Source organism: Streptomyces sp. DT224 (assembly GCF_049844595.1).
In the GTDB taxonomy this organism is placed as follows: Bacteria; Actinomycetota; Actinomycetes; order Streptomycetales; family Streptomycetaceae; genus Streptomyces.
The window spans coordinates 265,756-367,156 of record NZ_JBNCLI010000011.1; the positions used below are offsets into that span (position 1 = coordinate 265,756).

The 101,401-nt window shown below is 71.7% G+C and carries 100 protein-coding genes and 1 pseudogene; 51 read left to right on the forward strand and 50 right to left on the reverse strand.

Features of this window, described 5'->3' with window-relative positions; all coding sequences use genetic code 11:
• Positions 1 to 72: 72 nt before the first annotated feature.
• On the forward strand, positions 73 to 1,059 hold the full coding sequence (locus ACLQ2N_RS27430; protein ID WP_425816918.1) for an ATP-binding cassette domain-containing protein: 987 nt from the start codon (positions 73 to 75) through the stop codon (positions 1,057 to 1,059).
• Positions 1,056 to 1,922, forward strand: a complete 867-nt coding sequence (locus tag ACLQ2N_RS27435; protein ID WP_425816920.1) for an ABC transporter permease — start codon at positions 1,056 to 1,058, stop codon at positions 1,920 to 1,922. Before ACLQ2N_RS27430 ends, ACLQ2N_RS27435 begins: the two co-directional genes overlap by 4 nt.
• 58 nt (positions 1,923 to 1,980) lie before the next feature.
• On the opposite strand, the gene greA is transcribed toward ACLQ2N_RS27435, so the two are convergent.
• Together greA and ACLQ2N_RS27445 are read right to left on the reverse strand one after the other, a co-directional pair.
• On the reverse strand, positions 1,981 to 2,478 hold the full coding sequence (gene greA / locus ACLQ2N_RS27440; RefSeq protein ID WP_018101005.1) for a transcription elongation factor GreA: 498 nt from the start codon (positions 2,476 to 2,478) through the stop codon (positions 1,981 to 1,983).
• Between the two features lie 183 nt (positions 2,479 to 2,661).
• Positions 2,662 to 3,078, reverse strand: a complete 417-nt coding sequence (locus ACLQ2N_RS27445; protein ID WP_425816922.1) for a DUF4307 domain-containing protein — start codon at positions 3,076 to 3,078, stop codon at positions 2,662 to 2,664.
• Between the two features lie 152 nt (positions 3,079 to 3,230).
• Here ACLQ2N_RS27445 and mca point away from each other — a divergent pair, with 152 nt between their 5' ends.
• Together mca and ACLQ2N_RS27455 are read left to right on the forward strand one after the other, a co-directional pair.
• Positions 3,231 to 4,112, forward strand: coding sequence for a mycothiol conjugate amidase Mca (mca, locus tag ACLQ2N_RS27450; protein WP_425816924.1), 882 nt, complete (start codon positions 3,231 to 3,233; stop codon positions 4,110 to 4,112).
• 1 nt (position 4,113) lies between these two features.
• Positions 4,114 to 4,341 carry a hypothetical protein gene (locus ACLQ2N_RS27455; RefSeq protein ID WP_425816926.1) on the forward strand — a complete coding sequence of 76 codons (228 nt, stop codon included), beginning with the start codon at positions 4,114 to 4,116 and terminating at the stop codon, positions 4,339 to 4,341.
• A gap of 39 nt (positions 4,342 to 4,380) precedes the next feature.
• On the opposite strand, the gene ACLQ2N_RS27460 is transcribed toward ACLQ2N_RS27455, so the two are convergent.
• The 3 genes from ACLQ2N_RS27460 to ACLQ2N_RS27470 all read right to left on the reverse strand — a co-directional run bounded on the left by ACLQ2N_RS27460 (position 4,381) and on the right by ACLQ2N_RS27470 (position 9,063).
• Positions 4,381 to 7,581, reverse strand: a complete 3,201-nt coding sequence (locus ACLQ2N_RS27460; protein WP_425816928.1) for a tetratricopeptide repeat protein — start codon at positions 7,579 to 7,581, stop codon at positions 4,381 to 4,383.
• A 192-nt stretch (positions 7,582 to 7,773) separates the two neighbouring features.
• A complete protein-coding gene (locus tag ACLQ2N_RS27465; RefSeq protein ID WP_425816930.1) occupies positions 7,774 to 8,448 on the reverse strand; it encodes an SDR family NAD(P)-dependent oxidoreductase in 675 nt (224 codons plus the stop codon).
• Positions 8,449 to 8,589: 141 nt separating this feature from the next.
• Positions 8,590 to 9,063 carry a cupin domain-containing protein gene (locus ACLQ2N_RS27470; RefSeq protein WP_425816932.1) on the reverse strand — a complete coding sequence of 158 codons (474 nt, stop codon included), beginning with the start codon at positions 9,061 to 9,063 and terminating at the stop codon, positions 8,590 to 8,592.
• A gap of 66 nt (positions 9,064 to 9,129) precedes the next feature.
• Between ACLQ2N_RS27470 and ACLQ2N_RS27475 the strand changes: the two genes are divergently transcribed.
• On the forward strand, positions 9,130 to 10,092 hold the full coding sequence (locus ACLQ2N_RS27475; protein WP_425816934.1) for a DUF5937 family protein: 963 nt from the start codon (positions 9,130 to 9,132) through the stop codon (positions 10,090 to 10,092).
• Positions 10,093 to 10,264: 172 nt separating this feature from the next.
• Here the strand turns inward: ACLQ2N_RS27475 and ACLQ2N_RS27480 are convergent, their stop codons facing one another.
• The 4 genes from ACLQ2N_RS27480 to ACLQ2N_RS27495 all read right to left on the reverse strand — a co-directional run bounded on the left by ACLQ2N_RS27480 (position 10,265) and on the right by ACLQ2N_RS27495 (position 12,893).
• Positions 10,265 to 11,023, reverse strand: coding sequence for an SDR family NAD(P)-dependent oxidoreductase (locus ACLQ2N_RS27480; RefSeq protein ID WP_425816936.1), 759 nt, complete (start codon positions 11,021 to 11,023; stop codon positions 10,265 to 10,267).
• A 42-nt stretch (positions 11,024 to 11,065) separates the two neighbouring features.
• The gene (locus ACLQ2N_RS27485; protein ID WP_425816938.1) at positions 11,066 to 11,416 is read right to left on the reverse strand and encodes a hypothetical protein; all 351 of its coding nucleotides are present in this window, start codon (positions 11,414 to 11,416) and stop codon (positions 11,066 to 11,068) included.
• An 80-nt stretch (positions 11,417 to 11,496) separates the two neighbouring features.
• Entirely contained in the window at positions 11,497 to 12,081 is a 585-nt protein-coding gene (locus tag ACLQ2N_RS27490; protein ID WP_425816940.1) for a TetR/AcrR family transcriptional regulator, read from the reverse strand.
• Positions 12,082 to 12,326: 245 nt separating this feature from the next.
• On the reverse strand, positions 12,327 to 12,893 hold the full coding sequence (locus ACLQ2N_RS27495) for a Uma2 family endonuclease (protein WP_425816942.1): 567 nt from the start codon (positions 12,891 to 12,893) through the stop codon (positions 12,327 to 12,329).
• 428 nt (positions 12,894 to 13,321) lie between these two features.
• On the opposite strand from ACLQ2N_RS27495, the gene ACLQ2N_RS27500 reads away from it, so the two are divergent.
• Entirely contained in the window at positions 13,322 to 13,867 is a 546-nt protein-coding gene (locus tag ACLQ2N_RS27500) for a Uma2 family endonuclease (protein ID WP_425816944.1), read from the forward strand.
• Between the two features lie 478 nt (positions 13,868 to 14,345).
• Here ACLQ2N_RS27500 and ACLQ2N_RS27505 read toward each other — a convergent pair whose 3' ends face one another.
• On the reverse strand, positions 14,346 to 14,687 hold the full coding sequence (locus tag ACLQ2N_RS27505; RefSeq protein WP_425816946.1) for an XRE family transcriptional regulator: 342 nt from the start codon (positions 14,685 to 14,687) through the stop codon (positions 14,346 to 14,348).
• Complete coding sequence (locus ACLQ2N_RS27510) at positions 14,684 to 15,043, reverse strand: type II toxin-antitoxin system RelE/ParE family toxin (protein ID WP_425816948.1); 360 nt, start codon at positions 15,041 to 15,043, stop codon at positions 14,684 to 14,686. Before ACLQ2N_RS27510 ends, ACLQ2N_RS27505 begins: the two co-directional genes overlap by 4 nt.
• A 311-nt stretch (positions 15,044 to 15,354) precedes the next feature.
• Here ACLQ2N_RS27510 and ACLQ2N_RS27515 point away from each other — a divergent pair, with 311 nt between their 5' ends.
• Entirely contained in the window at positions 15,355 to 17,361 is a 2,007-nt protein-coding gene (locus ACLQ2N_RS27515) for a thioredoxin domain-containing protein (RefSeq protein ID WP_425816950.1), read from the forward strand.
• Between the two features lie 48 nt (positions 17,362 to 17,409).
• On the opposite strand, the gene trhA is transcribed toward ACLQ2N_RS27515, so the two are convergent.
• On the reverse strand, positions 17,410 to 18,105 hold the full coding sequence (gene trhA / locus ACLQ2N_RS27520; RefSeq protein ID WP_425816952.1) for a PAQR family membrane homeostasis protein TrhA: 696 nt from the start codon (positions 18,103 to 18,105) through the stop codon (positions 17,410 to 17,412).
• 230 nt (positions 18,106 to 18,335) lie between these two features.
• Between trhA and ACLQ2N_RS27525 the strand changes: the two genes are divergently transcribed.
• The 3 genes from ACLQ2N_RS27525 (at position 18,336) to ACLQ2N_RS27535 (ending at position 23,162) form a co-directional block, all read left to right on the forward strand.
• On the forward strand, positions 18,336 to 20,183 hold the full coding sequence (locus tag ACLQ2N_RS27525) for a phosphoenolpyruvate carboxykinase (GTP) (RefSeq protein ID WP_425816954.1): 1,848 nt from the start codon (positions 18,336 to 18,338) through the stop codon (positions 20,181 to 20,183).
• Positions 20,184 to 20,431: 248 nt separating this feature from the next.
• Entirely contained in the window at positions 20,432 to 20,872 is a 441-nt protein-coding gene (locus tag ACLQ2N_RS27530) for a hypothetical protein (protein WP_425816956.1), read from the forward strand.
• A 100-nt stretch (positions 20,873 to 20,972) separates the two neighbouring features.
• Entirely contained in the window at positions 20,973 to 23,162 is a 2,190-nt protein-coding gene (locus tag ACLQ2N_RS27535) for a DUF7507 domain-containing protein (protein WP_425816958.1), read from the forward strand.
• A gap of 71 nt (positions 23,163 to 23,233) precedes the next feature.
• On the opposite strand, the gene ACLQ2N_RS27540 is transcribed toward ACLQ2N_RS27535, so the two are convergent.
• From ACLQ2N_RS27540 to ACLQ2N_RS27550, 3 genes are all read right to left on the reverse strand, one after another.
• A complete protein-coding gene (locus ACLQ2N_RS27540; RefSeq protein WP_425816960.1) occupies positions 23,234 to 23,629 on the reverse strand; it encodes a hypothetical protein in 396 nt (131 codons plus the stop codon).
• A 90-nt stretch (positions 23,630 to 23,719) separates the two neighbouring features.
• Positions 23,720 to 24,931 carry a pyridoxal phosphate-dependent aminotransferase gene (locus tag ACLQ2N_RS27545; RefSeq protein ID WP_425816962.1) on the reverse strand — a complete coding sequence of 404 codons (1,212 nt, stop codon included), beginning with the start codon at positions 24,929 to 24,931 and terminating at the stop codon, positions 23,720 to 23,722.
• A 272-nt stretch (positions 24,932 to 25,203) separates the two neighbouring features.
• Positions 25,204 to 26,043 (reverse strand): arylamine N-acetyltransferase family protein, encoded by an 840-nt coding sequence (locus ACLQ2N_RS27550; RefSeq protein WP_425816964.1) that lies wholly within the window; start codon positions 26,041 to 26,043, stop codon positions 25,204 to 25,206.
• A 142-nt stretch (positions 26,044 to 26,185) separates the two neighbouring features.
• Between ACLQ2N_RS27550 and ACLQ2N_RS27555 the strand changes: the two genes are divergently transcribed.
• From ACLQ2N_RS27555 to ACLQ2N_RS27580, 6 genes are all read left to right on the forward strand, one after another.
• Positions 26,186 to 26,545, forward strand: a complete 360-nt coding sequence (locus ACLQ2N_RS27555) for a hypothetical protein (RefSeq protein ID WP_425816966.1) — start codon at positions 26,186 to 26,188, stop codon at positions 26,543 to 26,545.
• Positions 26,546 to 26,670: 125 nt separating this feature from the next.
• Positions 26,671 to 27,510, forward strand: a complete 840-nt coding sequence (locus tag ACLQ2N_RS27560; RefSeq protein ID WP_425816968.1) for a CPBP family intramembrane glutamic endopeptidase — start codon at positions 26,671 to 26,673, stop codon at positions 27,508 to 27,510.
• Positions 27,511 to 27,545: 35 nt separating this feature from the next.
• Complete coding sequence (locus ACLQ2N_RS27565; protein WP_425817125.1) at positions 27,546 to 28,697, forward strand: sensor histidine kinase; 1,152 nt, start codon at positions 27,546 to 27,548, stop codon at positions 28,695 to 28,697.
• On the forward strand, positions 28,694 to 29,353 hold the full coding sequence (locus tag ACLQ2N_RS27570) for a response regulator (RefSeq protein ID WP_425816970.1): 660 nt from the start codon (positions 28,694 to 28,696) through the stop codon (positions 29,351 to 29,353). Before ACLQ2N_RS27565 ends, ACLQ2N_RS27570 begins: the two co-directional genes overlap by 4 nt.
• A gap of 126 nt (positions 29,354 to 29,479) precedes the next feature.
• Positions 29,480 to 30,379 (forward strand): S1 family peptidase, encoded by a 900-nt coding sequence (locus ACLQ2N_RS27575; protein ID WP_425816972.1) that lies wholly within the window; start codon positions 29,480 to 29,482, stop codon positions 30,377 to 30,379.
• 207 nt (positions 30,380 to 30,586) lie between these two features.
• Positions 30,587 to 30,790, forward strand: a complete 204-nt coding sequence (locus ACLQ2N_RS27580; protein ID WP_425816974.1) for a hypothetical protein — start codon at positions 30,587 to 30,589, stop codon at positions 30,788 to 30,790.
• Positions 30,791 to 30,812: 22 nt separating this feature from the next.
• On the opposite strand, the gene ACLQ2N_RS27585 is transcribed toward ACLQ2N_RS27580, so the two are convergent.
• From ACLQ2N_RS27585 to ACLQ2N_RS27610, 6 genes are all read right to left on the reverse strand, one after another.
• The gene (locus ACLQ2N_RS27585) at positions 30,813 to 31,793 is read right to left on the reverse strand and encodes a helix-turn-helix transcriptional regulator (RefSeq protein WP_425816976.1); all 981 of its coding nucleotides are present in this window, start codon (positions 31,791 to 31,793) and stop codon (positions 30,813 to 30,815) included.
• Positions 31,794 to 31,910: 117 nt separating this feature from the next.
• Positions 31,911 to 32,432 (reverse strand): hypothetical protein, encoded by a 522-nt coding sequence (locus ACLQ2N_RS27590; protein ID WP_425816978.1) that lies wholly within the window; start codon positions 32,430 to 32,432, stop codon positions 31,911 to 31,913.
• Between the two features lie 72 nt (positions 32,433 to 32,504).
• Positions 32,505 to 33,044 carry a hypothetical protein gene (locus ACLQ2N_RS27595; RefSeq protein ID WP_425816980.1) on the reverse strand — a complete coding sequence of 180 codons (540 nt, stop codon included), beginning with the start codon at positions 33,042 to 33,044 and terminating at the stop codon, positions 32,505 to 32,507.
• Positions 33,045 to 33,311: 267 nt separating this feature from the next.
• A complete protein-coding gene (locus tag ACLQ2N_RS27600; protein ID WP_425816982.1) occupies positions 33,312 to 34,169 on the reverse strand; it encodes a DUF1206 domain-containing protein in 858 nt (285 codons plus the stop codon).
• 33 nt (positions 34,170 to 34,202) lie between these two features.
• Positions 34,203 to 35,813 (reverse strand): N-acyl-D-amino-acid deacylase family protein, encoded by a 1,611-nt coding sequence (locus ACLQ2N_RS27605; RefSeq protein WP_425816984.1) that lies wholly within the window; start codon positions 35,811 to 35,813, stop codon positions 34,203 to 34,205.
• Positions 35,814 to 35,848: 35 nt separating this feature from the next.
• Positions 35,849 to 37,138, reverse strand: a complete 1,290-nt coding sequence (locus tag ACLQ2N_RS27610; protein WP_425816986.1) for an alanine racemase — start codon at positions 37,136 to 37,138, stop codon at positions 35,849 to 35,851.
• A gap of 144 nt (positions 37,139 to 37,282) precedes the next feature.
• Between ACLQ2N_RS27610 and ACLQ2N_RS27615 the strand changes: the two genes are divergently transcribed.
• The 4 genes from ACLQ2N_RS27615 (at position 37,283) to ACLQ2N_RS27630 (ending at position 41,102) form a co-directional block, all read left to right on the forward strand.
• The gene (locus ACLQ2N_RS27615; protein ID WP_425816988.1) at positions 37,283 to 38,341 is read left to right on the forward strand and encodes a sugar kinase; all 1,059 of its coding nucleotides are present in this window, start codon (positions 37,283 to 37,285) and stop codon (positions 38,339 to 38,341) included.
• Positions 38,338 to 39,096 (forward strand): IclR family transcriptional regulator, encoded by a 759-nt coding sequence (locus ACLQ2N_RS27620; RefSeq protein WP_425816990.1) that lies wholly within the window; start codon positions 38,338 to 38,340, stop codon positions 39,094 to 39,096. The genes ACLQ2N_RS27615 and ACLQ2N_RS27620 overlap by 4 nt, the downstream gene beginning before the upstream one ends.
• A 6-nt stretch (positions 39,097 to 39,102) precedes the next feature.
• Positions 39,103 to 39,513 (forward strand): RidA family protein, encoded by a 411-nt coding sequence (locus tag ACLQ2N_RS27625; protein WP_143618603.1) that lies wholly within the window; start codon positions 39,103 to 39,105, stop codon positions 39,511 to 39,513.
• A gap of 113 nt (positions 39,514 to 39,626) precedes the next feature.
• Positions 39,627 to 41,102: a GntP family permease gene (locus tag ACLQ2N_RS27630; RefSeq protein ID WP_425816992.1), complete on the forward strand. Its 1,476-nt coding sequence runs from the start codon at positions 39,627 to 39,629 to the stop codon at positions 41,100 to 41,102.
• Positions 41,103 to 41,117: 15 nt separating this feature from the next.
• On the opposite strand, the gene ACLQ2N_RS27635 is transcribed toward ACLQ2N_RS27630, so the two are convergent.
• Together ACLQ2N_RS27635 and ACLQ2N_RS27640 are read right to left on the reverse strand one after the other, a co-directional pair.
• Complete coding sequence (locus ACLQ2N_RS27635; protein ID WP_425816994.1) at positions 41,118 to 43,277, reverse strand: serine/threonine protein kinase; 2,160 nt, start codon at positions 43,275 to 43,277, stop codon at positions 41,118 to 41,120.
• A gap of 178 nt (positions 43,278 to 43,455) precedes the next feature.
• Positions 43,456 to 45,123, reverse strand: coding sequence for a chitinase (locus tag ACLQ2N_RS27640; protein ID WP_425817127.1), 1,668 nt, complete (start codon positions 45,121 to 45,123; stop codon positions 43,456 to 43,458).
• 393 nt (positions 45,124 to 45,516) lie between these two features.
• Between ACLQ2N_RS27640 and ACLQ2N_RS27645 the strand changes: the two genes are divergently transcribed.
• The 12 genes from ACLQ2N_RS27645 to ACLQ2N_RS27700 all read left to right on the forward strand — a co-directional run bounded on the left by ACLQ2N_RS27645 (position 45,517) and on the right by ACLQ2N_RS27700 (position 54,834).
• Positions 45,517 to 46,353, forward strand: a complete 837-nt coding sequence (locus ACLQ2N_RS27645; RefSeq protein ID WP_425817129.1) for a hypothetical protein — start codon at positions 45,517 to 45,519, stop codon at positions 46,351 to 46,353.
• A gap of 67 nt (positions 46,354 to 46,420) precedes the next feature.
• On the forward strand, positions 46,421 to 47,134 hold the full coding sequence (gene cpaB, locus ACLQ2N_RS27650; protein ID WP_425816996.1) for a Flp pilus assembly protein CpaB: 714 nt from the start codon (positions 46,421 to 46,423) through the stop codon (positions 47,132 to 47,134).
• A 7-nt stretch (positions 47,135 to 47,141) separates the two neighbouring features.
• Positions 47,142 to 48,389, forward strand: coding sequence for an AAA family ATPase (locus ACLQ2N_RS27655; protein WP_425816998.1), 1,248 nt, complete (start codon positions 47,142 to 47,144; stop codon positions 48,387 to 48,389).
• Positions 48,390 to 48,412: 23 nt separating this feature from the next.
• On the forward strand, positions 48,413 to 48,832 hold the full coding sequence (locus ACLQ2N_RS27660; RefSeq protein ID WP_425817000.1) for a TadE/TadG family type IV pilus assembly protein: 420 nt from the start codon (positions 48,413 to 48,415) through the stop codon (positions 48,830 to 48,832).
• Positions 48,826 to 49,194 (forward strand): TadE/TadG family type IV pilus assembly protein, encoded by a 369-nt coding sequence (locus tag ACLQ2N_RS27665; protein WP_425817002.1) that lies wholly within the window; start codon positions 48,826 to 48,828, stop codon positions 49,192 to 49,194. The genes ACLQ2N_RS27660 and ACLQ2N_RS27665 overlap by 7 nt, the downstream gene beginning before the upstream one ends.
• Before the next feature lie 45 nt (positions 49,195 to 49,239).
• Complete coding sequence (locus ACLQ2N_RS27670) at positions 49,240 to 50,580, forward strand: CpaF family protein (RefSeq protein ID WP_425817004.1); 1,341 nt, start codon at positions 49,240 to 49,242, stop codon at positions 50,578 to 50,580.
• A gap of 15 nt (positions 50,581 to 50,595) precedes the next feature.
• Positions 50,596 to 51,534 (forward strand): type II secretion system F family protein, encoded by a 939-nt coding sequence (locus tag ACLQ2N_RS27675; protein WP_425817006.1) that lies wholly within the window; start codon positions 50,596 to 50,598, stop codon positions 51,532 to 51,534.
• A gap of 20 nt (positions 51,535 to 51,554) precedes the next feature.
• Positions 51,555 to 52,442, forward strand: a complete 888-nt coding sequence (locus tag ACLQ2N_RS27680) for a DUF5936 domain-containing protein (RefSeq protein WP_425817008.1) — start codon at positions 51,555 to 51,557, stop codon at positions 52,440 to 52,442.
• A gap of 230 nt (positions 52,443 to 52,672) precedes the next feature.
• The gene (locus ACLQ2N_RS27685) at positions 52,673 to 52,906 is read left to right on the forward strand and encodes a hypothetical protein (protein WP_425817010.1); all 234 of its coding nucleotides are present in this window, start codon (positions 52,673 to 52,675) and stop codon (positions 52,904 to 52,906) included.
• A complete protein-coding gene (locus ACLQ2N_RS27690) occupies positions 52,903 to 53,565 on the forward strand; it encodes a pilus assembly protein TadG-related protein (RefSeq protein ID WP_425817012.1) in 663 nt (220 codons plus the stop codon). The genes ACLQ2N_RS27685 and ACLQ2N_RS27690 overlap by 4 nt, the downstream gene beginning before the upstream one ends.
• A gap of 130 nt (positions 53,566 to 53,695) precedes the next feature.
• A complete protein-coding gene (locus ACLQ2N_RS27695) occupies positions 53,696 to 54,184 on the forward strand; it encodes a hypothetical protein (RefSeq protein ID WP_425817014.1) in 489 nt (162 codons plus the stop codon).
• A 44-nt stretch (positions 54,185 to 54,228) separates the two neighbouring features.
• Positions 54,229 to 54,834, forward strand: coding sequence for an OmpA family protein (locus ACLQ2N_RS27700; protein ID WP_425817016.1), 606 nt, complete (start codon positions 54,229 to 54,231; stop codon positions 54,832 to 54,834).
• A gap of 50 nt (positions 54,835 to 54,884) precedes the next feature.
• Here the strand turns inward: ACLQ2N_RS27700 and ACLQ2N_RS27705 are convergent, their stop codons facing one another.
• Together ACLQ2N_RS27705 and ACLQ2N_RS27710 are read right to left on the reverse strand one after the other, a co-directional pair.
• Complete coding sequence (locus ACLQ2N_RS27705; RefSeq protein ID WP_425817018.1) at positions 54,885 to 56,537, reverse strand: FG-GAP repeat domain-containing protein; 1,653 nt, start codon at positions 56,535 to 56,537, stop codon at positions 54,885 to 54,887.
• Between the two features lie 126 nt (positions 56,538 to 56,663).
• Positions 56,664 to 58,307 (reverse strand): TlrC/CarA/OleB/SrmB family ABC-F type ribosomal protection protein, encoded by a 1,644-nt coding sequence (locus ACLQ2N_RS27710; protein WP_425817020.1) that lies wholly within the window; start codon positions 58,305 to 58,307, stop codon positions 56,664 to 56,666.
• A 569-nt stretch (positions 58,308 to 58,876) separates the two neighbouring features.
• Here ACLQ2N_RS27710 and ACLQ2N_RS27715 point away from each other — a divergent pair.
• Positions 58,877 to 59,566 carry a hypothetical protein gene (locus ACLQ2N_RS27715; protein WP_425817022.1) on the forward strand — a complete coding sequence of 230 codons (690 nt, stop codon included), beginning with the start codon at positions 58,877 to 58,879 and terminating at the stop codon, positions 59,564 to 59,566.
• Between the two features lie 26 nt (positions 59,567 to 59,592).
• Here the strand turns inward: ACLQ2N_RS27715 and ACLQ2N_RS27720 are convergent, their stop codons facing one another.
• Both ACLQ2N_RS27720 and ACLQ2N_RS27725 read right to left on the reverse strand, forming a co-directional pair.
• Positions 59,593 to 59,784, reverse strand: a complete 192-nt coding sequence (locus ACLQ2N_RS27720) for a hypothetical protein (protein ID WP_425817024.1) — start codon at positions 59,782 to 59,784, stop codon at positions 59,593 to 59,595.
• 11 nt (positions 59,785 to 59,795) lie between these two features.
• Positions 59,796 to 60,647, reverse strand: a complete 852-nt coding sequence (locus ACLQ2N_RS27725) for a DUF5753 domain-containing protein (RefSeq protein ID WP_425817026.1) — start codon at positions 60,645 to 60,647, stop codon at positions 59,796 to 59,798.
• 266 nt (positions 60,648 to 60,913) lie between these two features.
• On the opposite strand from ACLQ2N_RS27725, the gene ACLQ2N_RS27730 reads away from it, so the two are divergent.
• Positions 60,914 to 61,432 (forward strand): ATP-binding protein, encoded by a 519-nt coding sequence (locus ACLQ2N_RS27730; RefSeq protein WP_425817028.1) that lies wholly within the window; start codon positions 60,914 to 60,916, stop codon positions 61,430 to 61,432.
• Positions 61,433 to 61,500: 68 nt separating this feature from the next.
• Here the strand turns inward: ACLQ2N_RS27730 and ACLQ2N_RS27735 are convergent, their stop codons facing one another.
• Entirely contained in the window at positions 61,501 to 61,929 is a 429-nt protein-coding gene (locus tag ACLQ2N_RS27735) for a hypothetical protein (protein WP_425817029.1), read from the reverse strand.
• Positions 61,930 to 62,100: 171 nt separating this feature from the next.
• On the opposite strand from ACLQ2N_RS27735, the gene ACLQ2N_RS27740 reads away from it, so the two are divergent.
• Positions 62,101 to 63,012, forward strand: a complete 912-nt coding sequence (locus ACLQ2N_RS27740) for a YihY/virulence factor BrkB family protein (RefSeq protein WP_425817031.1) — start codon at positions 62,101 to 62,103, stop codon at positions 63,010 to 63,012.
• On the opposite strand, the gene ACLQ2N_RS27745 is transcribed toward ACLQ2N_RS27740, so the two are convergent.
• Positions 63,009 to 63,512, reverse strand: a complete 504-nt coding sequence (locus ACLQ2N_RS27745; RefSeq protein ID WP_425817033.1) for a DinB family protein — start codon at positions 63,510 to 63,512, stop codon at positions 63,009 to 63,011. The two genes, ACLQ2N_RS27740 and ACLQ2N_RS27745, sit on opposite strands and share 4 nt — an antisense overlap.
• 41 nt (positions 63,513 to 63,553) lie before the next feature.
• A complete protein-coding gene (locus ACLQ2N_RS27750) occupies positions 63,554 to 64,150 on the reverse strand; it encodes a GNAT family N-acetyltransferase (RefSeq protein WP_425817035.1) in 597 nt (198 codons plus the stop codon).
• Positions 64,151 to 64,382: 232 nt separating this feature from the next.
• Here ACLQ2N_RS27750 and ACLQ2N_RS27755 point away from each other — a divergent pair, with 232 nt between their 5' ends.
• On the forward strand, positions 64,383 to 64,976 hold the full coding sequence (locus ACLQ2N_RS27755; RefSeq protein WP_425817037.1) for a hypothetical protein: 594 nt from the start codon (positions 64,383 to 64,385) through the stop codon (positions 64,974 to 64,976).
• 18 nt (positions 64,977 to 64,994) lie between these two features.
• On the opposite strand, the gene ACLQ2N_RS27760 is transcribed toward ACLQ2N_RS27755, so the two are convergent.
• A complete protein-coding gene (locus tag ACLQ2N_RS27760; RefSeq protein ID WP_425817039.1) occupies positions 64,995 to 65,366 on the reverse strand; it encodes a DUF192 domain-containing protein in 372 nt (123 codons plus the stop codon).
• A gap of 97 nt (positions 65,367 to 65,463) precedes the next feature.
• Here ACLQ2N_RS27760 and ACLQ2N_RS27765 point away from each other — a divergent pair, with 97 nt between their 5' ends.
• The 4 genes from ACLQ2N_RS27765 (at position 65,464) to ACLQ2N_RS27780 (ending at position 68,366) form a co-directional block, all read left to right on the forward strand.
• Positions 65,464 to 66,276: a prepilin peptidase gene (locus tag ACLQ2N_RS27765; protein ID WP_425817041.1), complete on the forward strand. Its 813-nt coding sequence runs from the start codon at positions 65,464 to 65,466 to the stop codon at positions 66,274 to 66,276.
• Positions 66,277 to 66,369: 93 nt separating this feature from the next.
• Positions 66,370 to 67,170, forward strand: coding sequence for a class I SAM-dependent methyltransferase (locus tag ACLQ2N_RS27770; protein WP_425817043.1), 801 nt, complete (start codon positions 66,370 to 66,372; stop codon positions 67,168 to 67,170).
• Positions 67,171 to 67,237: 67 nt separating this feature from the next.
• Positions 67,238 to 67,696, forward strand: coding sequence for a hypothetical protein (locus ACLQ2N_RS27775; protein ID WP_425817045.1), 459 nt, complete (start codon positions 67,238 to 67,240; stop codon positions 67,694 to 67,696).
• Positions 67,697 to 67,754: 58 nt separating this feature from the next.
• Complete coding sequence (locus ACLQ2N_RS27780; protein ID WP_425817047.1) at positions 67,755 to 68,366, forward strand: hypothetical protein; 612 nt, start codon at positions 67,755 to 67,757, stop codon at positions 68,364 to 68,366.
• 271 nt (positions 68,367 to 68,637) lie between these two features.
• Here the strand turns inward: ACLQ2N_RS27780 and mgrA are convergent, their stop codons facing one another.
• Complete coding sequence (gene mgrA, locus ACLQ2N_RS27785) at positions 68,638 to 69,678, reverse strand: L-glyceraldehyde 3-phosphate reductase (protein WP_425817049.1); 1,041 nt, start codon at positions 69,676 to 69,678, stop codon at positions 68,638 to 68,640.
• 199 nt (positions 69,679 to 69,877) lie between these two features.
• Here mgrA and ACLQ2N_RS27790 point away from each other — a divergent pair, with 199 nt between their 5' ends.
• The 4 genes from ACLQ2N_RS27790 (at position 69,878) to ACLQ2N_RS27805 (ending at position 74,768) form a co-directional block, all read left to right on the forward strand.
• A complete protein-coding gene (locus tag ACLQ2N_RS27790; RefSeq protein WP_164402422.1) occupies positions 69,878 to 70,639 on the forward strand; it encodes an isoprenyl transferase in 762 nt (253 codons plus the stop codon).
• 195 nt (positions 70,640 to 70,834) lie between these two features.
• Positions 70,835 to 72,157, forward strand: a complete 1,323-nt coding sequence (locus ACLQ2N_RS27795; protein WP_425817051.1) for a PhoH family protein — start codon at positions 70,835 to 70,837, stop codon at positions 72,155 to 72,157.
• A gap of 390 nt (positions 72,158 to 72,547) precedes the next feature.
• Positions 72,548 to 73,261, forward strand: a complete 714-nt coding sequence (locus tag ACLQ2N_RS27800; RefSeq protein WP_425817053.1) for a lytic transglycosylase domain-containing protein — start codon at positions 72,548 to 72,550, stop codon at positions 73,259 to 73,261.
• A 130-nt stretch (positions 73,262 to 73,391) separates the two neighbouring features.
• Complete coding sequence (locus ACLQ2N_RS27805) at positions 73,392 to 74,768, forward strand: AI-2E family transporter (protein WP_425817055.1); 1,377 nt, start codon at positions 73,392 to 73,394, stop codon at positions 74,766 to 74,768.
• Between the two features lie 76 nt (positions 74,769 to 74,844).
• Here ACLQ2N_RS27805 and ACLQ2N_RS27810 read toward each other — a convergent pair whose 3' ends face one another.
• Together ACLQ2N_RS27810 and ACLQ2N_RS27815 are read right to left on the reverse strand one after the other, a co-directional pair.
• Positions 74,845 to 75,378 (reverse strand): alkyl hydroperoxide reductase, encoded by a 534-nt coding sequence (locus tag ACLQ2N_RS27810; protein WP_093706689.1) that lies wholly within the window; start codon positions 75,376 to 75,378, stop codon positions 74,845 to 74,847.
• A gap of 12 nt (positions 75,379 to 75,390) precedes the next feature.
• Entirely contained in the window at positions 75,391 to 75,945 is a 555-nt protein-coding gene (locus ACLQ2N_RS27815; protein ID WP_037688641.1) for a peroxiredoxin, read from the reverse strand.
• Between the two features lie 132 nt (positions 75,946 to 76,077).
• Here ACLQ2N_RS27815 and ACLQ2N_RS27820 point away from each other — a divergent pair, with 132 nt between their 5' ends.
• The gene (locus tag ACLQ2N_RS27820) at positions 76,078 to 77,043 is read left to right on the forward strand and encodes a hydrogen peroxide-inducible genes activator (RefSeq protein WP_425817058.1); all 966 of its coding nucleotides are present in this window, start codon (positions 76,078 to 76,080) and stop codon (positions 77,041 to 77,043) included.
• A 26-nt stretch (positions 77,044 to 77,069) separates the two neighbouring features.
• Here ACLQ2N_RS27820 and ACLQ2N_RS27825 read toward each other — a convergent pair whose 3' ends face one another.
• From ACLQ2N_RS27825 to ACLQ2N_RS27845, 5 genes are all read right to left on the reverse strand, one after another.
• On the reverse strand, positions 77,070 to 79,466 hold the full coding sequence (locus ACLQ2N_RS27825; RefSeq protein WP_425817060.1) for an ABC transporter permease: 2,397 nt from the start codon (positions 79,464 to 79,466) through the stop codon (positions 77,070 to 77,072).
• On the reverse strand, positions 79,463 to 80,149 hold the full coding sequence (locus ACLQ2N_RS27830; RefSeq protein WP_425817062.1) for an ABC transporter ATP-binding protein: 687 nt from the start codon (positions 80,147 to 80,149) through the stop codon (positions 79,463 to 79,465). The genes ACLQ2N_RS27825 and ACLQ2N_RS27830 overlap by 4 nt, the downstream gene beginning before the upstream one ends.
• Positions 80,146 to 80,670, reverse strand: coding sequence for a PadR family transcriptional regulator (locus ACLQ2N_RS27835; RefSeq protein ID WP_425817064.1), 525 nt, complete (start codon positions 80,668 to 80,670; stop codon positions 80,146 to 80,148). Before ACLQ2N_RS27835 ends, ACLQ2N_RS27830 begins: the two co-directional genes overlap by 4 nt.
• 139 nt (positions 80,671 to 80,809) lie before the next feature.
• A complete protein-coding gene (locus ACLQ2N_RS27840) occupies positions 80,810 to 81,010 on the reverse strand; it encodes a hypothetical protein (RefSeq protein WP_425817131.1) in 201 nt (66 codons plus the stop codon).
• A gap of 53 nt (positions 81,011 to 81,063) precedes the next feature.
• Positions 81,064 to 82,035, reverse strand: coding sequence for an SPFH domain-containing protein (locus ACLQ2N_RS27845; RefSeq protein ID WP_425817066.1), 972 nt, complete (start codon positions 82,033 to 82,035; stop codon positions 81,064 to 81,066).
• A 227-nt stretch (positions 82,036 to 82,262) separates the two neighbouring features.
• Between ACLQ2N_RS27845 and ACLQ2N_RS27850 the strand changes: the two genes are divergently transcribed.
• Positions 82,263 to 84,551 (forward strand): transglycosylase domain-containing protein, encoded by a 2,289-nt coding sequence (locus ACLQ2N_RS27850; protein ID WP_425817068.1) that lies wholly within the window; start codon positions 82,263 to 82,265, stop codon positions 84,549 to 84,551.
• Between the two features lie 92 nt (positions 84,552 to 84,643).
• On the opposite strand, the gene ACLQ2N_RS27855 is transcribed toward ACLQ2N_RS27850, so the two are convergent.
• The 5 genes and pseudogenes from ACLQ2N_RS27855 to ACLQ2N_RS27875 form a co-directional block, all read right to left on the reverse strand.
• On the reverse strand, positions 84,644 to 86,533 hold the full coding sequence (locus ACLQ2N_RS27855) for a SpoIIE family protein phosphatase (protein WP_425817070.1): 1,890 nt from the start codon (positions 86,531 to 86,533) through the stop codon (positions 84,644 to 84,646).
• Positions 86,534 to 86,918: 385 nt separating this feature from the next.
• Positions 86,919 to 87,626 (reverse strand): cytidylyl-2-hydroxypropylphosphonate hydrolase, encoded by a 708-nt coding sequence (gene fomD, locus ACLQ2N_RS27860; protein ID WP_425817072.1) that lies wholly within the window; start codon positions 87,624 to 87,626, stop codon positions 86,919 to 86,921.
• A 44-nt stretch (positions 87,627 to 87,670) separates the two neighbouring features.
• Positions 87,671 to 89,074 (reverse strand): class II fumarate hydratase, encoded by a 1,404-nt coding sequence (locus ACLQ2N_RS27865; protein WP_425817074.1) that lies wholly within the window; start codon positions 89,072 to 89,074, stop codon positions 87,671 to 87,673.
• 200 nt (positions 89,075 to 89,274) lie between these two features.
• Positions 89,275 to 89,479, reverse strand: a pseudogene (locus ACLQ2N_RS27870) (M18 family aminopeptidase); the annotation flags it as partial.
• A gap of 620 nt (positions 89,480 to 90,099) precedes the next feature.
• Positions 90,100 to 91,776 (reverse strand): fumarate hydratase, encoded by a 1,677-nt coding sequence (locus tag ACLQ2N_RS27875; RefSeq protein ID WP_425817076.1) that lies wholly within the window; start codon positions 91,774 to 91,776, stop codon positions 90,100 to 90,102.
• 136 nt (positions 91,777 to 91,912) lie between these two features.
• On the opposite strand from ACLQ2N_RS27875, the gene ACLQ2N_RS27880 reads away from it, so the two are divergent.
• Together ACLQ2N_RS27880 and ACLQ2N_RS27885 are read left to right on the forward strand one after the other, a co-directional pair.
• On the forward strand, positions 91,913 to 92,581 hold the full coding sequence (locus tag ACLQ2N_RS27880) for a DUF1707 SHOCT-like domain-containing protein (RefSeq protein WP_425817078.1): 669 nt from the start codon (positions 91,913 to 91,915) through the stop codon (positions 92,579 to 92,581).
• A gap of 166 nt (positions 92,582 to 92,747) precedes the next feature.
• Complete coding sequence (locus tag ACLQ2N_RS27885) at positions 92,748 to 93,092, forward strand: WhiB family transcriptional regulator (RefSeq protein ID WP_018519019.1); 345 nt, start codon at positions 92,748 to 92,750, stop codon at positions 93,090 to 93,092.
• Positions 93,093 to 93,176: 84 nt separating this feature from the next.
• Here the strand turns inward: ACLQ2N_RS27885 and glpX are convergent, their stop codons facing one another.
• A complete protein-coding gene (gene glpX, locus ACLQ2N_RS27890) occupies positions 93,177 to 94,208 on the reverse strand; it encodes a class II fructose-bisphosphatase (RefSeq protein ID WP_161209672.1) in 1,032 nt (343 codons plus the stop codon).
• 143 nt (positions 94,209 to 94,351) lie between these two features.
• Here glpX and ACLQ2N_RS27895 point away from each other — a divergent pair, with 143 nt between their 5' ends.
• Complete coding sequence (locus ACLQ2N_RS27895; RefSeq protein WP_425817081.1) at positions 94,352 to 94,870, forward strand: DUF4245 domain-containing protein; 519 nt, start codon at positions 94,352 to 94,354, stop codon at positions 94,868 to 94,870.
• An 86-nt stretch (positions 94,871 to 94,956) separates the two neighbouring features.
• On the opposite strand, the gene ACLQ2N_RS27900 is transcribed toward ACLQ2N_RS27895, so the two are convergent.
• The 4 genes from ACLQ2N_RS27900 to ACLQ2N_RS27915 form a co-directional block, all read right to left on the reverse strand.
• The gene (locus ACLQ2N_RS27900; RefSeq protein WP_365678058.1) at positions 94,957 to 95,547 is read right to left on the reverse strand and encodes a malonic semialdehyde reductase; all 591 of its coding nucleotides are present in this window, start codon (positions 95,545 to 95,547) and stop codon (positions 94,957 to 94,959) included.
• Between the two features lie 148 nt (positions 95,548 to 95,695).
• Positions 95,696 to 95,932 carry an exodeoxyribonuclease VII small subunit gene (locus tag ACLQ2N_RS27905; protein WP_425817083.1) on the reverse strand — a complete coding sequence of 79 codons (237 nt, stop codon included), beginning with the start codon at positions 95,930 to 95,932 and terminating at the stop codon, positions 95,696 to 95,698.
• A gap of 56 nt (positions 95,933 to 95,988) precedes the next feature.
• A complete protein-coding gene (gene xseA, locus ACLQ2N_RS27910) occupies positions 95,989 to 97,200 on the reverse strand; it encodes an exodeoxyribonuclease VII large subunit (RefSeq protein ID WP_425817085.1) in 1,212 nt (403 codons plus the stop codon).
• A 39-nt stretch (positions 97,201 to 97,239) separates the two neighbouring features.
• Positions 97,240 to 98,610 (reverse strand): APC family permease, encoded by a 1,371-nt coding sequence (locus ACLQ2N_RS27915; protein WP_425817087.1) that lies wholly within the window; start codon positions 98,608 to 98,610, stop codon positions 97,240 to 97,242.
• A 140-nt stretch (positions 98,611 to 98,750) separates the two neighbouring features.
• Between ACLQ2N_RS27915 and ACLQ2N_RS27920 the strand changes: the two genes are divergently transcribed.
• Together ACLQ2N_RS27920 and ppgK are read left to right on the forward strand one after the other, a co-directional pair.
• A complete protein-coding gene (locus ACLQ2N_RS27920; RefSeq protein ID WP_425817089.1) occupies positions 98,751 to 99,740 on the forward strand; it encodes a 4-hydroxy-3-methylbut-2-enyl diphosphate reductase in 990 nt (329 codons plus the stop codon).
• Between the two features lie 61 nt (positions 99,741 to 99,801).
• The gene (gene ppgK, locus ACLQ2N_RS27925) at positions 99,802 to 100,548 is read left to right on the forward strand and encodes a polyphosphate--glucose phosphotransferase (RefSeq protein WP_425817091.1); all 747 of its coding nucleotides are present in this window, start codon (positions 99,802 to 99,804) and stop codon (positions 100,546 to 100,548) included.
• A 4-nt stretch (positions 100,549 to 100,552) separates the two neighbouring features.
• Here ppgK and ACLQ2N_RS27930 read toward each other — a convergent pair whose 3' ends face one another.
• A complete protein-coding gene (locus ACLQ2N_RS27930) occupies positions 100,553 to 101,083 on the reverse strand; it encodes a DUF6542 domain-containing protein (RefSeq protein ID WP_425817133.1) in 531 nt (176 codons plus the stop codon).
• Between the last annotated feature and the right edge of the window lie 318 nt (positions 101,084 to 101,401).

Genomic DNA, 101,401 nt, shown 5'->3' on the forward strand with positions numbered 1-101,401 from the left:
GCATCGCGCTCCCGGCCTCCCTAGGATCTGGATCCGAGAGGTAGCCATCCGAACGCACTGGGGGAATCCCATATGCCAGGCGCCATCTACGCCGAGGGGCTCGTCAAGACCTTCGGTGACGTCCGAGCACTCGGCGGCGTCGACCTCGACGTGCCGGAAGGGACCGTACTCGGGCTCCTCGGTCCCAACGGGGCCGGCAAGACGACCGCCGTCCGGGTCCTGACGACGCTGCTCAGGCCGGACAGCGGCACCGCCTTCGTGGCGGGGATCGACGTCCTGAAGCATCCCAACGAGGTGCGGCGCTCGATCGGGCTCTCCGGCCAGTTCGCCGCCGTCGACGAATACCTGACCGGCCGCGAGAACCTCCGCATGGTCGGCCAGCTCTACCAGATGAGCGGACGCGCGGCGAAGGCCAGGGCGGGCGAACTCCTCGACCGCTTCAACCTGGCCGACGCGGCGGACCGCCCCGCCAAGACGTACTCCGGAGGCATGCGCCGCCGCCTCGACCTGGCGGCGGCGCTCGTCGTGTCCCCGCCGGTCATGTTCATGGACGAGCCGACGACCGGCCTCGACCCGCGCAACCGCCAGCAGCTCTGGGAGGTCATCGAGGAACTGGTGGCCGGCGGTACGACCCTGCTGCTGACCACGCAGTACCTGGAGGAGGCGGACCACCTCGCCCACGACATCTGCGTGATCGACCACGGACGGGTCATCGCACGCGGCACCTCCGACCAGCTCAAGGCCCGCATCGGCGGCGAACGCGTCGAGGTCGTCGTCCACGACCCCGAGCAGATCGAGCCGGCCCGCACCGTCCTCACCCGCCTCGGCAAGGGCGAGACCGCCGTCCTGCCGAACATGCGCAAGCTGACCGTCCCGGTCGACGGCGGCGCCAAGCTCCTCGCCGAGGTCATCCGCGACCTGGACGCCCAGGGCGTGGAGATCGACGACATCGGACTGCGCCGCCCCACGCTGGACGACGTGTTCATCTCCCTCACCGGCCACGCGGCCGAACAGGAGAAGAACGAAGCCGGGACCCCGGGATCGGAGACGGAGAAATGAGCGCCCTCAGCGAAACCGCCCGCACGGCCGCCCCCCGGCCGGGCGGCGGCATCGGCCAGTCGGTCCGCGACTCGCTGGTCATCGGCAAGCGCAACCTCATCCGCATGACCCGGATCCCCGAGATGATCCTCTTCGGGATCATCCAGCCGGTCATGTTCGTGGTGCTCTTCACGTACGTCTTCGGCGGCTCGATCGCCATCCCGGGAGCGGGCGTCAGCGCCAGTGCCTACAAGGAATTCCTGATGGCCGGCATTTTCGCGCAGACGGTGACCTTCGCCACCGCGGGCGCCGGCGCGGGCATCGCGGAGGACATGCACAAGGGCCTCATCGACCGGTTCCGGTCGCTGCCGATGGCGCGCGGCGCGGTGCTGACCGGGCGGACGCTGGCCGACCTGGTGCAGACCGCCGTCACGCTCGTCGTCCTCGCGGGCGTCGCGCTGCTCGTCGGCTGGCGGACCCACGAGAACATCGGCAAGGTCCTCGGGGGCTTCGGCCTGCTTCTGCTGCTGGGCTACGCCTTCACCTGGATCGGCGCGCTGATCGGCCTGACCGTCCGCACCCCGGAGGCGGCCACCTCCGGCGGTCTGATCTGGCTCTTCCCGCTGACGTTCATCTCGAACGCCTTCGTGCCGGTCAACGGGATGCCGACGTTCCTCCAGTACGTCGCCGAGTGGAACCCGTTCAGTGCGACGGTGGCGGCGGCCCGTGAACTGTTCGGCAACACGATCGCGGGCGTCCCGAAGTCGGTGACCGGCGCCTGGCCGATGGAGCACCCGGTCTGGGCCTCGCTGATCTGGTCGGTGCTGATCATCGTGGTCTTCCGGACCCTGGCCGTACGCAAGTACCGCTCGGTCTCCCACTGAGGACCCGGACACGGAAGAGCCCCGGCCGCGGCCGGGGCTCTTCGCCGTGCGGGAAGGATCAGCCGGTGTACGGCTTCGCCGACAGGATCTTCACCGTGGCGGTCTTGCCGTTCGGCAGCTCGTAGTCGGCGTTGTCGCCGGTCTTCTTGCCGTTCACGCCCACGCCGAGCGGCGACTGCGGCGAGTACGTCTCGATGTCCGCGCTCGCGTACTCACGGGAGGCCAGAAGGAAGGTCATCGTGTCGTCCTCGTCGCCGTCGAAGGCGATCGTCACGACCATGCCGGGCTCGACAACGCCGTCGTCGGCGGGCGCCTCGCCGACCTTCGCGTGCTCGAGGAGCTGGGTCAGCTGGCGCACCCGGAGCTCCATCTTGCCCTGCTCCTCCTTGGCCGCGTGGTACCCGCCGTTCTCGCGCAGGTCCCCCTCCTCACGGGCCGCCGCGATCTTGACGGCGATCTCCGTGCGCGCGGGACCAGACAGGTACTCCAGCTCGGCCTTGAGCTGGTTGTACGCCTCCTGCGTGAGCCAGGTGACGTTTTCGCTGGTCTGGGTCACAGGGTGCTCCTCGTCGGTACTGGGAATACAAAGCAACGCCCTACCCGCAAGCATGCGCTGCTACGGGTGGGCGAAACCACGAGCCTAACAATTCACCGGGAAAAGGGGGAGAAGGTAAGCGACCCGACCACGGAAACCGCAGGTCAGGGCCAGTCAAATGGGGTTACGACGGGCGTGCTGCGGTCAACTCGACGCCCCGCCGTCCTCCGTGCAGCCCAGCAGCTCGACGGCGGTCGCCCGGGAGGTCGTCCGCAGGGTCAGGATCTTGTCGATCCGGCCGCTGTCGTCGTCGAATCGGAAGTCCTTGCGGGCGACCTCCGTACCGTTCTCACTGAGCGAGCGGAGGGTGCAGTAGCCCTTGTCGTCCCGGCCCTTGCGGACCTCCAGGTGCACCTCTACGCGGTCGTCCGAGGTGACCTTGAACTTGATCATCTCGGCGCTGAGGCCCTTGCCCCCCACGTAGTCGAAGCCGATCCAGCCGACCACGCCCAGCAGGACGGCGCCGAGCACCGCGCCGATGACCTTGAGCCTGCGGTCCGCGCGCTGGTCCGCGGAGCGGCCGTAGCGGTTCTCGGGAAGCGCCTCGCGCACCGCTGCCATGATCGTTCCTCCCGTGCCGGGGATCGAGGAATTTTCCACCCCCCGGTTCGGTCACTATAGAAGTTGCCCACCCGCCACCCGACCGCCGCCCCGAGACCGGCGTCCCTGCGGGACGGCACCACCGATGGCGACCAATGACTGAGGATCGAGTCTTGACTGAGCAGCTTCGACTGATGGCCGTACACGCTCACCCCGACGACGAGTCGAGCAAGGGCGCGGCCACCATGGCCAAGTATGTGTCCGAGGGGGTGGACGTGCTGGTCGTGACCTGCACGGGAGGCGAGCGCGGCTCCATCCTCAACCCGAAACTCCAGGGCGACGCGTACATCGAGGAGAACATCCACGAGGTGCGCCGCAAGGAGATGGACGAGGCCCGGGAGATCCTGGGCGTGAAGCAGGAGTGGCTCGGCTTCGTGGACTCGGGCCTGCCCGAGGGCGACCCGCTGCCGCCGCTCCCCGAGGGCTGCTTCGCCCTGGAGGACGAGACCGTCGCGGCGGGGCGCCTCGTCGCGAAGATCCGCGCGTTCCGGCCGCAGGTCATCACCACGTACGACGAGAACGGGGGCTACCCGCACCCCGACCACATCATGACCCACACCATCTCGATGATCGCCTTCGAGGGCGCGGCGGACACCGAGAAGTTCCCCGAGGCGGAGTTCGGCCCCGCCTGGACGCCGCAGAAGCTCTACTACAACCAGGGCTTCAACCGGCCGCGCACGGTCGCCCTGCACGAGGCGCTGCTCGCCCGCGGCATGGAGTCGCCGTACGGGGAGTGGCTGGAGCGCTGGAAGGAGTTCGGCCGCCCCGAGCGCACGCTGACCACGCACGTTCCGTGCGCGGACTTCTTCGAGATCCGCGACAAGGCGCTGATCGCGCACGCCACGCAGATCGACCCGGACGGCGGCTGGTTCCGCGTCCCGATGGACATCCAGCGGGAGGTCTGGCCGACCGAGGAGTACGAGCTGGCGAAGTCCCTGGTCGATACTTCCCTCCCCGAGAGCGACCTCTTCGCGGGCATCCGCGACAATGCCTGATATGTACGCGACTCAGGCACTGACGAACCTCGTCCCGCTCGCCGAGGAACTCGACAAGAACAAGGTGACCCCCGGGGTCCTCGGCTTCATCGTCTTCGCGGCGCTCGCCGTGGGCGTGTGGGCGCTCATGAAGTCGATGAACCGGCACATGGGGCGGGTGAACTTCGAGGAGACGCCGGAGCCGGCGTCGGAGGAGTCGGCCGAGCCGGTGTCCGCGAAGCGGAAGTAGGACGGCGGGGCGCTCCGGTGCGCCCCGCCCGCGGTGTCCTCAAGCGCCGGACGGGCCCGACGGGACCGTCACGCCCATGATCTCCCGGGTCCGGCGCGACGGGACCAGGTCCAGGGACCACGCCTGCCAGCCCGTTTCCAGGTCGGCGCCCCGGTCCAGGACCACCCGGTAGGTGTCCGCGCAGTGGTCCACCTCGGGGTCCCTGGCCGGGTGGCCGGCCGCGCGGAGCTCGGCCAGCTCCTGCTGGGCGACCACCGTGCCCACCTCGGCGCCGCCCGGCGAGGCGTACGGCAGCAGCGTGCACCGCAGGAAGCGCGCCCAGTCCGCGCCGCGCGCGTCCCCGTACGACGCGAACAGGGCGACCGCCTCGTCGCACAGCCCGAGGGCCTGGGGCGTCCGCTGGTTGCCCGCGTCGATCAGCGCGAGGTCCAGGCAGGCCCACGCCTCGCCGTGGGCGACCCCGATGCGCCGGAAGTCCGCCCGCGCGTCCGCCAGCAGCTGGCGGGCGAAGCCGGAGTTGCGCAGGTTGCCCGTCTGGGCGGCCCGCTGGTCGCGGGTGACGCGCCCCGAGTGGTGCCGGGCGCACGCGAGGCCGTAGACATCGCGCATCCGCGAGAACATCGTCCGGGCCCGCTCCAGCTGCCGTACGGCTTCCACCGTGTCGCCGTGCTCCTCCAGCGCCTGCCCCAGGTGGTACAGGGTCCACGCCTCGCCGCGCGCGTCCTCGTTGTCGCGGTGGCGGGCCAGGGCCGCGCTCAGCTGTTCGACGGCCGCGCCCGGGTCGCCGGCCAGCAGCCGGGCCCGGGCCAGCTGGGTCGTCGCCCACGCCGCACCCCGCTCGTCACGGGTCCGCCCGTACAGATCGAGGGCGGCGCGCAGCGCGGCCTCGGCCCCCTCCGCGTCGCCCAGGCGCAGCCAGACCTGGCCGAGCTGGAACCGGGTCCACGCCTCCCCGTGCAGCGACTCGCCCTCGCGGTGCAGGGTGAGCGCGGTGTCCAGGAGGGCGAGCGCGTCGGCCAGGTTGCCCCGGTCGCGTTCGACGGCGGCCAGCGCGTGCAGCGACCAGGCCCGGTCCGCGTCCTGCCCGGCGGCCAGCTGGAGCTCCATCGCCTCGCGGAGCCGGGCCGCCGCCTCGGTCAGGTTGCCCTGGTGGTGCAGCGTGATGCCGAGGGAGCACAGCGCCAGCGCCGTACCGGCGTCGTTCTGCGCCTCCCGGTACAGGCCGACGACGGAGGACAGCGTGGTGCGGGCCTTGTCCAGCTCGCCGAGCTGTCGGGCCGCGATGCCCGTACGCCACCGCACCGACCGTTCGAGGAGTCCCTGGTCGACCGCCTGGGACAGCTCGCTTATCTCGCCCAGCCGGTAGAGGTCGCCGCGCAGCAGGCAGTAGTCGCACAGCGCGCCGAGCAGCGCGAGCACCGCCGCCTGGTCGACGCCCTCCGCATGGCGCAGGGCCGAGGTGATGAAGCTCGACTCGTCGTCCAGCCAGCGCAGGGCCGCGTCCAGCGAACCGAAGCCGTGCGAGCCGAACCGGCCGGCCCGGGTCGACATCTTGCCGTCCACCATCCGGATCACCGCACCGGCCAGCTCCGCGTAGTTCGCGATCAGCCGTTCCTGCGCGGCGGCGCGCTCGGCCGGCTCCTCCTCGTCCAGCAGCCGGGCCAGGGCGAAGCCGCGTACCAGGTCGTGCAGCCGGTAGCGGGAGCCGCGCACGTGGTCGAGCAGCCCGGCCTCGGACAGGGCCGTCAGCAGCCGGCCGGCCTCCTGCTCGTCGGCGGCGAGCAGCGCCGCGGCCGCCGCCGCGCCCAGGCTCGCCCGGCCCGCCAGCGCGAGCCGCCGCAGCAGCCGCCTGGCCTGCTCGGACTGGTCGGTGTACCGCAGCCACAGGGCGCGCTCGACGGGCGGCACGGGTCCGTACGCGGCGAGGTCGGCGGCCAGCACGTCCGCCGTACGCGCCCCGAGCGCGGAACCGGCGACGCGCAGGGCCAGCGGCAGCCCGCCGCACAGCTCGGTGATCGCCTCGCTCGACGGATAGTCGTACGGGCCCGGCTCGGCCTCCTGCGACACCCCGCGCAGCAGCTCCTCCGCGCCGCCCGGATCGAGCGGGCCGACCTCCAGCCGGTGCACCCAGGCGGGCAGCGAGTCCGGCAGGTCCAGCGGCTCGCGGGCGGTGACCAGGACCAGGCTGTCGGAGCGCTCCGGGATCAGCGTGGCGACCTGCTCGGCGTCCCGGGCGTCGTCCAGGACGATCGTCACCGCCGTGCCCGTCAGATGCTGGTGGTACAGCTCACCGAGCCGGCGCACCTGCTGCTCGGCGGACGCGCTGTCCCGGAACAGCAGCTGCTCGCGGGGCGCGCCCAGCCGGTTCAGCAGATGCAGCAGCGCGTCCCGGGTCGGCAGCGGTGCCTCGCCCTCGGCGTCGCCGCGCAGGTCCACCACGCACGCGCCCTTGAACTGGTCCCTCAGCTCGTGGGCCGCCCGCACGGCGAGCGTGGTGCGCCCGGCGCCCGGGGGACCGTGCAGCACGACGACGGTCGGCTTCGTCTCGGTCGACGCGCGGGCGGCGTGCACCCACCGGCCGATGCGGGCCAGCTCGCTCCGCCGCCCCACGAACAGCCCGTCGGCCGCCGGGAGATGGCCGAACGACTGCTCCAGGAGCGACCGCATCCGCGCGGCCGCGCTGCGGTGCCCGCCGCGCAGCGGGGTGCGCGCCTTGGCCGCGGCCTTCTTCGCCGGGGCACGGGTGGCGGCGGCGAGCATCCGCTGCTGGTCGAGAAACGGGCGGATGCCCCGTACGTCCAGGGCGGCCAGCCACTGCAGCCGCAGCTGCTCCGGACTCGCGTCCGGCCGGTCGGCGGGCCGGTGCGACGCGGTGGCCTTGGCGACCGTGGCGGTGGCCCCCGCCACGGCGACGACCGCCCCCGCGCCGAGCGCGAGACCGGACGCCGTGCCGAGCGCCACGTCGGCGCCGAAGGCCGCGGCGGCGGCGACGCCGGTGACCAGCAACGGCGTCGCCATGCTCTCCCGGCTGAACCGCTGCCCGCCCGCCGAGGCGTCGAGCGCCCGCACATACGCCGCGTACTCCTCCGCCGCGCCCTCCGCGATGGTGTCGAGGGCGGCCCGCGCACGGGTCAGCAGGACGGACGGATCCGTCCGTCCGCCGCTGCGCCGTGCCTCTTCCTCCACGGCTCGTACCAACAGCCGCTCCGCATCGGCCCGGTGGCCGTCCCGCATCCGCATCCGTGTCCCCCTCCGGCTCCGCTGGTCGCGGGGTCCAGTGTCCTTCGTACGGAGCGCCCGCGCGAGGGAGGGGGCACGACCCGCCGACGGCGAACGGCGGTGGACCGCGCGCGGGTTCGGGGTCAGCAGGCGCCCAGGTCGGCAGTGAGCAGCCGGGCCCGGGGCGCCGGGTCGGCGGGGCGGGGGACAGCGTCACACGGTGAAGACGCGTTCGGCTTCGTCGCGTTGCGTGTGCAGGTCCCAGTAGAGGGGGGCGACCTCCTCGGCCGAGGCAGCCGGTACTCCGGGCGGGGCGCCCGTGCCGATCCACACGCCGACGGCGACGTGCGCGGCCTGGACGCCGGTGCCGGCCAGTTCCTTGTGCAGGCCGAGTACCCAGTTGCGCAGCGCGGCCTGGGCGGCGTTCAGGTTGCCGAGCATCGGAGTGGGGTCGGCCGAGCCGGCGCCGTTGGTGTAGAGCAGGGTGCCCGCGCCGGCCTCGCGCATGGCGGGCAGCACGGTCCGGGTGGCGGCGATGGCCCCGTAGAGCAGGATGTCCATCGCCCACTGCACATCGGACGGGCTGGTCCCGGACGGAGCGGTGAGCGGCGTGGAGGCGAGGCTCCCGCCCGGGGAGTACTCCAGGACGTCGATGCCGCCGAAGCGGGTGGCGGCGTCCTTGAGCGCCTGGGTGAGTGCGTCATGGTCGAGTACGTCCGCGGGGAACGCGGCGGCGGTGATGCCTTCGGCGGCGAGCCGGCCGGCCAGGTCGTCGAGCTTGTCGCGGTTGCGGGCGATGAGAGCGACGTCGAAGCCGTGGGAGCCGAAGGTACGGGCGATGGCCAGGCCCATACCGGGGCCGGCTCCGACGATGGCGATGCTGGGCACAGTGAATCCTTCGCTGGGAAACCGCGGGGAGCCGGACCCGGCTCGGTGGTGGCGCTCACGCGCGGGAGCAGTCCGACGAGTGCATGACAGGTAGGGGGAGTGGGTGGGCCGGGGGCGGGGCGCATGCCGCTGCCGGCGCCCTCACCGTCCGTGGGCGTCGGGGAAATGGTTGTCGTGGGCTTCGTGAAGCCGGCTCAGGTCACGCTCGTTCACCGTGGCGAGCTGGGCGAAGTACGCCTCGCGCGGCACCCCCGGCGAGAGTGCCATCAGGAGGGTGGCAGGTTCGGCGCGCTCCTTCCGGAGGGCGTGGACGGCACCCGCCGCCGCATGCGCGGTGTCGCCGGGCAGCAGTGTTCGCCAGGCATGCCCGTCGAAGTAGTCGACCTCACCTTCTTCGACGATGAAGGTCTCGCTGAAGGTCGTGTGGAAGTGCGGGGCAGGTCCCCGGCTGGAGGGCGACATGCGCCACCGGTAGATGCTCACGTTCCCGCTGGTCTCCGCGGGACCCGCGAGGATGTCGATGGTCGATCCGCCGGCGCCCAGCCGGATCGTTCGCGTCTGTCGGGCTCGCTCGGGCTCGTGGGAACTCCGGGCAATCGGCTCCGTGTCGGTCATGCCCCGAGTCTCGGTGCTCCGCCGTTCTGCTCGCGCTCACTTCGGCGGTGGCCTCACAATGGCGGAGTGATCCGCTACCGATTGGGCGTTGGTGCTGCGAGCGTGCGGTGGGCGATGTCCCCGATGCACGAAGTGGTCAGTCTCGCCCAGCTCTTGACCGAGCCGCAGCGTCACCCGATGTTCCACCCGTGGCTTCGCCGTCGCCGCCACCGTCTCTCGCTCCCGGACCTGGAGGCGCTCACGGTCTTCATGGCCGATGGCGCGTATCGACCCGACTTCCTCGACCCATCGCCGATGTCCAGTGAGCCGACGTTCGAGGAAGGCATGGATGCCCTCCTCGCCGCGCCGGCGGACCAGACGTACGCCGAGCTGGTCGACGCCGCGAGGGGGCGCGGGGCGGACATAGGCCGCCGATTGCTCGACGCGCCCGACCGGGCCAGGTCCGAGGCCGCCGATGCGCTGCGCCGCCTCTGGAAGGCAGTCGTCGAACCGGAATGGCCGTCCATGCGGCAGGCGCTGCGTGCCGAGATGCTGGACCGGGCCATCCAGGTCAACCGCGAGGGGTTGCGCGCGGTCCTTCCGCGCCTGCACTCTTCCGCCGCGTGCGAGGGCGACACCATCACCGTCGAGAAGCCCGTCGACATCGACGTCGACTGCCCTGAGGGACTCGTTCTCGTTCCGTCGCTGTTCATCACCGACCGGATGCAGTGCACCACCTCGGACCACTGGACTCCGGCGATCTACTACCCGGCATCCGGGCGGTACCTCTGGGCGGCACCTCCCACTCCGAGGTCGCTCGACCGTCTTGTGGGGGTGACTCGATCGAAGATCCTGGCCGCGCTCACCACCCCGCTGCAGACGACCGTTGTGGCCGGACTGGTGGGGGTCACTCCTCCGACGGCCAGCGAACACCTGGCAATCCTGCGGGACGCCGGGCTGATCGACAGCAGCCGGACCGGTCGCACGGCCACGCACGAGCTCACCAAGGCGGGACGTGCCCTCCTTGACGCGGCCTCATCGCGGCCCTGACAGGCCGGGAGCCACTGACGTGCAGTCAAGCGGCCCGGCTCCCGCCGCAACCAGCCCCTCGGTGACCGCGTCGTGCGTGCCGCCGAGGGGCTGGTGACGCCGGGCGCCGCGCGTGACCGCCGCTGCGGCGGGGCCCTTGCCGGGGAAGGGCGACGCCGAAGCCAACGGCCCGTCAGGCCGAGGAACCGCTGTCGACGACCAGGTCGGCGCCGACCACCGCGCCGGCTTCGGGTGAGGCGAGATAGAGCACCGCGGCCGCCACTTCTTCGGCTTCCGCGACCCGGCCGAGCGGGTTCTGTGTCTTCACTCGCTCGGCACGGTCGGCCTCGGTCTCGCCGGGCCGCAGCGACATCGGAGCAGCGGAGGCGCCGGGGCTGACCGCGTTGATGCGGATCCCCTGGTGGATGTGGTCGAGAGCGGCGGCGCGGGTGAGGGCGGAGACCGCTGCCTTCGAGGTGATGTACGCGGCAAGGTTCGGGACGCGCAGGTGTGCGCCCAGGTTGGAGGAGATGTTGACGATGGCGCCGCCACCGTTTCGCCTCATGTGCGCGATCTCGTGCTTCATGGCCAGCCAGACACCGGTGACGTTGGTTCGCAGTACCGCGTCCCAGTCCTCCTCGCTCACCTCACCGACGGGTGCGGTGCCGCGGAGTATTCCGGCGTTGTTGACCGCGATGTCCAGTCCGCCGAAGCGGGTAACGCTCTCGCGTACGAGGTCCTGAAGCCGGCTGGAGTCGGTGACATCGGTGGTGACGGCGGTGGCCGTGCCGCCGGTGGCCCCGATGAGGCCGACCGTCTCGTCCAGGGAGGCCGCGGTGCGTCCCGCGGCGACCACGGATGCGCCCTCGGTGGCGAAGGCGAGCGCGATGGCGCGGCCGAGGCCGGAGCCGGCGCCGGTGACGAGGACGGTTCTGCCGGTGAAGCGGTTCATGGCGGTGGCTCCCTTGAGTGATGGATTGCTCGGTGCGGTGGTTCAGAGGGGCGAGGCTGCGAGAGCGGCCCCTGGTGCGGCCAGGGAGGAGGTGTCGCTGCCCAGCGCGCGCGGGATCGCGAACGGGGCGGTCGGGCCGACTCCATCGCGGTGTTCAGCTCGCCACCCGCGAGCCCGGTCTGCCGCTGCGGCGCCTTCGGTGGCGAGCGCGGCGGCTCCCGCGAAGGAGGCCGCTGTGCCGGCCGGCGGCAGCACGAGGCCCGGCAGCAGGCCGTACCCGTGGGAGAGCGGTATGGCGAGCGTGAAGATCACTGTGGTCCGGACGCCGCCGAGGCGGACGAAGGCGCATCGCTGCTGCATGGCGACGACGCGGGCAGCGCCAGGGGCGGTCATGCCGTCCTCCCGATACTTGACCGATCGGTTCATTATGTGGGCATGCGGATGCGGGCGACGGTGGATTCGGCGGATGTGAGTCAGTCCAGCAGGGCCAGGGCCTGCTCGGCCGCGTCCCGTACCCGGGAGGGATCGTTCGACGCCTTGCCGACGATCCGTACCCCCTGCAGCAGGACGAGCAGCATGCGGGCCAGCGCACGCGGATCGCGTTCCTCCGGCAACTCGCCCTGAGCCTGGGCCCGCAGGAGCGCGGAGTGCAGCAGGGTCTCGACGTGTTCCCAGCTGATCTCGACCCGGCGGGCCGCCGCGGGGTCGTGCGGCGCCAGCTCGGCCGCGGTATTGGTGACGAAACAGCCGCTCAGCCGGCCCTCCGGGGAGACGGCCTCCGCGGCGAAGCGGCGCACTACCGCCCGCACCCCAGGCAGGGCGGGCCCTGGCTGGGACAACTCGGCAAGGAGCGCCCGGTCGCGCGTGTCGGCGTACCGGTCCAGCGCTTTCAGGTACAGCTCGTACTTGCTGCCGAAGGTCGCGTAGATGCTGGCGCGGCCGATGCCGAGGTGCTCGACGAGGTCCGCCAACGACGTCGCTTCGTAACCGCGCCGCCAGAACAGCTCGAGGGCCGACTGCAGCGCGGCGTCCGGATCGAATTCCTTGGTCCTGGCCACGTCGGAGACCGTAAGCCTATCTGGAATGAACGGTCAAATAATCGTGCCTCGCAACGGCCACCTGTACGCCGCCTCCGCTTGCGATCGTGCGCACCAGACGCCGCCGGACCCGCCCTGCGGGCGGACGGCGCTCCTTTCGAAACACGTTCTAGCTGGGCGGAGTGCTGCCCCCAGGCCCCTGGTGGCGAGCACTCTCGGCCCACAGGGCGTCGGAGGCGCCGAGGGCGCGGGCGCTTCCTCGTTGCTCACAGGGTCCCAAGGTCGACCGTGACAGGGAATGGAGCGATGGCCTTCACGGTGCCGGTGAACACCTCGCCGTCCCGGTAGGCCCTATTGGCTGGGTCGAGGACGTAGGTGTAGACGATCGGGACGCCGGTGGCGGACTGCTCGATGCGCCAGTAGAAGGGGATGCCGGCTTTGGCGTATTGGTCCACCTTCACGATCCGGTCGGTGGTCTCTGACCCCGGGGACACGACCTCGACGGCCAGGAGCACGTGCTCGGGGCGGGTGGGCGTGAGGTCGATGGTCTCCGCCCGGTACACGGTGACGTCCGGACGGCGGTTGGTGAGCGGCGCGTCCTGCAGGCGAACGTCGAAGTCCGTGTCGGCGTTCCAGTCCGGGCCTGCGGCTGCGTCAAGGGCATTGGCCAGGATGCGGGCCAGCCGGTTGTGGCGCTTGGAGGCGCTCGGGCTCACGACGACCATCCCGTCCACGACCTCGATGCCGGCGCACTGCTCCTCGGACCAGGAGTCGTACTGCTCCGCGCTGATCTGCGTGTGCATCCACGCGGGCGCCAGCATCTCGGCGGTCATCGTGCACCTCCTTCGGGGAGCCACAGCAGTCCCGGTGCTGCCCCAGGCCAGCCTAATGGCCGTCGATGCCGCGCGGCGCGGTATCCGCGGCCCCCACCTGCCCCTTCGCGCCTCGCCCCGTGGCGCAGCCCCGTCGTGGGGCCGGGTGCGCGAGGATTGGGCCCATGGCCGACCGACTGGCGCAGAGCACCTCTGCTCGGCGTCGGGTACGCCAGCTGCCACAGGTGCCCATGACTCAACACAACCAGGTAGTTCTGACCTGCGGTGTTTCCGGAGGGCACTGGCGTGGATGCGTATGGTGTGCGACTGGGCCAGGACATCAATGACCAGCGCACCTCCGCTGCTCTTGCTGGGTCGGCACTCCCGTAGTGGACCCCCGTGCGGGACCGAGGCCCCATATCCTGAGAGGCGACAGGAAGGAGCCGTTGATGAGCGTCGACGCGGTCATGCACACCGAGTTCCCTGCTGGATACGTGGTCTTCTTCGGTATTGACGGGAAGGTGATCATGACTCCGCAGAGCTTCGAGCACTCCAGCACGATCAAGTCGATGCAGATCGACTCGCTCTCGCTCGGCCGGCACGCGAAGACCGCCTCCGACGTGTACATCGACTTCCCCGCCGATGAGAACTCGGCCCCCGACTTCGCGATCCTGCGGGAGGACGCGCAGAGGCAGGGCAAGCGCTACGGCTTCGAGGACGTGCTGCTGATCGCGGAGGTGGTGTCGGTCTCCTCCGCGCGCAAGGACTACGCCGACTGCACCGCGAAGTACGGCCGCTACGGCATCCCGGTCTACGTGGTGGTGGACCCGTACGCCGCGGAGGTCGTCGTCCACACCCAGCCCACCGGCTCCGGCTACATCGCGGCGCACACGCACAAGTACGGCTCGGGCAAGCTGCCCATCGAGCTGGCCGACGGGCGGACCTACACCCTCGACCTGGACGAGCTGCCCCGGCCCGAGGCTGATCTCGGCTGACCGCGTCGACATGCTCGCCGTAGTCGATCAAAGAAGACGCGGAGCCCCGCCCGGATCACCGGGCGGGGCTCCGACTGACTCCGCGGGTAACGGGACGCAGTCACTCATTGTCTGGTGTATTGCCCTGTGAGGTTGGGGATGCCTCGTCGGATCCGGTGGCTCGTGGCCCGGACCAGTCGGCCTCTGGACAACCCGGTAGTTCTGACCTGGCGTGTTCACGATGAGCACCAGTGCGGCCACGCGTGATGACGGGCTGAGCCCCAAGACGGACGCTTGGGTCCGGGGGCAGCTGATGGCATCGCCGGAGTGGGCGTCCCACCGTACCTCGGCTTCGGGCAGCACCTTGAGGGCCGGGATCCGTCCGTGCGGGACGGGTAACACCTACGAGGCGTTGGCCCTGGCCCTCATGCGAGTGCATACCGAATCGCGCTTGCCGTCGATCTCAGCGATCGCTCCCGACGCAGAGAAAGACAGCTTGTCAGCCAAGGACGAGGGACTCGTCGCCGAAGTCGGCGACGATCTTCAGGCGTCCTCCCAGTGCCGCGACGTACGCGGCGAGAGTCTCGACCTCGGTACGCATCACAGCCCCCTTCTCGATCTGGGAGACCCGCCCCTGGGTGACGCCGAGGGTCTCGGCGACCTCGTTCTGCGTCATGTGCTGGCGCTTGCGGACCTCGGCCAGGCGGTGGGCGCGGACCTTTGCGAGCATGGCGGCGCTCCGCTCCTGGACGTCCGCCTCCTCCTCGGCGGTAAGGCCGAGGTCGTCCTTCAGGTCGTTCCAGTCGATTGCGTTGGCTGTCTTCGGCTTGAAGGTGCTCACGCTTCCTCCTCGGTGTACGCCTGGTAGGCGGCTTCGGCTTCCTTGATCGCGGTGCGGTACCAGCCGGACCAGTTCCCGGCCTTGTTGCCGCCGACGAGGATGACGGCGTTGCGCTCGGGGTTGAAGACGAACAGCATTCGTACTTCGCTGTCGCCCTTGGAACCGGGGCGCAGTTCCTTCAGGTTGGGCAGGGTTGATCCGGTGATCCGGTCGACGAGCGGGCGGCCGAGGGCTGGGCCCTCGGTCTGGAGCACGTCGAGTGCGGCGGCGATCTGAGTGAGGGTGTCTCGGTCGCACTTGCGGAGTTCGTGGATCCAGGTCCGGGCTGGTTCCACGACGATGATCTTGAAGCTCATGGTCTGCTCTCGCCCACCAGCATTACCCCAAGATAATATCACGTTGGGCTAATGTCGCCCCGCCTGCCCAAGTGCAGCGTGGCGACGCCGGCGAAGGCTCCCGGGCCTCGCCTTCTCCTCAAGGGGCGTTGGTCGGGGCCGGTAATGCTGAGCCCGGCGTGCTGTACCCGGTGCGGTGCATGGGACCTCTCCCTATCTGCTCCAGCGCGCCCACCTCGCAGCGAGCATCGGTGGACGGGCGCACCTTGGCTGGGCGGACGGGGCGCGAAGGTTTCCCAGGCTGGGCGCGTGCGGTGTGAGAGCCTGGGCGCATGAACCGGTTGGCTGGTGTGACCTCGCCGTATCTGCTTCAGCACGCGGACAACCCCGTCCACTGGTGGCCCTGGTCACCCGAGGCGTTCGAGGAAGCCAGAAGGCGGAACGTTCCGGTGCTGCTCAGCGTCGGGTACTCGTCCTGTCACTGGTGCCACGTCATGGCGCATGAGTCGTTCGAGGACGAGGCGACCGCCGCCTACATGAACCAGCACTTCGTGGCCGTCAAGGTCGACCGCGAGGAGCGGCCCGATGTGGACGCGGTGTACATGGAGGCGGTGCAGGCGGCTACCGGGCAGGGTGGCTGGCCGATGACCGTGTTCCTCACCGCCGACGCCGAGCCGTTCTACTTCGGGACCTACTTCCCGCCCGAGGCGCGGCACGGGATGCCGTCCTTCCGGCAGGTGCTCGAAGGGGTCACCGCCGCCTGGACCGACCGGCGCGACGAGGTCGGGGAGGTCGCCGGGCGGATCGTGCGGGACCTGTCCGAGCGCAGCCTCGCCCACGGCGGGGACGGGCCGCCCGGGGAGGCGGAGCTCGCGCAGGCGTTGCTCGGGCTGACCCGGGAGTACGACGAGAAGCGGGGCGGGTTCGGCGGGGCGCCCAAGTTCCCGCCGTCCATGGCGCTGGAGTTCCTGCTGCGCCACCACGCCCGCACCGGGGCCGACGGCGCCCTTCAGATGGCCGCCGACACCTGCGCGGCGATGGCCCGGGGCGGGATCTACGACCAGCTCGGCGGCGGGTTCGCCCGGTACGCCGTGGACCGGGAATGGGTCGTCCCGCACTTCGAGAAGATGCTGTACGACAACGCGCTGCTCTGCCGCGTGTACGCCCACCTCTGGCGGGCCACCGGGTCCGAACTCGCCCGGCGGGTGGCCCTGGAGACGGCCGACTTCATGGTGCGCGAGCTGCGGACGCCCGAGGGCGGGTTCGCCTCCGCGCTCGACGCCGACAGCGAGGACGCGCACGGCAGGCACGTCGAGGGCGCGTACTACGTGTGGACGCCGGAGCAGCTGCGCGAGGTGCTGGGCGAGGAGGACGCCGCGTTCGCCGCCGAGCACTTCGGGGTGACCGGCGAGGGCACCTTCGAGGAGGGCTCCTCGGTGCTCCAGCTGCCCGGCGACCCCGACGACCCCCGCGCCGCCGGCGTACGGGAGCGGCTGCTCGCCGCCCGGGAGGAGCGCCCGCGCCCGGGGCGCGACGACAAGATCGTCGCCGCCTGGAACGGGCTCGCCATCGCCGCGCTCGCGGAGACGGGCGCCTTCTTCGGCCGGCCCGACCTGGTCGAGCGGGCCACCGAGGCGGCCGACCTGCTGGTGCGGGTGCACATGGGGCCCGTCGCCCGGCTCGCCCGTACGTCCAAGGACGGGCGAGCCGGTGACCACGCCGGGGTGCTTGAGGACTACGGGGACGTCGCGGAGGGTTTCCTCGCGCTGGCCGGGGTCACCGGCGAGGGGGCCTGGCTGGAGTTCGCCGGATTCCTGCTGGACATCGTGCTCCAGCACTTCCGGGGCGAGGGCGGCCAGTTGTACGACACGGCGGACGACGCCGAGCAGCTGATCCGGCGGCCCCAGGACCCCACCGACAGCGCGACCCCGGCCGGCTGGACGGCCGCCGCCGGCGCGCTCCTCTCGTACGCCGCGCACACCGGCTCCGAGCCGCACCGCACCGCCGCCGAGGAGGCGCTGGGTGTCGTGAAGGCGCTGGGCCCGCGCGCCCCGCGCTTCATCGGCTGGGGGCTCGCGGTGGCCGAGGCGCTGCTCGACGGGCCGCGCGAGGTGGCCGTCGCCGGGCCGGTCGGCGGGGAGCTGCACCGTACGGCCCTGATCGGGCGGGCGCCCGGCGCGGTCGTCGCGGCGGGGGAGCCGGGCGGGGCGGAGTTCCCGCTGCTGGCCGACCGGCCGATGGCGGGCGGCGCGCCGACCGCGTACGTCTGCCGGCACTTCGTCTGCGACGCCCCGACGACGGACGCGGAGGCGCTGGCCCGCGCGCTCGGCGGGGCCTGAACGGGGGCGGGGGCGCCCCGGGGCGCCCCCGGAAGCCCTGGCGGGACGTCAGCTGTGGTTGTACGCCACCAGCGAGATGCCGACGTAGTGCACGATGAACGCGGCCAGGGTCAGCGAGTGGAAGACCTCGTGGAAGCCGAACCAGCGCGGTGACGGGTTCGGCCGCTTGATGCCGTAGATGACGCCGCCCGCGCTGTAGAGCACGCCGCCGACGACCACCAGCACCAGCACCGCGACGCCGCCGGTCCGCATGAAGTCGGGCAGGAAGAAGACGGCCGCCCAGCCCATCGCGATGTAGCACGGTGTGTACAGCCAGCGCGGGGCGCCGACCCAGAAGACCCGGAACGCTATGCCGGCGAGCGCCGCGGCCCACACCGCCCACAGGAGCGGCGTCCCGGTGGACTCGGGGAGCAGGAGCAGGGTGAGCGGGGTGTACGTCCCCGCGATGATCAGGAAGATGTTGGCGTGGTCGAGCCTGCGCAGGACGGCTTCGCCGCGCGGCCCCCACGTACCGCGGTGGTAGACCGCGCTCACGCCGAAGAGCAGGCACGCCGACACGATGTAGACCGAGCAGGCGATCCGGCCCCGGGTGCTGTCCGAGAGGGCGATGAGCACGATGCCCGCGATGACCACGGCCGGGAACATCCCGGCGTGCAGCCAGCCGCGCATCCGCGGCTTCAGCGGGGCGTCGGCGGGCGTGGCCGGGCGGGGACCGGTGGTGTCGGGCGCGGCGGCAGCAGTCATCCACGCATCGTACCTACGGCCCCGTAGGGAGCGGATAGGGGCGGTGGCCGCGTGCTGATGCTCACATGGGCGGCCCTCTGGACATATGGGCGCGAGGGTCGGATGATCAAATGAGTGCGGTCGGCACCGGATGAGCGCCAAGGGGAATTCGAAGGGGTACACGCATCCGGGTCGCGGCCCCCACGGGGCACAGGAGCACCAACCGAATACACCCTCACCAAGGAGCGATCGTGGCGCGCGACATCGCGGCTCCCCTCACTGTTCCCACCGACCACCAGGAGCTGATCTCCTGGGTGGACGAGATCGCAGCACTCACCGAGCCGGACCGGGTGGTCTGGTGCGACGGCTCCGAGGCCGAGTACGAGCGCCTGTGCGGGGAACTCGTCGCCAAGGGCACCTTCACCAAGCTGGACGAGATCAAGCGCCCGAACTCCTACTACGCGGCCTCCGACCCCAGCGACGTCGCGCGCGTCGAGACCCGTACGTTCATCTGCTCCGCGAAGGAGGAGGACGCCGGCCCGACGAACCACTGGAAGGACCCCGCCGAGATGCGGGCCATCTTTACCGGGGGAGAAGACAGTCTCGTGGGCGAGCAGGGCATCTTCCGCGGCTCGATGCGCGGCCGCACGATGTACGTCGTCCCGTTCTGCATGGGCCCGCTCGGGTCCCCGCTGTCCGCGATCGGCGTCGAGATCACCGACTCCGCGTACGTCGCCGTCTCGATGCGCACCATGACGCGCATGGGGCAGCCCGTGCTCGACGAACTGGGCTCCGACGGCTTCTTCGTCAAGGCCGTCCACACGCTGGGCGCCCCGCTGGCGGAGGGCCAGGAGGACGTCCCCTGGCCGTGCAACGAGACCAAGTACATCTCGCACTTCCCCGAGGACCGCGAGATCTGGTCGTACGGCTCCGGCTACGGCGGCAACGCGCTGCTCGGCAAGAAGTGCTACGCGCTGCGCATCGCCTCCGTCATGGCCCGCGACGAGGGCTGGCTCGCGGAGCACATGCTGATCCTGAAGCTCACCCCGCCGCGCGGCGAGTCGAAGTACGTCGCCGCCGCGTTCCCGAGCGCCTGCGGCAAGACGAACCTCGCGATGCTGGAGCCCACGATCTCCGGCTGGACCGTGGAGACCATCGGCGACGACATCGCGTGGATGCGGTTCGGCGAGGACGGCCGGCTGTACGCGATCAACCCGGAGGCGGGCTTCTTCGGCGTCGCGCCCGGCACCGGCGAGCACACCAACGCCAACGCCATGAAGACGATGTGGGGCAACTCCGTCTTCACCAACGTCGCGCTCACCGACGACGGTGACGTCTGGTGGGAGGGCATGACCGAGGAGCCGCCCGCGCACCTCACGGACTGGAAGGGCAACGACTGGACCCCCGCGTCCGAAACGCCCGCCGCCCACCCCAACGCCCGCTTCACCGTCCCGGCGGGGCAGTGCCCGATCATCGCGCCCGAGTGGGAGGACCCGAAGGGCGTCCCGATCTCGGCCATCCTCTTCGGCGGCCGCCGCGCCTCGGCCGTCCCGCTGGTCACCGAGTCCTTCAACTGGCAGCACGGTGTCTTCCTCGGCGCCAACGTCGCCTCCGAGAAGACCGCCGCCGCCGAGGGCAAGGTCGGCGAACTGCGCCGCGACCCGTTCGCCATGCTGCCGTTCTGCGGCTACAACATGGGCGACTACATGGGCCACTGGCTCAAGGTCGGCGCCGACAAGCCGGACCAGTCGAAGCTGCCGAAGATCTACTACGTGAACTGGTTCCGCAAGAACGAGGCGGGCAGGTTCGTGTGGCCCGGCTTCGGTGAGAACAGCCGCGTCCTGAAGTGGATCGTCGAGCGCCTGGAGGGGAAGGCGGAGGGCGTCGAGACGCCGATCGGCATCCTTCCCGCGAAGGGCTCGATCGACACCGAGGGCCTGGACCTCTCCGAGTCCGATCTCGACTTCCTGCTGAAGGTCGACAAGGAGGTCTGGCGCGAGGAGGCGGCGCTGGTCCCCGAGCACCTCAACACCTTCGGCGACCACACGCCGAAGGAGCTGTGGGACGAGTACCGCGCGCTGGTCGAACGCCTGGGCTGAGTCCCCGCCTGCGTACGGCGATGGCCCCCGAAGCCGCTTCGGGGGCCATCGGCCCGTTCGACGCGCCCTGCTCGTAGTCGGGTTGTGACCCTGCGGGGCTACGGGGGTGGTGCAGGCGGCCGTACGGTTGAGCCGGTCGCGCCGCCCGAGCGCGCGGGCGGAGGGGGCCGGACGGCATGGAGTATCCGCCGTACCCGAACACGTCGGAAGACGGTCCGCCGCTCGTCCCCGGGCGCCGGATGGGCGGCATGACGATCGTTCTGACCGCCGTGGGCGGGCTGATCGCCCTGGCGGCGGTGGGCGGGCTCGTCGTCATGATCCTGTTCGCCCACGCGTACGGCGAGGTCCACGCGGACATGCGGTACCCGTACGACGATGTCACCGTCACCTCCTGCCGGACGGACGAGGAGACGCGTCGCCCCGTGGCCGGGGTGCGGATCACGAGCGAGGCGGCCCGGCAGGGGACGTACACCGTGTACCTCGAATTCCGGGGCCACGCGGCCGGGAGCGGGAAGACCGTGGCCGCCGGGAAGCGCACCCTGGTCGTGAAGGACCTGGCGGTCGGTGCCACGGCGGCGGAGCGGGTCGTCGGGCCGGTCGCGGTGCCGGGATCGGCTGAGTGCGAGGTCGTGGACGTGATGTTCCGGTCGACGGCGGGGGCCGTGACGGTGTCCCCGTCCGAGCCCTGAATCATGCGCCCCGGCGGTCCGCGCCGCCATTCGGCCGCCGCTGCGGCGTGTCCCGGATGGGCTGAGCAAGCGTCATGTCCGGTTTTCTTATGTTTTTTTCATGCGCAAATACGAACGGCTGCTCCACGTTCCGGCCGTGGCGGCCACCGCCTGTGCGGGAACGGCGCTTGGGCTCCTGCTGACCACCGCCTCCGGGGTCGCGCAGTCCGCCGGCCCCGTCGCCGACACGGCGCCCGCCGCCTCCTCGCCGGCCCGGGCGCTCGGCGAATCCGTGCTGCTGGACGAGACCTTCACCGGCACCTCGGTCGCCGACCCGGGCTTCGTGCCCCTGGATACAGCCTGTCTGACCGGCGCGTCGGAAGAACCGCCCGCCGGGCAGTCGCAGATCGGGCCGTGCGACGACCCCGACTCCCAGATGACCCCGCCCGTGCCGACCCCGGGCGAGACGCCCGGCTGGCTCCAGCTCACGGACCACGACTACTACCGGGTCGGCGGGATGCTCTACAACCGCCCGCTGCCCGGAAACGGCGGGCTCGACGTCACGTTCGAGCAGTACCAGTACGGGACCGGGGACGCCGGCGCGGACGGCATCGGCTTCTTCCTGGTCGACGGCTCGGTGGACCTCACCAAGGCCGGGGCCAACGGCGGTTCCCTCGGGTACGCCCAGCGGAACCTGGATCCCGGGGTCGACGGCGGCTACCTCGGCGTCGGGCTCGACGCGTACGGCAACTTCGCCAACGACGCCGAGCTGCGCGGCAACGGCTGCCCCGACGACCAGAAGTCCCCGGTCACCAGCGGACTCCCGGTGCCCGACACCGTCACGCTGCGCGGCCCCGGACAGGGCGACGACGGCTACTGCTTCCTGGACTCCACCATCGAGGCGGACGCCACCCAGGCGTCCGGCTTCCGCTCCACGCTGCCCGGCAGCCTGCGCGAGCAGGGCACCGACCCGCTCCCGGCCAAGCGGACCGTGCACATCACCGTCAGCCCGGACACCCGGCCGACCGTGGACGTCGAGATCGACTTCAACGACGGCGCCGGCTTCCAGCCCGTGCTGTCCACGCGGATGACGGCCGACGCTCCGCCCACGTACAAGTTCGGCTTCTCCGGATCGACCGGCGGCAGCATCGACACCCACCTGGTCCGGGCGCTCCAGGCGAGCTCCGTGGACACGCTCGACCAGCTGAACCTGGTCAAGACCGTCGCGCCCCCGGACAACGCGGCCACCGAGCCCTTCGAGGTGGGCGACACCGTGCACTACCAGTTCCTCGTCACCAACACCGGCACGTCGGAGCTCACCGACGTCCACGTCACCGACCCGTCCGTCACCGACGTGACCTGCCCGTCCACCACGCTCGGCCCGATGGGGTCCGCGACCTCGTCCATGGTCTGCGAGGGCACCCACGTCCTGACCGAGGCCGACGTCGCCGACGACACCTTCACCAACACGGCCACCGCCCAGGGCACCGCCGGCGACAACGACGTGGCGTCCAACGAGTCCTCCGCGTCCGTCCCCGTCGAGCAGCTCGACCAGGTGCTGGACATCTCCAAGACGGCGGCGCCCGCCGAGGCCGGGCCGGGTGACGCCGTCACCTACACCGTGACCGCCACCAACAGCGGTGAGACCACGCTGAGCCCCGCCCACCTCACCGACGACCTGTCCGGTGTCCTGGACGACGCCTCGCTCACCGCCGGACCCACCGCGTCCACCGGCACCGCGCAGGTGACCGGCGACACGCTCGACTGGTCCGGCGAGCTGACCCCCGGCGCCTCCGTGACGATCACCTACACGGTCACCGTGGACGACCCGGACGAGGGCGACGCGGTCCTGCGCAACTCCGTCACCTCCGACACACCGGGCGCGCGCTGCACCACGGAGGGGGCGCCCGAGCTGCCCTGCACCACCGAGGTCCCGGTGACGAACCCGAGCCCGACCCCGAGCCCGACTCCGACCCCCACGCCGACCCCGACGCCCACCCCCACTCCGACCCCGACTCCGACCCCGTCGCCCACGGACGACTGCCCGACCCCGACCCCCTCGCCGACGGACAGCGCGAGCCCGTCGCCGAAGCCGACGCACACGCACACCCACGGACCGGGCCCGTCCTGGACCCCGGGGCCGCACCCGACGCACGACGGGGGCCATCACGGTGGCGGCGGCGGGCATGACGGCGGCGGCATGGCCGACACCGGCAGCGCGGCGACCGGTGCGGGCATCGCGGCCGTCCTCCTGCTCCTGGCCGGCATCGTCACCGTACGGATGAAGTCCAGGCCGCGCGGCAGGCACTGACGCGGAAGCGGAACAACCGAACATGGGTGGCACCCGGTCCACGCGCCTCGACGGTGCGTGGACCGGGGCCGTCAGTGGGCGCCGACCGGCGTCCGCGCGTCGGCGGCGAGCGCCTCGGTGTGGGCGTCCATGCGCTCGGCCGACAGGATCGCGACCGCCGTGTCGGCGCGGGACGCCGCCACCACCAGGGCCCGGCCCGCGAGGGCGTGGGCGCGGCGGTGGAGGGCGGTCGCGGGGGCGTCGCTCAGTCCGGCGTGGCGGACGGGCGGGGCGCCGCGCAGCCTGGCCACCTGCCCGGCGATGCGGTCGCCCGCCTCGCCGAGACCCAGCTCGTCGGTGACCGCGAGCAGGGCGGCCAGGTGTCCGGCGAGCTGGATGTCCAGCTCCTCCTCGCGGGTGCGGTGCGGGAAGTCGCCGGCGTGGTCGGCCGGTGTGTGGACCGATTTGGAGCGGATCGGTTCGTACATGGATGGCCTCCTGGTGGTGCTGTGAGAACCATCCTAGCTTGGATTCAGTCTAAAGTTGTCTAACTTCGAGAAAGGGTGGGGGCGGGACGGCTACACCTGGCTGTAGCCGTCCAGGAAGTGCGCGATCCGGCCGATCGCGTCCGTCAGATCCTCCGCCGAGGGCAGTGTCACCACGCGGAAGTGGTCGGGATCCGGCCAGTTGAAGCCCGTGCCCTGCACCACCATGATCTTCTCCGCCCGCAGCAGGTCCAGGACCATCTGCCGGTCGTCCTTGATCTTGTAGACCTTGGGGTCGAGCCGGGGGAAGAGATACAGCGCGCCCTTCGGCTTCACGCAGGTCACGCCCGGGATCCGCGTCAGCAGGTCGTACGCCACATCGCGCTGTTCCAGGATGCGGCCGCCCGGGAGCACCAGGTCGTTGATCGACTGCCGGCCGCCGAGGGCGGTGGCGACGGCGTGCTGCGAGGGCATGTTCGCGCACAGCCGCATGTTGGCCAGGATCGTCAGCCCCTCGATGTACGAGGAGGCGTGCGCCTTGGGGCCGCAGACGGCCATCCAGCCCGAGCGGTACCCGGCGACCCGGTAGTTCTTCGACAGCCCGTTGAAGGTCAGGACCATCAGGTCCGGGGCGATCGTCGCGGTGGGGGTGTGCGTGGCGCCGTCGTACAGGATGCGGTCGTAGATCTCGTCGGAGCAGACGACCAGGTTGTGCCGGCGGGCGATCTCCGTGAGCCCGCGCAGCATCTCGTCGTCGTAGACGGCGCCCGTCGGGTTGTTCGGGTTGATGATCACCATCGCCTTGGTGCGGTCGGTGATCTTCCGTTCGATGTCGGCGAGGTCGGGCATCCAGTCCGACTGCTCGTCGCAGCGGTAGTGCACGGCCGTGCCGCCCGCCAGCGAGACCGAGGCCGTCCACAGCGGGTAGTCCGGGGCCGGGACCAGCACCTCGTCGCCGTCGTCCAGCAGCGCCTGCATCGACATCTGGATCAGCTCGGAGACGCCGTTGCCGATGTACACGTCCTCGACGTCCAGGTCGATGCCCTTGGTCTGGTAGTGCTGCATCACCGCCCGGCGCGCGGACAGCAGCCCCTTCGCGTCGCCGTATCCGTGCGCCCCGGCGAGGTTGCGCAGGATGTCCTCGAGGATCTCGGGCGGGCACTCGAAGCCGAACGCGGCGGGGTTGCCGGTGTTCAGCTTGAGGATGCGATGCCCGGCCGCCTCCAGCCGCATCGCCTCCTCGAGCACGGGGCCGCGGATCTCGTAGCAGACGTTGGCGAGCTTCGTGGACTGGATGACCTGCATGTCAGCGAGCTTACGACTGTGTTTCACGGGCCGCCCGGGCTTTGCCCGCCGGTTGGCCCGCCCGGACGGAGGAGTGCCCCGGCCCGGGCTTTCATCGCCATGCGCCCGCCTCCCGCGAACCGTGGGAACGCCGGTCACGGGAGGCCCGGGGCTTGGAATGGGGTGGCGCGGCGGTGTGACGGACCGGAACGGGTGACATACGCCACGGAGTGGTGTGCGCCGGGGCTCACGCAGGAAGCCGGGCGCGCCCCCGGGCGGCGTACGCGCCGGGCTCATCCGGGGAGCCGCGCGCCCTTGGGGAGGCGCAGCGCGAAGTCCTCCGCCAGTACGCGGGTCACCTCGTCGGCGTCCGCCAGCTCCCGCTCGCGCCGGGCACCGCCGTCGTGCGGCGTCACCACGAGGGTGCGGCCCGAGAGGGCGAGGTGGGCGTCCCCGGTGGTGCGCTGCACGTACAGCAGCCGGGAGAACGGGGACCGCGGGTTGGTCGCGATGTGCCAGTTGATGACCTCGTAGTCCGGCGCCTCGAAGGGCTCCCGGGTGAACGCGTACTGCCCCTCCCACTCCCCGTCGCGCGTCCGGGCCCGCAGCTCCCACAGGTCCAGGGGGCCGTCGTGCGGCAGCCGGACGAGCCGGTGGTGGCGCGGGGTGTCGTACAGCTCCGCGTCCGGGGCGAGCGCGATGGGCTCCAGCAGCGCGCCGTTCCCGCCGAAGCCGACGTCCGCGAGGTACGGGCCGGGCTCGCCCTCCACCCGGACCTCCATCAGCATGTGGGTGCGCGGCCGGACGTCACCGGGGGCCGCGCCCAGCACCACGCGGGCGGTGAGCAGGGTGACGCCGAAGCCGAGGGCCCGGAGCGCGGCGGTGAACAGGGTGTTCTGCTCGTAGCAGTAGCCGCCGCGCCCGCCCCGTACGAGCTTCGCCTCCAGGTCGGGCAGCGCGAGCGAGGGGACGGTGCCGAGGAGCGGGTCCAGGTTCTCGAACGGGATGGCCGTCGCGTGGGCCCGGTGCACGGAACGCAGCGCATCCACGGTGGGACGGCGCTCCCCGTCGTACCCGATCCGGGCGAGGTAGGCGTCGAGGTCGAGTGCGTGAGCGGCGTCGTGGCGAGTCATGCCCCGACGGTAGGCGGGGGCGCCGGTCCGCCGCCTCCGTCCGGGGGAGGGGCGGCCCTGGTCCGTCGGTCCTCGGCCGTCCGTACCTCTGAAGTAGCTCAACGGCCGTATGCGCCGAAGTGCTTCGGGGGAGGTTCGGCACATGATCGGAAACGGGAAGAAGGACATGGCCGTGATCGTGGTGCGGGACGCGGACGACGTGGCCGCCGCACTGCGCGAGGAGCTGGCGCGGGCGGCGGACGCGGACCGCCCCGGCCTGGAACGGGCCCTCGCGCTGGCCGAGGCACGGGCCGGGGTGCCGGACGCGGAGCTGCGCGGGCGCTGGACCGGGCGGCGGATCAGGGCGGGCGGACACGGCGGTCCCCTCGACGCGGTGGCGGCGGTCAAGGCGCTGCGGCAGGCCGAGCCGGGGCTGAGTCTGCGGCAGGCGGTGCAGCTGTCGCGGGAGGCGGCGGCGGTGCCGGGACCGGGGCCGGAGCCGGTGGCGAAACCGCAGTCCTAGCCGCGGTGTCCCCCGTGCGAGCTACGCGCAGGTGTCCACCCAGCGGTGACGCTTTCGGCGCCGGACGTTCATAGCGTTCAGGGGTAGCCGCGGCAGGTCGCCGCGGGCACGTCCGAGGGGGACTCATGAGAGTGGTCTGGCAACTTCTCGCCGTTGTGGCGGTCTGGGCGATCGGCGGTCAGTGCGTCAACGCGGTGGACGGAAATCCGTGGCTCACGCTCCTGATCGGCCTCGTCACGTCCGTGCTCGCGGTCCTGGTCTACCGGTGGGTGGTGGGGCGCACCGAGCGCCGCCCGGTCACCGAGCTCGCCCGGGAGGGGGCGCCGTCGGCCCTGGGGCGCGGTGCGCTCATGGGACTGGTGCTGTTCGTGGCGGTCATCGCGAACATCGCCCTCCTCGGGGACTACGAGGTGAACGGCCTGGGGTCGCTCACGGGTGCGGTCGGGTTCGTCGGCTTCATGGCCGCCGCCGCCGTCACGGAGGAAGTGGTGTTCCGGGGCGTGCTGTTCCGGATCGTCGAGGAGCGCGCCGGGACCTTGATCGCGCTGACGTCGACCGGGTTGCTGTTCGGGCTGATGCACCTGGCCAACCCGGACGCGAACCTGTGGGGCGCGCTCGCCATCGCGATCGAGGCGGGCGGCATGCTCGGTGCCGCGTACGCCGCCACCCGCAGCCTGTGGCTGCCCATCGGACTGCACTTCGCCTGGAACTTCGCCGCGGCGGGGATCTTCAGCTCGGAGGTCTCGGGCAACGGCGCCTCGCAGGGCCTCCTGGACTCGACGGCCACCGGCTCCGACCTGGTCACCGGCGGCGACTTCGGGCCTGAGGCGAGTGTGTACTCCGTGGTCTTCGGGGTGCTCGTGACGCTCGCGTTCCTCTGGCTGGCCCGCCGGCGCGGCAATCTGGTGCCGCGTGGCGGACGGCGCGCCGCCCCGGCCCCGGCCGCCACTACAGTGCCCCGGTGATCAGTCTTCGCGAAGTACCGGCCCGGGGGCGGCGGTTGGGCGCCGTCGCCGGTCGGCCGGTGCGCTGGCAGCGACTCGACACCACCGTGCGGGACCTGCCGTTCGGGCTGCTGCTCCTCGCCCTGTCGCTCATCCCGGCCTTTCACCGGCACGGGACGGAGCTGGGTGCCGTGGCGGAGCGTCCGTTCGACGCGCTGGGCGCGCTGGCCGCCGTACTGGAGAGCCTGTCGCTCGCCCTGCGGCGGCGGTGGCCGGTGGTCTGCCTGGTCCTGGTCTCGCTGGGCTTCGCCGTCGACCAGCTCGGCGGCTACCACATGGTCGCCGGGACCGCGCTGCCCTTCGCCGTCCTGAGCGCGGGGGCCCATCTGGACGGTCACCGGCGCCGCGCCGCGCTCGCCCTGACCGCCGCGTACGGGGCGCTGGCGTTCGCCCTGCACCGGTACGGCACCGAACCGGTGGACGAGTTCCTGACGTTCTACCTGGTGCTGGCCCTCGTCTGGGGCGTCGGAGCGTGGCTGCGCGCCACCCGGGCCGCCGAGGCGGACCGCCGGCTCCGCGTCGCCGAGGAGAGCCGCACCGCCGAACGGGCCCGGATCGCACGGGAGCTGCACGACGTGGTGACCCATCACGTGACGGCGATGATCGTCCAGGCCGAGGCGGCCCGCTATCTGACCGCCGCCCCCGACCGGCTCGACCACGCCCTGAACAGCGTCACCGACACCGGGCGGCGGGCCGTCAACGACCTGCGCCACCTGCTCGACCTGCTCGACCCGGGCCACGGTGCCGGGGAGAGGGCGCCGGCCGCCGGCCGCATCCCGGTCCTGGTCGAGCAGGCGCGGCGGGCCGGGCAGAGCGTGGAGTTCAACGAGGAAGGCGTCCCGGCCGAGTCCACCGGGAGCGCCGAGCTGGTGGCCTACCGTGTGGTCCAGGAGGCGCTGACGAACGCCCTCAAGTACGCCCACGGCAGCCGGACTTCGGTGAGCGTGCGGCACGGCGGAAGAGAGATCACCGTGGAGGTCGGCACGGACGGCACCGGGAAGCGCGCGGACCTGCCCCCGGGCAGTGGGCGGGGACTGGCCGGGCTGCGCGAGCGGGTCGGCGTCCTCGGCGGCGAGTTCCGTGCGGAGCCCGGTCCGGACGGCGGCTTCACCGTGCGGGCCCGCATACCCTCGGGGAGCGCGTCATGACCGCACCGGCCCGCGTCCTCGTCTGCGACGACCAGGTGCTCGTCCGCACCGGCCTCGCCACGATCATCGACGCCCAGCCGGACCTGGAGGTGGCGGGTGAGTGCGGGGACGGGCGGACCGCCGTCGAGATGGCCGGGCGGCTGCGCCCGGACGTCGTGGTGATGGACATCCGCATGCCCGAGCTCGACGGCATCGAGGCGACCCGGCTGCTGGCCGGGGCGGGCGTGGAGCGGCCCGCCAAGGTGCTCGTGGTGACCACCTTCAACCTGGACGAGTACGTGTACGAGGCGCTGCGCGCCGGGGCGAGCGGGTTCCTGCTCAAGGACGCCCCGCCCGCCCAGCTGCTGCACGGCATCCGGACCGTGCACACGGGCCAGGCGCTGATCGACCCGGAGGTGACGCGCCGGCTGGTCGGCCGCTACGCCGCGCGGATCCGCCCCGCCGGGGACACCTCCTCCGACATCCCGCTGACCCCGCGCGAACTGGAGGTCCTGCGCCTCATCGCGGACGGCTTCTCCAACAGCGAGATCGCGGCCGCGCTCGTCATCAGTCAGGAGACCGTGAAGACGTTCGTCTCGCGCATTCTCGCCAAGCTCGGGCTCCGTGACCGGGTCCAGGCGGTCGTCTACGCCTACCGGCAGGGTCTGGTGACCTGAAAGCGCGGCCGGAATCCGCCCCTTGTGCACCCCCTCTCCGTACGCCAGCATGCGCATGTCAAACCGAAGGACCTTCGGTCGCAGAGGCCATTCGCGCTCTGTTCATTCGCAAGAGGGGACCCCCACATGAAAAAGCCTCTCGTCGGTGCACTCTTCGCGGTGCTGCTCCTGGGAGCGGGCATCGCCCCCGCCGCCGCGGCCACCAGCCACGGCGCGGCCCCGTCCGGCACGGCCGGGGCCTCGGCCCCGTCCGGTCACACCGCGCTCAAGGGCGACAAGCCGGTACGCGCCAAGGCGGTCACCTTCGCCGGGACCGTGGCGCTCAGCAACTGCTCCGGTTCACTCGTCCGCACGCCCTCCTCGCAGCCGGGCGACCCCGCCCTCGTGCTGTCCAACGGGCACTGCCTGGAGACCGGCTTCCCGGCCCCCGGCGCGGTCGTGTTCAACCGCTCGTCCAGCCGCAGCTTCACCCTGCTCAACGCCTCGGGCAGCGGCGTCGGCACGGTCCGGGCGAGCAAGATCGCGTACGGGACGATGACGGACACCGACATCTCGGTGTACCAGCTCACCTCCACGTACGCGCAGATCGAGAGCCGCTACGGCATCAAGGCGCTGGAGCTCAGCACCACGCACCCCGTCGCGGGCACCGCGATCACCGTCGCGTCCGGGTACTGGAAGCGCATGTACAGCTGCAACGTGGACGGGTTCGTCTACCGCCTCAAGGAGGGGAGCTGGACCTGGAAGGACTCGGTCCGCTACACCTCCGCCTGCCAGACCATCGGCGGCACCTCCGGCTCGCCCGTGATCGACAACGCCACCGGCAAGGTCGTCGCCGTCAACAACACCGGTAACGAGGACGGCGGGCGCTGCACGGACAACAACCCGTGCGAGGTCGACGAGAACGGGCAGGTGACGGTCCGCCAGGGCATCAACTACGCCCAGGAGACCTACGGCATCGCCGCGTGCATCGGCACCGGCAACGCCTTCGACCTGAACCGCGCGGGGTGTGCGCTGCCCAAGCCGTGACGGAGGCCGGGGCGTGGGCCGCCCGCCCCGCCCCGGCCAGGCTCGGGGGTGGCAGCATGCTGCACGCGCATGGCAGGTGACTGCCGTGCGGACCACCACGGCCCGGCCGGTCCGCCTGCCAGACTCTGCTGCGACGAACCGGGCAGACGTACCGCCCGGAGCGAGTGACACACGTCCGCGACGGCCGGGACGGGAAAGACGGGGGACATGAGCATCAGGAACACGCGTCGCACGGTGTTCGGCGGTCTGGCCGCCGCGTTGCTGGCGGCAGCCGTCGTGGGAGCCGGTCAGCAGGCGTTCGCGCCGTCCGGTCCGGGGGCGACCGGCACGCACGTCAGCGCGGCGGGAGGCCCCCTCGGGATCTGCGACGCGAGGTGCGTCGCCAACGGGTGGCAGGGGCAGCACCCGTAGCCGCCGGGTGCCCGTACGGGTCTCAGATCCAGCCGCGCTCACGGGCCAGCAGGGCCGCGTGGGCGCGGTTTTCCGCGCCGAGCATCTGGAACAGGTCGGACACGTGCCGCCGGTACGTGCGCAGCGAGATGCCCAGCTTGCGGGCGCCCGTCTCGTCCTTGGCGACCGTGCACATCGCTTCCAGGACGCGCAGTTGCAGGGGCGAGATGCCGGAGTGGTCCGCCGGGGCCTTCCCGTCGGCGGCCTCGAAGTCCTCGGCCGCCTCCCAGAGCCGTTCGAAGTTGTTGATGATCGTGGTGACGATGCCGCGTTCGCGCGAGCAGAGTGCCCCCTTGGCGGTGTCCGCCGGGTCGATGGGCACGAGCGCGGTGTGCCGGTCGTAGATCAGGATCAGCTCGTCCAGGGCATCCAGGACGCGGATCCGCGCACCCGCCGCGTTCAGCTCGCGCAGATAGGCCAGGGTGGCCGGGTCCGTGAGTGCGGCGGCCCGTACCAGGTTGCGGATGACGACGCCCCTGCGCAGGCACCGCATGTCGAGCGGCCGCGCGTGGGCGATGTTCTCCGGCGTCAGGGCATCGTACGGCTCCGCCGACTGCACCTCGGAGCGGGCGAAGAAGGAGAGTTCGTCGAGCCGGGTGCGGATCTCCGCGATGTCGGTGAGGCGTTCGGTGGGCCCGTCGGCGCGGTCGCCCTCGTCGGCGGGGAGTTCGCCCGCGAGTGAGTCGATGATGGGCTGGAGGTGCGAGAGCGTGCGGATGCTCTCGTACAGCTCCTCCAGCCGCCGTTCGGCCAGCCTGCCGACGACGACCTCGGGGGCGCGGGCCGAGACGGCACGGCCGTCCTCCTTGAGCAGGCCCAGCTCGCGGAAGCGCCGCAGGGCGCTGTCGGTCTCCTCCGGGGCACAGTGCAGCAGGATGTGCAGGTCATCCGATTCGGCACCGGGATTGCGCAGCAGATGCCGGTAGACGTCCTCCTCGGCCTTGGTCAGGCCGAGTACCTGCATGGTGTGCGCGAACAAGACGTGCGACCCCCGCCCCGTGAAAGCCAGCCCTCGGGGCCGCTGTCCGGGGGAGTTTAGAGCGCGTGTGTGGGTCTGGTAAAGGACGATCTTCCGGCTCCCTTACGCCTTCTTGCGCGGGGCGGCGAGCACGCTCAGGGACCAGCGGACGCCGTCGGGGGCGTCCACCGTCAGCCGGTAGGCGGCGCTGTCCAGCACGCCCGCCTCGAACTGGTTGCGCGACTCGGTGACGGCCGGCCACTCGTCGCCGCACGGGACGTCGAACGTCGGCTCCGGCGTCATCTCGACCGTCACGGTGCCCTTGCCGAGGCAGTCGAGGTAGATCCAGTGCTCCCGTGTGCCGTCGGCACGGAACGAGCCGAGGGCCCGGTGGCCGGTCCCGGGCCGGGCGGTGAGGACGACCCGGCACGTCCCGGAGTCCTCCTCGCACGGGCCCGACTCCGGCACCCGCACCTCGGTGGTCGCGCGCGGGGCCTTCGTGGACGCGGCAGCCGCCGGTGACGGCGGACGGGCGCCCTCCCCCTCCCCGCCGCCCGTGCCGCACGCGGCGGCCAGCAGTACGGAGCAGCTGCCGAGCAGCGCGCCCAGCGGGCGGGGCCGGGTGCCCCGTCGTGTCCCCTGCATGGGGTTTTCCTCCTTCTCATGGTGCCGGGGGCCGGCCGCTCCCGGGCGGCCGGCCCCCGGGGAGCCGTGCGGTCAGCGCGAGACGACGGTGAACTTCCAGCCCTTCTCGTTGGTGGGGGCCCAATCGCTGTAGCCGGTCGCCAGGGTCGTCGTGGAGCAGCTGCCGTTCACCCGGTAGTAGCGCCAGTTGAACTTCTTGCCGTACGACCCGTAGCGGGACTGGAGGTACTTCCCGGACGGGACCTTCTTGGTCACCTCGTGCCCGACCGTGATGGAGGCGGTCTTGGCGACCGAGGCGCCGGTGGAGACCTTGGCCTGGGCGATGACGCCGCTCACGCTCGCCTCGCCGCTGACGGAGATGGAGTGGTGGAGGGTGCCGCTCCGCTCGACCTTCACCTTCACCGTCGCGGGGCCCGGACCGTCCTTGAGCCGCGCCGACGCCAGTGAGTGGTGGACGGTCGAGATGGAGGTGACGGCGTAGTTCCGCTCCACCGGGCAGCCCGTGGCCACCCGGCCGCCGGCGGTCGCGGGGGTCGCCGCGAGCAGGCCGCCGAGTACGACGACGCCGGTGCCGACGGCGGCTGCCCGGGCTGCGAAGTGTCCTGTGGACATGGTGAACTCCTGGTCCTCGGCGCGTGGGAACGCGCACGTGCGTGTCGGATGACCCGCTTCGTGGGGGCCGGCTCGTGCCGTTCTTCCCTGCGGGCAGCGCCCACGATGGCAGGGCGGCGCGGGTGCCGGAGCGGCGCGGCGGTGCACCAAGTGGCCAGGAATTGGCAGCATGTTGTCGGGGATCCGGGCGACGCCTCCCGGCAGCGGAAAGCCCGGTGCGGGCCGCACGAGGTGCGGCCCGCACCGGGCTTTCCGGCGCGTGGCGGCTCAGATCCTGCGCCACCGCGCGTTGGCGAGGGAGAAGAGGCCGAAGGCGACCAGGCCGACGGCTATGAGGCCCAGCAGCCACGGGCCGGCCGGGGTGGCGCTGAAGGACCGCAGGGTGTCGTCCATGCCCTTGGCCTCACCGGAGCGCGCCTTCACCGCCGCCGACACCGCGAAACCTCCGGCGACCGCGAAGACCAGACCCCGGCTGACACCGCCGAAGACGCCGGTGGTGTCCACGGCCCGCCGCATGGTCCGGGACATCGCGCCCATGCGCAGGTGCTTGTGGAACTTCCGCAGCGCCGCGCGGCCCGCGATCCACAGGCCCGCACAGGCGATGCCCACGCCGGCCGCGCCCACGATCCAGCGTCCGCCCGGCAGGTCCAGCGCCCGCGCCGTGACGTCCTGCGAGCGGGCGTCGCCCTTCCCGCTTCCGCTGCCCGTGTCACCGGCCGCGAACGACAGGACCGAGTAGGCGACGAAGGCGTAGAAGACGGCCCGCCCGCCGGAGGCCAGCCGCTTGGTCGCCTTGTGCCCGTCCGGGCCTGCCGCACCGAACGCCGCCTCGGACAGCCGCCACAACGCCATGCCCACGAGCGCGATGCCCAGGACCCACAGCAGCACGTGTCCGAAGGGCTTCTGCGCGATCTCGGCGAGTGCCCCGCCCCGGTCCGCCTGCTTTCCGCCGCCGCCCTTGCCGTCGCCGTCGTTGAACGCGATGCGCAGGGCGAGGAGCCCGACGAGGAAGTAGATGACCCCGCGTGCCACGAACCCCGCACGGCCGGCCGCTTCCACGGCTGTGCTGTTTCCCGCCCGCCGGGCCTTTCCCCGGCCCTTCGAGGCTGTCGCAGAGATATTCATGACAGCCGGTTGCCCTGGAGGGGGGCGGAGAAACTACACTGCGCCCCCCGCCGGACGCACCGACCGCCCCGCCAGCACCTGCGTACGCCTGCCGTCCTCGATCACGAAGCGGCCGTCGATCAGCACGTGCGGGATGCCCACCGGCAGGGTGCGGGGGGCCTCGAACGTCGAGCCCGCCGCCACCGTCGCCGGGTCGAAGAGGACCAGGTCGGCGCGGTAGCCCTCGCGTACGAGACCGCGGTCGGGGAGCCGCAGCCGGGCCGCCGGGCGGGCGGTGAGGTGGGCGACGCACTCCTCCAGGGAGAGGATGCCCAGCTCGCGCGCGTAGCGGCCCAGGTAGTGGGGGAAGGTGCCGTACGCGCGGGGGTGCGGCTTGTCGCCCTGGAGGATGCCGTCGCTGCCGCCCGTGTGCACGCGGTGGCGCATGATCTGCCGGACGTTCTCCTCGTGGCCGACGTGCTGGAGGATCGTCGTCCCGAGCCGGTCCTCCACCAGCAGCCGCCGCGCGGTCACCCACGGCTCCTCGCCCCGCAGGGCCGCCGACTCGGCCACCGTACGCCCGACGTACCCGGCGAGGGCGGGCTCGCCGGTGCCGGAGATCTCGATGGTGTCCCACTCGATCGGCACCCCGTGGCAGCCGTCCGACCCCACGACCTCCAGGTCGTGGCGGATGCGGGCGGCCGTCTCCGCGTCGGCCAGCCGGGCCAGGACCGCCTCCGGGCCGCCCTCGCTCGCCCAGCTGGGCAGCATCGCGACGAGGGTCGTGCAGCCGGGGGTGTACGGGTAGGTGTCCAGGGAGATGTCGGCGCCCGCGTCGAGCGCGTCGTCCAGCAGGGCGAGCAGGTCGGGGGCGCGGCCCTCGTTGACCCCGAAGTTCATGGTCGCGTGGGCCAGGTGCAGGGCGCAGCCCGCGCTGCGGGTGAGCCGCACCATCTCCTCGTACGCCTCCAGGGCGCCCGCCCCGTACGAGCGGTGGTGCGGGCAGTAGTAGCCGCCGTGCGCGGCCACCACCCGGCACAGCTCGGTGAGTTCGGCGTCGTCCGCGTACATGCCGGGGGTGTAGGTGAGGCCCGAGGACATGCCGACCGCGCCCTCGCGCATGCCCTGGTCCACGAGTTGGCGCATCCGGTCCAGTTCGGCGTCGGTCGCGGGGCGGTCGTCCCAGCCCACCGCGTACATCCGGACCGTGCCCTGCGGGATGAGGTAGGCGGCGTTGACGGCGATGCCCTGGCGGTCGAGGCGGTCCAGGTAGCCGCCGACGGTCCGCCAGTCGAAGTCGATGTCCTCGCCGCCGCCGTTCCAGCCGGAGATGGAGCGGCGGACCTCGGCGAGCGTGCGGTCGTCCACGGGCGCGTACGACAGGCCGTCCTGGCCCAGGACCTCCAGCGTGACGCCCTGCGCGGCCTTCGCGCTGTGGTCGGGGTCGCGGAGCAGCGCCAGGTCGCTGTGGGCGTGCATGTCGATGAAACCGGGGGACAGGGCGAGGCCGCCGGCGTCCACCGTGCGGTGCCCGGTGGGCCGGGGGCCGGGGGAGTCCTCGCGGTGGATCTCCGCGATGCGGCCGTCGGCGACGGCCACGTCGGCGCGGTAGGAGGGGGTGGCGGTGCCGTCGATGACGCGGGCGTCGCGGATGACGAGGTCCATGGGGCCTTGGCCTTTCTCGGCGGGCTGGGCCCGGATCAGAAGAACGTGCGGACGAAGTCGGTGACCGTGCCGTCCGCCTCCACGAGCGGGATCAGCTGCCACTTGTCGAAGCTGGTGCAGGGGTGGGACAGGCCCATCCCCACCCAGTCCCCGACCTCCAGGCGCGCGCCCTCGTCCGTGCGGACCCAGGTGTGCTGGTCGGACAGGCCGGTCACGGTGATCCCCTCGGCCGGCCGCTCCGAGCCGTCCCGGCCCGAGCGGACCACCTGCGCCTCGGGCAGGTCCAGGTCGTACGCCGCGTCGCGCTTGCCCGCGTTGAGGAACGCCTGCCCGGCGGACGGGCGCGACACCACCTGCGCCCAGAGCCGGAACGCGGGCCGCAGCGTGCCCTCCTCCGGGACGCGGTTGAACGGCGTGAGGTGGCGGTAGTGCCCGTCGTCGTGCGAGACGTACGCCCCCGAGCGCAGCAGCTTGAGCACGGGGGCGGAGAGCTCCGGGATCCCGGCGAACACGTCCGCCACCGCGTCGAACCACGCGCTGCCGCCCGCGCTGATCACGATGCGCTCACCGGCCCCCAGCGCGCCGAAGCGGCCCGCCGCGTCGAAGTCCGCCGCCAGCGCGACGAGCCGGCGCAGCCAGGCCCGGACCCGGTCGCCGTCCGCGTCCGGCACCTCGCCCTCGTAACCGGCGACGCCGACCAGGCGCAGGGCCGGCGCCCCGGCGACCGCGTCCGCCACGGCGGCGCAGTCCGCCTCGGTCCGGACGCCGGTGCGCGCGCCCTCGCCCGCGCCCAGCTCCACGACGACGTCGACCGGGCGGGAGGCGCCCGCCGCGCGCAGGGCCTCGTCCATCAGCTCGACCCCGCGCACGGAGTCCACGTAGCAGACGAAGGCGAAGTCCGGGTCGGCGTCCAGCTCGCCCGCCAGCCAGCGCAGCGCGGCGGCGTCGACCAGCTCGTTGGCGAGGAAGATCCGGCCGATCCCGAACGCGCGGTAGACCCGCGCCTGGTGGGGAACGGCGGCCGTGATGCCCCAGGCGCCGTGCTCCAGCTGGCGGGCGAAGAGCTGCGGGGACATCGACGTCTTGCCGTGCGGGGCGAACGCGAGACCGTGGCGTTCCGCGTACGTCTCCAGGAGCGCGAGGTTGTGCTCGACCGACTCGGCGGACAGGGCGAGCACGGGGGTGGTGAACCCGCCCTCGAAGAGAGTGCGGCGCTCGGCGGCCAGGGCGCCGACGGTCAGGCCCTCGGCGTCGGGCGGGAGGCCCTTGAACCGGTGGTCGACCGGTTCGTCGGCGAGAGCGGTCACGTGGTGCGCGGCGGCCATGGGGTCTCCTCGGTCCGGTCAGCGATCTGATTGCAACATATGCAACACCCATTGCGTATATCGCTCAAGGCTGTCTAACATCCGAGCCGACGCCCGGTCAATGGTGAGTGCCGGCGTCGCCGCCCGACTGCTGAGGAGCCCCGCGTGTCCGGAACCACGCCCGCCGACGTCGTGTGCCTCGGTGAGTCCATGGTGACGTTCCTGCCCTCGCGGCCCGGGCGCCTCGCCGATGTGCCGTCCTTCGACCGGGGCATCGGCGGCGCCGAGTCCAACGTCGCCTGCGCGCTGGCGGCGGCCGGGCACCGGGCGGCCTGGGTGAGCCGGGTCGGGGCGGACGGCTTCGGCGACCACCTCGTGGAGGCGGTCGCCGCGTACGGCGTGGACACGTCCTCCGTGCGGCGCGATCCCTCCCGGCCGACCGGGATCTACTTCCGTACGGCCACGGACCGGGCCACGGATGTCCACGAGGTGGCGTACTACCGGGCCGGGTCCGCGGCCTCCGCGATGTCGCCCGTGACGGTCCCGTGCGACGCGCTGCCCTCCGGGCGGATCCTCCACCTGTCGGGGATCACCGCCGCGCTGTCGGCGGACTGCCGGGCGCTGCTCCAGGAGCTGACCGCTCCACGGGCGGGGCGGCCGCTGATCTCGTTCGACGTGAACTACCGGCCCGGGCTGTGGCGGGGGGAGCCGGCCGCGGTGCTGCTCGATCTGGCGCGGCGGGCGGACGTGGTGTTCGTGGGGGAGGACGAGGCACAGGAGGCGTGGGGCGTCGTGGGCGCCGCCGCGATCCGGGAGGCGCTGCCGGAGCCGGGGGTGGTCGTGGTGAAGCGCGGCGCCGACGGCGTGACGGTGTTCTCCCGTGAACCGGGACTCCGCACCGCACCCCGCGCCTCGAACGCCGGCGGGGCTGACGAGGTCACCCACGTCCCCGCGCTCCGCGTCGACGTCGTCGCCCCCGTCGGCGCGGGCGACGCCTTCGCCGCCGGGTTCCTGTCCGCCACCCTCCGCGGACTCCCCGTCCCCGCGCGCGCCCGCCACGGCCACCTCATGGCCGCCGCCGTCCTCACGGTCCCCGGCGACCTCACCGCGCCCCCCGCCCGCGAGCACGCCGACCGGCTCACGGCACTGGACGACGACGCGTGGGGGAGACTGCGTCTCGGCCCCGGGTGGACGGGGGACGACACGGAGGTACGTACGCCATGAGCCAGACCGTCGACCGCGCGCTGAGCATCCTGCCGCTCCTCGCCCAGGGGCCCGCCGACCTCGGACAGGTCGCCGACCGCCTCGGCGTCCACAAGTCCACCGCGCTGCGCCTGCTCCGCACGCTCCACGAGCACGGGCTCGTCTACCGGCAGCAGGACCAGCGCTACCGCCTCGGCGCCCGGCTGTTCGCGCTCGCGCAGGAGGCCGTGGAGAACCTCGACGTACGGGAGATCGCCCACCCGCACCTCGCCGAGCTGAACGAGCTCTGCGGCCACACCGTCCACCTCGCCGTGTACGAGGAGAACGAGGTCCTCTACATCGACAAGGTCGAGAGCCGCTACCCGGTCCGGATGTACTCGCGGATCGGCAAGCCCGTCGCGATCACCGTCGCCGCCGTGGCCAAGCTGCTCCTCGCCGACCTGAGCGAGGCCGAGCGGCGGGCCATCGCCGACAAGCTCGACTACCCCATGTACACGCCCCGTTCGACGCCCGGCGCCGCCGCGTTCCTCAAGGAGCTCGCCGCCGTACGCGAACAGGGCTGGGCCACCGACCTCGGCGGCCACGAGGAGTCCATCAACTGCGTCGGCGCCCCCATTCGCGGGGCCGACGGGCGCGTCGTCGCCGCGATGTCGGTGTCCGCGCCGAACGTGGTCGTCACGGCCGAGGAACTCCTCACCCTGCTCCCCCTGGTCCGTCGGACCGCCGACACCATCAGCCGGGAGTACTCCGGCAGCAACCGACCCAAGAAAGCCTGATCCGCCATGACCGAGAAGACCGCGCTCACCCCCAGCACCCACACCACCCCGCCCGCGAAGTTCTCGCACGGCGTGCGCAAGGGCAACATCCTCCAGGTCGCCGGCCAGGTCGGCTTCCTGCCCGCCGTCGAGGGCCAGGCGCCCACCCCGGCGGGCCCCACCCTGCGCGAGCAGACCCTCCAGACCTTCGCCAACGTCAAGGCCATCCTGGAGGAGGGCGGCGCGAGCTGGGACGACGTGATGATGATGCGCGTCTACCTCACGGACGTGGACCACTTCGCCGAGATGAACGAGATCTACAACGCGTACTTCGCCGAGCAGAACCTCAAGGAGGCCCCGGCCGCGCGCACCACGGTCTACGTCGGCCTCCCGAAGGGCCTCCTCATCGAGATCGACGCCCTCGCCGTCCTGGGCTGAGCCGTCTCCGTAATCCGCACCCCGCCCGGCACGGCGCCGCACAGCACGCAGGCGCCGTGCCGCGGTCCCCCCTGCCCACGCACCAAGGACATGGACGAACAACGGAGTTACCCATGCAGCTCGCCGCAGGCCCCACCCCGCCCGAGACGCCACCCCACACCGGTGGACTCCTCCTCCTCATCGACGGCACGCCCGGTCTGCTGACCGTCGCCGCCCTCGGCATCGCGCTCCTCCTCTTCCTGATCATCAAGGTCAGGCTCCAGCCGTTCGTCGCGCTGCTCGCGGTCTCCATAGCCGTCGGCCTGGGCGCGGGGCTCTCGGTCACCGAACTCTTCGGCACCGTGCAGAAGTCCGCCGCCGTCTCCGTCATCGAATCCGGCATGGGCGGCATCCTCGGCCATGTCGCGATCATCATCGGCCTCGGCACGATGCTCGGCGCGATCCTGGAGGTCTCCGGCGGCGCCGAGGTGCTGAGCGCCCGGCTGCTGCGGCTCTTCGGCGAGAAGCGCGCCCCGCTCGCGATGGGCCTGACCGGTCTGATCTTCGGTATCCCGGTCTTCTTCGACGTCGGCATTTTCGTCCTCGCGCCGATCGTCTACGCGGCCGCCAAGCGGTCCGGAAAATCGATTCTGCTGTACGCGATGCCGCTGCTCGCGGGGCTCTCCATGACCCACGCGTTCCTGCCCCCGCACCCCGGCCCGGTCGCCGCCGCGGGGCTCTTCCACGTCTCGCTCGGCTGGGTCATCCTGATGGGCGCCCTCGTCGGCATCCCGTCCGTGCTCGCCGCCTGGGGCTACGCCGCCTGGATCGGCAAGCGCATCTTCGTGGACGTCCCGCAGGACATGCTGGAGGCCGCCGAGGAGGCGAAGGCCGCCGTCGTCGCCGAGCAGCGGGCCGCCGGGGTCACCCCGCGCGAGGAGCCGGTCGCGCTCTCCACCGTGCTCGCCATCATCGGCACCCCGCTGATCCTGATCCTCGCCGCCACGTTCTCCTCGATCGCGATGGACCCTTCGACCGGCCGCTCGGTCATCGAGTTCTTCGGGAACCCCTTCGTCGCCCTGACGATCGCGCTGCTCCTCGCGTACTACCTGCTCGGCATCCGGCGCGGCTGGTCCCGCAAGTCCCTGGAGTCCGTGTCCACTTCCTCGCTGAAGCCGGTCGGGAACATCCTGCTCGTCGTCGGCGCGGGCGGCATCTTCGGCGCCGTGCTCAAGGGCAGCGGCATCGCGGACGCGCTCGCCGACACCTTCAACGACGTCGGCCTGCCCGTCATCCTGCTCGCCTGGCTGATCTCGGCCGTGCTGCGGATCGCCCAGGGCTCGGCGACCGTCGCCATCGTCACCACCGCCGGCATCGTCGTCCCGCTCGTGGAGAACCAGGGCTTCTCGCAGGCCCACCTCGCGCTCATCATCATGGCCATCTCGGCCGGCTCGATCATCGCCTCGCACGTCAACGACGGCGGCTTCTGGATGGTGTCGAAGTACTTCGGCATCTCCGAACGCGACACTCTGAAGTCCTGGACCGTGCTCGAAACCGTCCTGTCGGTCGCCGGGTTCGCCGTCGCCGCGCTGCTCAGCCTGGTGATCTAGCCGTACGACTGTGCTTCAGGCGGCCGAGGCGCAGATGATGCTGCGGCCCTGGTTGACCTGCCAGTACCAGAACCGCTCGCCGGGCCCCGCCGGACAGGTCCAGTTCTGGCCCTTCTTCGGGGCCCGGTAGAAGCCGGTGATCCGCAGGATCGACTGGCCTGCCCTGGGCACCTTCGAGGCGTTGCACTTCCACACCACCGTCAGGTCGGCGTTGGTCTCCCCGTTCACCTTCGCCGGAAAGCACTGGCCCGCCTTGTACACCCGGTCCAGGCACAGCGTCCGCGTGATCCCGTCGTCGCCCGACCGGCTCCACCAGGTGAAGCCCGCCCCCGTGTCGCAGGAGCTGGACCCGCCGGTGCGGGTGCTCACCCGGTTGACGTGCATGTACGCGTTCGAGGCGCCGCAGTTCACCCGGACCGGGCGGCTCGCGCTCATGTTGTCGTAGCCGTCGTTGTACACGTCGAGGCAGTCGCCCGCGCGCACGGCGGCGAACGCGCGGTCGGTGGAGTCCATGGTGGGCGTGGGGGTCGGTGTCGGGGTGGGGGTCGGGTCCTCCGTCACGGGGTCGTCGGAGTCCGCGCTGCTGTCCGTCGAGCCGCCCCCGCCGCTCGACGTGTCCGGGTCCGTGTCGGCGCTCGCGCTGTCGTCCGTGTGCGTGTCGAGGCCTTTGCCCGAGGTGACGGAGCCGGACGCGCTGCTTCCCGACGCCGAACCGCCGCCCGTCTTCTCCCACGGCTGCCACGTCAGCAGCCCCGCCACGGCGACCAGTGCGAGCAGCCACCCCAGGGCGGCGCCGCCGGAGGGCGACGAGCCGGTGCGCGGCCCCGCCGGGGCGGGGGCCGGGGAGGGCGAGGCGGTCCGGGCCCGGGCCGCCCGCTCGGCGCGCTCCCGCTCGGCGCGGCGGCGGGCCGCCCGCTCCTGCTCGGCGCGTTGCCGGGCCGCCTGCTCCTGCTCCGCGCGCTCGCGGCCGGCCCGCTCCTGCGCCGCCCGCACCCGCGCCACGCGCTCGGCCTCCGCGCGCTCACGTTCCTCCCGCTCGGCCCGCACCCGGGCAAGGCGCTCCGCCTCCTCGCGCTCCGACTGCTCCCGCTCCGCGCGCTGCCGCTCGGCCAGCTGGGCGAGGGCCGCCATCTCGCGGCGGGTGCGGTCGCGGTCGGCCCGGGCCTGCCGCTCGGGCGAATACACCAGCGTCGGAGGCGGCTTCGGCACGGCGCGCGTCCGCTGCGTCACGGCCGGCGCGTGCGACGGGCCGCCCCGGGAACGGCCGCCCGCCCATTCCCGGCCCTGCTCCGCGTACGCGTCGATCAGCGCCGTCCACCGCGGCGGCAGCCAGCGCGTGCCGCTCGTCGTCATCGGCAGCCCGGCCTGCTGCTCGCGGAAACGGGCCAGCAGCTCGGCGGGGGTCGGGCGGTGCCGGGGCTGCACGGCCAGGCACGGCCGGATCGTCGCGACCAGCTCCTTGGGCAGCCCGGTCAGATCGAGCTCGCCGCGCTGCACCCGGGCCAGCAGCCGCAACGTGTCGCCGTCCGCGCGGTAGGGCGCCCGGCCGGTGGCCAGCAGGAAGAGCGTGGCACCCAGCGAATACACGTCGGAGGCGGCCGTGGACTCCTCGCCGCGCGCCTGCTCCGGCGAGGTGAAGGCGATCGTGCCCAGCGTGAGGCCCGTCAGGGTGAGGTCGCTGGCGTGCGAGATGCCGAAGTCGATGACCCGGGGCCCGTCCAGCGGCAGCAGCACGTTCTGCGGCTTCACGTCGCGGTGGACGATCCCCACCCCGTGCAGGGTGACCAGGGCCTCGGCGGTGCCGGCCGCGATCCACCGGACGGCCGAGGCGGGCAGCACCCCGCAGGAGCGGGCCAGTTCGGAGAGCGGGGGTGCGGCGATGTAGTCGATGGCCATCCAGGGCCGCTCGGCATCCGGATCGGCGTCCCGCACGCGCGCGGTGTAGGCGCTGTCCACCCGCTGGGCGACCGCCACCTCACGGGCGAAGCGCCGCCGGTCGGTATCGCTGATCCGGCCCTCCGCGAGGAGCGTCTTCACGGCGACGAGGTCCCGGCCGCCGGCCCTGGCCAGGTAGATCCGGCCCATGCCGCCGGACGCCAGCCGCCCGAGCAGCCGGTACGGCCCGAGCGTCGCCGGATCGTCCCCGCCCAGCGCTTCGATCCGCGCCCCGGCCATGTCGCTCCCCCTTCGCCCCAGCACCGCGCCCCACAACGGTGCCACGTCCGCGCGCGGACAGCCATGCGATGCGGCAACACCCGTACAGGACTGTTGCGTTACCGGTGTCGAAGCCAAGGCCCACACGCAGCAGCGCCGCCGGGGGAGCGGCGGCGCTGCTGGTTCTGGGGGGTGTGGTTTACGGCAGGCCGTGGACGTGCGGGCCGACCGCGTTCGACCAGGCGTTGCCGGCCGTCGCGTCCCAGTTGGTGGACCAGGTCATCGCGCCGCGCAGACCGGGGTACGTCTTCGACGGCTTGAAGCTGCCGCAGCCGGTGCCCTTGGTCAGGCAGTCCAGCGCCGCGTTCACGACCGACGGGGCGACGTAGCCACTGCCCGCGCCCCGGGTGGAGGCGGGGACGCCGAGGCCGACCTGCGACGGGTCGAGGCCGCCCTCCAGCTGGATGCAGGCGAGCGCGGTGAGGAAGTCCACCGAGCCCTGCGAGTAGACCTTGCCGTCGCAGCCGAGCATCGAACCGCTGTTGTAGTACTGCATGTTGACGACGGTCAGGATGTCCTTGATGTTGAGCGCCGTCTTGAAGTACTCGCCCGCGGTGGACTGCATGTCGATGGTCTGCGGGGCCATCGTGATGACGAGGCCGGAGCCCGCCTTCTGCGACAGCGAACGCAGCGCCTTCGTCATGTACGTGGAGTTGAGGCCGTTCTCCAGGTCGATGTCGACGCCGTTGAAGCCGTACTCCTGGATGAGGGAGTAGACGGAGTTGGCGAAGTTGGTCGCGGACGCGTCGCTGTTGACCGAGACCGAGCCCTTCTCGCCGCCGACCGAGATGATGACGTTCTTGCCGGCCGCCTGCTTCGCCTTGATGTCGGCCTTGAACTGGTCGACGGTGTAGCCGTTCAGGCCGGCCGAGTCCAGGTTGAAGGTGACGGCGCCGGGCGTGGTCGTCGCGTCGGCGAAGGAGACCGCGATGATGTCGTAGTTCGCGGGCACGTCGCTGAGCTTCTGGACGGTCGCGCCGTTGTTGAAGTTCTGCCAGTAGCCGGTGACCGCGTGCTTCGGCACGGAGGTGCCCGGGTTCGGGTCGGTCCCGCCGGACTTCGCGGTCCGGCCGCTGACGGTGGCCGACTTCACGGACTCACCGGCCGCGTTGGTCGCGGTCACCGCGAACTGGTAGGCGGTGTCGGCCGCGAGACCGGTGACGGTGGCCGAGGTGCCGGTCGAGGTGGTCGCCTTCACGCCGTCCTTGTAGACGGTGTAGCCGGTCGCGCCGGACACCGAGTTCCAGGACAGGCCGATCGAGGACGACGTGGTCGAGCCGACCGCGAGCCCGGCCGGGGCGCCGGGGATCGACGGGCCGGGGTCGGTCCCGCCGCCGCCGTCGGGGCCGGTCACCGAGAAGTCGTCCACGAGGTAGGCCGCCTGGCCGTACCAGCCGTGCGTGTACACGGTGACGGACGTGGTGTTCGCGCCGGTCGTGAAGCTGGTCTTCAGCTGCGTCCAGCCGGTGGAGCCCGGCGTCCACGTCGACACGTCGGTGGTCCCGGTGCCGCTGGCCCCCAGGTAGGCGTAACCGTCCTGCACCCAGGAGCTGAGCTGGTACGTCGAGTTGGGCTTGACGGCCACGGTCTGCGAGCACTTGGCGTTGTCCTGGCCGGCCGGGGTGGCCTTGAGGGCGGAGGTGCCGCCGTGCACGGGGGAGGAGACGGTGGTGCCGGAGTTTCCGGTACACGTCCAGTTGGCGAGGCCCGATTCGAAGCCGGCGTTCTTGGCGACGTTGACGTCGGCGGCCTCGGCGCTGGTCACGAGTCCGGTGAGGGTCAGGGCGCCGGCCGCGACGACGGCCATGGCGGAGCCGAGGACCGGGCGGGTGCGGCGTCTTCTGCGGCTCGGGGCGGGGGAACGATCCACTTGCTGCCTCCGGGAGGAGTCGGGGATGGCGGGGGGCGACACGGGGGTGCCGGGGGTGTGGAATCGAGGAACGGTGGCCACCGCTGGCCGATAAACTGGTCCAGACCAATCAAGTTGTCAAGACCTCTGGCGGTCCCCGCTCCCCCCGGAACCGCCGGACACCTCATCACCCGTGCTCCGCGGGCTTCTTGAAAGTGTTCTCTGTCCTGCCGTACGTGGATAAAGTGCTCAGGCGGGAGCATCCGAGCGGAAGCACCCGGCGGGAGCGAGTGCGGCCGGCGGTACGCGACGGCCCGAGGAACGGGGAGCGGCGTGCCGACAGCCATAGCAGTGACCGGTCCCGGCCTCGTGCTGCCTCCGCAGGACCGCCAGACGCCCCCGGCGGTCGTCCTGCGCGCTCCCGGCGAACAGACCCTGGACCAGGCGCTGGACGACATGCAGCGCCTCCTGGAGCAGCACGGCCACGTCATCGCCGTCTACCCGGCCGGCCTCCCCGCGGCGCACGAGCGCCGGCTGCACACCGTCCGCTCGGTCCTGGAGAGCGACCGGATCGCCCTGCTCAAGTCGGACCTGCCGCCGCTCGGCGTGGCCGTACTGGTGCGCCAGTTACGGCAGTTGTCCGTCTGCGACTTCAGCGCCGGGGTCGTCGCCTCCGCCGCGAGGCTCCTGTCCCACTACGTGCACGCCGGCGCGCTGCTCCACTCCGTGACCCGGCTCGACCGGGTGCCCGTCAGCCTCAAGACGCACGCCAAGTCCTGGGTCCCTGGCGCCCAGTTCGGCGTGCTCGCCAACCCGGAACCCCAGCTCGTCAGGGTCGGTACGGGGGAGCTGAGCGGCCCCCGGTTCGCCACGCATCTCCTCGTCGCCCGGGGGCAGTCCCCGTCGGAGTGGGTGACCGGCACCCTGGCCCGGGCGTGGCAGGTGCAGGCGGTCCACGAGGCCGCGCTGCCCGACGAGTCCGCCGGCTGGTGGGGCACCCCGAAGATGATCGAGTTCGCGGCCTATCTGCCCGACATCTCGCTGATCCACCAGCTGGTCTCCTCGGTGCGCAGGGAGGTCTGCACCTGGTGCCGGAACGAACTCATCGGCGACCGCTGCGGCCTGTGCAACGCCCCCCTGACCCCGCCCGAGCACCGCACGCGCGGCCCCGCCGCCCTGAACCCATGAGGTCCCCCGAGAGCCCCGCCCCGTACCGCCCGTCGGCCCACATATCCCCAACGAGGTTGCTCCGCCCATGAACTCACGGCAACGCCGCGGCGTCATCCTGCTCCTCCTGTCGGTCCTGTGCGCCCTCGCCGCCTTCGCCGGTGTGATCTGGGTGATCGGTGACGTGAACGCGAAGGTGGGCCCCGAGGTGACCGCGTACCGGGTCAAGACCACCATCGCGCCCTACAAGCCCCTGGAAGCCGACCAGTTCGAGAAGATCTCGATGCCCGAGCGCTGGCTCTCCAAGAGCGCCGTCACCGACCTCTCCGCCCTCCGCGGCAAGATCGCCGTCACGGAACTGCACCCGGGCTCCCTGCTCCAGGAGGACATGCTGGTCGACCGCCCGAAGCTGAAGAGCGGGCAGCAGGAGATCGCCATCATGATCGACGCCGCGACCGGTGTCGCCGGCAAGATCCGGCCGGGCAACCTCGTCAACATCTATGCCACCTTCGCCGGCCGCACCGACAGGGAGAAGCCCACCTCGCGCGTCATCGTGGCCAACGCCCGGGTCATCGACGTCGGCCGGCTCACCTCCCTCGAACCCAAGCCGGAGGACCGGGGCGACGGCCCCACCGAGGCGGTGCCGATCACCTTCGCCCTGGACACCGACGACGCCCAGCGCGTCGCCTACGCGGAGTCCTTCGCCGAACACGTACGCCTGGCCCTGCTCCCCGCCGACAGCCCCACCACCCTGCGCCCGGGCGAGGGCAGCTACGACCTCGACGAAGACAAGACCAAGTGAGGACCGGATGAGCACACGCATCCTCCCGGCCGTCGGTGACGCCGACGCCGCCCGCGCCGTCTCGGGGCTCCTCGGCCAGCTCCCCGACGCGGAGCCGGCCGCCCCGCTCGGCGACTCCACCTCACTGCTCGACACCCTCGCCCGGCTCGCCGCCGAATCCCTGGACGAGCTGCCCGAGGTCGTCCTCGTGCACGAGCGGATCGGCCCGGTCCCGGCCCTGGAGCTGATCCGGGAGGTGGCCCTGCGCTTCCCGGCCGTCGGCGTCGTCCTCGTCACCGCCGACACCAGCCCCGGGCTCTACTCGGCCGCCATGGACTCCGGCGCCCGCGGCCTGGTCGGCCTGCCCCTCTCGTACGAGGAGCTGGCGCAGCGCGTCCAGGCCGCGTCCGGCTGGTCCGTCGGGGTGCGCCGCCACCTCGGGGCCGGCGCCGAGCTGCACACCGGACCGGGCGGCACCGTCGTCACCGTCAGCGGTGCCAAGGGCGGCGTCGGCACCACGGTCACCGCCGTCCAGCTGGCCCTGGCCGCCGCCGCCTCCGGGCACACCGTCGCGCTGGCCGACCTGGACCTCCAGTCGGGGGACGTCGCCTCCTACCTCGACGTGCAGTTCCGCCGGTCCGTGGTGGACCTCGCCACCATCCAGGACATCTCGCCCCGGGTCCTCCAGGACGCCCTGTACAACCACGAGTCCGGCGTCGCCCTGCTCCTCGCCCCGGCCGACGGCGAGCGCGGCGAGGACGTCACCGACCGCGTCGTGCGCCAGACCGTCAGCGCCCTGCGCCACCGCTACGAGGTCGTCGTCATCGACTGCGGGACGTACATGAACGCGGCCAACGCCGCGGCGGTCGAGATGGCGGACCGCACCGTCCTCGTCACCACCCCGGACGTGATCGCCGTCCGGGCCGCCAAGCGCATGGTCCGCCTCTGGGACCGGCTCCAGGTCCGCAAGGCCGAGGAGACCATCACCCTCGTCAACCGCCACACCCGCCAGACGGAGATCCAGCCCGCGCTGATCGAGAGGATCACCGCCACCAAGGTCGCCCGGATCGCCGTCCCGGCCGGCTTCAAGGAGCTCCAGGCGGTCGTGGACGCCGGCCGCCTCCAGGACCTGGACGCCAAGTCCGCGGTGAAACAGGCCCTGTGGGGGCTGGCCGGAGAACTCGGCCTCGTCAAGAACGCGGAAGCGGCCGCCCGAGGGGGCAGGCTCAAGGGTGAGCGCGGTTCGGCCGGCGGCCGGCGGGCGCGTGCGAAATGACCACCGAGGGGGAGTGCCGTGCCATGAACCTCTTACCCGCGTACCGGCGCCGGGCGGCGGCGGGCCGTGACGCCCGCTCCGACCGGGGCCAGACCGCGATCGAGTTCGTCGGCGTCCTGCCCCTCATCCTGCTCACCCTCGCCCTGCTCTGGCAGGCGGGGCTCGTCTGCTACACGTACATCCTCGCCGGGAACGCCGCCGACAAGGCCGTCCGGGCCGCCGCCGTCGCCGAGGGCGACCCGGGGGCGGCCTGCGATCGGGCGGGGCGCGAGGACGTCCCGGGCGGCTGGTCGATTCAGGTGCGGTGCCGTGGGGGGTCCGGCGAGCTGGTCTCCGCGACCGTGCGCATCGACGTACCGCTGCTGTTCCCCGGCGCGTTCAGCGTGCCCATGCACGCCACGGGCGAGGCGAAGGCCAGGAACGAGCGGCGGGACGCATGGTGACCCGGCGCCGCACCGGCTCCCGGCAACGCGGGCAGGCCGCCGTCGAGTACGTGGGCGTGCTCACCCTGCTGCTCGTCGTCGCGCTCGTCGTCGCGCAGCTCGGCATCGCCGTCTACGCCGCCCAGCAGGCGGGTACGGCCGCGCGGACCGCGGCCCGGGTGGCGTCGACCGACCACCAGACGGGCCGGGCGGGCGCGGTGGCCCGGGAGTCCATGAGCGGCTGGCTCGCGGACGGGGCGACCGTCACGACGGGGGGCGGCGAGGAGTCGGTCACCGTGACCGTGCGGGTTTCCGTCCCCGCTCTGCTGCCGATGTTCTCCTTCGGCTCCGTCGAGAAGAGCGCCACCATGCCGAGCGACTGACCCGGAACCGACCATGCGGCCACAGGAAACGAGGGAGTCGATCACATGAGCCTGCGGGCGCGCATCACCAGCCCCGAACCCGCGAACGGGATGAGCGAGGAGAGCCGGCTCGTCGGCGCCTACCGCGCCAAACTGCTGGAGGAGATCGACCTCGCCGAGATGTCCGCCCTCGCGGCGGCCGACCGCAGGGCCAGGCTCGAACGCGTCCTCGGCCACATCATCAGCCGCGAGGGCCCCGTCCTGTCCTCCGCGGAGCGCTCGCAGCTCATCCGCCGGGTCGTGGACGAGGCGCTCGGCCTCGGCATCCTCGAACCGCTCCTGGAGGACGCCTCCATCAGCGAGATCATGGTCAACGGTCCCGACCAGGTCTACGTGGAGCGAGGCGGCCGCCTCGAACTCCTCCCGATGCGCTTCTCCTCCAACGACCAGCTGATGCAGACCATCGAACGCATCGTCTCCACGGTCAACCGCCGCGTGGACGAGTCGAACCCGATGGTCGACGCCCGGCTCCCCTCCGGCGAGCGCGTCAACGTGGTCATCCCCCCGCTCTCCCTGTCCGGCCCGATCCTCACCATCCGGCGCTTCCCCCGGGCCTTCACGCTCCAGGAGATGATCGCGCTCGGCTCGCTGGACGAGCACATGCTGCTCCTGCTCGCCGGCTTCGTCCGCGCCAAGTTCAACGTGATCGTCTCCGGCGCCACCGGCACCGGCAAGACCACCCTGCTCAACGCGCTCTCCGGGCTGATCCCCGACGGCGAGCGCATCGTCACCATCGAGGACTCCGCCGAGCTCCGGCTCCAGCAGTCCCACGTGATCACGCTGGAGAGCCGGCCGCCCAACGTCGAGGGCAAGGGCCGGGTCACCATCCGCGACCTCGTCCGCAACTCCCTGCGCATGCGCCCCGACCGCATCATCGTCGGCGAGGTCCGGGGCGGCGAGACCCTCGACATGCTCCAGGCCATGTCCACCGGCCACGACGGCTCCCTCGCCACCGTCCACGCCAACAGCGCGGAGGACGCCCTGATGCGACTCCAGACCCTCAGCTCCATGTCCGAGGTCGAGATCCCGTTCGCCGCGATCCACGACCAGATCAACAGCGCCGTCGACGTGATCATCCAGCTGACCCGGCACGGCGACGGCTCCCGCCGCGTCACGGAGATCGCCGTCGTGGACTCGTACGGCCGCGAGGACTACCGCATCGTCTCCGTCTGCCGCTTCGACGCCCTCCCGATGGCGGCCGACGGGCGCGTGTACGGGCAGTTCGCGTACTTCCCCGTGCCCCGCCGGGTCGCGGACCGCTTCTACATGGCGAACGAGGCGGTCCCCCCGGCGTTCGGGGTCGCCCACACGGACGAGCAGCTGCTGACCCGTACGCCCACGGCCTGAAAGGCGCTTCCCGACATGGACAACCTCCCGCTCCTGACGGTCGGCGTGACCCTGCTCGCCGGTGTGCTCGCCGTCATCGGCCTGCATGTCTACGCCTCCGGCAGGGAACAGCAGCGGGCCCTCATCGACCGCCTCTCCCGGACCGGCCCCCCGGCGATCGAGGGACGCGCCCGGCGCTTCCGGACCGTCGACCGCAAGCTGCGCCGGACCCGCCTCGGCAAGCGCATCGAGCGGAAGCTCGCGGTCACCGGGCTCGACCTCACCCCCGGCGAGTACGCCGTGTACGTCGTCGCCGCCCTGCTCGCGCTCTACTTCGTCACCGCGGCCGTCTTCGCCTCGTTCTTCGGACTCCTCGCGGTCCTCATCGGCGCCTGGGGCGGCAACGCCTTCCTCGACTGGCAGCGCGCCAAACGCACCGAGGCGTTCATCAGCCAGCTCCCCGAGCTCACCCGCGTCCTCGCCAACGCCACCCAGGCCGGACTCGCCCTGCGCACCGCGATCTCCATGGCCGTCGAGGAGCTGGACGACCCCGCCCACGAGGAGCTGCGCCGGGTCGCCGACCGCCTGGCCATCGGCCACTCCCTGGACGACGCCCTGAACGAGCTCGTCGAACGGCTGCCCTCCCGCGAGCTGACCGTCCTCGTCTCCACCCTCATCCTGTCCAACCGGGCGGGCGGCACCATCGTCTCCTCGCTGCGCAACCTCACCAACACGCTGGAGGAGCGCAAGGAGACCCGGCGCGAGGTGACCACCCTCCTCTCGCAGGTGAAGGTCACCGCCGTCGCCGTGCCCGTCCTCGGACTGCTCTTCCTGCTCCTCATCAACACCATGAGGGGCGGCGCACTGGACGACATGGCCGCCGCGACGACCGGCCGCATCGCGATCGTCGTCGCCGCCGGTCTCTACGGCCTCGGCTTCTTCCTGATCAACCGCCTGACCCGCGTCCGCATCTGACGGCCGGAGAGGAGACGCACATGGAGATCCTGCTCGCCGCCGTCATGGGACTCGCCGTCCTCGGCGCCTTCCAGGGCGTCCGCATGTACCGCGCGGACGCCAAGCTCCCCGGCGACCTGGCCGTCGCCCTGGAGGTCGGCGCCAGCCGCACCAGCGCCGCCGGCTCGGCCATCGACCGCATCGGCATGCGGTACGCCCCCCGGATCCTGTCCATGATGGGCCCCCGGCGCGTCGACCGGATCCGCCGGAAGCTCGACATGGCCGGCAACCCGCGCGGCCTGACCGTCGACCGCTACGCCGCCCGGCGCGCGGTCTTCGGCGGCCTCGGCGTCCTGGCCGCCCTGGCCATGCTGATGAACGGGCAGGTGTTCCTGGCCGTCATCCTGCTCGTCTACGGCCTGTTCTGGACGGACGTGATCATCCGGGCGGCCATCGCCCGGCGCAAGGACGACATCGAGCGCACCCTGCCCGACTTCCTGGACGTCCTCGCGGTCGTCGTCTCGGCCGGGCTCGGCTTCCGGCAGGCGCTGGAGCGGGTCTCGGAGAAGTACACCGGCCCGTGGTCCGACGAGTTGCGCATCACCCTGCGCCAGATGGACATGGGCGTCAGCAGGCGCGACGCCTTCGACCAGCTCCGCCGCCGCAACGAGTCCGAACAGGTCTCCATGTTCGTCTCCGCCCTCCAGCAGGGCGAGGAGCTGGGCGCGCCCATCGTCGACACCCTGATCCAGATCGCCAACGACATGCGCCGCACCGACGCCCAGGAAGCCCGCCGCAAGGCGTCCAAGGCCGTCCCCAAGGCCACGCTGATCGTCACGAGCTTCATGCTCCCGGGCACGATCATCCTGATCGCGGTCGGGTTCTACTACGCGGCGAACGTGAACATCAATGAGATCTTCGGCAGCTGACAACGCGAAGCGCCGTCCTCGGAGAGCTGTTTGTGGGACATTCGGAGCTGAGGGGGGCGGGAGGGGCAGCATGGCTGAAAGCGATACGTCTGACGAGCCCCGGAAGTGGGAATGGGCCCGGAAGCCCACGAAGAGGGCCACTGCACCGACGTACGTTGCCCGCAGCACGCGGACCTATGGACCAACGTCGACCGATTCCCGGTCGGTCGAACCCGGAGGGGGACATCGCCATGAAGAACATCGCGCTCAAGGCGGCGGTGCGGACGCAGACTTATGTGAACCACTGGGCGAGCACCACTGTGGACCGCATGAAGCGCCGGAAGGACGCGGGGCAGGGGGCGATCGAGTACGTCGGCATCACGATTCTGGTGGTGGCGATCGTGATCGCTCTGATCAACACCAAGATGGGCACCACCATCGGAAACAAGTTCAAGGAAAAGATCAATAAGGTCTTGGGCAAGTGACACCGAAAGTCTGCGAGGACTCGGGGCAGGCCGCACCGCTGTACATTACAGCGGTGGTGGGCCTGCTCTTCCTCGGCTTGATCTTCTTAGCATTCGGTGAAGCCGACATTCAGCGAAATGGTGCGCAGAGTGCAGCCGATGCGGCAGCGCTGGCGGCGGCCAAGGAATCGCGCAGCCTGCTCGAAACCGACCTGAAGGCGCATCTCGCGGACCCCGATTACTTGGTATCGGTGTTCAGCCCGTCGTTCCTGGGGGGGCCGGACAACGCCTGCGGGAGGGCGTCCTCGTTTGCTGCGCGGAACAAGGCGAGCATCGTCGGTTGCCAGCCACTGGCCGACGGCAGATGGGGCTACGAGGTCCGCCTGCAGTCCAAGAAGGGCATGAGCACGGACATCGTGCCGGGCACCGAGGGCAAGAAGGCGGAAGCCGTGGCCGTGGCCGTGGTCGAACCCCGCTGCACGTTCAGCCCGGAGCCGGCCAACACCCCGGAGCCGACGAGCTCTCCGGACACGGACGTAGATCCGGATCCGGAGGCGACGACCACGCCAGTCGGCAAGGTCCGCTGTGACGGGGGCCTGGACTGGGTGGTGGACTCCGAAGACCTGACGCTCATGCCTGAGATGGCCGACCTCTTCTCCGTGCGCCTGACCGAGAACTGACCACGAATGACGTAAAGGATTCCGAATGAATTTCCGGCAGGTGGGGAAAGTATGCCGGGCTGGGGCAGTCGCACTCCTGGCCTCGTCTCTGCTGTTCTCAGTGGCAGCTTGCGGTGGCGACGACAAGGGAGTGGACAACGAGCCCGCGGCCTCGTCCGATGCAGGCAAGGGGCAGGGCAAGCAGGGTGCACAGAGCGAAACGCTTCCCGATCGCAGCAAGACACTCGCGACCCTAAAGAACGACAAGGGTGTCCAGATGATCGTGTACTCGGCCAAGCGGGACAGCGGCGGATTCCTGACCGTTAGCGGCGACTTCAAGAACACCGGCGGAGAAGGGTTCACCACACCTCTCGAATGGAGCGGGCAGGAGGAAGCGGTCACCGATACGGGTCCTTCGCTGGCCGGTATGACGCTGGTGGACTCGGTCGGCAAGAAGCGGTACTACGTCCTGCGGGACACCGACAACCGGCCGCTCACCACGAGTAACTACACGTCGAGCATCGACCCAGGGCAGAGCCTGAATTTCTTCGCCCAGTTTCCGTCCCCGCCCAGCACCACGAACAAGGTGGATCTTCAGTTCCCGGGGTTCCCGAACGCGACGATTGAGATCACCGGATGAGTGCCGACATCGACGCCGCGAAGGGGACGAGAACACGTGTCGTCATGACCGCGTTCGCAGTGGCGCTGGCGTTCGGGGCAATCGAAGCCACACAGGCGGTCGCCGATGACAGTCCCTACCCGTCCGCATCGGCCGAGCCACCGGTAGAGGTCGACTCCAACGATTCCGACCTGAAGCTCCCGGATGGCGCCACCCTCGCCCCGCCCAAAGTCCTCGACATCAAGTCCGTCATCGAGGACCTCGGCGGCGAGGAGCGCCGCGAGGACACCAACGCCGACATCAAGTTCGCCCTCCAGGCGGAGGTGCTCTTCGGCAAGGACAGCGCGAAGCTCAGCGGTGAGGCCAAGGGGCGGATCAACGCCATCGCGGAGGAGATCAAGCGGCAGGACGCCAAGAAGGTCAGGGTGTTCGGGTTCACTGACGACCTCGGCTCGTCCGAGCACGGTGACGTGCTGTCCAAAAAGCGCGCCGAGGCCGTCCACAACGTGCTGGACGAGGCGCTCGGCGGCTCCGGGATCACGTTCGAGATCCGGGGCTACGGCGAGGACTACCCGATCGCGAGCAACGACGACGAGGAGGGCCGCCGGAAGAACCGCCGCGTGGAGGTCTCCTTCCAGCGCGGCGAGACCGGGACCGGCTCGCAGAGCTGACCCGCACCGCGCGGCGGCGGCCCGCACCAGGGCCGCCGCCGCGCGGGGGATCAGTACAGGGCCTTGTACTTGTTGAAGTCGGAGTCGATCAGTACGCGCTTGCTCAGCTCGCCCGTCCCGGTCGACGCGTAGCGGTACAGGTCGCCGTAGCCGTTGACCCCGACCAGGCCCGTTCTGCCGTCCCCGTTGAGGTTGTCCACGGCGGCGAACTTGTTGTAGATGTCGAAGCCTGAGCCGATCTTGACGCGCGCCTTCAGCGGTGCGGACGCCTTCCCCGTGCCCTCGTACAGGTACAGCGTGCCGTCCTTGGCGATCGCCACCACGTCCGCCCGGCCGTCACCGGTGAGGTCCCCGGCGCCGACGATGAAGCGGTAGGTGCCGTAGCCGTAGCCCACCTTGACCTTCGCCGCGAACGCGGTGCCCTGGCCGTTCCCCTGGTACAGGAACAGGTCGCCCTTGGAGTCGCGGGCGAGGAGGTCGCCCGCGCCGTCACCGCTCAGGTCGCCCGGGCCGACGATGTCGTCGTAGCCGCCCCATCCGGCACTGATCTTCTTGTACCCGAGGTACAGCTCGTCGTCCTCGACCCGGAGGACGTCGGATTTCCCGTCGCCGTCGAGGGAGGAGGCGTTCCGCACGAGGCCGTCGCGGGAGTTGTACGGACTCTCACTCGCCCCGTAGAGCTCGCCGTTGTTCAGGGATTCGTACACATACCCGAAGCCCTCGGGATCGGCGGCTATGACGTTGCGCTTGCCGGAGTCCGGGTTACCGCCCGCCCCGGCGAACAGGGACGCCTTCTGCCACCCCGGCTTTCCGGTGATCCTCGCCTGTACCCGGCCGTCGCCCAGGGAGTGGTAGATGTACGTGTCACCGTTCGTCTTGCGGCCCATGAGGTCGCCGCGACCATCGCCGTTGACGTCATCGAGACCCACGAGCTGGTTGTACGTGTCGTACCCGTAACCGATCTTGAACGGTGCCTCGAAGGGCTCCGACGGGTCCCCGGTGCCCTCGTGGAAATAGAGATCACCGGCGGGCGTCCGGGTGACGACGTCGCCGATGCCGTCGTCGGTGGCGTCATTCATGCCGACGATCTGGTCGTACGCCTGCCAGCCCGAGGCCACCTTGACGCCGGGCTCGAAGGGCTGGCCCTCGATGCGCCCGGTGGAGACGTAGAGATAGAGGTCGCCGGAGGGTGTGCGCGCGATCAGGTCGTTGTGACCGTCACCGGTCAGGTCGCCGGACGCGACGACCTTGTTGTACTTCTGCCAGCCGTTGCCGGACCAGGTGGGAGGACCGGCGTTCCTGTCCGGACTGAAGCAGGTGCGCAGCGTGAGTGTCCCGGACGCCGTCAGGGTGAGGACCTCGGGCTCACCATCGCCCTGCAGGTCGCCTGGCGTGATGACGTCCTTGTAAACGACGTAGTTGGCCGGATCGTCCTCGTTGTTGAGCACGAAGCGGTAGTCCTGCGTCCTCCCGCCCGGCGACAGATACAGATAGCCCTTCCGGTCCTGGTAGAGGATGTTGTCGCTGGAGATGTTGCGCGGCGTCGAGCCGACGGCCTTCGGCGCGTCGGCGCCCTTCGCGTCGTCGGCCGAGGCCGGGGCCGCCAGCAGCATGCCGGCGGAGAGGACGAGCGCGGTGCAGGCCGCGATCCGGCTCGCGCGTTTCGCGTGCGCGCGGCCGGATTTCAGTGAAGACAGGTGCAAAGCCCCCCCAGGGGTGGATTGTCTGTGATCCGGCTGTCCATGAGTCGGCCGGTGTTCATATGACCGACACCAACCCTCCTCGGAGGGGGCGGATTTCAGTCATCAAACCAGCGAGTTATCGGCCAATCAGGCCGCTTCCGTACGTTCCACCGCCCGTCCCTCGTCCAGTTCCAGCCGCCTCCCGCGGAAGCGCTCCCGCAGCCGCCGGTCGTGCGTGACGACGACCACCGCACCCCCGAACCCGGCCAAAGCGCCCTCCAGCTCCTCCACCAGCGCCGGGGAGAGGTGGTTCGTCGGCTCGTCGAGCAGCAGCAGATCGACGGGTTCGCCGACCAGGCGGGCCAGTTCAATCCGGCGCCGCTGCCCATAGGAGAGCTCGCCGACCCGCAGGCGCAGGTCCGCCGGGCCGAACAGGCCCAGCGACAGCAGGTGTTCCGTGTGCGCGTCGAGGTCACCGCCGCGCCCGTGGGCGTAAGCCTCCGGGAGCGTCAGGCCGGCCGGCCACGGCGTCTCCTCCTGGCGCAGGTGCCCGACCCGCCCCCACGTCCGCACGGTCCCGGCGTCGGGTTGCAGCTCACCCGCGAGCACCCGCATCAGCGTCGACTTGCCGGCCCCGTTCGCCCCCGTGACCAGCAGGCGTTCCGCGCCCCCGATCCGCAGCGCGGGCACGGAGAGGCGGCGCCCGACGCGGACCCCGGCCAGCTCCGCCGCGACCGGCGGAGCGGACGCCTGGGCGGCGGTCACCCGGGCGGCGAACACCAGCGGATCCGGCGGCGGCGCGACCGGCCGCTCCGTGAGCCGTTCGACGCGCTCCTTCGCGTTGCGGATGCGGACCATCGCCCCGTGCCCCCGCCCCCGCGCCCGGAACCCTCCGTGCCCGAACACGCTGAGCGGCACCTTGCGCGGGATCGCCGCCAGCCGGGCCACGTTGGACGCGGCGAGCTCCCGGTTACGGGTCAGCTCGTCGCGCCAGTCCTCGTACTCCCGCAGTCGGCGCCGGCGATCGGCGGCCTTCGCGGCGAGGTAGCCCTCGTAGCCGTCCCCGTACCGCGTCACCCGGCCCTCGCCGACCTCCAGGATCGTCGTGGTGACCCGTTCCAGGAACACCCGGTCGTGCGTCACCGCGAGCACGGTGCCCCGGTGCGCCCGCAGGTGGTTCTCCAGCCAGTCCACGGCCCGGTCGTCCAGGTCGTTGGTCGGCTCGTCGAGCAGCAGCAGCTCCGGCCGGGAAGCCAGCGTCCCCGCCAGCGCCAGCCGCGACCGCTCGCCGCCCGACAGCGTGGACAGCGGCCGGTCCCGGTCCAGGCCGGGCAGCCCGAGACCGTGCAGGGCGATGTCCACCCGCGCGTCGGCCTCGTAACCGGCCCGCGCCTCGTACCGCGCGACGAGCCCCGCGTACGCCTCCAGCGCGGCGGTCAGCTCCGCCCCGGCCAGGCCCGCGAGCCCGGCCTCGGCCCGGCGCATCCGGGCCTCCAGCTCCCGCAGCCCGGCGAGCGCCGCGTCCACGGCGTCCTGGACGGTCGCCCCGGCGGGCAGGGTGAGCGACTGCGCGAGGTAGCCCGTGCCGCCGGGTGCGACGACGGTCAGCGCCCCGTTGTCGGGCCGGTCGAGCCCGGCGATCAGCCGGAGCAGCGTGGACTTGCCGGCCCCGTTGTCGCCGATGATGCCCGCCCGCTCCCCGGGCCTGACGGTGAAGGTGACGTCGTCCAGCACGACGCGGTCGTCGTAGCGGCGGGTGACGTTCTGAAGTGTGAGTTGTCCGGTGTGCATGGGAAAGCCCCCTGTTCTCGGCCCGGGCCGATCGGCGCGCGGTGGTCGGGGCGCGTCCGCGCACGCCGACGGCACACCGGGGCCGCGTACCGGAAGGGCAGGCGTCACGGAGCCGCTGAGGCGTGAGAGTGCGGATGCGCAGGAGAATGCGCTACTGCGGAGCCGAGCTCAACGCAGGCGCAGGGGGAGTATCACAGAGAACCCATGCAGACCAAGGTAGGTGGGGGTCGGGGCGTCCGCAAGCGGTTTTCAGTCGCTCGGTGATCGACCGCGACGGGGACTCCCCGAGGCACCGCGTCCCACTGCGCAACGCGAGCCCTCCGGCCCTGGGGACCGACTTCGGCCGTTCACCGGGAAACGGCCTGAGCGCTGGTACTTCTGAGGCAGCATCGCGGAGCAACGATGTATCGGCGGTATCGGAAGGGCCTGTTGTGGAGCGCACGAGCGAGAAGTGGACCAGTGGACGCTTAGCGGTAGTCGGCCTGCTTTTGGCCGGCGTGGTCGCTCTGGTCACCCACGCCCTGGACACGAGAGGAGATGGCGTACCGATCGTGGCCGTACGGAGCGGGATGAGTCCCAGCCCTACATCTCTCTCACCGTCTCCGGAACAGACTCCGCCCTCGGCGTCCCGGGCCGAGGGGTACTCACCGCCGGACGAATGGACCGAGCCGGAACGGTGGGCGCTGCTCCCGCACGGGCAGCGGACCGACAAGCACGGCAGCGTGGTCGGCTTCCCGCACACCGTCGAGGGCGGAGTGGCCATGGCGGTCGCCGCCAACACCACGGTGATCGAAGGGGGTACGAACATCTTCGACGAGCAAATGCGGCTCTACGACTCGTACGTCGTGCCGGAGGACCACGCCCCGGTGGCGGTCGAGCACATCAAGGCGGTCACCGAAAAGCCCGATCGCCGGTTCGAGAAGGAGACGGGCGCGCCGGCAGGCGGACCCTTGCCTGCCGGCGCGTACATGCGGAACCACGTCATCGGCTACAAGATCATCGAGGCCAAGGGCGATGAGATCTCTCTTTGGGTGCTGGCCCGGGCCACACAGAAGAACGGTGAACTGGCGAAGGAGTCCGGCAGTTACACGCGTACTCTGATCGGTGTCCAGTGGCATGACGGTGATTGGAAGCTGAGTCCGGAAGCGACCGCCCGCGCATTGTCGGGGACGAGGGCGCAGGAGAAGCCGCCGATCGTGGCGCCGGGCGACTCCGTGTTCAACACGGCTGGGTGGACCGCGCTCCGTGAGGCGTCCTGAGGTGTCGGCGGGGCCGTCCTCGGCCGCTACAACAGGTGGTCCGCCTTGCCGGCCTTGATGTCCCGGATCATCTGTGCGAGTGCCTCGCGGCTGTCGGTGAGGACATGGTCCTCGGCCCCGGCGACGGCGATGTAGCCGTTGCCCTCGGAGTCCGTGCCCAGGCGGAAACAATTGTTTCCTTCCCCGCAGAAGGCGTCTTCCCAGTCGATCGCCGGCATGTGGTACGTCCTCACAGTTGGTTCGAGATGGCCTGAATGAAGTCCCGCGAGCCGGTGGAGTCCAGAGATGCGGCCTCCAGCCAGTCCAAGTGGGCCCGGTACTTCGTCAACTGCCCCTCAGCATGCATGAATTCCGGGCCGTGCGCGGAGTCGAGCTGAACGGTGTCCAGTTGAGGAACGGCGCCGTGGGCGTAGAGAAGGGCGTGACCGGCGCCGGGGAACGCGCCCCGGCTGACCGGGATGACGCGGATGTCGATGTGCTCTTGCTCGGACATCTCGCAGAGGTGGCGGAGCTGGAGCTTTGCGGCCTGCGTGCCTCCGAACTCCATGCGGAGAGCCGCCTCGTGCACGTAGCCCACATACGGCGTGGGGGGACGGCGGTCGAGCACCCGCTGCCGGTCCATCCGGTGGGCCACCCGCAGCTCGACCTCCAACGGGGAAAGCTTCGGAAGTACGGCACCGAAGACCGCGCGGGCGTAGTCGTCCGTGTGAAGGAGGCCGGGCAGGTGGACGGTCTGAGCCGTACGGATGCAGGTGGCATGCCATTCGAGCTCGGCGATGTCGAGCAGGCCCGAGGGGAGCTGGCCCCGGTACTTCTCCCACCAGCCGGGCTCGCCCGGTTCCGCCATCTGTACCAGGGCATCGACGTACGTGCCGTCCGCGCAGGCGTAGTTGCAGGCGAGGGTGCGGATGCGGGCGGGAGTGACAGGGCGGACGCCGACCTCCATGTTGGAGATCTTCGTACGGTCGATGCCCAGCAGCCCCGCGGCGTACGTGGTGGTCGCCTCTGCGGCGACTCGCATCTTCCGCAACTCGGCACCCAGCCGCTTCTGCCGCTCTGTGGGAGTGGAACTGCTCGGCATGGAGCCCTTCTTCCGCCGACGATGGGGACAGTCTGTCCCGGCCGGGGTGGCGCAGTCCAGAACAGGTGGAGGCAATTGCCTCGAACGTGACGGCACGCGTGCCAAGTCGCGCTACATTCGGTAGCGCACCGCTCACGCACGGCGAACCGAAGTGCATCGCGTGGTCCTGCCCTCAGCCTCCTTCCCTGGGAGGGGCGGGCCCGCGTCAGGGAGACAGGCCACCGTTCGTCCGCGTACCCACTGCACCGTCCGTCAGGGAGTCAGCCATGCACGTCTCGCCGCCCACCGCGCTCTGCCCGGCCGCCACAGGCAGCCGGCCGACGTACCCGTACGCCCCGTCCACGCAGGGCCCGCCGCCCCGTCTCCGCACCAAGGGGCGCACCGGGAGCGGGCTCGGCCTGAGCTTCACGCTCCCCGGTGGCCCCCGCAGCGCGCCCATCGCCCGTACGGCGACGGCCGTCGCGCTGAAGACGCATGGGCTCACCGCGTACGTATGGCCGGTGTCCCACGCCGTGAACGAACTCGTCGCGGTCACCGCGAGGCTGAGCCCCGGGCGAGAGCTGTACGTATCCCTCCGGCACCGCGAGGACGCCGTCCGCCTCCTCGTCTGGGACCAGCACCCGCACCATGTCGAACCGGACACGGCCGCGCTCTGCGAGGTCCGGCGCCGAAGGGCGCTCTGGCTGCTCGCGGCGGTCGTCGACGACTGGGGTGGGGAGTGGGGGGTGTGCGAGGCGCCCCAGCCCATGCGTGGCTCCAAGTCATGGGTCACGCTGCCGCGCTGAGCCCTGCCCCGCCGCTCACAGTGCCGGGGGGCTTGCCAGCCGGCCGGGCGTCCCGGGCGAGGGCGTCGTCACCGCCCAGGCGTGCCCCGGCCGTCCGGCGCGGTCACCGCTCCGTCCGGGCCCGCCGCCAGCTCCCCCATGAGGTCAGGGTCGCGCATCCCGGGCAGCTCGTACCCCTTGGCCTCGTCCCACTCGATGTCCAGATCGTCCAGGTGCACATGCCAGCCGGCGTCCGGCAGGGCCCGGCGCAACTCCGTGACCGAGTCCAGCACATGGGCGACCACCGGCAGCAGCCGGCCGGGGTCGAGCGGCATCTTGGTGGAGCCGTCGAGGACGGTCCCCGGCTCCGCCGCCCGGGGGGCGTACACGTACAGGCTCTCCTCGTCCTCGTACGGGAACGACGCCTGGCGCGCGGTGACGACACGGGTGACGGCGGCCGACTCCGACCCGGTCAGCGGGGTCGCGCGGCGCGCGGTGTAGTAGAGGGAGACGCTCATGGGGGGAGCGTACGGGCGGGGTACGACAACGAGGGCCGAAGGCCCCTCCCGGTGCGGAACCGGGTGTACCGGGCGGGAACACGAGCAGAAGAGGAGAGGCGGGGAGCGGGCTCGGCTCCGTACCCCCGACGCCGCCCCGTCCACACCGTTCACGCCCCCGGAGCCGCAACCGTGTCCAGCCAGTCCAGCGGTACCGCCGCCGGGGCCCCGCCCCACCCGCACAGATCCGCGCAGACCGTCCCCGGAAGGGCCCGGCGCTGGCCGCTCGCGCTGCGCAGCACGCCCGTCTCGCTGTGGAACGACGACATATCGGACTGGGCCGCGGCCCTCACGTACTACGCGATCCTCGCCCTGCTGCCCGCTCTGCTGGTGACCGTGTCCGTCATCGGACTCGCCAGCCCCGGCGCCACCGGGGCACTGATCGCCGACATCACCGCCTTCGCGCCCGCCGAGGCCGCCACCGCGCTGCGCGAGCCGCTGGAGGCCGCCACCCAGCAGCGCACCGCCGTCTGGCTGCTCGTCGCGACCGGGTCCGTCAGCGCGCTGTGGTCCGCCTCCAGCTATCTCGCGGTGTTCCGGCGGGCGCTGCACGCCATGCACGGGGTACGCGACACCCGGCCGGCGCTGCGCCAGGCGCACATCATCGTGGCCTGGGCGGTCGGGCTGCTCCTGCTGATGATGGCCAGCGCGTTCGCCCTCGTGCTCACCGGGCCGCTGGCGCGATGGGCGGGGCACCGGCTGGGCGTGACCCACGTGGGGGACGCGGTGTGGGCGGTGCTGAAATGGCCCCTGCTGCTGTGCCTGGTGGCCGGGCTGATCACGGTCCTCTTCCGCACCGGACCGGAGCCGGCCCGCCGAGCCCGTCAGGCCCTGCCCGGCGGGATGCTCGCGGCGCTGCTGTGGCTGGCCGCGTCGGCGGGGTTCGCGCTGTACGCCACGTACATCGGCTCCTACAGCCGGCTGTACGGCTCCCTCGCGGGGCTCGTGGTGTTCCTGATCTGGGTGTGGTTCACCAACCTGGCGCTCCTGTCCGGGGCCCAGTTCAACGTCGAGCTGGCCCGGGCCCGGCAAGACACTTCCTAGTCCCCCGTCGTCCCGTCCACGATCTCGCGGATGATGTCGATGTGGCCGTTGTGACGGGCCGTCTCCTCGACGAGATGCAGCAGGATCCAGCGCAGATCGGGATGCAGGCCGCTCGAGCGCGTCCGCTGGGCCCGCGTGTCCAGGTCGTGGGCCGCGACCAGCTCCCGGTAGCGGGCGCACTGCTCCTCGTACTCGCGCAGCACATCGGCGAGCGGCATGTCGACGGCGATCCGCATCTCGCGGTCCGGGTCCTCGTCCGTCCACGGGCCCTCGTCCTCGCCGCCGAGGAAGACGACCTCGAACCAGTAGTACTCGACCCAGCGCAGATGGTTGACCACCCCCGCGAGCGTCATCAGCGGGGAGCCGGGCAGGGGCGCCCGCACGGCGTCCTCCTGCGAGAGCCCTTCGCACTTGGCCACCGCGGTGGCGCGGGTGTAGTCGAGGAAGGTGGTCAGCTGGGTGCGCTCGTCCCATGCGGGAGGCGTGTCGGTGCGTGTCATCGCCGCACAGCTTTCCGGGGCGGTACGGGGTTGTCCACCGCTTACACGTCGACGCGCGGGGCCGGTTCCCGCGACGCCGGATGCCTGGGCCCGAGGAACACGGCGATGTCCGGGCGCCCCGCGGGGCCGGGCACCCGGCGCCAGCCGAGCCGCAGGTAGAGGCGGACCGCGGGCCCGGCGTCCGCCGAGGTCAGCAGCCAGCAGCGGCCCTCGGGCGCGGACGCGGTGACGGACTCCAGGAGCGCGGCCGCCAGACCGGTCCCGCGGGCACGCGGGCTGAGCGCGAGTTCGTCCACCTCCAGGGCGCCGACGAGCCAGGCCGCCGTCCGCTCAGGGCCCAGGACCGAGGCGACGGCCGCGTAACCCCGGTCGGACGGGAAGGGGGAGGCGGTGGTCCAGGCCGTGGCGAACCCCACCACCGAGGCGGCGTCCGGGTCCTCCGGGGCACCGCTCAGCGCGAGGGCGGCCCTGAATCCGGGGCGGGCGGCGTCCTCCGCCAGGCGGTGGACATAGCCGTCGGCCAGAGACGGGTCCTCGTGCCACGGCGGACCCGCGAACGCCTCCGCGTAGGTCCGCCGTATGCCGTCCTGCCACGCCGGCAGCGCCTCGGCGCCTACCGGTCGGACCCACATGGCCATGCCGCGACTCCCCGCTGTCCCCGCCCTGCGGACCGGCCGGCCCGTCCGGCGAGTCTACGAGCCGGGCCCGGCGCACCCCGCCGTCCCCGGACCGGGGCCGATGGACCCGAGCCCCGGACCAGGGGGTGCCCGTACGCTCGGATACCGACCACCCGCCGGCCCCCACGCCGCCGCCCCGCGCGGTGCCCCGGGCGGGGCGGGCAGCCACCACGAGTACCGAGGTGACGCGCCGATGAGTGACGGTTTCTTCTGCTCGTACCACCTGTGCTGGAGCCGCCCCGACGCCGAGTCGCTGCTCGGCGGCCTGGAGGCGGCCGGTGTGCGGGCGGACCACCCGGTCACCCGGCGCATCACCCTGATCAGCCCCGGCACCGACTCCTCCGGTACGCAGTCCTGGGTGAGCCGGGACCAACTCGTGCTGCTGACCGGGCTGCAACGCCTGGACCGGGTCGACTTCCTGCTCTGGCTGCCCGGCGGCGAGGAGATACGGGCCAGGATCAGCCGGGGCGACGACGGCACGGTGGAGCTGCGCTTCGGCCTCGGCCCGCTGGACCGCGACGCCGGGGAACGGGTGGTCCGCGCGGTGCGCGAGGCGGTCGGGCGGGCATCGCTGCTCTGCGTCGGCTTCGTGCTCGACCGCGAGGGCGCGTCGGCGGACACCGACTGGGCGGGCTTCATCGTCAGGGGGTCGGTGTACTTCGACTGCTGGCCGGACACGCTCGCGGTGCTGCCCGAAGTGGCCGCCGTCCAGCCGCAGCTGTCGGGCGTGCACTCCTTCCGGCAGTCGCCCTGGGTCGTCTACGGCAGCGACGTGCCCGGCAGGTAGACCGCAGGGGCTCCGGGGCTACGGGGACTGCTCGACCCGGACCTGCACACCCGGCCGCAGCCCCCACGCCGCCATCGCGCCCGCCTCCGCCTCGATCACATGCCGGCCGCGCGGCCGGGGCAGGCCGAGCCGCCCCGGCTTCATGGTGTGGACCGCCAGCACGTTGAACGTCCGGTCCAGGTAGGCCACATCGATGGTGAACCGCATCCGGAAGGAGTGCACGCTCCCGCACGGCGTGATCATCAGCGCCCCGTCGACCCCGTCCCGCCCGAGCAGCCCGCGTGCCCGGTGCCGGTAGGACGCCGCGATCCGCAGCGGCACCCGGGTCTCGGTCACCCCGTCCCGGTCCGTGATCGTCAGCGTCCCCGCGCCATCGCGCCATCGAGCCATGGCCCGACGTTAGCGCCGCCGGTCCGCCGCCGGGCCCGAATCCACCGGCACAACCCCCGCCCGGCCCGCGCCGATTAGGATCGCCGAGGTGTACGCCATGCTGACAGGGGTCGCCGCACTCTGGGGCGCCGCGACCGGGCTCCTGGTCCCGCGCGCCGCCTACCGGTTCTCCGTCCCGCCCGGCGAACCGTGGCGGGACGCCTGCCCGGCGGGCCACCCCCTCACCGGCCCCGCCCGCGCCTGGCTGGGCACGGCACGCTGCGGCGGCTGCGCGCAGGGGGCGGTCGCGGAGGTGCGGACGGGCGCCCCCGGCGCCGCACCGCCCGGGGACACGCCCCCGCCCGGGGACACGTCCCCGCCCACCCCCCGTTACGCCCCCCACCGCCTCGCCCCCGTCGTCAGCGCGCTCGCCTGCGCCGCCCTCGCCTGGGCCACCGGGACGCGCCCCGAACTGGCGGCCTGGCTGCTGCTCGCCCCGGTCGCCGTGCTCCTCGCGAGCATCGACCACCGCGTGCACCGGCTGCCGGACGGGCTGACCCTGCCGGCCGCCGGAGCCGCCGCCGTACTCCTGGGCCTGGCCGCACTGCTGCCGGAACACGCGGGCTCCTGGCTCTCCGCCCTCCTCGGCGGGCTCGTCCTGGGCGCGTTCTACCTCCTGCTCTTCCTCATCAACCCGTCCGGCATGGGCTTCGGCGACGTCAAACTCGCCCTCTCCCTGGGCACGGTCCTCGGCTGGTACGGCTGGGCCGTCGTCTTCGCGGGCGGCTTCGCGGGTTTCCTGTTCGGCGCGGTGTACGGGGCGGCGCTCGTCGCGCTGCGTCGCGCGGGCCGCAGGACGGGCATCCCGTTCGGCCCCTTCATGATCGCGGGGGCGTTCCTGGGCCTGCTGTTCGGGGGACTGGCCGCCTGACGCCGGCGGGCTCAGCGCGTCCGGCCCGGCCGGCGCCCCTGCCCACCCGTAATGCGGTCGCGGGCGGCCCGGCGCGGCTGGGACGATGGCTCCATGACCGCAACGCCCGACGCCACCCCGCCCACGCCCGGCGAAGCCGCCCGGTTCGACGCTCTCGTCGCGGAGGCGGACAGCGTCTCCGTCGACGGCTGGGACTTCTCCTGGCTCGACGGGCGGGCCACCGAGCAGCGGCCCTCCTGGGGGTACGCGCGGGCCATGGGGGAGCGGATGGGGCGGGCGCGGGCCGCGCTCGACATCCAGACGGGCGGGGGAGAGGTGCTGGCCGCCGTGCCGGAGCTGCCGCCGCTCGCCGTCGCCACCGAGTCCTGGCCGCCGAACGTCGCGCGGGCGACCGCGCTGCTGCACCCGCGCGGGGTGGCCGTCGTCGCGGACGAGGACGAGCCGCCGCTGCCGTTCGGGGACGGGGCCTTCGACCTGGTGGTCAGCCGGCATCCGGTCACCACGTGGTGGCAGGAGATCGCCCGGGTGCTGGCGCCCGGCGGCACGTACTTCTCGCAACAGGTGGGCCCCGCCAGCGTCTTCGAGCTCGTCGAGTACTTCCTCGGGCCGCAGCCCCCACAGGTGCGCGGCGCGCGTGACCCGGAGCGGGCGCGGGCCGACGCCGAGGCGGCCGGGCTCGACGTCGTGGACCTGCGGGCGGAGCGGCTGCGCACCGAGTTCTACGACATCGGGGCCGTCGTCTACTTCCTGCGCAAGGTGATCTGGATGGTGCCCGGCTTCACCGTCGAGCGGTACCGGCCGCAACTCGCCGCGCTGCACCACCGGCTGGAGACCGAGGGCCCGTTCGTCGCCCACACCACCCGCTTCCTGATCGAGGCCCGCAAGCCCGCGTGAGACCGGCGCCCCCGGACGGCCCGAAGGATGGCACTCTGGTCGCGAGCGCTCGCGGAAGGAGCAGGCCATGGACCTCGGCACCGACGGGGACGCCGCGCACGGCCCGCGCCGGGGCGGCGCCGAGTGGCTCAAGGGGGCCAGGATCGTCGGCGTGCTCGGGATCTTCTACCGCCCCGAGGGCCGGATGGGTGAGCCGGAGGCCGTCTCGTTCGTGCTGGACGACGGCCAGTCGGTCCGCCTGACCTGCGCCTCGGACGGCACCCTGCACGTGGGCGCCGGCACCTGGCCGCAGCTGCCCGACTGGTGTGTGCCCGCCGCGCAGTGGGAGTTCGCCGCGCTGGCCGGGCTGCCGGAGGCTCCGGAGGGCGGCTGGACGGTGCTGAGTACGGACGAACGCCGGGACGAGCGGGGCGAGGTCCACGAGGCCGTGATCCGCTGCGAGGGCGGCCGCTTCGTGGTCGTCGGCGGGGACACCGTGGGCGTCCGCTTCACCCGGGGGCACCGGGGCGCGGCGGCCGCGACGTAACGGCGCGGGGACCAACTCCCGCCGCCACACGCCGGGTTCCCGTTCCATACTCGTACCCATGACCTCCGCGATACGTACGGCCCCGCTCCGCGCCGGCGCCACCGTGCTCCTGACCGCCTCCGCGCTCACCGGCTGCGGCCACATCCTGGCCACCCCCGGCGACGCGGCGCCACCCCCGGCCTCCGCCGTCTCCGTCCCCACGGGTCCGAGCGCCGCGCCGAGCACCGAGCCGAGCGCCGAACAGGGCACGGCGCCGAGCACCGAGCAGGGCACCGCGCCGAGCGCTCCCCAGGGCGCCCCGCAGGGCGGCGACGCCAACCCGCACTACGCCGAGAACCACGCCTTCCAGTCCACCCTCGACCTGTCCGAGGCGGACCGCGCCCGGGGCGAGGCGGAGGTGAAGCGGGTGAAGCAGGGGCTCGCCGCGCTCGCGGAGGGGCAGAAGTCCACCGAGGACTCGGTCTTCCAGGCGCTCCACGCCCTCGGATACCCCGACGGATCGGTCACCACGAGCACCTTCGGCACGCACCGCACCTCCTTCACCGTGTCCCTCGGGACCCTCTGCGTGGACGGCTCGCTGGACGGCATGGTCAACGGACTCGTCAACGCGGAGGCACACGGTCGCTACATGGAGGGAACGGGCTGTGTGAAGCCCCGGGGCGGCCACTGACGAGCGGAATGTGGACATCCTGTGGACGTCTCGGGCGTGTTCCCGGTGTTCGTCCCGGGCCGGGCGATGTCCTCGCAGGTCAGAGGGGTGCGGTGAGGGCCGGTCGATGACCGGAGCGAAGCCTCTCACTCTCGGAGAGTAATTATTTCGCGTCGCGGCGCCCAGCATCACTTACGAAGGGTTATGGTGGAAACCCCCCCTCGGGCCGGTCCGTAACCCCCCCCCACGGACCGGCCCGTTTTTTCTGCCCGGCTCCGGGCCGGGCAGGCACTCAGCCCCGCGCGGCCCAGATGTTGGTGCCCTCGGTGTCGACGGCGAAGACGTCGATCTCCTCCAGCTCCTCGGCCGACAGCTCCGGGCCCGCCAGCGCCGCGACGTTCTCCTCCAGCTGACCCACGCTCGACGCGCCGATCAGGGCGGACGTCATCCGGCTGTCGCGCAGCACCCACGTCAGGGCCAGCTGGGCGAGCGACTGGCCCCGGCGGCGCGCGATGTCGTTCAGCCCGTTCAGCCGGCGCACGACCTCCTGCGACAGCAGGTCCGGGTCGAGCGACTTGCCCTGCGTGGCGCGCGAACCCTCCGGGATGCCGTTCAGGTACTTCCCGGTCAGCAGCCCCTGGGCCAGCGGCACGAAGGAGATGCAGCCCATCCCGGCCGCCTCCAGCGTGTCCAGGAGCCCGTCCTCCTCGGTCCAGCGGTTGATCATCGAGTAGGACGGCTGGTGGATCAGGGCCGGCACGCCCATCTCGCGCAGCAGCCGCGCCGCCTCGGCGGTCTGCGCCGAGTCGTACGAGGACACCCCCACGTACAGCGCCTTGCCCTGCTGTACGGCGGAGGCCAGCGCCCCCATCGTCTCCTCCAGCGGAGTCTCCGGGTCGAAGCGGTGCGAGTAGAAGATGTCGACGTAGTCCAGGCCCGTCCGCTTCAGCGAGGCGTCCAGCGACGACAGCAGGTACTTGCGCGACCCCCACTCCCCGTACGGCCCGGGGTGCATCTCGTACCCCGCCTTGGTCGAGATCAGCAGATCGTCCCGGTACGGGGCGAAGTCCTGGCGGAAGAGCTTGCCGAAGTTCAGCTCGGCCGAGCCGGCCGGCGGACCGTAGTTGTTGGCCAGGTCGAAATGGGTCACACCGAGGTCGAAGGCGCGGCGCAGGATGGCCCGCTGGGAGCCGAGCGCCCGGTCGTCGCCGAAGTTGTGCCAGAGGCCGAGCGAGACGGCCGGCAGCTTCAGACCGCTGCGTCCGCTGCGCCGGTACTCCATGGAGTCGTAGCGGGTCGGGGCGGCCTGGTAGGGGGAGGAGGAATCAGTCACGATTCTCTCCTTATCACGGACTTGTGACAGGCCGGGTTGGGTGGGTGCGGGGCCCGCGCAGTAATGTGGCCTGACGGGACTGCCATGACACGGCGGGGCGATCCGCCCCCTTCCAGTGCGGCGATCCGATCCCCAGGGGACGACCCCGGACCCCTGACGCGGGGCCGGCGGGCCCGCACGGAACCGAGAGGTGGACTCAGTGAACTTGCGCGACCTGGTGTACGGGCTCTACGCGCGCCGGGTGGAGGCCCGCCTCGACCACTCCCAGGTGCCCAAGCACATCGGCGTCATCCTCGACGGCAACCGCCGCTGGGCCAAGGCGTCCGGCGGTACGGCCGCCGAGGGCCACCAGGCCGGGGCCGAGAAGATCAAGGAACTCCTGGGCTGGTGCAGCGAGACCGACGTCGAGGTCGTCACGCTCTGGATGCTGTCCACCGACAACTTCGACCGGCCCGAGGCCGAGCTGACGCCCCTCCTCGGCATCATCGAGAACACGGTGCGCGGCCTGGCCGCGGACGGCCGCTGGCGGGTCCACCACGTCGGCACGCTCGACCTGCTGCCCGCCCACACCCAGACCGTCCTGAAGGAGGCCGAGCAGGCCACGGTCGGGGTCGACGGGATACTCGTCAACGTCGCGGTGGGCTACGGCGGGCGGCAGGAGATCGCCGACGCCGTGCGTTCCCTGCTCCTGGAACACTCCGCCAAGGGCACCTCCTTCGAGGACCTGGCCGAGATCGTCTCCACCGACCTCATCTCCGAGCACCTCTACACGCGCGGCCAGCCCGACCCCGACCTCGTCATCCGCACCAGCGGCGAGCAGCGCCTCTCCGGGTTCATGCTCTGGCAGAGCGCGCACTCCGAGTACTACTTCTGCGAGGTCTTCTGGCCGGCCTTCCGCCGGGTCGACTTCCTGCGGGCACTGCGCGACTACGCCGCCCGCCATCGCCGCTACGGAGGCTAGGGCCGCAGGCCGGGCGCGCGGGGTCCGCCCCGCGTCCCCCGGAAGAGATCCGGTCGGCATGGCCGGCCGGGTAAGAGGGCATATCCCTGACAGGCCGGCGCCCGGTCACCAGCCGGGTGGGCGCCGATGACAAGTGGGATGCCACGCGACGCCCGCCGTCGCACCCCGACCTCTTCCGAGGGGGTACGTCCTTCCGTGGTGACCAGCACAAAGCGCCGCCTGCCCGACAGGCGCACCTACGTTCTCGACACCAGCGTCCTGCTGGCCGATCCGAACGCCATGGCCCGCTTCGACGAGCACGAGGTCGTGCTCCCGGTCGTCGTGGTCACGGAACTGGAGGCCAAACGGCACCATCCGGAGCTCGGTTACTTCGCCCGCCAGGCCCTGCGCCTGCTGGACGACTTCCGGGTCCGCTACGGCCGGCTGGACGCGCCGATCCCCCTCGGGGACCTCGGCGGGACGCTCCGCGTCGAGCTCAACCACTCCGATCCCGGCGTCCTGCCCGCCGGCTACCGGTTGGGGGACAACGACTCACGGATCCTCGCGGTCGCGCGCAACCTCCAGGCCGAGGGGTACGACGTCACGGTCGTCTCCAAGGACCTGCCGCTGCGCATCAAGGCGTCATCGGTCGGCCTCCTCGCCGAGGAGTACCGCGCGGAGCTGGCGATCACCGACTCCGGCTGGACGGGCATGTCCGAACTGTCCCTCGGTGCCGACCAGGTGGACCTGCTCTTCGCCGAGGAGACGCTGTACGTCCCCGAGGCCGCCGAACTGCCCGTGCACACCGGCCTGGTCCTCCAGTCCGAACGCGGCAAGGCGCTCGGCCGGGTCACGGCCGAGGGCAATGTGCGGCTCGTCCGCGGCGAGCGGGAGGCGTTCGGCATCCACGGCCGCAGCGCCGAGCAGCGCATCGCCCTGGACCTGCTGCTCGACCAGGAGGTGGGCATCGTCTCGCTGGGCGGCCGGGCCGGCACCGGCAAGTCGGCGCTGGCGCTCTGCGCGGGGCTCGAAGCGGTGCTGGAGCGCGGGCAGCACAAGAAGGTGATGGTCTTCCGCCCGCTGTACGCGGTGGGCGGGCAGGAGCTCGGTTATCTCCCCGGCAGCGAGGCCGAGAAGATGAGCCCCTGGGCGCAGGCCGTCTTCGACACCCTCTCGGCCGTCTCCGGGCGCGAGGTGATCGAGGAGGTGCTGGGGCGCGGCATGCTGGAGATCCTGCCGCTCACCCACATCCGGGGCCGTTCCCTGCACGACGCCTTCGTGATCGTCGACGAGGCCCAGTCGCTCGAACGGAACGTCCTGCTGACTGTGTTGTCCAGGATCGGCACGAATTCCCGGGTCGTCCTCACCCATGACGTGGCCCAGCGGGACAACCTCAGGGTCGGCCGTTACGACGGCGTGGTCGCCGTGGTCGAGAAGCTGAAGGGGCATCCGCTCTTCGCGCATGTGACGCTCACGCGTTCGGAGCGTTCCCGCATCGCCGCACTGGTGACCGAAATGTTGGAGGAAGGTCAGATCTGATACGGGTTGGGACGTTGACGCCGCCCGGCGGGCCAAGCAGCCTAGCCGGGCGGCGGCGTGTTGTGGCGCCTTTTCCGTCATTCGGGACCGCCAAACGAGGTGTGACCTTTCCCACGCAACGGAGAATTGCTTCCCCCGGTCCGATTCCGGCAGAGTCTTGCTTCCGTCAGGCCCCGCATACGGCACACCGGCACCTCCAGAGGCGCCACGCACCACACAACTCAACAACCGCCGTCCGTATGCCGCCCGCGAGCACCACGCGGCGCTCCTCCCGAGGAGTCGCCCACCGGGCCCGTGCCTTCCCGTGACCCAAGCAGTAGGGAGGCCAGTGCCAGGGGCACGATTGCGCCCGCGAGGTCACCTAAGCGGGCGATGCTGGAAGGACACCGTGTGAGCCGGATTTCGGTCCGGGGGTTCGCCGTGGCATCTGCCACCGCGGTCACCACCGTAGGCGCCGTCGTAGGCGTTGCATCGGGCAGCACCCCTGCTGCCGACGACAACAACTTCGAGGCGACCGCAGCCGACACCACGCTGCTCGCAGACATCCCCGCGGGCCAGCAGGCCCAGGTCCAGACCGCTTCGCTGACGCAGCAGGCCGACGCCCAGGCGTCCGCCGCCGACGCCGCCGCGAAGAAGTCCGCGGAGGAGACCGCCCGCGTCCAGGCCGCCAAGGACGCGAAGTCCAAGAAGCAGGCCGCCGAGGACCGGCTGGAGCGCGAGCGCCAGGCGGAGAAGGACCGCAAGGAGCGCGAGCGCGCAAGCCGCTCCGAGATCCGCTCCACCGCGTCGTTCGCGCAGCAGAGCTCGTACACCGTGGCCGAAGTCCAGGCGATGGCTCGTCAGATGATGCCCGCCGACCAGTTCCAGTGCTTCAGCAACATCGTGAACCACGAGTCGAGCTGGAACTACCGGGCGAGCAACCCGTCCTCCGGTGCCTACGGTCTCGTCCAGGCCCTCCCCGGCTCCAAGATGGCTTCGGCCGGTGCCGACTGGATGACCAACCCGGCCACCCAGATCAAGTGGGGCCTCAGCTACATGAACAGCCCGCGCTACGGCAGCCCGTGCGCCGCCTGGTCCTTCTGGCAGGCCAACCACTGGTACTAGAACCAGGGTTCACCAGCTCAACCCCGTGAAGCCCCTCGCCGTCCTTCGGCGGGGGGCTTCACGCGTGTACGGTCGTGCGGAACGCTCCCGGGGAGCGGTGGGGAGAGCGGACGGGGGTAGAGGAACAGCTATGTCGAAACTGCCGGGGTGGCTCGGACAACTGGGTGCTGAGCTGAGCAGGCTGAGCGAGCGTCTCGATGAGCGGCGGGCCGAGTCGGAGGCCGACGACCCCCTGCTCGGGGACCCGCACGGGCGGATCCCGGCGGAGGCCGGGAAGGATGAGGCGGCCCACGTCGACCAGGTGCCCGCCCCGCCCACCTACGCGCCCACCGTGGCCGCGCGCCCCGATCCGGTCGCGGCGATCCCGTGGGGGATGCGGGTCGCGGCCGAGGCGGGCTGGCGGCTGCTGGTGCTGGCGGGGACCCTGTGGGTGCTGATGCGGATCATCAGCGCCGTGCAACTGGTCGTGCTGGCCTTCGTCGCCGCGCTGCTGGTCACCGCGCTGCTCCAGCCGACCGTCGCCCGGCTGCGGCGCCACGGGCTGCCGAGGGGCCTGGCGACGGCCGTCACCGCGATCTCCGGCTTCGTCATCATGGGCCTGGTCGGCTGGTTCGTGGTGTGGCAGGTCATGGACAACATCGACACCCTCTCCGACAAGGTGACGAAGGGGATCGACGACCTCAAGAACTGGCTCCTGGCCAGTCCGTTCCATGTCACCGACAAGCAGATCAACGACATCGCCAAGAACCTCAGCGACACCGTCGGCACCAACACCGAGGCCATCACCACCGCGGGCCTCCAGGGCGTCACCGTGGTCGTGGAGTTCATGACCGGCGCGCTGCTCGCGATGTTCTCGACGCTCTTCCTGCTCTACGACGGCGCGCGCATCTGGCAGTGGGTGCTCAAGCTGGTCCCCGCGCAGGCGAGGCCCGGGGTCGCCGGGGCCGGTCCGCGCGCCTGGCGGACGCTGACCGCCTATGTGCGCGGCACGGTCATCGTGGCCCTGATCGACGCGATCTTCATCGGGCTCGGGATCTACTTCCTCAACGTGCCGATGGCGGTGCCGCTGGCCGTCTTCATCTTCCTGTTCGCCTTCATCCCGCTCGTCGGCGCGGTGGTCTCCGGGGCGCTGGCGGTGGTCGTCGCCCTGGTCACGGAGGGCGTGTTCACCGCGCTGATGGTGCTGGCCGTGGTCCTCGCCGTGCAGCAGATCGAGGGCCACGTCCTCCAGCCGTTCATCCTGGGCCGGGCGGTGCGGGTCCACCCGCTGGCCGTGGTGCTCTCGGTCGCGGCGGGCGGCATGATCGCCGGGATCGGCGGCGCGGTGGTGGCGGTGCCGCTGGTCGCGGTGACCAACACGGTGGTCGGCTATCTGCGCTCGTACGGGCAGGAGGACTCGCGCCGCCACTCGCCGCCCCCGCACGGGGCGACCGCCCTCGACGCGGCGCCGGCGGCCGGCCCCACGCCGGAGAAGGGCGGGGACGAACCGCCGCCGGAGCCCTCGTAACGCGTACGCGCAGGAAGAAGGGCCCCTCGGACGGTCGGTCGTCCTCGGGGCCCTTCTCGTATTCAGGGTACGGCGTCTACTCGGCGAGTACGGCCTCGGCGTCGAGGGTCACACCCACCGCCTGGATCACCGAGGCGATCTTGACGGCTTCCTGGATGGTCTCGCGGTCCACGCCGGCCTTGCGGAGCACCTGCTCGTGCGAGTCGAGGCACTGGCCGCAGCCGTTGATCGCGGAGACGGCGAGCGACCACAGCTCGAAGTCGACCTTCTCCACGCCCGGCTTGCCGATGACGTTCATCCGCAGACCCGCGCGCAGGTTCCCGTACTCGGGGTCCGAGAGCAGGTGGCGGGTGCGGTAGAAGACGTTGTTCATCGCCATGATGGCGGCGGCCGACTTCGCGGCGGTGTACGCCTCCGCGGAGAGGTTGGCCTTCGCCTCCGGCTCCAGTTCGCGCAGCACCTTCGGCGAGCGCGAGGCGATCGCGCAGGCCAGGACGGTGCCCCAGAGCTGCTGCTGCGGGAGCTCGCTGTTGCCGATGACCGAACCGAGGTTCAGCTTCAGGTCCTTGGCGAAGTCCGGTATGGCGGACTTCAGTTCGTCGAGAGCCATGGTGGTATCAGCTCACTCGCCCGAGAGGAGCGCGACCGGGTCCAGGGTGTTCTCGCCCTTGGTCCAGTTGCAGGGGCACAGCTCGTCGGTCTGCAGGGCGTCGAGGACCCGCAGGACCTCCTTGGGGTTACGGCCCACGGAACCGGCGGTCACCATGGTGAACTGGATCTCGTTGTTCTGGTCCACGATGAAGACGGCGCGCTGCGCGAAGCCGTCCTCGCCCTCGATGCCGAGGTCACGCATGAGCTCGTGCTTCGAGTCGGCCATCATCGGGAAGGGCAGGTCGGTCAGGTCCGGGTGGTCCTTGCGCCAGGCGTGGTGCACGAACTCGGAGTCGCCGGAGAAGCCGAGGATCTGGGCGTCACGGTCGGCGAACTCGTCGTTCAGCTTCCCGAAGGCGGCGATCTCGGTGGGGCACACGAAGGTGAAGTCCTTCGGCCACGCGAAGACGATCTTCCACTGACCCTCGTAGGTCTTGTGGTTGATCTGCTCGAACTCCTTGCCGCTCTCCAGCGACACGCAGGCGGTCAGGTCGAACTCGGGGAACTTGTCACCGACAGTGAGCACGCGCTCTCCTTGCAGCGTAGGTTCTCCCCTTTTGAGGGAGTTCCTGAGGGTTGGACGATCTCCACCATGGCACAGAGTGCATTGATCGCAGAAATAGCTACACTCGGTCGTGATGATCGGAGGTACCTATCAGTGGTGCAGAGCAATCCGGGCAACCGGCTCAAACAGCCCAGCCTCTCGCAGCTGCGCGCCTTCGCCGCCGTCGCCGAATATCTGCACTTCCGGGACGCGGCGGCCGCAATCGGGATGAGTCAGCCCGCGCTCTCCGGGGCCGTGTCCGCGCTGGAGGAGGCACTGGGTGTCCAGCTCATCGAGCGTACGACGCGCAAGGTGCTGCTCTCGCCCGCCGGGGAGCGGCTCGCGGTGCGGGCGCGCGTCGTGCTCGACGCCGTCGGCGAGCTGATGGAGGAGGCCGAGGCGGTCCGCGCCCCCTTCACCGGAGTGCTCAGGCTCGGCGTGATCCCGACCGTCGCCCCGTATCTGCTGCCGGCCGTGCTGCGGCTGGTCCACGAGCGCTACCCGGACCTCGACCTCCAGGTGCACGAGGAGCAGACCTCCTCGCTGATCGAGGGGCTGGGCGCCGGACGGCTCGACCTGCTGCTGCTCGCCGTGCCCCTCGGTGTTCCCGGGGTCAGCGAGCTCCCGCTCTTCGACGAGGACTTCGTGCTCGTCATGGACCGCGGCCACCCGCTCGGCGGGCGCGCCGACATCCCCCGCGACGCGCTGCGGGAGCTGCCGCTGCTGCTGCTGGACGAGGGGCACTGCCTGCGGGACCAGGCGCTCGACATCTGCCGCGAGGCCGGCCGCACGGAGGGCGCGCCGGTCACCACGACCGCGGCCGGGCTCTCCACCCTGGTCCAGCTCGTGGCCGGCGGCCTCGGCGTGACGCTGCTGCCGCGCACCGCGGTCACCGTCGAGACGGCCCGCAACGAGGCGCTGACCACGGCGTACTTCACGGACCCGGCCCCCACCCGGCGGGTGGCGCTGGCGATGCGGACCGGGGCGGCCCGGCAGGAGGAGTTCGAGGAGCTGGCGGCGGCGCTGCGCGAGGCGCTGCGGGCACTGCCGGTACGCGTGACGGAGGGCGGCCGGACGTAGAGGCGTCCGGCCGCCCTCCGCGGTTGTCACTCGCTGCGCAGCCCGTCCGGGCGCATCATGCGCCACAGCGGCGGCAGGGACAGCAGCGTGACCAGCAGGATGAGCGCCCCGCCCGCTCCCGCGAGGGGCAGGAACACCAGCCAGTCGTCCACCGACTTGCCGACCATCCAGCACAGCGCCGCGCCCAGTGAGAGGCCGCCGGCCACGGCGACCGCGAGCCCGATGACCACCGGGAGCGCGGTCTGCCAGAGCACCGACCAGGCGAGGGTGGCCCGCCGGGTGCCGAAGGCGACCAGGACCGAGAGCAGCCGCTTGCGCTCGCGCAGCTGCTCCAGCTGCGAGACCAGCATGGAGGCCGCGATCAGCAGCAGCGTGATAGTGGCGCCGACCTGGAGGCCGGTCTGGACGCTGGCGTACTGGCGGTCGCGTGAGACGGACGTCAGGGTGACCAGGCGCATGCCGGGGTCGATGCGGGCCGCCGTGTTGCGTACGTACTCGGCGGCGTCCGGGACGCTCTCGTCGATGCGGATCTGCGAGGCGGTGATCGCGCCCGGCAGGGTGGTCGCGTCGATCGCCCCCGGGGTGACCATGATCCCCCAGCGGTCCTCTCCGACCGGGTCCTTGCGGCTGACGACGGTCTTCGCGTCGGCGGGCAGCGTCCAGCGCAGCTTCCGGCCGCTCCCCGACTCGAACTCGACCTCCTTGCCCTTGCGGGCGGTCTTGTCCATCCAGCCGGCCATGTCCTTGTCGTTCCTGGGGTGCACGACGAAGGTGTCGCCGTCCTGGCAGGAGCCGATGCGGGCGACCTCGCGCAGGGTGGCGCAGTCACCGACGTTCAGGGAGGTGGTGGGCTGGATGTCGTCCTCGGCGTACTTCCCCGGCTTGGTGACGTACGCCTCGACCATGCCGATGACCTGGGTGACGCCCTTGGTGGCGCGGAACGCCTTGATGGTGTCCACGGCGGCGTTGCCGCTGACCTGCCCCGACGCGGCGTAGAACTGGGCGCGGGAGGGGTCCTGCCCGGTGAGCCTGTTGAAGTCGGCGTTCATCGAGGCGAACAGCATCTGCACGGCCACCGCGCCGGCCACCGCCACGGTGACGCCGCTGACCGCGCGGGAGGCGGTCCCACTGCTCAGCTGGAGCCTGCGAGTGGCGAGCTGCCAGGGCACCGGACCGCCGCGCAGCCGGTTCACGCACGCCTCGACCAGCCACGGCAGCAGCAGGGCGAGCCCGAGGAGGACCAGGATCGCGCCGATGGTGATGGGGTACGGGTTGACGACCTCGTACTCGCCGGACTGGCCGTTGAGCGCGAGCAGGCCGAGCCCCGCGAGGGGGAGCGCCAGCCGCCACCACAGGCGGCGCTTGCGGGCCCGGCCGTTGCGTACGACCCCGAGCGGTTCGATGACCACCGAGCGCATCGCGGACAGCGTGACCAGCACGGCGGTCAGCGGGACGGCGACCGCGATGAGCAGGCACAGCCGCGGGTCGGGGGCGAGGTCGGCCGGGAAGGCACTGACGTCCCAGACCTCGATGTAGCCCACGAACTGCCGCCCCACCAGGAACAGGGCGAGGCCGATGAGCAGACCGAGCACGGAGCCGAACAGCGCCTCGCCCGCCGCGATCCGCCGCGTCGACCTGATGTCCGTACCGACCAGGCGCAAGGCGGCCAGCCGGCGGTCGCGGCGGTCGCCGCCGAAGCGGACGGCGGTGGCGATGAAGATGGCGACGGGCGCGAGCAGCACCACGCAGACCATGATCACCAGCACGACGAGCAGCGGGGCGAGCGGCGGGGTCGGTGCGGGGTCGCCGTATCCGGTGACGCGGTGGCCGCCGGAGGCCGTGGTCAGGGTGTCGCTGCCGGCGTAGAACCACAGTTCGTTGGGCGAGCGCAGTCCGTCGTCCGCGATGGTGCCGGTGATCTTGTACGGATAGCGCTCCTTGAGCAGGGCGTTGTCCGGGTCGTCCAGCAGCTTCTTCAGAGCGGGGGAGACGACCATCTCGCCGGCCGCGGGCAGGGCGTCGATGCCCGGCGGGAGCACCGGGTGGGCGCCGTCGGCGCGCATCAGATAGCCGCTGATACTGCGGTCGTGGAACTCCGTGTCCGCCGCGACCCGCAGGACCGAGGTGTCGGACTTCTTGCCCTGCGCGTCCGGGTTCTCGGAGATCTTGGTCTCGCTGCGGGCGTCCTCCCGAGCGCTGCGCGCGTCGAGCGCGTGCGGCACGGACGCGGCGAGGAACAACAGCGTGACGCCGAGGCCGACGCCGATCGCGGTGAGCAGCGTGCGGGTCCAGCCCTCGCGCCCGCCGGCGGCGGCGAACCGGACGCCGAGGGCGAGGTCGCGCAGCCAGGGCGCGGTGCGGGAGGGGCGGGCCGGCGGCGCGGGCGCGGGGGCCGGGGTCCGCTTCTCGTCCAGGAGTGTCATACGGCGTGCTCCAGGTCCAGGGCCCGGCCGTCGCGCACGGTGACGTCGCGGTCGGAGTAGGCGGCGACGCGGGCCTCATGGGTCACCAGGACGACCGCGACGTTGGCGGAGCGGGCGGCGTCGGTGAGCAGTTGCATGACCCGTTCGCCGTTGAGGGAGTCCAGCGCGCCGGTCGGCTCGTCCGCGAAGATCACCTTCGGGGACGCGGCGAGTGCGCGGGCCACGGCGACGCGCTGGCCCTGGCCGCCGGAGACCTCGCCGGGGCGCTTGCCCCCGATGTCCTCGACCTCCAGGCGCTCCATCCAGGCGCGGGCGGTGCGCTCGGCGTCCTTGCGGCGGGTGCCGTTGAGGCGGAGCGGCAGGGCGACGTTCTCGACGCAGGTGAGCTCGGGCACGAGCTGGCCGAACTGGAAGACGAACCCGAAGTCGCTGCGGCGCAGCGCGCTGCGCTCCGCGTCGGACATCGCGGACAGCTCGCGGCCGTCGTAGGTGATGGTGCCGGAGTCCGGGGTGATGATCCCGGCGAGGCAGTGCAGCAGCGTGGACTTGCCGGAGCCGGACGGGCCCATCACGGCGACGACCTCGCCGGGGTGGACGGAGAACGAGGCGCCGTCGAGCGCGGGGGTCGAGCCGTAGGTCTTGTGCAGGTCGTGCGCGGAGAGGAGGGAGCCGGCGGGGGTCACGGGGCCACCACTTTCTGGAGCTGGCCGAGGCGGGCGGCGGTCAGTTCCAGCCAGCGCAGATCGGCTTCGAGATGAAACAGGGCATGGTCGCAGATCAGCTGGTCGGCGAGGTCGCCGCGGCGCTTGCGGTCGGTGAGGATGCGCATCAGGCGCAGGTGCTCGGAGCGCTGGGCGTCCAGCACGTCACCCGCGTCGCGGCCGGTGAGCATGGCCAGGACGACCTTGGTGTACAGGGTCGACTGGAGGTACGGCTCCGGCTTCTCGGGCTGCGCGAGCCAGGTGGCGACGTCGGTGATGCCGGCGTCCGTGATCGCGTACCGCTTGCGCTCGGGGCCACCCCCGCTCTCCACGCCGTCGACCTCGACGAGGCCGTTCTTCAGCAGCCGGGACATGGTCGAGTAGACCTGCCCGTAGTGCAGGGGGCGGTCGTGCCCGAACTTCTCGTCGAAGGTCCGCTTGAGGTCGTAACCGTGGCGTGGGCCGGACTCCAGGAGCCCGAGCAAGGTGTGGCCGATTGACATGCGGAGCACTCTACATGGTGTGTATACCTACTGTGTATACACGGGGGGAGCAGTCGCACGGCGCACGTCGACGGCCCGCCTCCAGGGTCGAACGGTGCACGTCAACGGCCCGCCCCCAGGGGGACGGGCCGTAGCTGTCTCACTCCTCGCCCGGCGGCTCCGGCGCGGCCTTCGGCGGGCGCCCTCGGCGTGGGATGGGCGAGGCCCCGCCCGGCAGCCGGCCCGCCTCGGCGAGCGCCCGCCGCAGCAGGAACTCGATCTGCGCGTTCGCGCTGCGCAGTTCGTCCGACGCCCAGCGGGCCAGCGCGTCGTGCACGGCGGGGTCCAGCCGCAGCAGCATCTGCTTGCGCTGCCGCGGCCGGGCGCGGGGCGCTTCCCCCGGGCTCTCCTCGGTCACTGGTAGAGCGTGCCCGTGTTGAGGACCGGCTGGGCCGCGCGGTCACCGCACAGGACCACCATCAGGTTGCTCACCATGGACGCCTTCCGCTCCGAGTCGAGCTCCACGATGTCCTGCTCGGCGATCCGGGTCAGCGCCATCTCGACCATGCCGACCGCGCCCTCGACGATCTGCTGCCGGGCCGCGACGACCGCGCCGGCCTGCTGGCGCTGGAGCATCGCGGAGGCGATCTCGGGGGCGTACGCGAGGTGGCTGAAGCGCGACTCGATGATCCGCACGCCCGCCGCCTGCACCCGGGCGGTCAGCTCGACGGCCAGCTTCTCGGTGATCTCCTCGGCGTTGCCCCGCAGCGAGAGGCCGCCCTCCTCATGGGCGTCGTACGGGTACTCGAGGGCGATGTGCCGGACGGCGGACTCGGTCTGGGTGGCCACGAACTCCAGGAAGTCGTCCACCTCGAAGAGCGCCTGGGCGGTGTCCTCGACCTTCCACACGACGATCGCGGCGAGCTCGATCGGGTTGCCGTAGGCGTCGTTGACCTTGAGGACGGCGGTCTCGTGGTTGCGGACGCGGGTGGAGATCTTGCGGCTGGAGGTCAGCGGGTTCACCCAGCGCAGTCCGTCGGTGCGGATGGTGCCCACGTACCGGCCGAACAGCTGGATCACCCGCGCCTCGCCCGGTGCGACCATCTTCACACCGCCCATGCAAATGAACGAGGCGATGGCGAGCAGGACGCCCAGGACGCAGAGCGGGATGCCGACGGCGTTGTTCCCGTTCGAGCCGATGACGCCCCCGACGATGGCGAGCGCGATGCCGGCGATCACGCCGAGCACGGTCAGCAGCAGCCCGAGGCCGCCGGCGATGCTGTGCGCCTTCACCTCCCGGACCTGCGGTTCCGGCATCTCAGGCGCGTCCGGGGCAAGTCCGGCGGACGGCTGGGCGGCGGTGTCGGGCTCGTGCGGGTCGGTCATGGTGGCCCCCGTGGTGGTCAGCTAGCCGGTCGCTAGCAATGTGATTACACATTAACGGTTCTCGCAACCTTGCGCACCCCTCAGGAGTCGGTTCCATCGGGAGTGGGTGCTGATTCTCACGTCCGTAAAATCTCGGATCGTCGGCTTTTCGGCCTTGCCCACGGTGTTAGCTGGCAGGTCCGGGCTGATTCGGCAGAGCAGAGCAGAGAAACGGGAGCGACCAAGCGATGGGTCGAGCGGAAGCGCGACGAGCCCAGCGGCGGGCTGCGAAGAGCGGCGGCATACGCAGGCTCTTCACCTGGCGCAAACTACTGGGCACCGCCCTCGGGGTGATCCTGCTGGGCATGGGCGCCTTCGCCGTGCTCTACATGCTCGTGGACGTGCCCGAGGGCAATGCCAAGGCGCAGATGCAGGCGAACGTCTACAAGTACGCCGACGGGAGCCTGCTGGCCAGGACCGGCGAGGTGAACCGCGAGATCGTGAGCCTCGCCGAGGTGCCCAAGGAGGTCCAGGACACCTTCGTCGCCGCCGAGAACAAGTCCTTCTACGACGACCACGGCGTCGACTTCAAGGGCACCGCGCGCGGCCTGCTCAACACCCTGTCCGGCAAGGGCAAGCAGGGTGGCTCGACCATCACGCAGCAGTACGTCAAGAACTACTACCTGGACCAGGACCAGACGGTCACCCGGAAGCTCAAAGAGCTGGTCATCTCACTGAAGCTGGACCAGAAGAAGACGAAGAAGGAAATCCTCGCCGGGTACATCAACACCAGCTACTACGGCCGCGGCGCCTTCGGTATCCAGGCCGCCGCGCAGGCGTACTACGGCGTGGACGCCAAGGACCTGGACGTCTCCCAGGGCGCCTACCTCGCCGCGCTGCTCCAGGCGCCGAGCCAGTACGACTGGGCGGTCGCCGGTCCGAACGGCAAGCGGCTCGTCAAGGCGCGCTGGGCGTACACCCTGGACAACATGGTCGAGGAGGGCTGGCTCGACGCCGGCAAGCGGCAGGGGCTGAAGTTCCCCGTGCCGCACGACCCCAAGCCGCTCAACGGAACGGCCGGCCAGAAGGGGTACATCGTCGAGGCGGCCCGCAACGCGGTGCTCAAGCAGACGGGCCTCACCGCGGACCAGTTCGACATCGGTGGCTGGACGATCACCGTCAACATCGACAAGAAGAAGCAGGAGCAGCTGGAGAAGTCCGTCGAGACGAAGCTGCTCGACAAGCTGGACACCAAGAAGCGCAAGCTCGACCAGGACATCCAGGCGGGCGCGGTCTCGGTCGACCCGAAGACCGGCGCGGTGCTGGCCCTGTATGGCGGGCGCGGCCAGAACGTCCACTGGACGTCGAACGCCACCCGCTCCGACTTCCAGCCCGCGTCCACCTTCAAGCCGGTCATCCTCGCCGCCGCCCTCGCCGAGGAGTCGAAGACCCAGGACGGCGAGCGGATCACGGCGAGCACCCGCTACGACGGCACCAGCAAGCGTCCTGTCGTCGGCAGCGACATCCCGTTCAACCCGGAGAACGAGGACGACCAGGACTACGGCCGGATCACCGTCCAGGACGCGATGAACAAGTCCGTCAACTCCGTCTTCGCGCAGATGGGCGTCGACGTCGGCATGGACAAGGTCATGAAGACCGCCGGTGAGCTCGGCATGGACGTGAAGGGGCTGAAGGGCACACCCGCGATGACCCTCGGCTCCATGGGCGCGAGCCCGCTGGAGATGGCCGGGGTCTACGCCACCTTCGACAACCACGGCAAGGAGGTCACCCCGCAGATCGTGAAGTCGGCCGTGCACGAGGGCGACGCGGTGGACCTGCCGGACGCCATCGGCGACCAGGTGATCTCCCGTCAGGCGGCGGACTCCGTGACCTCGGTGCTCACGGGTGTGGTGGACGACGGTACGGCCCGCGGGGTCCGCAACGCCGAAGGGCTCGCCAAGCGGGCGATCGCCGGCAAGACCGGTACCTCCGACGACAACAAGTCGGCCTGGTTCACCGGCTACACCCCCGACCTGGTCACCTCGGTCGGCCTGTTCGGCGAGGCCGCGTTCGACCGCACCGACGACGACGGCAAGAAGATCAAGAAGAACGCGCAGGTGACCCTCCAGGGCGCCGGTGGCGGCGGCCGCGTCAACGGTGGCGGCTTCCCCGCCGAGATCTGGGCCGACTACATGGGGCACTCCGTCGGCAAGGCCCGCAAGTTCGACCTCGACACCGACATGGGCGCTGCGGTCAGCCCGCCGCCGGTGTCCCACTCGCCGAGCCCGAGCACCTCGCCCTCCGACGACCCCTCGCCCTCCCCCTCGCCGTCCACGTCGCCCTCCTCCGAGCCGCCGCCGGCCAGCGAGTCCCCGCAGAGCTCCCCGCCCGCCTCGCCCTCGGGCGGCGCGACGAGCGAACCGCCGCCCAGTCCCTCGAACCGGCCGGGCCCGGACCCCTCGTCCACCGTGGAGCTCCCGGACCTGTCGGGGGACAAGCGGCCGGACAACAGCGACAACAACAACGACGACAGGTGACCGGCTGACGCGCCGGCCCGGCAACGGCAACGGGCGGTGTACGAGGAGGAGCCTCGTACACCGCCCGTTCGCGTCTTCCGGGGCCGGGGCCGCTACCCGCGCACCGGCATCTCGAACCACACCACCTTGCCCGTCGACAGGCGCGTCGCGCCCCAGCGGCGGGCCAGGCGGTTGACCAGGAACAGGCCGCGCCCGTTCTCGTCCATGTCCTTGGCGCGGCGCTGCCGGGGCAGCTGCGGGGAGTCGTCGCCGACCTCGCAGCGCAGCGTGTCGGTGCGCAGCAGCCGCAGGGTGACCGGGCGCTCCGCGTACCGCACGGCGTTGGTGACCACCTCGCTGATCAGGAGCTCCACCGAGTCCGACAGGTCGTCCAGGCCCCACCGGCCGAGCGCCCTGCGCGCCAGCCTGCGGGCCCGGCCGGGAGCGGACTCGTCCGGGTCCAGGAACCAGTAGGCGACATCGCTCGGCGCGATCCCGTCGAAGCGGGCGGCGAGCAGCGCGATGTCGTCGTCGCGGTCACCGGGACCCAGCATGTCCAGCACGTCGTCGCACAGGGCCTCCAGCGGCGGCGAGTGGTCCGGGCCGGTCAGCCGGGCGGTCGCGGCGAGCCGTTCCCGCAGCAGCTCGATCCCCGTCCACACGTCCCGCAGCCGCGACTCGACCAGCCCGTCGGTGTACAGCAGCAGCGTCGCACCGGCCGGTGCGTCCAGCTCGACGGCCTCGAAGTCCACTCCGCCGACGCCGATCGGGGCGCCCGGGGGCACCCGCAGCACCTCGGCGCGGCCGCCCAGGTGCAGCAGCACGGGCGGCGGATGGCCCGCGTTGGCGACGGTGATGCGGTGCGCGACCGGGTCGTACACCGCGTACAGGCAGGTGGCCATGCGGTCGCTGCCGAGGCGCTGCGCCTGCTCGTCCAGATGGTGCAAAACCTCCTGCGGGGGCAGGTCGAGGCCGGCCAGGGTCTGCGCGGTGGTCCGGAGCTGGCCCATGATCGCGGCGGAGGTCATGGAGTGGCCCATGACGTCCCCGACGACCAGGGCGACCCGGCTGCCGGGCAGCGGGATCGCGTCGTACCAGTCGCCGCCCACCCGGGCCGTCTCGGCGGCGGGGAGGTAGCGCGAGGCGAGTTTCACCCCGGTCGGCTGGGGGAGCGAGTCGGGCAGCATCGTGCGCTGGAGCTCGTCCGCGATGTACGCCTCGCGCCCGTAGAGCACGGCCTTGTCGATGCCGAGGGCGGTGTGCGTGGCCAGCTGGGCGGCGACCAGGAGGTCGTTGGCCTCGAAGGCCGGGCGCTCGGCGCCGCGCAGGAAGACCGCCGCCCCGATCACCCGCCGCCGGCCGCGCAACGGGGCCAGGATCACCCGGTGGCCCGACGGCACCGTGCGGTCCGCGCCCAGCAGTTCGGGGAGCGCGACGCGGGCCGCCGCGGAGTCGCCGAAGACCGGGCGCACCCCGCGCAGCACCTCGGCGAGCGCGCTCCCGGGCCGCACCTCGCACAGCTCGGCGGCGGGCATCAGGTCGGCCTGCGGGTCGACGGCGGGCAGCCGCAGCCGCTCCGTCTCCGAGAGGCTCTCGGTCTCCTCGTCGGCCAGCCGCAGCCGGTCCGAGCGGCGCAGCCGCAGCACGAACGGGTTGACCGGCCGTTCGTCGCCGACGGGCAGCGGGTCGCGGAGGTAGACGAGTATGGCGTCGGAGAACGTCGGCACGCTGGCGCGGCACAGCCCGAGCACGATCTCGTCCAGGTCGATGCCCCGGGCGATCCGCCGGGTCGCGGCCCCCACGAAGCGCAGCCGGTCGCCCTCGCGCCGCGTCGCCGCCTGCGGGTCGGGAGCCGTGTTCGCGGGGCCCTTGGCGGGGGCCGGGATCGCCGTGGCGGCAGCGGCGGCCGCCACGGCGGCGTCCCGCTGCCGCGGCCGGGTGCGTTCCTGCGGCCGGGCGGCGAGAGGCTGCCGGCCTTCGTGGGAGGTGGAGTGCTCCGTCACGCGTGGGATTCCGTCCGTCCGGGCCGGTTGTATGAGGCAATCACCTTGTGGGGCGCTACTGTGCCCCGGCAGGAACGGCAATAACAACGGCTGACATCGCCTTCCCCGCCGTACGGGGCCGAAACGCGATGTCCGGCCAGGATGCCGGTGACAACGTTTCCGCGGGGGCGGCAGCGGTCAGCGGACACGTCTCCACCCCCTCGTAGTGGCTCATGTGATGCGGGCAACTCGTGCGCCTCGTGACGCCGATGCGGCCCCTGAGGACGCCGTCCGCGCGACGAGCCGATGACTTGCGGTCAGGTCCTGCACCCCGCCTGCCGGTTGGGGCTGATCCAAGCTCCTCGGGACGATCCTACGTTTGCCCCCCTGGGGTGCATCAAGGGTCTCACGACGGCATGGCGGAAGCCGTACGGTCCGAGCCGTCCGGCCGGCGGTCCCAGTCGTCCGGGAGTTCGGGCACCCGCCACGCCGGATCGGGCCGCCAGTCCTCCCAGCCGTCCCGGAACGGCGGCCCCCAGGCGCGGATCAGCCCGACCGCCGCGCGCCCCGCCTCGCGCACCCGGCCCGCCGTCTCCGGCGTGATCAGGCCCACCCGCTGGGCCTGCTCGAACTCGTCCTCGTCGCGCCAGAGCCAGCTGCGGTCCGGGTAGACGGAGATGTCCAGGAAGTGGTCCTCGGAGTCGACGCCCCCGGCCCACCTGGTGCGCGGCTCCTCCAGGTTCACGTACCAGCTGCGGAACAGCCAGCCGCGCTCCCAGAACAGCCAGACGGACCAGGGGTCGCCGGGTCTGGCCAGCTTCAGCACGCCGTTGCCCAGCCAGAGCGTACGGGCCGTCGTGCGCGGGGCGGTGTACCGGGTGGCGAGCGGTTCGGCGTGCACCTCGGTGCCGTCCGCCAGGACCGGCTTGACGCACTCCGTGCCGGGCGCCACCCACACCGCGAGCAGCTCTTCGGTGTCCTGGACGACCGTGACCGGGCGGCAGATGTGGAACGGGTGAGCGGCGGAATCCGGCCGTCTGGGGCCGTTGCCCCGGTAGCGCCACAGGATCTGGTCACCCGGCGCCCAGCGCTCGGTCTCTCCGGTACCCGTCATGGACAGATCCTACGGAGCGCGCCGCCCGGGTGCGGCGGCGCCCGTCAGGGGCGGGTCATGCGCAGCACGTCCAGGGCCTCGTCGAGCTGCTGCTCGGTCAGGTCCCCGCGCTCCACGTAGCCCGATTCGAGGACGACGTCACGGATCGTCCGGCGCTCCGCGAGCGCCTTCTTGGCGACCTTGGCCGCCTCCTCGTAACCGATGTACTTGTTCAGCGGGGTGACGACGGACGGCGAGGACTCGGCGTACTCCCTGGCCCGTTCGGCGTGCGCGGTGATCCCGTCCACCGTGCGGTCCGCCAGCAGCCGGGAGGCGTTGGCGAGCAGCCGTACGGACTCCAGCAGGTTCTTCGCGATGACCGGGAGCATGACGTTCAGCTCGAAGTTCCCGGCGGCGCCCGCGGCGGCGACCGTGGCGTCGTTCCCGGTCACCTGCGCGGCGACCATCAGGACCGCCTCGGGGATGACCGGGTTGACCTTGCCCGGCATGATCGAGGAGCCGGGCTGGAGGTCGGGCAGGGAGATCTCGGCGAGGCCGGTGCGCGGGCCGGACGCCATCCAGCGCAGGTCGTTGCAGATCTTGGTGAGCGAGACACCGATGGTGCGCAGCTGGCCCGAGGTCTCCACCAGGCCGTCCCGAGCGCCCTGCGCCTCGAAGTGGTCGCGGGCCTCGGTGAGCGGCAGCCCGGTGACGCGGGCGACCTCCGCGATGACGGCGGCGGAGAAGCCGGGCGGGGTGTTGATGCCGGTGCCCACGGCCGTGCCGCCGAGGGGGAGTTCGGCGAGCCGGGGGAGCGAGGCGCGCAGCCGCTCGACGCCGTATCGGATCTGGGCGGCGTACCCCCCGAACTCCTGGCCGAGGGTGACGGGCGTGGCGTCCATCAGGTGGGTCCGCCCGGACTTCACCACCGTCGCGAACTCCTCCGCCTTGCGCTCCAGGGCGGCGGCGAGGTGGTCCAGGGCGGGGATCAGGTCGGCGGTGACCGCGGCGGTCGCGGCGATGTGGATCGAGGAGGGGAACACGTCGTTGGAGGACTGCGAGGCGTTGACGTGGTCGTTGGGGTGGACCGCGCGGCCCAGGCGCTCGGTGGCGAGGGTGGCCAGGACCTCGTTGGTGTTCATGTTCGACGAGGTGCCCGAGCCGGTCTGGAAGACGTCGACCGGGAAGTGCGCGTCCCAGCGCCCCTCCGCGACCTCGCCGGCCGCCTCCTGGACGGCCTTCGCGATGTCCGGGTCGAGGACCTTCAGTTCGGCGTTGACCTTGGCGGCGGCGGCCTTGATCCGGGCCAGGGCCTCGATGTGGGCCCGCTCCAGGCGCTGGCCGGAGACCGGGAAGTTCTCCACGGCCCGCTGCGTCTGGGCCCGCCACTTCGCGTCCGCGGGGACCCTGACCTCGCCCATCGAGTCGTGCTCGACGCGGTAGCCCCCGGCCGTTTCCTGATCCGTCATCGTCCAACCTCCTTGAAGCCGCTCGGCCCGTGGCGGTGGCGAAGGCGGGCGCGCGTCCCGGTCCAGCCTTCCCCAGGCCCTCACCGGCCCGTACGCGCCGAGGGTAGCCGCCGGGGGCGTGCCGGGCGCGGAACCCGCTGACCCGCCGCGGCCGCGGGTACGGGGAGAGCCGGCCGCGGCCTTCCCGTACCCGCGCCCCTTCATCCGGACGTCACGAACGCCGTCGGGATCGCCGCCGGATGAGCCGGATCCCGCGCCCCGCACAGCTCGCGGGCCGAGTGCACCGAAAGCCCCGGGACCCCCACGTCGACCGTCGGCACACCGAGCCGGGCGGCCGATCGACGTGCCGCACGGCATCGCGGGGTGGGAGACGAACGGCTGCCACGGCGCGCCCGCCCGCTCGCAGCGGTGAGAGTGGCGCGGCCGGTGTCCGCAGGGCAGTGCGGGTTCGGACAGCAGCACGGATGACGCGGCCGTGCGATGAGGGGCGGCAGGAGTGAGGACGGCGGCAAACCCGTGGGGCGGCCCCGAGTCCGGTGGTGGCACCGGGCCGGCCGCCCGGCGGTGCGGAGTTCTCCGGCAACGCCGGACAACCCACCGCAATCGCGGGGTGCCCCGCAAGCCCGGCGGACGGCCCGGTGCGCGAAAGCGGCGGTGCGCCGCGGGGCGCCGCGAAGGCCGGACGGCTGCCCGGGGCCCCGCCCCGGTCCGTGCCGGGTCCTCGCGGGGCCGGGCGGCGCCGTCACGCGGGCCTCGCGGCGACTGCGCGAGATTGGCTGGTTTCCGGTGTACGTGTAGGGGGCCCTGAACCTTGCGCCGGGCGCCGCGCCCGTATCGCGCCGGGTGCCGCCGGCCCCGGATGTGCCGGCCCGCGCCCGGGCGCCCCTCCGCCGTGGTCCCCACCGTGGCGGACAGCCCGGAGGCGGGCGCCCGGGGCCCGGCCGCCGGAAGGCGGAAGGGGCGCTCACCGCGCGGCGAACCGGCGGCTCGCACCCCTCCTCACTGCCGCGTACGGCGCACAGCGCTCAGCCCAGGCCCGGACCGCGCACCGGGATGCTGGTGAACGTGGGCGCCGGGGCGGGCTCGGTGAAGAAGTCGTTGCCCTTGTCGTCCACGACGACGAACGCGGGGAAGTCCTCCACCTCGATCCGCCAGACCGCCTCCATGCCGAGCTCCTCGTACTCGACGACCTCGACCTTCTTGATGCAGTCCTGCGCGAGCCGGGCCGCCGGGCCGCCGATCGAGCCGAGGTAGAAGCCGCCGTGCTCGCCGCACGCGTCGGTGACCTGCTGGGAGCGGTTGCCCTTCGCCAGCATCACCTTGGAGCCGCCCGCCGCCTGGAACTGCGCCACGTAGCTGTCCATGCGGCCGGCCGTCGTCGGGCCGAAGGAACCGGAGGCGTAGCCCTCGGGGGTCTTCGCCGGACCGGCGTAGTACACCGGGTGGTCCTTCAGGTACTGCGGCATCTCCTCGCCGGCGTCCAGGCGTTCCTTGATCTTGGCGTGCGCGATGTCGCGCGCCACGACCAGCGGACCGGTCAGCGAGAGCCGGGTCTTGACCGGGTACTTGGTCAGCTCCGCGAGGATCTCGTCCATCGGCCGGTTCAGGTCGATCCGGACCACGTCGCCCTCGGTGTCGAGGTGCTCGTCGGTGGTGTCCGGCAGGAAGCGGGCCGGGTCCTTCTCCAGCTGCTCCAGGAAGACGCCCTCGGCGGTGATCTTCGCGGTGGCCTGGCGGTCCGCCGAGCAGGAGACGGCGATGGCGACGGGGAGCGAGGCGCCGTGCCGGGGCAGGCGCACCACGCGGACGTCGTGGCAGAAGTACTTGCCGCCGAACTGCGCCCCGATGCCGATCTTCTGCGTCAGCTCGAAGACCTTCTCCTCCAGCTCCTTGTCGCGGAAGCCGTGCCCGGTGGGGGACCCCTCGGCGGGCAGCTCGTCCAGGTAGTGCGCGGAGGCGTACTTCGCGGTCTTCAGCGCGAACTCGGCGGACGTGCCGCCGACGACGATCGCCAGGTGGTACGGCGGGCAGGCCGCGGTGCCCAGCGAACGGATCTTCTCCTCCAGGAACTTCATCATGGACGCCTCGTTGAGGACGGCCTTGGTCTCCTGGAAGAGGAACGACTTGTTGGCCGAGCCGCCGCCCTTGGCCATGAAGAGGAACTTGTACGCGCCGCCGTCGGTGGCGTACAGCTCGATCTGCGCGGGAAGGTTGGAGCCGGTGTTCTTCTCCTCCCACATGGTCAGCGGGGCCATCTGCGAGTAGCGCAGGTTGAGCTTGGTGTACGCGTCGAAGATGCCGCGCGACAGGGCCTCCTCGTCACCGCCCTCGGTCAGCACGTTCTGCCCGCGCTTGCCCATGACGATCGCGGTGCCGGTGTCCTGGCACATCGGCAGGACGCCCGCGGCGGCGATGTTCGCGTTCTTCAGCAGGTCGAGCGCGACGAACTTGTCGTTGGACGAGGCCTCCGGGTCGTCCACGATCCGCCGCAGCTGCGCCAGGTGCGCGGGGCGCAGGTAGTGCGAGATGTCGTGCATGGCCTCGGCGGCCAGGGTGCGCAGCGCCTCCGGCTCGACCTTGAGGAACGTACGCCCGTCGGCCTCGAAGGTGGACACACCCTCGGCGGTGACCAGACGGTACGGCGTGGTGTCCTCTCCCAGAGGGAGCAGATCGGAGTACGCAAACTCTGGCATTACGGCCATTCCTCACTCGGCAGACAGCGGCTGGCCACCCTTGGACAGCGCACCCACCAGGGTAGGACGCGCCGGGAGCGGCGGGCCTGTGAGGTAGGGCTCACCGCCTCTGTCGCGATCTATCGCGTTTCGGTACGCTGGGGAGGTGGACCTCGAGAAGCAGCCCCAGCAGCCCGCCGCACCGGCGGACACCGAAGCCATCCGTGCCTCCGACGCGGACCGCGACCGGATCGCGGACATCCTGCGGGAGGCGCTGGCCGAGGGCCGGCTGACCGCCGACGAGCACGCGGAGCGGATCGACTCCGTCTACCGCGCCAAGACCGTCGGCGAGCTGGAACCGCTCGTACGGGACCTGCCGGCGCCGGCCGGCACCGCCAGGCCCGCCGCCGGCACGTCCCACGCTTACGGCCCCGAGCCGGCGGCCGGTCCCGCCGACAACCTGGTGGCGATCTTCAGCAGCTCGACCCGCAGGGGCCGCTGGCGGGTGGGCGCCCGTACGAACGCCTTCTCGCTGTTCGGCAGTGTGGAAATCGACCTGACGGAGGCGCTTTTCGGACAGCGTCTCACCGTCATCAACGCCACATCCGTCTTCGGCAGCGTGGAGATCAGGGTCCCCGAGAACATCTCGCTGCGCGGCAGCGGCACGGGCGTCTTCGGCAGTTTCGACGTCCGCACGCTGGAATCCGACGACCCCGAGGCGCCCGTGGTCGTCGTCAACGGATACTCGGTGTTCGGCAGCGTCGAGGCGAAGCCGAAGCGCGGCAAGTTCGTCGCGGATCTCCAGGACCGGCTGCGCAAACACCTCGGCCACTGACGCCCTTCGGGCCGGGCGTGCGGAGTCGGTTTCGCCCGGCTGAAAAGGGACTCGACCGCAATTGCGTGGAACGGACCTGGGTGCCACTCAGTGCATAGGCGCACGCACAGCGGGTAGGGACTGCTGCATCGCCTTTCGCTCGCGAAGCCGTCGTCAGGAGTGGACCGTGCTGCAACTGCCGCATCAGCCCCTGCAGGTCGCCGCCGTCCCCCCGCAGCGGGTGCCCGCTCGGGAGGACCAGGCCGGCCCCTGGCACTCGGAGGCGGTGTGCCGCCGGGACGAAGCCGGGCTGTTCTTCGCCCCGTCGAAGGAGCCGACTGCCGCCCGCCTCTCGCGCGAGGAGTCCGCGAAGCGGGTCTGCGCGCGCTGTCCCGTGATGGTGGAGTGCCGCGAGCACGCTCTGATGCAGCCCGAGCCCTACGGGGTGTGGGGCGGTCTCACGGCCGCCGAGCGCCGCGTGGCGCTGGCCCGGCGCAGGCGGCGCGATGTGGAGCTGAAGGCGGCGGGCTGACCGGGCCGCCGGTCCCGTATCCGTACGTACGAAGAGGCGCCCCCACCGCACATGGGGGGCGCCTCTTCGCCCGGGCGCGCGGTGCTACTTCGCGCGGTCGAAGTCGATGGCGCTGTACGCCCGCAGCTTCGACAGCCGGTGGGTGGAGCTGATCGTCCGGATGGTGCCGGACTTGGACCGCATGACGATGGACTCCGTGGTCGCCGTCTCCGAGCGGTAGCGCACCCCGCGCATCAGCTCGCCGTCGGTGATCCCGGTCGCCACGAAGAACACGTTGTCCCCGCTGACCAGGTCGTCCGTGGACAGCACGCGGTCCAGGTCGTGGCCGGCGTCCAGGGCGCGCCGCCGCTCGGCCTCGTCCTTCGGCCAGAGCTTGCCCTGGATGACACCGCCGAGGCACTTTATGGCGCAGGCCGAGATGATGCCCTCGGGCGTGCCGCCGATGCCCATGAGCAGGTCCACGCCGGTGCCCTCGCGGGCGGCCATGATCGAACCGGCCACGTCGCCGTCGGAGATGAACTTGATGCGGGCGCCGGTCTCCCGGATCTCCTTGACGATGCCGTCGTGGCGCGGGCGGTCCAGGACGACGACGGTGACGTCCTCGGGCGTGGAGTTCTTCGCCCGGGCGACACGGCGGATGTTCGCCGAGACGGGGGCGTTGATGTCCACGAAGTCGGCCGCCTCGGGGCCGGTGACCAGCTTGTCCATGTAGAAGACGGCGGACGGGTCGAACATCGCGCCCCGGTCCGCGGCGGCCAGGACGGCGATCGCGTTCGGCATGCCCTTGGCGTTGAGGGTCGTGCCGTCGATCGGGTCGACGGCGATGTCCACCTCGGGCCCGGTGCCGTCCCCGACGTGCTCGCCGTTGAACAGCATGGGCGCCTCGTCCTTCTCGCCCTCACCGATGACGACGACGCCGTTCATGGACACGGTGGAGACCAGGGTCCGCATGGCGTTCACGGCGGCGCCGTCGGCCCCGATCTTGTCCCCGCGGCCGACCCATCGCCCGGCGGCCATGGCGGCGGCCTCGGTGACCCGGACCAGCTCCAGGGCGAGGTTGCGGTCGGGGGCCTCCGGGGAGACCTCCAGCTGGGACGGCAGATGATGCTCGGACATCGGAGCGCACCTTTCTGTACGGCGACGACCGGATGAGGGTGATCTGACTCTATCGCCAGGCCGATAAAATGAGCAGACCGGGTCACGTTTGAGCGGAGTGGCCCCCGGTTCGGACGCACGGAGGCTGATGCGACGATGGGGGTGTGGCAAGCAAGCAAGGCAAGCAGACCGTCCGGGACATGATCCTGTCGTTGTTGGCGATCGCCGCCGTGGCGGGTGTCGTCTACATCTTCATCCCGCACGACGACAAGGCCGATCCGGTCAAGGCGGTCGACTACCGCGTCGAGCTCCTGACCGCGCGGCGCGCCGCCCCGTACCCGGTGGCCGCCCCCAGCGGCCTGCCCGAGGGCTGGAAGCCCACCTCGGTCACGTACGAGCGGGACAAGGGCAACAGCTGGCACCTGGGCTTCCTCGACCCGGACGGCAAGTACGTCGCGGTGGAGCAGTCCACGGCCCCGGCGAAGTCCTACATCGACCAGGTGAGCCAGGAGGCCCAGGACACCGGGCGCACCCAGGAGGTCGCCGGGCGGACCTGGCAGCGCTGGGAGGGCCCGAAGTACGACGCGCTGGTGCGCGAGGAGAAGGGCGCCACGACGGTGGTGACCGGCTCGGCCCCGGCGGAGCGGCTGGCGGAGATGGCGGCGGCGCTGAAGACGTCCTGACGCCGTACAGCGTACGGATACGGGGGAGGGCCCCGGAGCAGTCGCTCCGGGGCCCTCCCCGTGTTCGCCGTTCGGGCGGCCGTGGCTCAGACGGTCTTGACGACCTCGTCGAACGCCAGGCGCGGCAGGCGCGGGAACCAGGCGTCCTCGCCCGGCTTGCCGATGTTGACGACCATCAGGACGTTGTGGTCGCCGTCCAGGAACTCCTTCTCGATGCCCGCGGCGTCGTAACCGGTCATCGGGCCGGCGGCCAGACCGGCGGCGCGGACGCCGATGATGAAGTACGCGGCCTGCAGGGCGGCGTTCAGCGAGGCGGCGGACTCGCGGACCGGGCGCTCCGAGAAGAACATGTCCTTGGCCTGCGGGAAGTGCGGCAGCAGGGCCGGCAGCTCCTCGTGGAACTCGTTGTCCGCGGCCAGGATCGCGACCAGCGGCGCGGTCGAGGTCTTGGGCTGGTTGCCCTCGGCCATGTGCTGGACGAGACGCGCGCGGGCCTCGTCGGAGCGCACGAGCACGACGCGCAGCGGCGACTGGTTGAAGGCGGTCGGGCCGTACTTGACCAGGTCGTAGATGGCCTGGACCTGCTCGTCCGTCACCGGCTCGTCGGTGAAGGTGTTGGCGGTGCGGGCCTCGCGGAAGAGGAGGTCCTGGGCGGCGGGGTCAAGAACGAGGGACATCGTGCGTATTACCTTCCGGACGTACACGGGGGGATCGGGTCACGGACGCGGAGGATCCGGCCACGACGATCACCGTACGGCGAAAGTGCATTAATATTCAACTAAACGGGGAGTGGGGAGACTCACGCCGGAAAGCCGGAATAAGTCGTCACCCCTCGTCCTCCGCCGGGCCCGCGAGCGCGGCGTCGAGCCGGGCGCGGGCACCCTCCAGCCAGTGCCGGCACACCTTCGCCAGCTCCTCGCCGCGCTCCCAGAGCGCGAGGGAGTCCTCCAGCGAGGTCCCGCCCGCCTCCAGCCGGCGCACCACTTCGATCAGCTCGTCGCGCGCCTGCTCGTAGCCCAGCGGGCTCGTCGTGGCGGCGGCCGCCGTCCCGTCGTCCGTCATGTCTTCCACCCTATGCGTCGTCATGTGTCCGGCATCCCCCTCGATCCCGGCGGCCCCTACTCCGCGACCCGCACCGCGAACTCGCCCCCCGACACGCGGGCCCGCAGCGGCTCCCCGGCCGCGCCCGCGTCCGCGGGCTCCCGGACCACGTGCCCGTCGGCGCGCTGCAGCACCGCGTAACCGCGCTCCAGGGTCGCGGCCGGCGACAGCGCGAGCACCCGGGCCCTGGTGTGGGCCAGTTCCGAATCGGCCCGGTCCAGCAGATGGCCCAGCACCCGGCGGGCGCGGCCGGCCAGCGCGTCGACGTCCGCCTCGCGCTCGTCCACCATCCGCTGCGGGTGCTCCATGCAGGGCCGCCCCAGCGCGTGGGCCAGGCCCCGCTCCTCCCGGTCGAGCAGCCCCCGTACCGTCCGCAGCGACCGGTCCCGCAGCTGCCGCACCCGGTCCAGCTCCTCGCCCACGTCCGGCACGACCTTCTTCGCCGCGTCCGTGGGCGTCGACGCCCGTACGTCCGCGACGAGGTCGAGCAGCGGCGAGTCCGGCTCGTGCCCGATCGCCGAGACCACCGGCGTACGGCAGGCCGCGACCGTACGGATCAGCTCCTCGTCCGAGAACGGCAGCAGGTCCTCGACGCTGCCGCCGCCGCGCGCCACGACGATCACGTCCACGTCCGGGAGCCCGTCCAGCTCCTTGACCGCCCGCACGACCTGGTTGACCGCGTGCACCCCCTGCACGGCGGTGTTGCGTACCTCGAAGCGGACGGCGGGCCACCGGCGGCGGGAGTTCTCCAGGACATCGCGCTCGGCCGCCGAGGCCCGGCCGCAGACCAGACCGATCAGCTGCGGCAGGAAGGGCAGCGGCTTCTTGCGGTCCAGGGCGAACAGGCCCTCGGCGGCCAGGGACTTCTTCAGCTGTTCGAGGCGCACCAGCAGTTCGCCGATGCCGACCGGCCGTATCTCCGTCGCCCGCAGTGACAGCTGCCCCCGGGGCGCGTACCACTCCGGCTTGGCGAGGACGACGACCCGCGCGCCCTCCGCGACCACGTCGGCGATCCGGTCGAAGACCTGCCGGAAGCACGTCACGCTCACCGAGATGTCGTGCGACGGGTCGCGCAGCGTCAGGAACACCACCCCGGCACCGGGCCGCCGGGACAGCTGCGTGATCTGGCCCTCGACCCAGACCGAACCGAGCCGGTCGATCCAGCCGCCGATGAGCCGCGACACGTCACCGACGGGCAGCGGGGCTTCCGGGGAAGTGTTCAGAGCCATGCGAGCGAGCGTAACGGCCGGGACCGACAACGGGCCCTGTCACGGCTTACGGGCCACGCCCCGCCGTCCCCGCTGCACCAGCACCACCACCAGTCCCACGACCAGCCAGCAGGCACCCACCACCTGCGCGCTCCCCGTCGCCTCCACGATCACCGCGATCAGCACCCCGGCCCCCACCACCGGCACCACCAGATGGCGCCACCAGTCCGGCTCGCCCTCCCTCCGCCGCACCACGAACCAGCCCACCACCGACGCGTGCAGCAGGACGAACGCCGTCAGCGCCCCGATGTCCACCACCGAGACCAGATGGTCGAGCCCGTCGTCGCGCCGCGCCGCCCACACCGCCGCCACCAGCGTCACGACGGCCGCGATCAGGATCGCCACCCGGGGCACCCCCGAGCGCGGATCGACCCGCGACAGCAGCCCCGGCAGCCGGCGCTCACGGGCCATCGCGAACAGCAGCCGCCCCGCCGCCGCCTGCCCCGCGAGCGCCGCGAACGCCGCCCCGATCGCCTTGCTCACCGCCACCAGGTCGTGCAGCCAGGTCCCCACCGCGGTGTCCACCGTGTCGTAGAACGCCGAGCCCTGCGCCCCCGGATCGGCGGCCAGCTCCGCCGAGGTCATCGGTTCCAGCAGGGCGGCCAGATACGCCTGCGCCACGAACAGCGTCCCCGCGAGCACCAGGCAGAACAGCACCGCCCGGGCCACCTGCGCCGAGCCGCCCGTCACCTCCTCCGCGAACGAGGCGATGGCGTCGAACCCGAGATACGAGAGCACCGCCACGGACACCGCGCCCAGCACCGCCGTCGTGGAGAACCCGGAATCCCCGGTGAGCGGCGACAGCCAGCCGCGCTGCGCCCCGTCCCGTACGAGCACCACCACGGCGGCCACCGCGAACACCAGCAGCACCACGATCTCCATCGCCAGCACCGCGAAACCCACCCGGGCCGCGGCCCGTACGCCCCACAGGTTGAGCAGCGTCGTGAGGACCACCGCGAGCGCCGTCCACACCCACCGCGAGACACCGGGAACCAGCGAGTTCATCGCGATCCCCGAGAAGAGGTACGCCACGGCCGGGATCAGCAGGTAGTCCAGCATCGCCATCCACCCGGCGATGAACCCCGGCCCCTCGCCGAGCCCCTTGCGGGCGTACGCGAACACCGACCCGGCCATCGGGGCGACCCGCACCATCTGCGCGTAACTGAACGCGGTGAAGGCCATCACGACGGTCGCGGCGACGTACACCAGCGCGACCGCCCCGTCCGACTTCGCGTCCAGCGTCCCGAACACGCCGACGGGGGCCATGGGGGCGATGAAGAGCAGCCCGTAGACCACCAGGTCCCGGAAGCCGAGGGTCCGCCGCAGACGCGCCGTCTCGGTGGAGCTGGAATCCGTACCGCTGCCGGCCATGAGCCCTCCGTGGTTGGCGTCGCCACCAGTCTCCCGACCTGCCACTCCACGCGCCCGTCCAGTACGGCCTAACGGCCCCCCTGCGGCAGGGGGCGGACGCCGCTCGCTGTCCGCCCCCTGCCACAGGGGAGGCCGTTACGATGGGACGCATGACTGCTACGACCCCCCGACGCGTCCTCCTCGCCGCTCCCCGTGGCTACTGCGCGGGCGTGGACCGTGCCGTGATCGCCGTGGAGAAGGCCCTGGAGCAGTACGGCTCCCCGGTCTACGTGCGCCACGAGATCGTCCACAACAAGTACGTCGTGCAGACCCTGGAGAAGAAGGGCGCGATCTTCGTCGAGGAGACGGCGGAGGTCCCCGAGGGCTCGATCGTGATGTTCTCCGCGCACGGCGTCGCCCCCACCGTGCACCAGGAGGCGGCCGAGCGGAAGCTCGCCACGATCGACGCGACCTGCCCGCTGGTCACCAAGGTCCACAAGGAGGCCGTTCGCTTCGCGCAGGAGGACTTCGACATCCTCCTGATCGGCCACGAGGGCCACGAGGAGGTCATCGGCACCTCCGGCGAGGCCCCCGACCACATCACCCTGGTCGACGGCCCCGAGGACGTGGAGAACGTGGAGGTGCGCGACCCGTCGAAGGTGGTCTGGCTCTCCCAGACCACCCTCTCCGTGGACGAGACGATGGAGACGGTCGGCGCGCTCAAGGAGAAGTTCCCGCTGCTGATCTCGCCGCCGAGCGACGACATCTGCTACGCCACGCAGAACCGCCAGACCGCGGTGAAGCAGATGGGCGCCGACGCGGACCTGGTGATCGTCGTCGGCTCGAAGAACTCCTCCAACTCGGTCCGCCTGGTCGAGGTCGCCCTCGGCGCGGGCGCGGGCGCCTCCCACCTGGTCGACGGCGCGGACGAGATCGAGGAGGCGTGGCTGGCCGGCGTCTCCACGGTCGGCGTCACCTCCGGTGCCTCCGTGCCCGAGGTGCTGGTGGACGGCGTGCTGGCCTGGCTGGCCGAGCGGGGTTTTGAGGACGTCGAGATCGTGAAGGCAGCCGAGGAGTCGATCGTCTTCTCGCTGCCGAAGGAGCTGCGCCGCGACCTGCGCGCGGAGGCGGCGGCCCTGCGGGGTGAGTAGCCGGCGCCTTCACGGGCCGTTCCGGGAGTGAGCGCCCGCCGGTGCCCGTACCGTGGATCACATGGAGATCTTCGGCGTGGACATCGGCGGTTCCGGGATCAAGGGCGCTCCCGTGGACCTGGACCGCGGAGGCCTGGCGCGGGAGCGCCACAAAGTACTGACACCGCACCCGGCGACGCCCGAGGACGTGGCCGGGTGCGTGGCCGAGGTCGTCGGCCACTTCGACTGGAAGGGCCCGGTGGGGGTCACCTTCCCGGGCGTCGTCACGGGCGGCCTCACCCGCACCGCGGCCAACGTCGACAAGGGCTGGATCGACCAGGACGCCCGCCGGCTGCTCGGCGACAAGCTCGGCCTCCCGGTCACCGTGCTCAACGACGCGGACGCGGCGGGCATCGCCGAGATGACGTTCGGCGCGGGCCGGGGCCGCAAGGGCACGGTGATCATGCTGACCTTCGGTACGGGGATCGGCAGCGCGCTCTTCATCGACGGGCGACTCGTCCCCAACACCGAGCTCGGCCACCTGGAGCTGGGCGGCCACGACGCGGAGAAGCACGCCTCCACGAAGGCCAAGGAGGACGAGGACCTGGGCTGGCACCACTGGGCCCGCCGGGTCCAGAAGTACCTGGCCCATGTGGAGATGCTGTTCTCGCCCGAACTGTTCATCATCGGCGGCGGGATCAGCCGCAAGGCCGACAAGTTCCTGCCGCTGATCGAACACGTACGGGCCGAGATGGTCCCGGCCGAGCTGCAGAACAACGCGGGGATCGTGGGGGCGGCGATGGCAGCGAAGGCGGCCGCCTCGGACTGACGGCTCAGCGCTGCGACGGCCTGCGCGGGGCGCGGGCCGCCGTGGCGCGGGGAGCCGGTGACGGCCCGGCGGCGGCCGGGCGTGCGGTCCGCGCGGCCAGCATCATGCGCCGCTGCCGGGCCCGCATCAGCCGCACCTTGCGTACGGAGGCGATGACGCCCGCGACGAGGGTGCCGCCGTACAGCCAGCCGGCGTGCACGGCGAGGGCGGTGACGACGGCCATCGTCTGCCCGCCGAGTCCGCCGGTGCCGCCGGAGACGGGGACGATGCCGAGCGCGAAGGCGATCGGCACGCTGATCGGCGCGGTCACCAGGTCCGCCGGCCGCACCCAGAACGCGGTCAGCGCGCTGACCGGCAGGAACAGCAGGCCGAACACGACGGGGGACTCGTCGAACAGCAGCCGGTCCAGGCACCCGATCAGGAACATGGCGGCGGCCGCGAAGAGCCCGGCGCCGATCCCGGTGAGCCGGGGATTGGGCAGCCGGCGCAGGGCGCCCGCGGCGGGGGAGACCGGCCGCCCGGCGGGCGCGCCCATCACCCGGTGACCGAGGGCCCCCGCGCCGTCGGCCTTCCGGGCTTCCCCGGCCGCCCCCAGCGGGGACAACGGGGTCTGCCGGGCCTGCCTGCGCTGCGGGGGACGTGTCCTGTGCTGCTCCACCGGGACAACGTAGGTCGCCGGGAGGCCGGAATCAGGTGCGGGACACGCGCTTTGGCCGAGCTTGGCGATGAGTTCGATGCCACACGGCGCAACGGGAACCGGATCGGGCCCCCCGCTTAGAGCTCGTAACAAGATCTTGTTGAAACGGCCTGGTAGGCCGTGACCGGTGTGATGATTCGGCCGTTCGTGAGGTGT

What these genes read in the sequence shown, in the direction of transcription:
- ACLQ2N_RS27430 (WP_425816918.1), top strand. Translation starts at nt 73, where the DNA reads ATGCCAGGCGCCATCTACGCCGAGGGGCTCGTCAAGACCTTCGGTGAC.
- ACLQ2N_RS27435 (WP_425816920.1), top strand. Translation starts at nt 1,056, where the DNA reads ATGAGCGCCCTCAGCGAAACCGCCCGCACGGCCGCCCCCCGGCCGGGC.
- ACLQ2N_RS27445 (WP_425816922.1), bottom strand. Translation starts at nt 3,078, where the DNA reads ATGGCAGCGGTGCGCGAGGCGCTTCCCGAGAACCGCTACGGCCGCTCC.
- ACLQ2N_RS27455 (WP_425816926.1), top strand. Translation starts at nt 4,114, where the DNA reads ATGTACGCGACTCAGGCACTGACGAACCTCGTCCCGCTCGCCGAGGAA.
- ACLQ2N_RS27460 (WP_425816928.1), bottom strand. Translation starts at nt 7,581, where the DNA reads ATGCGGATGCGGGACGGCCACCGGGCCGATGCGGAGCGGCTGTTGGTA.
- ACLQ2N_RS27470 (WP_425816932.1), bottom strand. Translation starts at nt 9,063, where the DNA reads ATGACCGACACGGAGCCGATTGCCCGGAGTTCCCACGAGCCCGAGCGA.
- ACLQ2N_RS27480 (WP_425816936.1), bottom strand. Translation starts at nt 11,023, where the DNA reads ATGAACCGCTTCACCGGCAGAACCGTCCTCGTCACCGGCGCCGGCTCC.
- ACLQ2N_RS27485 (WP_425816938.1), bottom strand. Translation starts at nt 11,416, where the DNA reads ATGACCGCCCCTGGCGCTGCCCGCGTCGTCGCCATGCAGCAGCGATGC.
- ACLQ2N_RS27495 (WP_425816942.1), bottom strand. Translation starts at nt 12,893, where the DNA reads ATGACCGCCGAGATGCTGGCGCCCGCGTGGATGCACACGCAGATCAGC.
- ACLQ2N_RS27500 (WP_425816944.1), top strand. Translation starts at nt 13,322, where the DNA reads ATGAGCGTCGACGCGGTCATGCACACCGAGTTCCCTGCTGGATACGTG.
- ACLQ2N_RS27510 (WP_425816948.1), bottom strand. Translation starts at nt 15,043, where the DNA reads ATGAGCTTCAAGATCATCGTCGTGGAACCAGCCCGGACCTGGATCCAC.
- ACLQ2N_RS27515 (WP_425816950.1), top strand. Translation starts at nt 15,355, where the DNA reads ATGAACCGGTTGGCTGGTGTGACCTCGCCGTATCTGCTTCAGCACGCG.
- trhA (WP_425816952.1), bottom strand. Translation starts at nt 18,105, where the DNA reads ATGACTGCTGCCGCCGCGCCCGACACCACCGGTCCCCGCCCGGCCACG.
- ACLQ2N_RS27530 (WP_425816956.1), top strand. Translation starts at nt 20,432, where the DNA reads ATGACGATCGTTCTGACCGCCGTGGGCGGGCTGATCGCCCTGGCGGCG.
- ACLQ2N_RS27535 (WP_425816958.1), top strand. Translation starts at nt 20,973, where the DNA reads ATGCGCAAATACGAACGGCTGCTCCACGTTCCGGCCGTGGCGGCCACC.
- ACLQ2N_RS27540 (WP_425816960.1), bottom strand. Translation starts at nt 23,629, where the DNA reads ATGTACGAACCGATCCGCTCCAAATCGGTCCACACACCGGCCGACCAC.
- ACLQ2N_RS27545 (WP_425816962.1), bottom strand. Translation starts at nt 24,931, where the DNA reads ATGCAGGTCATCCAGTCCACGAAGCTCGCCAACGTCTGCTACGAGATC.
- ACLQ2N_RS27550 (WP_425816964.1), bottom strand. Translation starts at nt 26,043, where the DNA reads ATGACTCGCCACGACGCCGCTCACGCACTCGACCTCGACGCCTACCTC.
- ACLQ2N_RS27555 (WP_425816966.1), top strand. Translation starts at nt 26,186, where the DNA reads ATGATCGGAAACGGGAAGAAGGACATGGCCGTGATCGTGGTGCGGGAC.
- ACLQ2N_RS27560 (WP_425816968.1), top strand. Translation starts at nt 26,671, where the DNA reads ATGAGAGTGGTCTGGCAACTTCTCGCCGTTGTGGCGGTCTGGGCGATC.
- ACLQ2N_RS27570 (WP_425816970.1), top strand. Translation starts at nt 28,694, where the DNA reads ATGACCGCACCGGCCCGCGTCCTCGTCTGCGACGACCAGGTGCTCGTC.
- ACLQ2N_RS27575 (WP_425816972.1), top strand. Translation starts at nt 29,480, where the DNA reads ATGAAAAAGCCTCTCGTCGGTGCACTCTTCGCGGTGCTGCTCCTGGGA.
- ACLQ2N_RS27580 (WP_425816974.1), top strand. Translation starts at nt 30,587, where the DNA reads ATGAGCATCAGGAACACGCGTCGCACGGTGTTCGGCGGTCTGGCCGCC.
- ACLQ2N_RS27585 (WP_425816976.1), bottom strand. Translation starts at nt 31,793, where the DNA reads ATGCAGGTACTCGGCCTGACCAAGGCCGAGGAGGACGTCTACCGGCAT.
- ACLQ2N_RS27590 (WP_425816978.1), bottom strand. Translation starts at nt 32,432, where the DNA reads ATGCAGGGGACACGACGGGGCACCCGGCCCCGCCCGCTGGGCGCGCTG.
- ACLQ2N_RS27595 (WP_425816980.1), bottom strand. Translation starts at nt 33,044, where the DNA reads ATGTCCACAGGACACTTCGCAGCCCGGGCAGCCGCCGTCGGCACCGGC.
- ACLQ2N_RS27600 (WP_425816982.1), bottom strand. Translation starts at nt 34,169, where the DNA reads ATGAATATCTCTGCGACAGCCTCGAAGGGCCGGGGAAAGGCCCGGCGG.
- ACLQ2N_RS27605 (WP_425816984.1), bottom strand. Translation starts at nt 35,813, where the DNA reads ATGGACCTCGTCATCCGCGACGCCCGCGTCATCGACGGCACCGCCACC.
- ACLQ2N_RS27610 (WP_425816986.1), bottom strand. Translation starts at nt 37,138, where the DNA reads ATGGCCGCCGCGCACCACGTGACCGCTCTCGCCGACGAACCGGTCGAC.
- ACLQ2N_RS27620 (WP_425816990.1), top strand. Translation starts at nt 38,338, where the DNA reads ATGAGCCAGACCGTCGACCGCGCGCTGAGCATCCTGCCGCTCCTCGCC.
- ACLQ2N_RS27625 (WP_143618603.1), top strand. Translation starts at nt 39,103, where the DNA reads ATGACCGAGAAGACCGCGCTCACCCCCAGCACCCACACCACCCCGCCC.
- ACLQ2N_RS27630 (WP_425816992.1), top strand. Translation starts at nt 39,627, where the DNA reads ATGCAGCTCGCCGCAGGCCCCACCCCGCCCGAGACGCCACCCCACACC.
- ACLQ2N_RS27635 (WP_425816994.1), bottom strand. Translation starts at nt 43,277, where the DNA reads ATGGCCGGGGCGCGGATCGAAGCGCTGGGCGGGGACGATCCGGCGACG.
- ACLQ2N_RS27640 (WP_425817127.1), bottom strand. Translation starts at nt 45,123, where the DNA reads ATGGCCGTCGTCGCGGCCGGCGCCCTGACCCTCACCGGACTCGTGACC.
- cpaB (WP_425816996.1), top strand. Translation starts at nt 46,421, where the DNA reads ATGAACTCACGGCAACGCCGCGGCGTCATCCTGCTCCTCCTGTCGGTC.
- ACLQ2N_RS27655 (WP_425816998.1), top strand. Translation starts at nt 47,142, where the DNA reads ATGAGCACACGCATCCTCCCGGCCGTCGGTGACGCCGACGCCGCCCGC.
- ACLQ2N_RS27660 (WP_425817000.1), top strand. Translation starts at nt 48,413, where the DNA reads ATGAACCTCTTACCCGCGTACCGGCGCCGGGCGGCGGCGGGCCGTGAC.
- ACLQ2N_RS27665 (WP_425817002.1), top strand. Translation starts at nt 48,826, where the DNA reads ATGGTGACCCGGCGCCGCACCGGCTCCCGGCAACGCGGGCAGGCCGCC.
- ACLQ2N_RS27670 (WP_425817004.1), top strand. Translation starts at nt 49,240, where the DNA reads ATGAGCCTGCGGGCGCGCATCACCAGCCCCGAACCCGCGAACGGGATG.
- ACLQ2N_RS27675 (WP_425817006.1), top strand. Translation starts at nt 50,596, where the DNA reads ATGGACAACCTCCCGCTCCTGACGGTCGGCGTGACCCTGCTCGCCGGT.
- ACLQ2N_RS27680 (WP_425817008.1), top strand. Translation starts at nt 51,555, where the DNA reads ATGGAGATCCTGCTCGCCGCCGTCATGGGACTCGCCGTCCTCGGCGCC.
- ACLQ2N_RS27685 (WP_425817010.1), top strand. Translation starts at nt 52,673, where the DNA reads ATGAAGAACATCGCGCTCAAGGCGGCGGTGCGGACGCAGACTTATGTG.
- ACLQ2N_RS27700 (WP_425817016.1), top strand. Translation starts at nt 54,229, where the DNA reads ATGACCGCGTTCGCAGTGGCGCTGGCGTTCGGGGCAATCGAAGCCACA.
- ACLQ2N_RS27710 (WP_425817020.1), bottom strand. Translation starts at nt 58,307, where the DNA reads ATGCACACCGGACAACTCACACTTCAGAACGTCACCCGCCGCTACGAC.
- ACLQ2N_RS27715 (WP_425817022.1), top strand. Translation starts at nt 58,877, where the DNA reads ATGAGTCCCAGCCCTACATCTCTCTCACCGTCTCCGGAACAGACTCCG.
- ACLQ2N_RS27720 (WP_425817024.1), bottom strand. Translation starts at nt 59,784, where the DNA reads ATGCCGGCGATCGACTGGGAAGACGCCTTCTGCGGGGAAGGAAACAAT.
- ACLQ2N_RS27725 (WP_425817026.1), bottom strand. Translation starts at nt 60,647, where the DNA reads ATGCCGAGCAGTTCCACTCCCACAGAGCGGCAGAAGCGGCTGGGTGCC.
- ACLQ2N_RS27730 (WP_425817028.1), top strand. Translation starts at nt 60,914, where the DNA reads ATGCACGTCTCGCCGCCCACCGCGCTCTGCCCGGCCGCCACAGGCAGC.
- ACLQ2N_RS27735 (WP_425817029.1), bottom strand. Translation starts at nt 61,929, where the DNA reads ATGAGCGTCTCCCTCTACTACACCGCGCGCCGCGCGACCCCGCTGACC.
- ACLQ2N_RS27745 (WP_425817033.1), bottom strand. Translation starts at nt 63,512, where the DNA reads ATGACACGCACCGACACGCCTCCCGCATGGGACGAGCGCACCCAGCTG.
- ACLQ2N_RS27750 (WP_425817035.1), bottom strand. Translation starts at nt 64,150, where the DNA reads ATGGCCATGTGGGTCCGACCGGTAGGCGCCGAGGCGCTGCCGGCGTGG.
- ACLQ2N_RS27755 (WP_425817037.1), top strand. Translation starts at nt 64,383, where the DNA reads ATGAGTGACGGTTTCTTCTGCTCGTACCACCTGTGCTGGAGCCGCCCC.
- ACLQ2N_RS27760 (WP_425817039.1), bottom strand. Translation starts at nt 65,366, where the DNA reads ATGGCTCGATGGCGCGATGGCGCGGGGACGCTGACGATCACGGACCGG.
- ACLQ2N_RS27765 (WP_425817041.1), top strand. Translation starts at nt 65,464, where the DNA reads ATGCTGACAGGGGTCGCCGCACTCTGGGGCGCCGCGACCGGGCTCCTG.
- ACLQ2N_RS27770 (WP_425817043.1), top strand. Translation starts at nt 66,370, where the DNA reads ATGACCGCAACGCCCGACGCCACCCCGCCCACGCCCGGCGAAGCCGCC.
- ACLQ2N_RS27775 (WP_425817045.1), top strand. Translation starts at nt 67,238, where the DNA reads ATGGACCTCGGCACCGACGGGGACGCCGCGCACGGCCCGCGCCGGGGC.
- ACLQ2N_RS27780 (WP_425817047.1), top strand. Translation starts at nt 67,755, where the DNA reads ATGACCTCCGCGATACGTACGGCCCCGCTCCGCGCCGGCGCCACCGTG.
- ACLQ2N_RS27805 (WP_425817055.1), top strand. Translation starts at nt 73,392, where the DNA reads ATGTCGAAACTGCCGGGGTGGCTCGGACAACTGGGTGCTGAGCTGAGC.
- ACLQ2N_RS27810 (WP_093706689.1), bottom strand. Translation starts at nt 75,378, where the DNA reads ATGGCTCTCGACGAACTGAAGTCCGCCATACCGGACTTCGCCAAGGAC.
- ACLQ2N_RS27825 (WP_425817060.1), bottom strand. Translation starts at nt 79,466, where the DNA reads ATGACACTCCTGGACGAGAAGCGGACCCCGGCCCCCGCGCCCGCGCCG.
- ACLQ2N_RS27835 (WP_425817064.1), bottom strand. Translation starts at nt 80,670, where the DNA reads ATGTCAATCGGCCACACCTTGCTCGGGCTCCTGGAGTCCGGCCCACGC.
- ACLQ2N_RS27840 (WP_425817131.1), bottom strand. Translation starts at nt 81,010, where the DNA reads ATGCTGCTGCGGCTGGACCCCGCCGTGCACGACGCGCTGGCCCGCTGG.
- ACLQ2N_RS27845 (WP_425817066.1), bottom strand. Translation starts at nt 82,035, where the DNA reads ATGACCGACCCGCACGAGCCCGACACCGCCGCCCAGCCGTCCGCCGGA.
- ACLQ2N_RS27850 (WP_425817068.1), top strand. Translation starts at nt 82,263, where the DNA reads ATGGGTCGAGCGGAAGCGCGACGAGCCCAGCGGCGGGCTGCGAAGAGC.
- fomD (WP_425817072.1), bottom strand. Translation starts at nt 87,626, where the DNA reads ATGACGGGTACCGGAGAGACCGAGCGCTGGGCGCCGGGTGACCAGATC.
- ACLQ2N_RS27865 (WP_425817074.1), bottom strand. Translation starts at nt 89,074, where the DNA reads ATGACGGATCAGGAAACGGCCGGGGGCTACCGCGTCGAGCACGACTCG.
- ACLQ2N_RS27875 (WP_425817076.1), bottom strand. Translation starts at nt 91,776, where the DNA reads ATGGCCGTAATGCCAGAGTTTGCGTACTCCGATCTGCTCCCTCTGGGA.
- glpX (WP_161209672.1), bottom strand. Translation starts at nt 94,208, where the DNA reads ATGTCCGAGCATCATCTGCCGTCCCAGCTGGAGGTCTCCCCGGAGGCC.
- ACLQ2N_RS27900 (WP_365678058.1), bottom strand. Translation starts at nt 95,547, where the DNA reads ATGTCCCTCGTTCTTGACCCCGCCGCCCAGGACCTCCTCTTCCGCGAG.
- ACLQ2N_RS27905 (WP_425817083.1), bottom strand. Translation starts at nt 95,932, where the DNA reads ATGACGGACGACGGGACGGCGGCCGCCGCCACGACGAGCCCGCTGGGC.
- xseA (WP_425817085.1), bottom strand. Translation starts at nt 97,200, where the DNA reads ATGGCTCTGAACACTTCCCCGGAAGCCCCGCTGCCCGTCGGTGACGTG.
- ACLQ2N_RS27915 (WP_425817087.1), bottom strand. Translation starts at nt 98,610, where the DNA reads ATGGCCGGCAGCGGTACGGATTCCAGCTCCACCGAGACGGCGCGTCTG.
- ACLQ2N_RS27920 (WP_425817089.1), top strand. Translation starts at nt 98,751, where the DNA reads ATGGGACGCATGACTGCTACGACCCCCCGACGCGTCCTCCTCGCCGCT.
- ppgK (WP_425817091.1), top strand. Translation starts at nt 99,802, where the DNA reads ATGGAGATCTTCGGCGTGGACATCGGCGGTTCCGGGATCAAGGGCGCT.
- ACLQ2N_RS27930 (WP_425817133.1), bottom strand. Translation starts at nt 101,083, where the DNA reads ATGGGCGCGCCCGCCGGGCGGCCGGTCTCCCCCGCCGCGGGCGCCCTG.